Origin of the sequence: Cupriavidus sp. NPDC089707 (assembly GCF_044748965.1) — a bacterium.
Taxonomy (GTDB): domain Bacteria; phylum Pseudomonadota; class Gammaproteobacteria; order Burkholderiales; family Burkholderiaceae; genus Cupriavidus.
The window spans coordinates 33,841-147,627 of sequence record NZ_JBIVHB010000011.1; the positions used below are offsets into that span (position 1 = coordinate 33,841).

At 64.7% G+C, this 113,787-nt stretch carries 100 protein-coding genes and 6 pseudogenes (1 of these 106 only partly in view); 52 read left to right on the forward strand and 54 right to left on the reverse strand.

Annotation, left to right across the window (positions count from 1 at the left end; translation table 11 throughout):
* Positions 1-28 precede the first annotated feature (28 nt).
* On the forward strand, positions 29-202 hold the full coding sequence (locus ACIP1U_RS18650; RefSeq protein ID WP_400317630.1) for a hypothetical protein: 174 nt from the start codon (positions 29-31) through the stop codon (positions 200-202).
* A gap of 123 nt (positions 203-325) precedes the next feature.
* Here the strand turns inward: ACIP1U_RS18650 and ACIP1U_RS18655 are convergent, their stop codons facing one another.
* The 3 genes from ACIP1U_RS18655 to ACIP1U_RS18665 all read right to left on the reverse strand — a co-directional run bounded on the left by ACIP1U_RS18655 (position 326) and on the right by ACIP1U_RS18665 (position 4,364).
* The gene (locus ACIP1U_RS18655) at positions 326-1,468 is read right to left on the reverse strand and encodes a porin (RefSeq protein ID WP_400317633.1); all 1,143 of its coding nucleotides are present in this window, start codon (positions 1,466-1,468) and stop codon (positions 326-328) included.
* A gap of 59 nt (positions 1,469-1,527) precedes the next feature.
* Complete coding sequence (locus ACIP1U_RS18660) at positions 1,528-3,090, reverse strand: AMP-binding protein (protein WP_400317634.1); 1,563 nt, start codon at positions 3,088-3,090, stop codon at positions 1,528-1,530.
* A 218-nt stretch (positions 3,091-3,308) separates the two neighbouring features.
* A complete protein-coding gene (locus ACIP1U_RS18665) occupies positions 3,309-4,364 on the reverse strand; it encodes a phosphotransferase (protein ID WP_400317637.1) in 1,056 nt (351 codons plus the stop codon).
* Positions 4,365-4,904: 540 nt separating this feature from the next.
* Between ACIP1U_RS18665 and ACIP1U_RS18670 the strand changes: the two genes are divergently transcribed.
* The gene (locus ACIP1U_RS18670) at positions 4,905-7,619 is read left to right on the forward strand and encodes a LuxR C-terminal-related transcriptional regulator (RefSeq protein ID WP_400317640.1); all 2,715 of its coding nucleotides are present in this window, start codon (positions 4,905-4,907) and stop codon (positions 7,617-7,619) included.
* A 45-nt stretch (positions 7,620-7,664) separates the two neighbouring features.
* Here the strand turns inward: ACIP1U_RS18670 and ACIP1U_RS18675 are convergent, their stop codons facing one another.
* From ACIP1U_RS18675 to ACIP1U_RS18710, 8 genes are all read right to left on the reverse strand, one after another.
* Entirely contained in the window at positions 7,665-8,642 is a 978-nt protein-coding gene (locus ACIP1U_RS18675) for a Bug family tripartite tricarboxylate transporter substrate binding protein (protein ID WP_400317641.1), read from the reverse strand.
* Between the two features lie 120 nt (positions 8,643-8,762).
* Positions 8,763-9,944 (reverse strand): thiolase family protein, encoded by a 1,182-nt coding sequence (locus ACIP1U_RS18680; RefSeq protein WP_400317643.1) that lies wholly within the window; start codon positions 9,942-9,944, stop codon positions 8,763-8,765.
* A 136-nt stretch (positions 9,945-10,080) separates the two neighbouring features.
* On the reverse strand, positions 10,081-11,049 hold the full coding sequence (locus ACIP1U_RS18685; RefSeq protein ID WP_400317644.1) for a Bug family tripartite tricarboxylate transporter substrate binding protein: 969 nt from the start codon (positions 11,047-11,049) through the stop codon (positions 10,081-10,083).
* Positions 11,050-11,121: 72 nt separating this feature from the next.
* The gene (locus ACIP1U_RS18690) at positions 11,122-12,300 is read right to left on the reverse strand and encodes a CaiB/BaiF CoA transferase family protein (protein ID WP_400317645.1); all 1,179 of its coding nucleotides are present in this window, start codon (positions 12,298-12,300) and stop codon (positions 11,122-11,124) included.
* A gap of 26 nt (positions 12,301-12,326) precedes the next feature.
* Positions 12,327-13,055 (reverse strand): CoA transferase, encoded by a 729-nt coding sequence (locus ACIP1U_RS18695; RefSeq protein WP_400317648.1) that lies wholly within the window; start codon positions 13,053-13,055, stop codon positions 12,327-12,329.
* 35 nt (positions 13,056-13,090) lie between these two features.
* Positions 13,091-13,915, reverse strand: coding sequence for a crotonase/enoyl-CoA hydratase family protein (locus ACIP1U_RS18700; protein ID WP_400317651.1), 825 nt, complete (start codon positions 13,913-13,915; stop codon positions 13,091-13,093).
* A gap of 75 nt (positions 13,916-13,990) precedes the next feature.
* On the reverse strand, positions 13,991-14,404 hold the full coding sequence (locus tag ACIP1U_RS18705; protein ID WP_400317654.1) for a Zn-ribbon domain-containing OB-fold protein: 414 nt from the start codon (positions 14,402-14,404) through the stop codon (positions 13,991-13,993).
* A gap of 12 nt (positions 14,405-14,416) precedes the next feature.
* On the reverse strand, positions 14,417-15,580 hold the full coding sequence (locus tag ACIP1U_RS18710; RefSeq protein ID WP_400317657.1) for a thiolase family protein: 1,164 nt from the start codon (positions 15,578-15,580) through the stop codon (positions 14,417-14,419).
* A gap of 415 nt (positions 15,581-15,995) precedes the next feature.
* On the opposite strand from ACIP1U_RS18710, the gene ACIP1U_RS18715 reads away from it, so the two are divergent.
* The 7 genes from ACIP1U_RS18715 to ACIP1U_RS18745 all read left to right on the forward strand — a co-directional run bounded on the left by ACIP1U_RS18715 (position 15,996) and on the right by ACIP1U_RS18745 (position 21,806).
* Positions 15,996-16,778, forward strand: coding sequence for an enoyl-CoA hydratase-related protein (locus ACIP1U_RS18715; protein ID WP_400317660.1), 783 nt, complete (start codon positions 15,996-15,998; stop codon positions 16,776-16,778).
* 38 nt (positions 16,779-16,816) lie between these two features.
* On the forward strand, positions 16,817-18,001 hold the full coding sequence (locus tag ACIP1U_RS18720; protein ID WP_400317663.1) for a CaiB/BaiF CoA transferase family protein: 1,185 nt from the start codon (positions 16,817-16,819) through the stop codon (positions 17,999-18,001).
* Positions 18,002-18,112: 111 nt separating this feature from the next.
* Entirely contained in the window at positions 18,113-19,078 is a 966-nt protein-coding gene (locus tag ACIP1U_RS18725; RefSeq protein WP_400317666.1) for a Bug family tripartite tricarboxylate transporter substrate binding protein, read from the forward strand.
* A gap of 44 nt (positions 19,079-19,122) precedes the next feature.
* Complete coding sequence (locus ACIP1U_RS18730; protein ID WP_400317668.1) at positions 19,123-19,746, forward strand: MaoC family dehydratase N-terminal domain-containing protein; 624 nt, start codon at positions 19,123-19,125, stop codon at positions 19,744-19,746.
* Positions 19,739-20,230, forward strand: a complete 492-nt coding sequence (locus tag ACIP1U_RS18735) for a hypothetical protein (RefSeq protein WP_400317671.1) — start codon at positions 19,739-19,741, stop codon at positions 20,228-20,230. The genes ACIP1U_RS18730 and ACIP1U_RS18735 overlap by 8 nt, the downstream gene beginning before the upstream one ends.
* 62 nt (positions 20,231-20,292) lie before the next feature.
* Positions 20,293-21,375, forward strand: a complete 1,083-nt coding sequence (locus ACIP1U_RS18740) for a thiolase family protein (protein ID WP_400317674.1) — start codon at positions 20,293-20,295, stop codon at positions 21,373-21,375.
* A 2-nt stretch (positions 21,376-21,377) separates the two neighbouring features.
* Positions 21,378-21,806, forward strand: a complete 429-nt coding sequence (locus ACIP1U_RS18745; protein WP_400317677.1) for a Zn-ribbon domain-containing OB-fold protein — start codon at positions 21,378-21,380, stop codon at positions 21,804-21,806.
* Between the two features lie 12 nt (positions 21,807-21,818).
* Here the strand turns inward: ACIP1U_RS18745 and ACIP1U_RS18750 are convergent, their stop codons facing one another.
* Positions 21,819-22,622 carry an IclR family transcriptional regulator gene (locus ACIP1U_RS18750; RefSeq protein ID WP_400317680.1) on the reverse strand — a complete coding sequence of 268 codons (804 nt, stop codon included), beginning with the start codon at positions 22,620-22,622 and terminating at the stop codon, positions 21,819-21,821.
* A 647-nt stretch (positions 22,623-23,269) separates the two neighbouring features.
* Between ACIP1U_RS18750 and ACIP1U_RS18755 the strand changes: the two are divergent.
* Positions 23,270-23,758 (forward strand): annotated as a pseudogene (locus ACIP1U_RS18755) (ATP-binding cassette domain-containing protein); the annotation flags it as partial.
* 534 nt (positions 23,759-24,292) lie between these two features.
* Positions 24,293-24,871: an ATP-binding cassette domain-containing protein gene (locus ACIP1U_RS18760; protein WP_400318026.1), complete on the forward strand. Its 579-nt coding sequence runs from the start codon at positions 24,293-24,295 to the stop codon at positions 24,869-24,871.
* A gap of 55 nt (positions 24,872-24,926) precedes the next feature.
* On the opposite strand, the gene ACIP1U_RS18765 is transcribed toward ACIP1U_RS18760, so the two are convergent.
* Positions 24,927-25,955, reverse strand: a complete 1,029-nt coding sequence (locus ACIP1U_RS18765; protein WP_400317683.1) for a LysR family transcriptional regulator — start codon at positions 25,953-25,955, stop codon at positions 24,927-24,929.
* 180 nt (positions 25,956-26,135) lie between these two features.
* Here ACIP1U_RS18765 and ACIP1U_RS18770 point away from each other — a divergent pair, with 180 nt between their 5' ends.
* The 3 genes and pseudogenes from ACIP1U_RS18770 to ACIP1U_RS18780 form a co-directional block, all read left to right on the forward strand.
* Positions 26,136-27,125 (forward strand): Bug family tripartite tricarboxylate transporter substrate binding protein, encoded by a 990-nt coding sequence (locus tag ACIP1U_RS18770; protein WP_400317686.1) that lies wholly within the window; start codon positions 26,136-26,138, stop codon positions 27,123-27,125.
* Positions 27,126-27,131: 6 nt separating this feature from the next.
* Entirely contained in the window at positions 27,132-28,565 is a 1,434-nt protein-coding gene (locus ACIP1U_RS18775) for an amidohydrolase (RefSeq protein WP_400317689.1), read from the forward strand.
* A 313-nt stretch (positions 28,566-28,878) separates the two neighbouring features.
* A pseudogene (locus ACIP1U_RS18780) lies at positions 28,879-29,250 on the forward strand (SDR family NAD(P)-dependent oxidoreductase); the annotation flags it as partial.
* Positions 29,251-29,315: 65 nt separating this feature from the next.
* Here ACIP1U_RS18780 and ACIP1U_RS18785 read toward each other — a convergent pair.
* The 5 genes and pseudogenes from ACIP1U_RS18785 to ACIP1U_RS18805 form a co-directional block, all read right to left on the reverse strand.
* Positions 29,316-29,536, reverse strand: a pseudogene (locus tag ACIP1U_RS18785) (hypothetical protein); the annotation flags it as partial.
* Positions 29,511-30,692 (reverse strand): acetyl-CoA C-acyltransferase, encoded by a 1,182-nt coding sequence (locus tag ACIP1U_RS18790; protein ID WP_400317691.1) that lies wholly within the window; start codon positions 30,690-30,692, stop codon positions 29,511-29,513. The pseudogene ACIP1U_RS18785 and the gene ACIP1U_RS18790, both read right to left, overlap by 26 nt.
* A gap of 33 nt (positions 30,693-30,725) precedes the next feature.
* Positions 30,726-31,865, reverse strand: coding sequence for a CaiB/BaiF CoA transferase family protein (locus tag ACIP1U_RS18795; RefSeq protein ID WP_400317694.1), 1,140 nt, complete (start codon positions 31,863-31,865; stop codon positions 30,726-30,728).
* Positions 31,862-32,878 (reverse strand): YhdH/YhfP family quinone oxidoreductase, encoded by a 1,017-nt coding sequence (locus tag ACIP1U_RS18800; RefSeq protein WP_400317697.1) that lies wholly within the window; start codon positions 32,876-32,878, stop codon positions 31,862-31,864. The genes ACIP1U_RS18795 and ACIP1U_RS18800 overlap by 4 nt, the downstream gene beginning before the upstream one ends.
* Positions 32,879-32,887: 9 nt before the next feature.
* Positions 32,888-34,099 (reverse strand): CaiB/BaiF CoA transferase family protein, encoded by a 1,212-nt coding sequence (locus ACIP1U_RS18805; protein WP_400317700.1) that lies wholly within the window; start codon positions 34,097-34,099, stop codon positions 32,888-32,890.
* A 147-nt stretch (positions 34,100-34,246) separates the two neighbouring features.
* Here ACIP1U_RS18805 and ACIP1U_RS18810 point away from each other — a divergent pair, with 147 nt between their 5' ends.
* The 5 genes from ACIP1U_RS18810 to ACIP1U_RS18830 are packed head-to-tail and all read left to right on the forward strand — an operon-like array spanning position 34,247 to position 37,953.
* Complete coding sequence (locus ACIP1U_RS18810) at positions 34,247-35,056, forward strand: IclR family transcriptional regulator (RefSeq protein ID WP_400318029.1); 810 nt, start codon at positions 34,247-34,249, stop codon at positions 35,054-35,056.
* A 21-nt stretch (positions 35,057-35,077) separates the two neighbouring features.
* On the forward strand, positions 35,078-36,229 hold the full coding sequence (locus ACIP1U_RS18815) for an acyl-CoA dehydrogenase family protein (RefSeq protein ID WP_400317703.1): 1,152 nt from the start codon (positions 35,078-35,080) through the stop codon (positions 36,227-36,229).
* A gap of 50 nt (positions 36,230-36,279) precedes the next feature.
* Positions 36,280-37,245, forward strand: coding sequence for a tripartite tricarboxylate transporter substrate binding protein (locus ACIP1U_RS18820; RefSeq protein WP_400317706.1), 966 nt, complete (start codon positions 36,280-36,282; stop codon positions 37,243-37,245).
* Between the two features lie 28 nt (positions 37,246-37,273).
* Positions 37,274-37,633, forward strand: a complete 360-nt coding sequence (locus ACIP1U_RS18825) for a DUF202 domain-containing protein (RefSeq protein WP_400317708.1) — start codon at positions 37,274-37,276, stop codon at positions 37,631-37,633.
* Positions 37,630-37,953: a DUF202 domain-containing protein gene (locus tag ACIP1U_RS18830; RefSeq protein ID WP_400317711.1), complete on the forward strand. Its 324-nt coding sequence runs from the start codon at positions 37,630-37,632 to the stop codon at positions 37,951-37,953. Before ACIP1U_RS18825 ends, ACIP1U_RS18830 begins: the two co-directional genes overlap by 4 nt.
* A gap of 105 nt (positions 37,954-38,058) precedes the next feature.
* On the opposite strand, the gene ACIP1U_RS18835 is transcribed toward ACIP1U_RS18830, so the two are convergent.
* A complete protein-coding gene (locus tag ACIP1U_RS18835) occupies positions 38,059-39,075 on the reverse strand; it encodes an AraC family transcriptional regulator ligand-binding domain-containing protein (protein ID WP_400317714.1) in 1,017 nt (338 codons plus the stop codon).
* A gap of 110 nt (positions 39,076-39,185) precedes the next feature.
* On the opposite strand from ACIP1U_RS18835, the gene ACIP1U_RS18840 reads away from it, so the two are divergent.
* The 6 genes from ACIP1U_RS18840 (at position 39,186) to ACIP1U_RS18865 (ending at position 45,161) form a co-directional block, all read left to right on the forward strand.
* Entirely contained in the window at positions 39,186-40,241 is a 1,056-nt protein-coding gene (locus ACIP1U_RS18840) for a TauD/TfdA family dioxygenase (protein ID WP_400317716.1), read from the forward strand.
* 55 nt (positions 40,242-40,296) lie between these two features.
* Complete coding sequence (locus ACIP1U_RS18845) at positions 40,297-41,373, forward strand: TauD/TfdA family dioxygenase (RefSeq protein ID WP_400317718.1); 1,077 nt, start codon at positions 40,297-40,299, stop codon at positions 41,371-41,373.
* A gap of 188 nt (positions 41,374-41,561) precedes the next feature.
* A complete protein-coding gene (locus ACIP1U_RS18850; RefSeq protein ID WP_400317721.1) occupies positions 41,562-42,548 on the forward strand; it encodes a Bug family tripartite tricarboxylate transporter substrate binding protein in 987 nt (328 codons plus the stop codon).
* A 94-nt stretch (positions 42,549-42,642) separates the two neighbouring features.
* Positions 42,643-43,116 carry a 2,4'-dihydroxyacetophenone dioxygenase family protein gene (locus ACIP1U_RS18855; RefSeq protein WP_400317723.1) on the forward strand — a complete coding sequence of 158 codons (474 nt, stop codon included), beginning with the start codon at positions 42,643-42,645 and terminating at the stop codon, positions 43,114-43,116.
* Positions 43,117-43,276: 160 nt separating this feature from the next.
* Complete coding sequence (locus ACIP1U_RS18860; protein ID WP_400317726.1) at positions 43,277-44,299, forward strand: Bug family tripartite tricarboxylate transporter substrate binding protein; 1,023 nt, start codon at positions 43,277-43,279, stop codon at positions 44,297-44,299.
* Positions 44,300-44,366: 67 nt separating this feature from the next.
* Positions 44,367-45,161 (forward strand): SDR family NAD(P)-dependent oxidoreductase, encoded by a 795-nt coding sequence (locus tag ACIP1U_RS18865; RefSeq protein ID WP_400317729.1) that lies wholly within the window; start codon positions 44,367-44,369, stop codon positions 45,159-45,161.
* A gap of 31 nt (positions 45,162-45,192) precedes the next feature.
* Here the strand turns inward: ACIP1U_RS18865 and ACIP1U_RS18870 are convergent, their stop codons facing one another.
* Complete coding sequence (locus ACIP1U_RS18870) at positions 45,193-46,227, reverse strand: AraC family transcriptional regulator (RefSeq protein ID WP_400317732.1); 1,035 nt, start codon at positions 46,225-46,227, stop codon at positions 45,193-45,195.
* A 139-nt stretch (positions 46,228-46,366) separates the two neighbouring features.
* On the opposite strand from ACIP1U_RS18870, the gene ACIP1U_RS18875 reads away from it, so the two are divergent.
* From ACIP1U_RS18875 to ACIP1U_RS18910, 8 genes and pseudogenes are all read left to right on the forward strand, one after another.
* Positions 46,367-46,786 carry a carboxymuconolactone decarboxylase family protein gene (locus ACIP1U_RS18875; protein ID WP_400317735.1) on the forward strand — a complete coding sequence of 140 codons (420 nt, stop codon included), beginning with the start codon at positions 46,367-46,369 and terminating at the stop codon, positions 46,784-46,786.
* Positions 46,787-46,826: 40 nt separating this feature from the next.
* The gene (locus tag ACIP1U_RS18880; RefSeq protein WP_400317738.1) at positions 46,827-47,882 is read left to right on the forward strand and encodes a 3-keto-5-aminohexanoate cleavage protein; all 1,056 of its coding nucleotides are present in this window, start codon (positions 46,827-46,829) and stop codon (positions 47,880-47,882) included.
* 77 nt (positions 47,883-47,959) lie between these two features.
* Complete coding sequence (locus ACIP1U_RS18885; protein WP_400317741.1) at positions 47,960-48,961, forward strand: Bug family tripartite tricarboxylate transporter substrate binding protein; 1,002 nt, start codon at positions 47,960-47,962, stop codon at positions 48,959-48,961.
* A 4-nt stretch (positions 48,962-48,965) separates the two neighbouring features.
* Positions 48,966-49,793, forward strand: coding sequence for an SDR family NAD(P)-dependent oxidoreductase (locus ACIP1U_RS18890; RefSeq protein ID WP_400317743.1), 828 nt, complete (start codon positions 48,966-48,968; stop codon positions 49,791-49,793).
* A 74-nt stretch (positions 49,794-49,867) separates the two neighbouring features.
* Positions 49,868-51,505, forward strand: a complete 1,638-nt coding sequence (locus ACIP1U_RS18895) for a 3-(methylthio)propionyl-CoA ligase (protein WP_400317746.1) — start codon at positions 49,868-49,870, stop codon at positions 51,503-51,505.
* 130 nt (positions 51,506-51,635) lie between these two features.
* Entirely contained in the window at positions 51,636-51,770 is a 135-nt protein-coding gene (locus ACIP1U_RS18900) for a hypothetical protein (RefSeq protein ID WP_400317749.1), read from the forward strand.
* Between the two features lie 121 nt (positions 51,771-51,891).
* Positions 51,892-52,179, forward strand: a pseudogene (locus ACIP1U_RS18905) (acetyl-CoA C-acyltransferase); the annotation flags it as partial.
* 512 nt (positions 52,180-52,691) lie between these two features.
* Positions 52,692-53,831 (forward strand): diguanylate cyclase, encoded by a 1,140-nt coding sequence (locus ACIP1U_RS18910; protein ID WP_400317752.1) that lies wholly within the window; start codon positions 52,692-52,694, stop codon positions 53,829-53,831.
* A 490-nt stretch (positions 53,832-54,321) separates the two neighbouring features.
* Here ACIP1U_RS18910 and ACIP1U_RS18915 read toward each other — a convergent pair whose 3' ends face one another.
* The 9 genes from ACIP1U_RS18915 to ACIP1U_RS18955 all read right to left on the reverse strand — a co-directional run bounded on the left by ACIP1U_RS18915 (position 54,322) and on the right by ACIP1U_RS18955 (position 63,544).
* Positions 54,322-55,680: an MFS transporter gene (locus ACIP1U_RS18915; protein WP_400317755.1), complete on the reverse strand. Its 1,359-nt coding sequence runs from the start codon at positions 55,678-55,680 to the stop codon at positions 54,322-54,324.
* Positions 55,681-55,926: 246 nt separating this feature from the next.
* Positions 55,927-56,715, reverse strand: coding sequence for an enoyl-CoA hydratase/isomerase family protein (locus ACIP1U_RS18920; RefSeq protein WP_400317758.1), 789 nt, complete (start codon positions 56,713-56,715; stop codon positions 55,927-55,929).
* Between the two features lie 137 nt (positions 56,716-56,852).
* Positions 56,853-57,887: a CaiB/BaiF CoA transferase family protein gene (locus tag ACIP1U_RS18925; RefSeq protein WP_400317760.1), complete on the reverse strand. Its 1,035-nt coding sequence runs from the start codon at positions 57,885-57,887 to the stop codon at positions 56,853-56,855.
* Entirely contained in the window at positions 57,884-59,035 is a 1,152-nt protein-coding gene (locus ACIP1U_RS18930; RefSeq protein WP_400317762.1) for an acyl-CoA dehydrogenase family protein, read from the reverse strand. Before ACIP1U_RS18930 ends, ACIP1U_RS18925 begins: the two co-directional genes overlap by 4 nt.
* 12 nt (positions 59,036-59,047) lie before the next feature.
* Complete coding sequence (locus tag ACIP1U_RS18935) at positions 59,048-59,878, reverse strand: SDR family NAD(P)-dependent oxidoreductase (protein WP_400317764.1); 831 nt, start codon at positions 59,876-59,878, stop codon at positions 59,048-59,050.
* 22 nt (positions 59,879-59,900) lie between these two features.
* Entirely contained in the window at positions 59,901-60,320 is a 420-nt protein-coding gene (locus ACIP1U_RS18940; RefSeq protein WP_400317767.1) for a MaoC family dehydratase, read from the reverse strand.
* A gap of 10 nt (positions 60,321-60,330) precedes the next feature.
* On the reverse strand, positions 60,331-60,771 hold the full coding sequence (locus ACIP1U_RS18945; RefSeq protein WP_400317770.1) for a MaoC family dehydratase N-terminal domain-containing protein: 441 nt from the start codon (positions 60,769-60,771) through the stop codon (positions 60,331-60,333).
* Between the two features lie 2 nt (positions 60,772-60,773).
* Positions 60,774-61,958, reverse strand: a complete 1,185-nt coding sequence (locus ACIP1U_RS18950; RefSeq protein ID WP_400317773.1) for a lipid-transfer protein — start codon at positions 61,956-61,958, stop codon at positions 60,774-60,776.
* Positions 61,959-61,984: 26 nt separating this feature from the next.
* Complete coding sequence (locus ACIP1U_RS18955) at positions 61,985-63,544, reverse strand: long-chain-fatty-acid--CoA ligase (RefSeq protein WP_400317776.1); 1,560 nt, start codon at positions 63,542-63,544, stop codon at positions 61,985-61,987.
* On the opposite strand from ACIP1U_RS18955, the gene ACIP1U_RS18960 reads away from it, so the two are divergent.
* On the forward strand, positions 63,543-64,697 hold the full coding sequence (locus ACIP1U_RS18960) for an AraC family transcriptional regulator (RefSeq protein ID WP_400317779.1): 1,155 nt from the start codon (positions 63,543-63,545) through the stop codon (positions 64,695-64,697). The two genes, ACIP1U_RS18955 and ACIP1U_RS18960, sit on opposite strands and share 2 nt — an antisense overlap.
* A gap of 144 nt (positions 64,698-64,841) precedes the next feature.
* On the opposite strand, the gene ACIP1U_RS18965 is transcribed toward ACIP1U_RS18960, so the two are convergent.
* From ACIP1U_RS18965 to ACIP1U_RS18980, 4 genes and pseudogenes are all read right to left on the reverse strand, one after another.
* On the reverse strand, positions 64,842-65,096 hold the full coding sequence (locus tag ACIP1U_RS18965; RefSeq protein ID WP_400317782.1) for a hypothetical protein: 255 nt from the start codon (positions 65,094-65,096) through the stop codon (positions 64,842-64,844).
* A pseudogene (locus ACIP1U_RS18970) lies at positions 65,093-65,471 on the reverse strand (helicase); the annotation flags it as partial. The gene ACIP1U_RS18965 and the pseudogene ACIP1U_RS18970, both read right to left, overlap by 4 nt.
* Positions 65,472-65,820: 349 nt before the next feature.
* Positions 65,821-67,026, reverse strand: coding sequence for a M20 aminoacylase family protein (locus ACIP1U_RS18975; protein ID WP_400317785.1), 1,206 nt, complete (start codon positions 67,024-67,026; stop codon positions 65,821-65,823).
* Between the two features lie 9 nt (positions 67,027-67,035).
* Positions 67,036-68,019 carry a tripartite tricarboxylate transporter substrate binding protein gene (locus ACIP1U_RS18980; RefSeq protein WP_400317788.1) on the reverse strand — a complete coding sequence of 328 codons (984 nt, stop codon included), beginning with the start codon at positions 68,017-68,019 and terminating at the stop codon, positions 67,036-67,038.
* Between the two features lie 112 nt (positions 68,020-68,131).
* Between ACIP1U_RS18980 and ACIP1U_RS18985 the strand changes: the two genes are divergently transcribed.
* Both ACIP1U_RS18985 and ACIP1U_RS18990 read left to right on the forward strand, forming a co-directional pair.
* Positions 68,132-68,953 carry a hypothetical protein gene (locus ACIP1U_RS18985; protein WP_400317790.1) on the forward strand — a complete coding sequence of 274 codons (822 nt, stop codon included), beginning with the start codon at positions 68,132-68,134 and terminating at the stop codon, positions 68,951-68,953.
* A 15-nt stretch (positions 68,954-68,968) separates the two neighbouring features.
* Positions 68,969-69,202, forward strand: a pseudogene (locus ACIP1U_RS18990) (helix-turn-helix domain-containing protein); the annotation flags it as partial.
* A 298-nt stretch (positions 69,203-69,500) separates the two neighbouring features.
* On the opposite strand, the gene ACIP1U_RS18995 reads toward ACIP1U_RS18990, so the two are convergent.
* Positions 69,501-70,571, reverse strand: a complete 1,071-nt coding sequence (locus ACIP1U_RS18995; RefSeq protein ID WP_400317793.1) for an AraC family transcriptional regulator — start codon at positions 70,569-70,571, stop codon at positions 69,501-69,503.
* A gap of 203 nt (positions 70,572-70,774) precedes the next feature.
* Between ACIP1U_RS18995 and ACIP1U_RS19000 the strand changes: the two genes are divergently transcribed.
* The 8 genes from ACIP1U_RS19000 to ACIP1U_RS19035 all read left to right on the forward strand — a co-directional run bounded on the left by ACIP1U_RS19000 (position 70,775) and on the right by ACIP1U_RS19035 (position 79,666).
* Positions 70,775-71,833: a 3-keto-5-aminohexanoate cleavage protein gene (locus tag ACIP1U_RS19000; protein ID WP_400317794.1), complete on the forward strand. Its 1,059-nt coding sequence runs from the start codon at positions 70,775-70,777 to the stop codon at positions 71,831-71,833.
* A 278-nt stretch (positions 71,834-72,111) separates the two neighbouring features.
* A complete protein-coding gene (locus ACIP1U_RS19005) occupies positions 72,112-73,110 on the forward strand; it encodes a Bug family tripartite tricarboxylate transporter substrate binding protein (protein ID WP_400317797.1) in 999 nt (332 codons plus the stop codon).
* A 4-nt stretch (positions 73,111-73,114) separates the two neighbouring features.
* Positions 73,115-73,525 (forward strand): carboxymuconolactone decarboxylase family protein, encoded by a 411-nt coding sequence (locus ACIP1U_RS19010; RefSeq protein ID WP_400317800.1) that lies wholly within the window; start codon positions 73,115-73,117, stop codon positions 73,523-73,525.
* A gap of 659 nt (positions 73,526-74,184) precedes the next feature.
* Positions 74,185-75,186: a Bug family tripartite tricarboxylate transporter substrate binding protein gene (locus tag ACIP1U_RS19015; protein WP_400317803.1), complete on the forward strand. Its 1,002-nt coding sequence runs from the start codon at positions 74,185-74,187 to the stop codon at positions 75,184-75,186.
* A 67-nt stretch (positions 75,187-75,253) separates the two neighbouring features.
* Entirely contained in the window at positions 75,254-76,240 is a 987-nt protein-coding gene (locus tag ACIP1U_RS19020; protein ID WP_400317806.1) for a Bug family tripartite tricarboxylate transporter substrate binding protein, read from the forward strand.
* A 160-nt stretch (positions 76,241-76,400) separates the two neighbouring features.
* Positions 76,401-77,540, forward strand: coding sequence for an acyl-CoA dehydrogenase family protein (locus tag ACIP1U_RS19025; RefSeq protein ID WP_400317808.1), 1,140 nt, complete (start codon positions 76,401-76,403; stop codon positions 77,538-77,540).
* Positions 77,541-77,589: 49 nt separating this feature from the next.
* Complete coding sequence (locus ACIP1U_RS19030) at positions 77,590-78,777, forward strand: lipid-transfer protein (protein WP_400317811.1); 1,188 nt, start codon at positions 77,590-77,592, stop codon at positions 78,775-78,777.
* 55 nt (positions 78,778-78,832) lie between these two features.
* Positions 78,833-79,666: an SDR family NAD(P)-dependent oxidoreductase gene (locus ACIP1U_RS19035; protein ID WP_400317813.1), complete on the forward strand. Its 834-nt coding sequence runs from the start codon at positions 78,833-78,835 to the stop codon at positions 79,664-79,666.
* Positions 79,667-79,906: 240 nt separating this feature from the next.
* Here ACIP1U_RS19035 and ACIP1U_RS19040 read toward each other — a convergent pair whose 3' ends face one another.
* Together ACIP1U_RS19040 and ACIP1U_RS19045 are read right to left on the reverse strand one after the other, a co-directional pair.
* Complete coding sequence (locus ACIP1U_RS19040) at positions 79,907-81,058, reverse strand: thiolase C-terminal domain-containing protein (RefSeq protein ID WP_400317816.1); 1,152 nt, start codon at positions 81,056-81,058, stop codon at positions 79,907-79,909.
* Positions 81,055-81,498, reverse strand: coding sequence for a Zn-ribbon domain-containing OB-fold protein (locus ACIP1U_RS19045; protein WP_400317819.1), 444 nt, complete (start codon positions 81,496-81,498; stop codon positions 81,055-81,057). The genes ACIP1U_RS19040 and ACIP1U_RS19045 overlap by 4 nt, the downstream gene beginning before the upstream one ends.
* A 289-nt stretch (positions 81,499-81,787) precedes the next feature.
* Between ACIP1U_RS19045 and ACIP1U_RS19050 the strand changes: the two genes are divergently transcribed.
* Together ACIP1U_RS19050 and ACIP1U_RS19055 are read left to right on the forward strand one after the other, a co-directional pair.
* Complete coding sequence (locus ACIP1U_RS19050) at positions 81,788-82,993, forward strand: CaiB/BaiF CoA transferase family protein (protein ID WP_400317822.1); 1,206 nt, start codon at positions 81,788-81,790, stop codon at positions 82,991-82,993.
* A 50-nt stretch (positions 82,994-83,043) separates the two neighbouring features.
* Complete coding sequence (locus ACIP1U_RS19055) at positions 83,044-84,162, forward strand: CaiB/BaiF CoA transferase family protein (RefSeq protein WP_400317824.1); 1,119 nt, start codon at positions 83,044-83,046, stop codon at positions 84,160-84,162.
* Between the two features lie 204 nt (positions 84,163-84,366).
* On the opposite strand, the gene ACIP1U_RS19060 is transcribed toward ACIP1U_RS19055, so the two are convergent.
* On the reverse strand, positions 84,367-84,711 hold the full coding sequence (locus ACIP1U_RS19060) for a hypothetical protein (protein ID WP_400317827.1): 345 nt from the start codon (positions 84,709-84,711) through the stop codon (positions 84,367-84,369).
* Positions 84,712-84,805: 94 nt separating this feature from the next.
* Between ACIP1U_RS19060 and ACIP1U_RS19065 the strand changes: the two genes are divergently transcribed.
* Positions 84,806-87,145, forward strand: a complete 2,340-nt coding sequence (locus ACIP1U_RS19065) for a LuxR C-terminal-related transcriptional regulator (RefSeq protein WP_400317830.1) — start codon at positions 84,806-84,808, stop codon at positions 87,143-87,145.
* Positions 87,146-87,158: 13 nt separating this feature from the next.
* Here the strand turns inward: ACIP1U_RS19065 and ACIP1U_RS19070 are convergent, their stop codons facing one another.
* Both ACIP1U_RS19070 and ACIP1U_RS19075 read right to left on the reverse strand, forming a co-directional pair.
* The gene (locus tag ACIP1U_RS19070) at positions 87,159-87,971 is read right to left on the reverse strand and encodes an IclR family transcriptional regulator (RefSeq protein ID WP_400317833.1); all 813 of its coding nucleotides are present in this window, start codon (positions 87,969-87,971) and stop codon (positions 87,159-87,161) included.
* A gap of 15 nt (positions 87,972-87,986) precedes the next feature.
* Positions 87,987-89,408, reverse strand: a complete 1,422-nt coding sequence (locus tag ACIP1U_RS19075) for an aldehyde dehydrogenase family protein (RefSeq protein WP_400317836.1) — start codon at positions 89,406-89,408, stop codon at positions 87,987-87,989.
* 301 nt (positions 89,409-89,709) lie between these two features.
* Between ACIP1U_RS19075 and ACIP1U_RS19080 the strand changes: the two genes are divergently transcribed.
* Entirely contained in the window at positions 89,710-90,603 is an 894-nt protein-coding gene (locus ACIP1U_RS19080) for a TauD/TfdA dioxygenase family protein (RefSeq protein ID WP_400317838.1), read from the forward strand.
* A gap of 117 nt (positions 90,604-90,720) precedes the next feature.
* Here the strand turns inward: ACIP1U_RS19080 and ACIP1U_RS19085 are convergent, their stop codons facing one another.
* The 10 genes from ACIP1U_RS19085 to ACIP1U_RS19130 all read right to left on the reverse strand — a co-directional run bounded on the left by ACIP1U_RS19085 (position 90,721) and on the right by ACIP1U_RS19130 (position 101,481).
* On the reverse strand, positions 90,721-91,551 hold the full coding sequence (locus ACIP1U_RS19085) for an SDR family NAD(P)-dependent oxidoreductase (protein ID WP_400317841.1): 831 nt from the start codon (positions 91,549-91,551) through the stop codon (positions 90,721-90,723).
* A 27-nt stretch (positions 91,552-91,578) separates the two neighbouring features.
* Entirely contained in the window at positions 91,579-92,772 is a 1,194-nt protein-coding gene (locus ACIP1U_RS19090; protein ID WP_400317844.1) for a lipid-transfer protein, read from the reverse strand.
* A 70-nt stretch (positions 92,773-92,842) separates the two neighbouring features.
* Complete coding sequence (locus tag ACIP1U_RS19095; protein ID WP_400317847.1) at positions 92,843-93,850, reverse strand: acyl-CoA dehydrogenase family protein; 1,008 nt, start codon at positions 93,848-93,850, stop codon at positions 92,843-92,845.
* 22 nt (positions 93,851-93,872) lie between these two features.
* Complete coding sequence (locus ACIP1U_RS19100; RefSeq protein ID WP_400317850.1) at positions 93,873-95,033, reverse strand: acyl-CoA dehydrogenase family protein; 1,161 nt, start codon at positions 95,031-95,033, stop codon at positions 93,873-93,875.
* Between the two features lie 53 nt (positions 95,034-95,086).
* Complete coding sequence (locus ACIP1U_RS19105) at positions 95,087-96,658, reverse strand: long-chain-fatty-acid--CoA ligase (RefSeq protein WP_400317853.1); 1,572 nt, start codon at positions 96,656-96,658, stop codon at positions 95,087-95,089.
* Between the two features lie 47 nt (positions 96,659-96,705).
* The gene (locus ACIP1U_RS19110) at positions 96,706-97,128 is read right to left on the reverse strand and encodes a MaoC family dehydratase (RefSeq protein WP_400317855.1); all 423 of its coding nucleotides are present in this window, start codon (positions 97,126-97,128) and stop codon (positions 96,706-96,708) included.
* A 22-nt stretch (positions 97,129-97,150) separates the two neighbouring features.
* On the reverse strand, positions 97,151-97,594 hold the full coding sequence (locus ACIP1U_RS19115; protein ID WP_400317858.1) for a MaoC family dehydratase N-terminal domain-containing protein: 444 nt from the start codon (positions 97,592-97,594) through the stop codon (positions 97,151-97,153).
* A 30-nt stretch (positions 97,595-97,624) separates the two neighbouring features.
* A complete protein-coding gene (locus ACIP1U_RS19120; RefSeq protein WP_400317861.1) occupies positions 97,625-98,764 on the reverse strand; it encodes an acyl-CoA dehydrogenase family protein in 1,140 nt (379 codons plus the stop codon).
* 324 nt (positions 98,765-99,088) lie between these two features.
* Complete coding sequence (locus tag ACIP1U_RS19125; RefSeq protein ID WP_400317863.1) at positions 99,089-100,279, reverse strand: lipid-transfer protein; 1,191 nt, start codon at positions 100,277-100,279, stop codon at positions 99,089-99,091.
* A 50-nt stretch (positions 100,280-100,329) separates the two neighbouring features.
* Entirely contained in the window at positions 100,330-101,481 is a 1,152-nt protein-coding gene (locus ACIP1U_RS19130; protein WP_400317866.1) for an acyl-CoA dehydrogenase family protein, read from the reverse strand.
* Positions 101,482-101,700: 219 nt separating this feature from the next.
* On the opposite strand from ACIP1U_RS19130, the gene ACIP1U_RS19135 reads away from it, so the two are divergent.
* Positions 101,701-102,483 (forward strand): enoyl-CoA hydratase/isomerase family protein, encoded by a 783-nt coding sequence (locus tag ACIP1U_RS19135; protein WP_400317869.1) that lies wholly within the window; start codon positions 101,701-101,703, stop codon positions 102,481-102,483.
* A gap of 100 nt (positions 102,484-102,583) precedes the next feature.
* Here the strand turns inward: ACIP1U_RS19135 and ACIP1U_RS19140 are convergent, their stop codons facing one another.
* The gene (locus ACIP1U_RS19140) at positions 102,584-103,765 is read right to left on the reverse strand and encodes a porin (protein WP_400317871.1); all 1,182 of its coding nucleotides are present in this window, start codon (positions 103,763-103,765) and stop codon (positions 102,584-102,586) included.
* Positions 103,766-104,013: 248 nt separating this feature from the next.
* Here ACIP1U_RS19140 and ACIP1U_RS19145 point away from each other — a divergent pair, with 248 nt between their 5' ends.
* Positions 104,014-106,734, forward strand: coding sequence for a LuxR C-terminal-related transcriptional regulator (locus ACIP1U_RS19145; RefSeq protein WP_400317873.1), 2,721 nt, complete (start codon positions 104,014-104,016; stop codon positions 106,732-106,734).
* A gap of 95 nt (positions 106,735-106,829) precedes the next feature.
* Here the strand turns inward: ACIP1U_RS19145 and ACIP1U_RS19150 are convergent, their stop codons facing one another.
* Positions 106,830-108,380, reverse strand: coding sequence for a long-chain-fatty-acid--CoA ligase (locus ACIP1U_RS19150; RefSeq protein WP_400317876.1), 1,551 nt, complete (start codon positions 108,378-108,380; stop codon positions 106,830-106,832).
* Between the two features lie 346 nt (positions 108,381-108,726).
* Here ACIP1U_RS19150 and ACIP1U_RS19155 point away from each other — a divergent pair, with 346 nt between their 5' ends.
* Positions 108,727-109,710, forward strand: a complete 984-nt coding sequence (locus tag ACIP1U_RS19155; RefSeq protein ID WP_400317878.1) for a Bug family tripartite tricarboxylate transporter substrate binding protein — start codon at positions 108,727-108,729, stop codon at positions 109,708-109,710.
* A gap of 106 nt (positions 109,711-109,816) precedes the next feature.
* Positions 109,817-110,992 carry a CaiB/BaiF CoA transferase family protein gene (locus tag ACIP1U_RS19160; protein WP_400317881.1) on the forward strand — a complete coding sequence of 392 codons (1,176 nt, stop codon included), beginning with the start codon at positions 109,817-109,819 and terminating at the stop codon, positions 110,990-110,992.
* Here the strand turns inward: ACIP1U_RS19160 and ACIP1U_RS19165 are convergent, their stop codons facing one another.
* From ACIP1U_RS19165 to add, 3 genes are all read right to left on the reverse strand, one after another.
* Positions 110,993-112,093 (reverse strand): porin, encoded by a 1,101-nt coding sequence (locus ACIP1U_RS19165; RefSeq protein WP_400317884.1) that lies wholly within the window; start codon positions 112,091-112,093, stop codon positions 110,993-110,995.
* Positions 112,094-112,146: 53 nt separating this feature from the next.
* Entirely contained in the window at positions 112,147-113,154 is a 1,008-nt protein-coding gene (locus ACIP1U_RS19170) for a Bug family tripartite tricarboxylate transporter substrate binding protein (protein ID WP_400317886.1), read from the reverse strand.
* An 87-nt stretch (positions 113,155-113,241) separates the two neighbouring features.
* Positions 113,242-113,787 carry the 3' portion of an adenosine deaminase gene (gene add / locus ACIP1U_RS19175; RefSeq protein ID WP_400317889.1) on the reverse strand. The gene runs 519 nt beyond the window's last position, so 546 of the gene's 1,065 nt are visible here — the last part of the coding sequence; its start codon lies beyond the right edge, outside the window; it ends in the stop codon at positions 113,242-113,244.

Sequence of the window (113,787 nt, forward strand, 5' to 3'; positions counted from 1 at the left end):
CATAAGAGCGCAGTGCTACACCTCAACGGTGACCACGTTTGCCGCGGTCAGCACCGACCGCAAGAACTGGACGCCGAATATCACGGTCGTCATCGGTCTGGGCGACATGGTTTCCGGAGACGACAACGCGATAGCGGAACGCACGGTGACCGACGAGACGGAAGTCGCGCTGGCTGGCGAAGCTGCCAGTGAAATGGCCTGACAGCAGGCGGGCAATCCGAGATAAGGACCAGCATCACGGGGCTTCGCGCACGGTCCCGTGCGTGATGGCTTTTCCAACAAGGGAAATCTGCACGCGATCTACCAGACACCTTTTAATGCTGGCTCAGAACTTGTGCCGCACGCCCGCAGCGAGACCGAGCATACTGCTCTTGCCGCTGCCAGGGAAATAGCCGTTTGAAAAGCCATTGGCCGAAGTATCAAAGTTCAGGCCGGCGTTCTTCGCGTAGGCGGCAGTCAAATAAAGGTCTGTCCGTTTGGACAAGTTGTAGTCTGCGATGAACGACACTTGCCACGGATTTTCGATATTGGCGCCCCCCAGATTTCTGACGTCGTCGTAGTAGTAGGCAAGCGTCAGATCCAGTGCCGTGGTTACCTGGTAGATTCCGCCGATCCAATAGTAGTTGTCACGAAGTATTGTGGCACCCGCGGCGCTCACGCTCGAGCCCCAACGATAGCCGCCCATCAGCCTTGCAGGACCGAAGTCATAGCTCACTGCTGCGCCAGCCTTCTTGATGGTTCCAGTCGCACCGGTCACAGTATCCAGCGTAGGGTTGTACTGGTCATAAGCGGCGGCCAGGGCCAGCGGGCCGGCGGCGTATGAAAGCGCCGCGCCGTAGCCGGTGTCACGACGAAACTGCCCGGGCACTTCACCTGCCCCAGTGACCCCATTGCCAAAAGACCAATGAGCGATTGCCCCTAGCGCTCCAAATTTCCCCGTGTACTTCACCGTATTGTCAGAGCGAAGGTTGGCACCCGTCTGCGCCGCGATTGGCTCGTACTGCGTCGAGTATGCGGTCGGCGAAAAATTCGCGAAGGCATCGAAGAGACTCGTATATTGCCGCCCGAATGTGATGCGGCCAAACCCACTGCGTTCAATGCCCACGTAGGCCTGACGGCCGAATAAACGGCCGCCCTGCTGCAGCGTACCTGTATCCAGACCGAACCCGCTCTCCAGGACAAATACGCTCTTCAGTCCACCACCGAGATCCTCCGTGCCACGCAGGCCCCAGCGTGAACCAGAAAGCCCGCCCGAATTCATGCGGACCAGGTTCTGGCCCGGCCCTGTTGCAAAGCCGTTGGCCGCAGATGGCCTGATACTGGAGAAATGGTTCACATACTCGATGTTGGCATCCACGACGCCATATAGGGTGACAGTGGACTGCGCCCTCGCAGGGCTGCCGGCAATCGCCGCCGCACTTGCGAGAACGGCACAACAGTACTGCCTCACTCCAGGTGCTGCCTTCATGGTTCTCCTCCTTTTAGTTCTTTTTTTTCAATCCCAGTCATGCGTGGCCAAGATGCGACTCACGATACCTGGCGACTTTTCCCTTCCCAGAAGCGCGTGCGAAGTGCTTTCTTATCTATCTTTCCGACACTGGTAAGCGGGAGTTTTTCGACAAATTCGATTTGCTTCGGCGCATAGATGGCCCCCTTGCGCGACTTCACCAGTTGCACCAACTCCTCCGCCTGGACCTGCTCGCCAGGGCGGCGCACCACCAGCGCCGCAACTGCCTCACCCCACTTCGGATCGGGAACCCCGATGACCGCCACCATCGACACGGCCGGGTGAGTGCTGATAATGTCCTCGATATCTCGCGGATAGACATTGAATCCACCTGAGATGACCATGTCCTTCTTCCGGTCAACGATGTAGAGATAGCCGCGATCATCGAATCGCCCGATATCGCCGGTGTGCAACCAGCCATTGTTCAGTGCACTGTCGGACAGCTCGGGCAAGTTGAGATACTCGCGCATGGCGTGTATGCCTCGCACGCAGATCTCCCCGGCTTCACCCATTGGAACTTCCTGGTCCTGGTCGTCCAGCACCTTCAGAAGGGTGCCAAGCGTGGGACGGCCGCAGGACGCAAAGCGCTCCGGGTTGGCGGGATCATGGTCAGCCCGCCGAAGATAGGCCAGGGGGTAAGCCTCCGTCTGGCCATATAGCTGGGCGAAGACCGGGCCAATGCGCTCCAGGCCTTCATGCAGGCGAGCTGCGGACATGGGCGACGCGCCATAAAGCAGCAGTTCCAGCGATGACAGATCTGCCTTGCCCAGCGAGGGATGGTCCAGCAGGCTGTAGATCATGGTTGGAACCATCAGCGCCATGTTGATGCGCTCACGACGGATGACATCCAGCACGCGGTCTGGCGCGAAACCGTCCTGGAGATGGACGGTGCCACCCCGTACGAGCGTCGGCATGATCTTTGTACCCGTCACATGGGTGATCGGCGCCACGGCAAGATAACGCGGGACGGCCGGGATCTCGAAATCAGCCAGGCCGTTCAGCAGCATCGCGGTAAATGCCGCGTGGTCCCGTACCACCCCCTTGGCCCGACCGGTTGATCCGCCGGTATAGTGGACATACGGAACGTCTTCCCGATGCGTGAGATCACGTGGCGAACAACTTCCGGCCTTTTCCGCCTGTGCCAGCAAATCACTGCCGAAATCCGACTGTCCGAGACTGAACACCGAGCGCAAACCGGGTGCGGCCGCGAGAATCTCTTCGCCGCGCGCCCGGTGCGTTGAGACATCCACCACCAGCACGTCCGCATTGAAATCCTGGATCTGCAGCAGATGGTCTTCAAGGGAGCCAAGGGGATGAAGCGGTGTGCTGATCATTCCGCTGCAAAGTGCCGCCATGCCAGCGCACCAGCCGAAGGCCGAATTGCCGGTCAGCAGGCAGACCCGATGGCTGCGGGTCAAGCCCGCGCCCGCATATGCGGCCTGCATGCGCCCAAGCAGGTCGCCCATGGCGCGATAGCTCAACGATCCGCCCTCCCAGCTGAATGCAGTCCGGTCACCGTACTGCCAGACAGAGCGCAGCAGCAGCGTGCCAATGGTTGGGGCCATTTGAATTGACTGGTCCATGATGATGTCTCCTCCTTTGAATAGTCTTGTTCCGACGTCACTTGCCGGGGGCTGACCGATACTCCGTCAAGGCCTGGCCATGGAGCTCCGAAACGGACTGGACCGCGCGTACGCCGGCATGCTGTGCCCGGCGCTGCGGATATCCACCCATCGCCGCGACCCGGCCTTACCGGATCCGGCCTTGAACAGAAGTTGCCCGCGGCGCGGCCAATGCCAACTCATACCGACCGCCGCCGTGCCACCTGCCACCCGACCTCGGCGAACTGGCGTGCCCGCCGACCGAACTCCGATGCGTCGGCGCCGACTGCATTCCCCTGCAATGCGCGGTGGTAGACACCCTGCGCGATAGCGGCCGAGCGGAACAGCGAGAATGCGACGAAGAACGGCCAATGCTCAAGATCCGCATCCCCCGCTTTGCTGACGTAGGCTGACACCAGGCTGTCCAGGCCGGGAAGGCCCGCGGCTTCCAGATCCAGGCCATGGAGACCGTTGGGAAAGACCTCTGCAGGCAGCACATAAGGCATGCAGCAATAGGCAAGGTCTGCAAGAGGATGGCCGATCGTCGCCAGTTCCCAGTCGAGAATGCCGACGACTTCCGGGTATTTGGCATGAAAGATCAGGTTGCCAAGCCGGAAGTCCCCATGCGCAATCGCATCACGGTTCAGCACGGGACTTTGCGCGGCCAACCATGCCATCAGCGCATGCATTGCCGGAACTTCGTCGGTCTGGCTCGCCAGGTACTGCGCGCTCCAACGCGCGATCTGGCGTTCCACATAGCCCTCTGGACGACCGAAGTCGCCCAGGCCCGCCGCACGCCAGTCGACCTGATGCAGGCTTGCCAGCGCGTCCACCATCGCCCCATAGACAGCCTTGCGGCTTGCCGCCGGTACCCCGGCAAGGTCCACCCGACTGAGTATCCTTCCCGGAAGATGCTCCATGACGTAGAACGGCGTACCAATCACGCTTGCGTCCTCACACAGGAGTCTCGCTCGTGGAATGGGCACGCCGGTATTGCCCAGTGCCGTCAGGACGCGGTATTCGCGCTCGATCTGGTGTGCGGAGGGAAGCAGCTTGCCAGGCGGCTTCTTGCGCAGCACATAGTTGTGCCCGTTCGCCCTCAGCAGGAAGGTGGGATTCGACTGCCCGCCCTGGAACTGGGATACGGCCAGTGTTTCATCCACGCCATCCAGGCGTCCGCGCAAGTACGCGACCAGTGCATCGACATGGAAGCGATGCGATGGCAGTACATCCACGGTCAGAGTGTCCGGGCTCATTCCCGGATCTCCAACGGCGAGACCACAGGGCGGAAATACCGATTTGACAAGGCTTCAAACGGATTGACCGCACATGGTGGTCCCGGCGGGGTGTCGTTCAGATTCATAACTATTCTCGATTGAGTCCGCGTATCTGCGTGTCGCCGATGGCGGTCAAGCCGGCGCGGATATCACGTGGCTTCGACGCCGACCGCAGTCCATACCGGAACAGAGCCGACTGGAAGTGGCCACGGCAGGTCAGCGCGGCCGCCCCGCCCGCGCTGGCAAGACATCAGTGGCGTGCGGCCAGTATGGCCAAAGCATTCGCGCTGGCACATCGGCAAAATTGACGATCGGAGGCGTCTCCATCCGAATCATGCTTTCCCATCGCCGGCCAACACGCCGCGCGCAAGATTGACCAGCACGCGTCGCTTCGAACATGGTTGTGCTACGCAAGCGAAATATTTGATAATCGCAGCAAGGCCTGGGCAACGACCCATCCTCCACGGAGTTGACGGCCACCTGCGGGCATGCGCTGTGCATCGCTCAGGAGACAACGAGATGATCGGCAGTAGAGAGCGGCACGGGCCTTTGCCGCCAGTTGCGATAAAGCTGACCCCCCCCAATGCATTGCCAAGTCAGGTCCAGCGTCAGTCAATCTGTGACGCGGCCTGTGACGCGCACGCCGCCAAGGTGGTTCTCATCAGCGCGCCCGCCGGTTTTGGCAAGACAACGGCCATGACCCAGATTCGTTCCCGACTCGAAGGCAATGGCGTTGCTACCGCCTGGCTGACCTGCGACGCGGCGGACAACGATACTTCGCGCTTTCTTGGCAATCTTGCGATGGCCGTCTCCCGGCTCGCTCCCCGACAGCACGAGCGGGACAATCGGGAGCCGCGGCAATCCATGACCGTGTTGGAGACGATCCAGGAGCTAGGCAGAAGTCCATCGCCGTTCGCGCTCTTTCTGGACGAGCTGGAGCATCTTCACGAACCGGCCGTGCTGGGCTTGCTCAGAGAAATCCTGAGCCAGCTCCCGCGCCGCGGACTGATCGTAATCGGTACAAGAACCACCCCGGATCTCGGGCTGGCCCGGCTTCGCGTGCAAGGCGAACTGGTGGAAATCGATGCTTCATGGCTCAGGCTGTCGCTCGAGGAGACTGTGGACTTCTTCAACAAGAAGCGTCACCTGTCGCTACCGCACGACGAGGTGCGTCAGCTGCACCAGACTACGGAAGGCTGGGTCGCTGCGATATCGCTCGCCTCCGTCGCATTGGAGCGCCATGTCAGGCACAGTGATTTCATCACTCGCTTCTCGGCGTCGAACCGGGAGATAGCCGAGTATCTGAGCGAGGATGTCCTGAACCGGCAGCCAGCCGCGACCAGGAATTTTCTGCTGCGGACCAGCGTCCTGAAGCACCTTTCCCCTGCGCTTTGCGATGCGATCCTGCGACGCACCGACAGCACGCAGATGCTGGAGCGGCTGGAAAGATCCAACCTGTTCCTCACCTCGATCGCCGGTCCGGAGCCGACGTATCGCTATCACAGCCTGTTCGCCAGCTTTCTGCGGAATCAGCTGGCGCACGAGATGCCGAACGAGGCTCCCCGGCTCACGATGGCGGCTTCGCGCTGGCATGAAGAGCAAGGCCGACCCGTGCCCGCGATCGACTATGCCATCGATGCAAAGGACTACGGGCGTGCCCTGGTTCTCCTCGCCACCCATGCCGACGATTTTCTGGCCAGCGGCCGCTGGCGACTTCTCAGCCGCTGGTTCGGGGCGATACCGCCGGCCCTGCTGGCCAACTACCCTATTCTTCGGGTGGTCCAGATACTTGCCGTGTATTTCACCCGGGGCGCACACGATGCGAACCGGCACCTGGAGCAACCGGAACTGAAGGAGGCGACGAATCCCGAGGTCGTCACCCACATTCGCGCCCTGCGCCCGCTGCTGCTGGCAAGCGTGGATCGCCAGGAAGCCGCATATGAGGTGGGCGTAGCGGCGTTATCGTCGTTTCCGAGCGGAAATTCGTTTGCCGACGGCATCCTGGCCAATGCGATGGCCGTTGTCTTTGCCATCAGGGGCGAACATGAGCAAGCCCGCAAGCTCCTCGATAAGGCCAGGGTCACGCAATCCGACAACCCGAACCCATTCGGCCTGATGTATACGGAGTCAGTCGAGGGCATGATCGACATGCAGGAAAACCGGCTGCGGCAGGCAACTGCCCGCTTCCGCATGGCCGTGGCCGCAACCGGCGCTCCCTCCTACTGCTACACAACCGGCAACGCATGGGCCGGCGTCTTCTACGCCCATGCACTGTACGAAGCCAATGAACTGGAGCAGGCTGCGCGCCTGCTCGATGTCTATGTGCCGATCACGAAGGATCTCGGCCTGCCCGATCATATGGTCACGGGACACGTCACCCTGGCGCGGATTGCTGTCGCCAACGGCAACGTCCCCCAGGCCTTCCAGCTACTCAGCGAGCTCGAGTACCTGGGCCATCACCGGCATGCGGCCCGTGCCGTGGCCAACGCAAAGCTCGAGCGCGCGCGCCTGCTGGTCATGCAAGGCGATCTGATGGCAGCCCGGATGGAGCTCGAGCGCGCCAATTTCCCTGATATCTGGAAGCGCTGCCAGGACCTGCGCCTTCCCGCCAATGATGTCGACTATCTCGAACTGGGCCAGCTGCGTTGGCAGATCGCTGCGGGCCAAGCCAGCGAGGCACTGCCGGCCATCGAGCTGGCCATTTCAATGGCGACGTCCCAGCGCCGGCTGCGGCGCGCCATGAAGCTCCGCGTGCTGAGGAGCCTGGCACTGGACGCCGTGGGCAACATGGCCGCGGCGAACGCTCAGATGCGGGACCTCCTCAAGGCCGCGTGCCATGAGGGCATCATGCGCCTGGTGCTGGATGAAGGCAGACCTGCGCGCAACATTGTCTTGCGATTGGAGCGGTCAAGCCAGGCCGAACCGCCGACTCAGCGCGACCCCATCTTTGCCGATTTCCTGCAGCGCATGCTGCAGGGATTCGGGCCGTTTCTGGATGACCCCGGGGCGCGGACGCCCGGCGACAGCGGTGAGTCGACGCCACCGCTGTCAGCTGCCGAACTCAAGGTGCTGCGCCTGCTCGCCGAGGGCTGTTCCAACAAGGCCATGAGCGAGAAGCTGTTCGTCTCCGACAGCACGGTGCGCACCCATCTCCGCAATATCAGCCAGAAGCTCGGTACGCATAGCCGAACCCAGGCAGTCGCGAAAGCGCGCCTGCTGGGACTGATCAGCTAGGCATGGCGTTGCGGGTGGATCACCATCCAGACGGGATGGCCGCGCTTATTCCGCTTTGGCGCCCGACATCCTGATCAGCCGCCTGACGGTCGGCTCGATCACCTCGAAGTCCCGTCTGAACTCGGCACCGGTGTTGCCAATCGGCTCGCTGTTGGAGAGGCCGAGGCGCGCTGCCATCGGCTTCGATCTGGCGGCGGTGCCCGCCTCTTGCTCCAGCCGGGCAAGGATGGCCGGCGGCGTGCCGGCACGCGCCAGCAACCCGGCCCAGGCAGCTGACTCGAGCTCGGGGTCGGCCAGGCCGGCTTCTGCCATGGTCGGCACATTCGGCAAGCTCCTGGCCCGATGGTCGCCGAACACCGCAAGCGGGCGCACCTTGCCGCTCTGGATGTAAGGCGCCATCGAGGTAAGCGTGCTGATTGCCAGAGAGATATGCCCCGCGCCGAGATCCTGAACCATCGGTCCTTCTCCCTTGTAAGCAACGTGTACCATGTCAAGGCCCCTCGACTGGTTCAGGAAAGCGCCCGCCAGGTGCGCGAAGCTGCCGACCCCGTACGAGCCAAAGGACACCTTGTCCTTGTTCTGCGCCGCCCAGGCAAGGAGCGCCTTCATGTCGGTGGCCGGCACGCGCTGATTGACGGCCAGTACGAACTGGCCCGTGGCAATCTGTGAGATGAACGCCAGGTCGCGGCGCACGTCATAGGGCACTTTCGAGACCAGATAGGGGGTGCTGATGATTGGGGCGGAATGCGTCAGCAGCAAGGTGTAGCCATCGGGCGCCGCACGCGTCACCGTCTGCACGGCCAGTATTCCGCCTGCCCCTGGCTTATTGTCCACGATGACCGGCTGGCCCATCTGACTAGCCATCTCCTGTGCCAGGGTGCGGGCCATGGTATCCAGGGTGCCACCGGCAGGCGCGGGCACCACGAGGGTGATGGGCCGCGATGGATAGGTTTGCGCATGGCACAGAGAGAAAACTGTTTCCAGGACGAAGATTGCGACAACGAGCAGCGTTCTTGCGATCATAGGAAGTCACCTCGAACTTGGGAAATCGAACATGTCGCTTGCATGGCTGCATGCCGGCAGCGCAGGGCGAACGTCCCCCTGCCATGCCATGGCATTCCGAATGCGCGCGCGTTGTCCTGATTACAGTCTTTCGATGATGGTGGCGTTGGCCATGCCGCCGGCTTCACACATCGTCTGCAGTCCGTATCGGCCACCGCTGCGCTCCAGCGCATGGAGCATAGTGGTCATGAGACGGGCTCCGGAGGCGCCGAGCGGATGGCCGAGGGCGATGGCGCCGCCGCACGGGTTCAACCGCTCCGGATCCACCTTGAACTCCCGCTGCCAGGCAAGAGGAACCGGGGCGAAAGCCTCGTTGACTTCAAAGTGGTCGATGTCGCCGGCATCGAGGCCAGCCTTCTGCAACGTCCGCCTTGTCGCCGTGATCGGGGCGGTCAGCATCAGCAGGGGATCATCGCCGCGCACGTCGAAGGACACGAACCGAGCCCTGGGCCTCAGACCCAGCTTCCGTGCCATCGCTTCACTCATGACCAGGACCGCGGAAGCGCCGTCGGTGATCTGGGAAGAGTTTCCCGGCGTGATGCTCCATTCGATTTCCGGAAATCGCTCGGCATAGGCTTCGGTGTGGAATGACGGTCTGAGCTGGGCAAGGCCTTCCACCGTCGTCTCCGGCCGGATCGTCTGGTCCGCCTTGACGATTGCAGCCTCCGTGCGAATCGGGAGAATTTCTGCGTCGAATCCACCGCTTCCCTGCACGGTGGCAGCGCGGCGGTGCGACATGGCGGAATACGCGTCCAGCTCCTGCCGGCCGAGTCCCCATTTCCGGGCCACCAACTCTGCCGAGATACCCTGGCCGACGAGTCCGGGCGCATAGCGGGCCCGCACGGAGGGCCCATCGCCATCGGCACCCCCACGCGAGCTTCCCATCGGGACGCGGCTCATCGACTCGACACCGCCGGCGATCACGATGTCATAGGCGCCGGCCATGATCCCCTGCGCGGCAAAATGCACCGCCTGCTGACTCGATCCGCAGCGGCGGTCGATCATCGCCGCCGGCACATGCTCCGGAAAGCCGGCAGCCAGCCACGCGTTCCGGCCTGGCAAGGCCGATTGCTCCGCAACCTGGCTGACGCAACCGATCAGCACATCGTCAACCAGCGCGGGGTCGAGATCGTTCCGGTGCACCAGTCCCTGCAGCACCTGCGCCAGCATCTCCACAGGATGGAGGTTGGCAAACGCCCCGCCGGCCTTCCCTCGGGCCATAGGCGAGCGAACCGCGTCCACAATGACGGCTTCCGTTCTCATGATTTCCTTTGTCAGTCCTGGTCTGTTTCAAGTGATTCCGCTGTCTTCCAACTGCCGGATTGCCGCTTCGGTATATCCAAGGCTCGAAAGATCCCTTGGCTGCCGCTACCAGCCATCACACACATCCGATGTCCTCTTACTGCTTAGGAATGCCCGCCGCCTTGACAATCTTGTTCGCCTGCTCGATCTCGGCCAATTGAAAGCGGTGCAACTCTGCCGGTCCGGCAAGGAAGATTTCCCCATCCATCTGCCGGGAGAACCGGGCGGACTCCGGGAGCGCATAGATGGCGAGCAGATCGTCGCTGAGCTTCTTGACAATGTCCGGCGGCGTCTTTGCTGGAACATAGGCCGCCATCCACGTTGCAAAGACGAAGTCGCGATAGCCACTTTCCTGCATGGTGGTCACCGAAGGCTCCATGGAAAGCCGCTTGTCGCCTGTCACCGCCAGGATGCGAAGCTTTCCGGACTGGACATGAGGCCGGACGATGGAGTAGTCGGCGAATGCAAAGTCGATCTGCCCGCCGGCCAGGTCACTGAGCGCCTGCACCGCACCCTTGTACGGCACGTGCGCCGCGGAAACCCCCGCTGCAACCAGGAACTTCTCCGTCGCGAGCTGGTACAGCGGACTACCGCTACCGTAGTTCAGCTTGCCGGGAGCGGCCTTTGCCCGCGCCACCAGATCCGCCACAGTACGGATGGGCGACCCGCCTGGAACTACGACCGTCATCACCGACTTCGTCAGCCTGGCAACCGGTGCAAGGTCTTTGATGGGGTCATAGGGCAAGGCATTGAACATGGCGACATTGGTCGCCACCGGCGAGTTGCTGGTAAAGAAGACGGTGTACCCATCCGGCGGCGCATGCACCACCGCCTGTGCGGCAATGATGCCGTTACCCCCCGGCCGGTTTTCGACGACGACTGCCTGCCCGTTCCGTTCCTGCAGTTTCATCGCGGCATACCGCGCCTGCCGATCCGGTCCGCTGCCAGCGGGGAAAGATACAATCAGCCGGATCGGCTTGTCCGGATACGCTGCTCCCACACTCCTTGCGCCGCATAGCACGAGCGCAATACCCAGCATGGCGCCGGCCAGGCGATGCTTTCTCATTTCCTTGTCTCCATCCATTTTCTTTATCCACACGAAGATGCTGTGGACCAGCTACCGCAAGACTTTGGCGGTCTAAGCCTTGCGTTCGGTCATGCCGAGCTCGTCCAGCAGGTCATCGCTGTGCTGCCCGAGGCGAGGCGCGGGTCCAATCCTTGGCTCCGGCCTGGCGGAGAATTTGACGGGCGGCTGTACCTCGACGTAATTGCCTTCGCTGGGATGATGCCGATCCTGGAAGAAGCCGACTGCCTTCAGGTGTGGATCGTCGAACAGGTCTTCCACATCATTGACACGCATGGCCGGAATGCCAGCCTGCTTGAGGAGGGCTAGCCACTCATCCGTGGTCCGCTCAGGGGTAACCTCTGCAAGCAGTTCGTACATGACGTCAAGGTGCCTGGTTCGCAGCGCCTTCGAGTTGAGCCGAGGGTCCTCCAGCACGCCACTCCTGCCGACGGCGTGGAAGAAGGCGACCCACCGCTCATCGGAATAGGGCGTGATCCCGATGTAGCCATCCTTCGTCCGCGCAGGCTTGCGCTTTGGATTCATGACCCTGGGAGACAGCATATTGCCGATAGACGGTACGAACGTGCGCTCGCCCAGGTGCTCCAGCAGCGTGAAGCTCGTGAGGGCTTCCATCATCGGCACCTCCACATGCTGACCTTCGCCGGTTCGAAGCTTGTGGACCAGAGCGGCAAGCGTGGCGTAAGCGGCGTGCAGGCCAGACACCTTGTCCGCGATGATCATCGGAAAATAGCGGGGATTGGGGTCCCCATCCACCCTGGGCAATAGCGAAGCCATGCCGGAGGCGGCCTGGATGACGTCGTCGTAGGCCGGCATCGATGCATAGGGCCCCGACATGCCAAACCCAACGCAGTGAACGTAAATGATGTCAGGCCGAATCTGGCGGACAGCGTCATAGTCAAGGCCAAGCCGGGCGATACCGTCGGCACGTACGTTGTGGATGAAGACGTCGCTCGACTCCAATAGCCGGCGCATCGCCTCCCGGCCTGATTCACTACGCAGGTCCCACGTGACGGAGCGCTTCCCGCGGTTGATCGTCATATGCGTGCCGCTCATGCCAGGCGTCTCGGCGACGCGGCCGGTATGGCGCATCGAGTCCCCTTCGGCCGGCTCGATCTTGATGACATCCGCGCCCATGTCAGCCAGGATCTGCGTGCAATATGGCCCGAAGATCACGGTCGACATGTCGACGACGCGAATCCCCTCCAGCATGGGGCCGTTTTCTTTCTTCATAGTCAAGTGCTCCTTAGGCAAGGCGATCAGATCACGCCGTCATTCACCAGACATGTGAGCTGCTCTTTTGACAGGCTGAGCCAGTCGGAAAGGATGTGGCGCGCAACCTGCCCGGGCGGCGTCCCCGGCGCGTCATCGCGGGCTGCCGCGAACCAGGGCTTGCCTGGCAGTAACGATCGGGCTGCAAGGTCGATTGCTTGCCCAGGACCGCCGTGCACCTCGCGATGGCGCAGGGCGCCGAGCACGGCGATCGCACCATGGAGCCCGCTCTGAGATGACTCTGCGTGTGCAGAGTCTTCCCCCTGCCCGCACTCCGACTGAAGAAGATAAATGATGCGACGATTGACTTTCCACACCGCCTCATAGTCCAGGCCACAACGCGTCATCTGCACAACGTCGGGGTTGCCGAGAAACACGTCGCATTCCTTGGCGAGCTGGAGAATGAGTTCGCGCTCCGCCGGCCCGGCAAAGTCAATCGTCAGCGAGTGTGGTTGTCCCGACGACGACCCACGCGCGTTCGCGCCGTCGTTATGACCTTCGCCGGAGGCGCCATCGCCTGCACCGGCGGGAACGGAATGCGCGGGCGTCGGCGGCACGAGCTGCAAGACTTCGGCACCAAGGTGCGACAGTATCGAGGCACAGGACGAGACCGTGGCGTCCCGCGCGAGCTCAAGGACACGGACGCCGGCAAGCGGTTTACAGTGCGGGGACTTGCCAGACGGATCGACGCCATGCAGCATGCCATTCACCTTCATTGGGTCTGCTCCCATCTTCGATCGGTGGCGCGCGGCTAGCGGTTCTTCCAGACCGGGCTGCGCTTTTCGGCAAACGCAGCAAGTCCTTCCCGCTTGTCTTCGGACTCGGCGTTGCGGCCCGCCGGTCCTCGCTGCTTCGACCAACTTTCCTCCTCGGTCCAGCCTTCCGCCTGCGAGCGCGACACGATTTCCTTGGAGGCGCGAACAGCGATCGGGGCATTGGCGATCACCTTGCGCGCCAGTTCGAGCGCCGCTTCGAACGTCTTGCCTGGCGCCGTGACCTTCGCCAGCAGGCCATGCCCCTGCATTTCGGCCGCGCTGCGTGGCTCTCCGGTCAGGATCATCTCCATGGCCAGGTGATACGGAATCCGCTTGTGCAGGCGGAAGCATCCCCCGCCAGTGGCAACCAGGCCGCGCTTCACCTCGGTCAAGGCGAACCGGGTCTCATCCGAGGCGACGATCATGTCGCAGGACAGGGCAAGCTCCAGACCGCCCGCGTAGGCATGGCCTTCGATCGCCGCGATCACGGGCTTCAGCGGCGGGCGCGTCATCATGCCGAAGCCGCCGCGCTTCGGTGCGCGGGCGATCTCGCCGATTGCCGCGGCCTTCAGGTCGTGGCCCGCGCAGAAGGTCGTGCCCTCCCCCCGCAGGACAGCTACCCACAAGGCATCGTCCTCATCAAACCGATCCAGGATCGCCTCCATCTGGAGAGCCATGGCGAGGTTGAATGCATTGCGCGCTTCCGGCCTGTCGATGGTGATGACCAGCACATGATCTTCAATGACTTCCGTGCGGAAATAGCTGCGCTTATCAGTGTTATCCATGATCCTTCCATGAGCCATGAGTTGTCCCTCAGCCAAGGGGGCTGACTGCAGAGCTTGCGTTCGCCAGTGGTTGCCTGAGTCACCAGGCGCCCTGAGGCGTTCTAAGGCAGCCTAAGCCGGCCTGAATTTCGGCAACGCGATTTCCTCGGTCACGTGATCGAACACGACCTGGACAGGCATGTCGACACCAATCGCGTCCAAGGGGCAGTCCACGATATTCGTCGTCATGCGCACGCCCTCCTCAAGCTCGACAATCGCGACGATGTACGGATCGTCGTTCACGAACTCCGGCGTGGTCGACCGATAGGCGATGGTGTAGGAATAGACGGTCCCCCTGCCGGTACAGGTGTGCCAATCCAGTTCGGCACCCCAGCACGCCGTGCATGTGGCACGCGGGTAGTGCTGGACATGGCCGCATTGCTTGCACTTCTGGATCTTGAGTTCGTTCTGCCTGGCTGCCTGCCAGAACGCACGGGTATGCGGCTGCGGTGTCGGTAGCGGCTTGCGATATTCATTGGCTGCCATGGGTCTTCCTTTTCAGTTTGCGAGGACGAGCGTGACTTCGTCTGACATGACGCCACCATTGCCGTGGACGACGCCGACCGTCGCCCCTTTGACCTGCCGGGCCTCGGCGCGCCCCATCAGTTGCCGCACGCCCTCCACGACGTGGGTCATGCCGCCTGCGGCGCCTGCCTGTCCGAAGGACAGCTGGCCGCCGTTGGTGTTGCACGGGAAATCGCCCGCAAATGTGAGGTCACGCTCCGCTACAAATGGCCCGCCGTGTCCCTTGGGGCAGAAGCCAAGATCCTCGATCGCCATCAGGACCGCGATCGTGTAGCAGTCATAGAGCTGGGCAACATCGACGCGTGCCGGAGAAACGCCGGCCATGGCGAAGGCCGCTTCGGCGGACTGCTTCGACCAGGATGTGGTGATGTCCTGGCGATGGGTGATCGAAAGATGAGACCCCGCCTCGCCTGCGCCCAATAGCCTGACCGGCGGATTCGGCCCTCGGTTCGCCAGGGACTGCCGCGTTACCAGAACCGCGGAACCGCCCACGCAAGGCGAGACGATCTCCAGCAGGTGCAGCGGGTCGAAGATGACTTTTGAGTTCAGCACATCATCGATCGTGAGCGCGTGCTGATTGAAGAGCGCAAGCGGATTCGACAAGGCACTCGTGCGCTGATCCACGGCAATCTTTGCCAGTTGCTCCGGCTTCGTGCCGAATTCATGCATGTGCCGCCTCGCCACCATCGCGTAGCCGGCATTCGGCGGCGAAGCACCAAATGGAATCTCGAATTCGGAAACGGCTTGCGAGCGCAGCATGCCCTTGCGGTTGTTGTTCCGGTCTGCACTCGGCACTTCGACGGTCAGGCAGAGCACGCGATCGCACAGGCCTGCCTGGATCGCCGCAGCCGCGCGCCACACCATGCCGGCCGCCGATGCGCCACCCAGCTCCACCGTATCGAAGTACTTCAGGTTCAGACCCAGATGCTCGGCCACGGCAGACGGCCAGAACATGCTGTATGCAGCCACCGGCGTGGTGACGAGCAGGCCGTCGATTTCACCGGGAGACACACCCGCGTCCAGCGCCGCCCTGCGCGCGATTTCCGCGGTCAATCCCATGGGCGTGAGCCCGTCTGCGGTCTTCTGGGATTTGAACTCTGCATACCCTGTGATCGCCGCAACATTTCTTAGAGACATCGCTTTCGTTCCTATCCTTGATGTGCGCTTTCGGCCAGCACTGCGAGGCAACACACGGCGCGGCGCTGAAGCAAGCGAGTACCGATGTTTCGCACGCTACCCGGTGTCACCGTGGGATCCCCTACCCTCACGTCTGGGAAGCAGTCTAGTGACGTCCCCCTCGACTGTCCGTCGTCAAAACTGACGATTTGACGCCGGATACCGCGACCGGCCGGCGAACGTCAGAGTCCAGCGCTGAAGCCTTGGTTGATGACGTGACATGAGGGACCGTCACCCGTCACGTCGACGTCCTGCGCTCGCACCACCAATCCCCCCGCAAGCCTGCACCTTGGGGTTTGCCCTAGCGGGATTTCGCCTTGACACCCCCACACTCATCTCCAATCATAACAACGTCGTTGTCTATAGGAGAACATCGTTGCAAGAAGATCTGAAATTCTGTCACCTGCGCCGCGACGGGAAGGTGCTCGAGGTGACGATTAACCGTCCGGAAGTGATGAATGCGCTCTATTCCCCCGCGAACAGGGAGCTGGCATCCGTGTGGGATGCCTACGCCAAGGATCCGGACTTGTGGGTTGCGATCGTGACGGGCGCTGGGGATCGCGCCTTCAGTGCCGGGAATGACCTGAAGGCAACGGCCGCGGGCGTCAAGCGCGAGTACATCCCCTCCGGTTTCGCAGGCCTGACTTCGCGCTTTGACCTGAACAAGCCGGTGATCGCCGCCGTCAACGGCATTGCAATGGGTGGTGGATTCGAGTTGGCCCTGGCCTGCGATATCGTCGTTGCGGCGGAGAACGCAGTCTTCGCGCTATCCGAACCGCGCGTGGGGCTGGCCGCGCTTGGCGGCGGGATGCACAGGCTGGTTCGCAGCCTGCCGATGCAAGCCGCCATGGGCATCCTGCTGACCGGCCGGCGCGTGAGCGCCGAAGAGGGCCTGGCACTGGGGTTCGTCAATGAGGTTGCACCGGCCGGGCAGGCCATGACTGCCGCACGGCGGTGGGCCCAGCAGATTCTGGAATGCGCACCGATCTCCATTCGGGCGACAAAGAACGCCGCGCTGCGCGGCCTGGCCGCGCCCGACATCGAAACGGCATATCGGACCCAGTACCCCGCGATCATGACGTTGATGGAGAGCGAGGACTTTATCGAAGGGCCACGCGCCTTTGCAGAAAAGCGCAAGCCCAACTGGCAAAACCGTTAGTCAGGGTCATCACCATGCATCCCACTGAAGCTGCCTGCATGCCGCTGGCCGACATCACCGTCCTCGATCTGAGCCAGGCTTACCTTGGCCCCTATGCGACCTTCCTGATGGCGAAAGCCGGTGCGGAGGTGATCAAGATCGAGCCCCCGACGGGGGACCCGGTGCGCTCGCGCGCCGCGGTCTCCAAGGGCGCTTTGCTGCCGTTCGCCATGTTGAATACGAACAAGCGCAGCATGACGCTCAATCTCAAGTCGGCCGCCGGCCGCGACGTGCTGACTGAGCTGGTGCGGGATGCCGACGTGCTGATCGAGAACTATGCCCCCGGTGTCATGGACAAGCTCGGCGTGGGCTGGCAGACGCTGAAGACGATCAATCCCCGGCTCGTCTATGCCTCTGGCACTGGCTTCGGCCTGAGCGGGCCGGATCGCGACCGTCTTGCCATGGACATCAGCGTGCAGGCCGTTTCCGGCGCCATGAGCATTACCGGCTTTCCTGACGGCCCGCCCCTCAAGGCCGGACCGGCGTTCGCGGACTTCCTGGCGGGGGTGCATCTTTATGGGGCCGCGGTGACCGCGCTGGTGGAGCGCACCCGCACCGGGAAAGGGCGTTTGGTGGAGGTTGCCATGCAGGAAACCATCTATCCCACGCTGGCCTCCAGTCTGGCCATGCTCTACGACTCGGGCCAGCCGCCTCGCGGCACAGGCAACCGCCACGGCGGCATGGCGCTGTGTCCCTACTCGGTGTTCGAGGCCAGTGACGGCTGGGTCGCGATCGCCTGCGTCAAGGAAACGCACTGGGCGCGATTGGCGCAAGTGATGCAGCGCCCCGACCTCCTTGAAGACAGCCGCTATGCCTGCGCAGCGCAACGGAGCCAGCGCATGGAAGAGGTCGATGGCATCGTCGAGGACTGGACCCGCCGCCACAACAAGGCCGAGATCATCTCGCTGACCGAAGCCCATCGCATTCCCGCCGCACCGGTGAGGGACCTGGATGAAGTCATGCGAGATCCACACATGCATGAACGGGGCATGCTGCATTGGATAGACGATCCTGCCCTGGGCCCCATTGTCGTCCCGAACTCGCCTTTGCGCTTCCACGGCGCCGGCGTTCGCGAGCCATCGCCGAGCCCGGCGCTTGGCCAGCACACCGAGGAAATCCTGCGGGAACGGCTGCGGATGTCGGATAGCGCCATCGCGCGAGCGCGGGAGGCCGGCGCCATCTAGTTCCGTGATGTGTTCCTCGCTGCATCGACTGCAGAGACTACAGGCATCGGCCACCTTCGCCGACCAACCCACGCCAGCGCGCTTCGCGTCGCGCGAACCGCAGGAGAACCCATGCGATATCTCAGAAACCTCACGCTAGGAATGAGCCTTGCCCTCCTGTCAGCGGGAAGCGCCCTGGCTGCCTACCCCGAGCGTGTCATCCGCATGATTGTGCCGTTCGCAGCCGGCGGCGGCGCCGACATCGTAGCCCGCATGCTGGCCGAGGACATGCGCTCTTCCCTCGGTGTCTCTGTCCTGGTCGAAAACCTTCCAGGCGCAAGCGCAACGATCGGCGCCACGCGGGTGGCGAGAGCCGCCCCCGATGGCTACACACTGCTACTTACCACCGGCACCACGCATTCGGCAGGACCCGCGTTGTTCAAGAAATTGCCTTTCGACCCGATCAAGGACTTCACGCCAGTCGCCCTGATCACGAAGGCGCCGCTGGTCCTGCTGGTCGATGCCAACGCGCCAGTCCGGACGCTGGACCAATTGCTGACCTGGCTGAGGGCGAACCCGTCGCGGGCTTCCTACGGCCACAGCAGCAGCACTTCCCACGTTGCCGGCTCCTCGCTGGTCAAGCGGGCCGGACTGCCCGTCACGGCTGTGCCTTACAACGGGGCCACCCAGGTCATGACGGACCTGGCTGGCGGGTCCATCGGCTTCACCTTCGTCGACCTGGCGGCCGCGCGCTCCTTCCTCGCGACCGGGCGGGTAAAGGCCATCGCCGTGACGTCGCTGCAGCGATCGACCGCCATGCCCGATGTTCCCACCGTGGCCGAAAGCGGGCTCCCCGGCTTCGAGACCATCGCCTGGTCTGGCATCTTCGCGCCGGCCGGCACACCGGCCGCGGCCGTCGAGACGCTGAGTGCCGCGGTCCGGAAGACCTTGAGCAGCAACAGCATTCGCAATCAGTTGACGAAGCTCGGGTCCGGCGAGCCATCGTACCTGCCGCCAGCGGAGATGGCGAGCTTCGTCAAGGCGCAACTCTCGGTCTGGACGGAGAAGATCCGCGAGGCGGGCATAGAGCCACAGTGACACCGGGTCCACAGGCCGGCGACCACAGACAAGGGAGACACGACATGACGGATACCGCCTGGATGCGGGCGTGGCAGCCGATGATCGATGCCGTCGGCACCGATTTCGGCCTCGACTACAAGCGCAGCGGCGCAGATGCTGTCGAGGCCAGCGCCATTCGGCGCTTCCTGGAGCCACTGGAATTCGACTGCCCGCTGCACTACGACAAGAACACTGCGCGCGCACACGGGTATCGGGACATTGTTGCCCCCTGCAGTTCGCTGCTGACCTGGATCATTCCTCCGCTCTGGGAAGCCGGGGTGCAAGTCTGGAAGGCCGCGGGAAGGGATGTGCAGCCCGACACCGGCATGCACGTACCCTGGCAGGGCAGCCACATTCCCCAGCCCAGGACCCTCCGTGCCTTCGCGACTGACATCGAGGTCGAGTACGTCGAGCCAATCGTGGTCGGAGACCGGCTCTCGATCTCCGGCGCCAGGCTGCTGGCGTGCAAGCCGAAGGAAACCAGGGTCGGCAGGGGCGCGTTCCTGACCTGGCAAAGCGAAGTCCGCAACCAGTCCGGCCAGCTCGTCGCGCGGGTGTGCTACAGCCGGTACTGCTATAACCCCGCGGATCGATCCGCAGAGGGACCGGATGCAAGGCCTGACGGCACGGGAGGCTCGCATGATTGAAGACAAGGCCCAGCGGTACTGGGAAGACGTCAGGGAGGGCGAGGCGCTCGCTGACATTGCCTTCCCCCTGACCCTGCATCGGCTCGTCGTGGCGGCAGGCGCCAATCGCGATTTCAACGCGATCCACCACAACTCGGACATTGCCCGCGCCAGCGGCGCCCAGGAGGCGTACGCCAACAACGTCTTCCTGCAAGGCATGTGGGAGCGGAGCGTGCGCGCCTATATCGGCAGTGCCGGCACGATCGTCCGCCTGGGACCGTTTCGCATGTCCAGCTTCAATGTCGCCGGCGATACCGTGCTCACCAAGGGCCTGGTGCGGCGCAAGTGGCAAGAAGGCGGAAAGCACTTCGTCGAGCTCGAGATGCGCTGCGAGAACGAACGCGGCATCTCGGTCGCGCCGGGCCCTGTCGTGGTGACGCTGCCGGCACGGAATTCATCGCCAGAAGGCAAAGGCAAAGGCAAAGGCAAAGGGACTACAGAATGAAGCATCCAGCGTTGACGGGTGCCTGCAGCACCGCCGTGGGCCGGCTCCCGGAAAGCTCCTGCATGTCGCTGCATATGGACGCCGCCCTTGGCGCCGTTGCCGACGCCGGGCTGAAGATGAGCGATATCGACGGGCTCTTGTGCGCGTACTCCACCACCGAACCGCACATGTTGCTGTCGTCGCTGGTAGCCGAGTACCTTGGCATCCAGCCCGCCTACGCAGCCTCGTTGTCGGTTGGCGGGGCCACTGCCTGCATCATGGTGATGACAGCCGCTGCACTGGTCAGCCAGGGCCACTGCAGACACATGCTTGTCGTGACTGGCGATAACCGGCTTTCCGGCATGGGACGCGCTGCGCAAGGCATGCTCGCCGCTGGCGGAAGCCAGCAGTTCGAGCAGCCTTACGGCCCCTCCGTTCCCGCGTTCTATGCGCTGGTTGCCCGCCGCTATATGCACGAGTATGGCTTGATGCCGGAACACATGGCAGCGGTGGCGACCACGCAACGCGCCTATGCGGCGCTGCACCCGCTGGCCCATATGCGGCAGCCGCTAACCCTCGGGCAGGCGATGTCGGCCCGACTGGTTTCCTCCCCGCTGCGGCTGTTCGACTGTTGCCCGGTGTCAGACGGCGCGGCAGCCGTGATCGTCAGCGCGCCCGACGCCGCCGCCGACACGGCCGCCCTCCCGATCCACATCATTGGCAGCGGGCAGGGACACACGCATGAGCATGTGGTCTCGGCCCCATCGCTGACGGACTTTGGCTGCAAGCAGTCAAGCCGGACCGCGTTTGCCCGCGCCGGAATCCGGCCGGCCGATATCGATGTGGCCGAGATCTACGACTCGTTCACCATCACGCTGCTTGTGGAGCTGGAATCCATGGGCTTCTTCGAGCGCGGCGAGGCCGGCCCGGCGGCGCTGGCCGGCGAACTCGGCGTCAATGGCAGGCTTGCCTGCAACACCCATGGCGGCCTGTTGTCGTATGGCCATTCGGGCGCGGCCGGCGGCATGTTCCACGTCGTGGAAGCGGTATCGCAACTGCGCGGACAAGCCCAGGAGCGGCAGGTGAGAGACGCAAGGATCGCCATGGTGCATGGCGACGGCGGCGTGCTTTCCGCCCATTGTTCCCTCATTCTAGCGAGAGCATGACCATGGACAAGACCATTCCGATCCCGACGCCCGTTACCCAACTCTTCTGGGAAGGCTGCACAGCCGGCGAATTCCGCTATCAGTTCTGCAATGCCTGCCACGAGCCCCAGTTCTACCCGCGCGCGCTCTGCCGCCATTGCCACGCCCAGGATCTTTCCTGGAAGACCGCATCCGGCTTTGGCACGGTGCATACGTACACCACCGTCCACCGGGCGCCGAGTGAGGCGTTCGATGCCGACGCACCCTACTTGCTCGCCCTGATCGATCTGGATGAGGGCATCCGCATCATGACGAATATCCTCAATGCGACAGAAGCGGATGTGTCGATCGGCGCGAGGGTCCGCATTGTTTTTGAGTCGCGCGGGGACAGGATGCTGCCCCAGGCCGTGCTGGCGCAAAAACGCTGGCCAAAAGCCCTGCGGCCGGCGTAGCGCCCAACCCGGCTAGGCTGGCTGGATTCCCAGTGCCTCGGCAATGCCAACCGCCACGGTCTGCACCGATCGGACGACACCTTCCAAATGTTCCGGGCCAAACCGGTCGGACACGCCGCCGATGCCGACGGCTGCATAGGGCGCGTTGCGCAGGTTCAGAATGGGTGCGGCAACGGCACTGATTCCAGGTATCCAGGCATTGACCGATACGGAGTAGCCGCGGCGCTTGATGAGCGCGAATTCTTCGAGCAGCGCAGGCCGGTCAAGCGCCGCAGCAGCCGGCTCGGTGGCGATGATCTGGTCCAGAATTTTTTCGGGGTCCGGCTGAAACGCCAGCAAGGCCTTGCCCGACGCCGTGCGCCAGGCGGGTGCCCGAGAGCCGACCTGCATAGGCGCTACTAATGGATAGGCGGCATCGATCCGTTCCAGATACATCACCTCGAAGCCGCGCAATACGGACAGAAAGGCTGTCTCGGACGTCTGGCGCTGCAACAATCGCAGAAAGGGTTGGGCGGCGCGCTTCAAGGGATAGCGGGCAACGATCGCCGAGCCGCATTCCCACAACTTGAGCGTTGGGAAATAGCGTCCGGTGTCGGCTTCCTTCTGAACGTAGCCCAACTCCACCAGAGTGGCGAACAGCCTATGCACATTGCTCTTGTCCAGATCGAGCTGCCGGGCCACCGCCGATACCCCGACGGGGACGTCCGCCTTGCTCAGGATTTCAAGCACAGCGAGCGCTTTGACGACAGACGAATCCAGTCGCGGACGATTCGCATCGACCGCAGCGAGTCCCGACTCATCAGCACGCTCTTTCATCGCACGATTCCTGGTGATTACCTGGGGATAGCAGGCCAAAATTCTCAAAACAACGGCGTTCCACCGTTGATAACGCTGTGATTATAAAGGAGAGGCCATGCGGTCTAAGTGGAAGTGTTCCTTACTCATCGCCGGACTCGTACCCGCCTGCTTGACGACCCCGGCAATGGCCGAGCCATACCCTACCCGACCGGTTCGCATCGTCGTGCCGTTTGCCGCGCTGGAGCTATGGACGGCGAGAATTCGTGACGCGGGCATCGAGCCGCAATAGCGGGGCGCAGGCCAGCCGGCCCGTCGCCCTATCAAGAGTCTGGCAGACTCGGCCGCTGAAGCGCTGGCCAATTCGATTTGGCAAATGGCAGTTGTAACCTGGAAGCCGTCGTCGAGGTCGCGCGACCCCGGACGGCCGTTGGCGTCGATAGCAGCCCGCCACTGCACTAGCGGCAGGCGCCGGATCATCACTGCTTGCGCGTTGCGCGACATTGCACCCCGCCGCAAACGCCCTTAACATGACAACCCCATCACACATCACCGAGGTACTCGTCATGCGCCATTGATGCCGCCGTCTTCATGACGGCCAGTCTCCACCTACCCCCATGAGCAGGGGGAGCTTCTGGCATCCCTGGAATGAACCCATGACGAATCCCTATCTCGCGCTGGAAGGCGCGTCTTACGTTCTGCCGGATGGCAGGACGCTCTTCTCGGATATCAGCGAACAGTTCGACCAGCGCCCCACTGGTCTGGTCGGGCGCAATGGCGCTGGCAAGACGGTGCTGGCGCGCATGCTGGCCGGACAAGTGCAGCCGGCTGCCGGGCGCTGTACGCGCCATGGCAGCGTGTACTACCTCGCCCAGCAGATATCGCATCCGTCGGGCGCTACGGTCTCGGACCTGGCAGGTGTGCAGACCATACTCGATGCCCTCGAACGCATCGAAGCTGGTAGCAGTGCGCCCGAAGACTTCGAGGCCGTGGGAGACCGCTGGGATGTACGACTGCGGCTGCGGGACGAACTCGAGCGCAATGGCATGGGCCATCTCGACGCCGCGACGCCTGCCAGCGCCCTCAGTGGTGGCGAAGCCATGCGCGTCACGCTGGCCGGCGCCTTGTTGTCGGATGCCGATTTCCTGATCCTGGACGAGCCCAGCAACCACCTCGACCGACCGAACCGTCAGGCGTTGGTCGAGCAATTGCAGCGTTGGCCGCGCGGGCTCGTTGTGGTCAGCCATGACCGGCAATTGCTGGGGGCCATTGCGCGCATCGTGGAACTGTCTTCACTGGGACTGCGCAGCTATGGCGGCAACTACACCTTCTATGCGCAATGCAAGGAGCAGGAGCGGCAGAACGCGATCCAGCAGCTCGACCAACGCAAGCTCGAACGCCGGCGCGAAGAACAGTCACTGCGCGAGCAGAGCGAGCGCCTGGAGCGACGCAAGGCCCGCGGCCACCGGCATGGACACGACGCCAACCAGGCCAAAATCCTGCTGGGCCGCCAGAAAGAACGCAGCGAAAGTTCAGCCGGCAAGCTGCGCCAGCAGCATGCCGCGACCCTGCTGCAAAGCGCCGAACGTGTGCGCGAGGCCGCGCTGCGGGTGGAGGACGATCTGGCCATCGTGGTGCACGCACTGCCGGTTGTCCTGTCATCGCAAAGACGTGTCGCGGAACTGGAGGCCGTGGAACTGCCCTTTGTCCCGGCTGCCACCCGCCACATCAGTCTGACTTTGACTGGACAGCAGCGCGTGGGCGTAGTCGGTCCCAACGGCAGCGGCAAGTCAACCTTGCTCAAAGTGCTCGCCCGCCAGCTTCAGCCCTTGGCCGGGAAATGCAGGATGTCGGTGGAGGGCATCTACCTGGACCAACGGCTGGCCAGCCTGGACCCGCGGCGAACCGTGCTGGAACAGATGCTGGCAGCCAACGGGATGGCGGCTGAAGGGGATCTGCGCATGCGCCTCGCGCACCTTGGCCTCGATAACCGGAAAATTGCAGCGCGGAGCGGCTCGCTCAGCGGCGGCGAGCGTCTCAAGGCGGCGCTGGCGTGCGTGCTGTATGCCGACCCACCGCCCCACCTTCTATTGCTGGACGAGCCCAGCAACCATCTGGATCTGCCTTCCGTGCAGGCGCTGGAAACCATGTTGCGCGGCTACCAGGGCGCGCTGATGGTGGTGTCTCACGACGATGCATTCATGACTCGCCTGGGCTTGACCGAGCGACTGGTGGCGACTGAACAAGGTTGGCGCACAGAGCCATGGTGATGCCGGCGCGGTGCGCAATGGTGCCACGCATTTGACAAGCGCTCGGCGCACGCCCTCACCGGCCCTCGGCTGTACCGTTCCGTTCGAGCCGGTCACGCAGCAGCGCCAGGAAGTCCTGCAGCAGTGCCGGCGCATCGTGCGCGGAGTGCGCAACGCCCAGCGGCGACAGCGGCACCGACATGGCCACGTCGAGCCGGCAGACGCGCGCACCGGCGAGCATGCCGGCCGACACGCTGCGCGGAATCAGGGTGACGGCGCCCGGCTGTTGCAGCAGGCCTTCGAGCGCGGGCAGCGACAGTGTCGAGACCGGGAACCACTTGGCCTCGGGGAGCGCGCCGAGCACCAGGCTTTCGAATACCTCGCGCAACTGTATGCTTGCTGCCGGCAGCACCCAGCGCGCGCCGGCCAGCGCCTCGAGCGGCAGATTGCGCCGCCCGGCCATGGGATGGCTGGGCGCGGCGAGGATCACCACATCGTCGTCGAGCAACGGTTCGAAGACCAGGCTTGCCGGCAGCCGCTGCGGCGTCCGGCAGAACACCGCGTCCAGGCCGCCGCCGGCAAGCTGGGGCAGCAGGCTGGATCCGCTGCCTTCCTGCAATTCCAGGTGGACGTCCGGATGTGCGTCGTAGAAGGCGCCCAGCAAGGGCGCGACCAGCGCCCCCGAGGCTGCGGGTATCGCCCCGATGCGCAACGCGGCGCTGGCGCCTTGCCGGATGGCGGCCAGCGACTCCGCGGCCTGCTGCAGCCGGGTCATGACACCTCGCGCAGCGTCGGTCAGGGCGCGCCCGGCCGGCGTGGGCCGGATGCCCCGCGCGTGGCGCTCGAAAAGCTGCGTGCCGAAGATCCGCTCCAGTTCGGCCAGGGCCTGCGTGGCGGCGGACTGGCTCATGGGTATTTCGCCGGCGGCGCGCGCGATGCTGCCGCAATCGCTCACCGCTACCAGCAATTGCAGCTGCCGCAGCCTGCCGTGCGTGGCAAGCCGGGTGTAGAGCACCCTGGCAAGCGTGGATGTGCCGACGTCGGCTAGGTCCGGCCACGCCGACGGCAAAGGCGGGGGCGGGGAATCGCTGGCAATGCGGGGCATCGGGTGGCGGTTCGGGTCGGGGGCTCGGGTAGCGGCTATTGATAGTGCCGATAGCTGGCAGGGAAAAGCGGCTGGTGGGCGCCCCCCTCCGTTTCTACATTAGCGAACGAGCATATCACGGGTGCCCCGCCCTCCGGCGGCGCCGTATGCGCCATTTCCCGTCTCTGTCGGAGAGTCCGCATGTCATTCCCCATTTCGCGCAAGCTTGCCAATCTTTGGCCGGCGCTGGCCATCTGCCTGTTGCCGTCGGCCGCCGCCGCCGAGCCGGCCTTCCCGAGCAAGCCGCTGCGGCTGATCGTGCCTTTTGCCGCCGGCGGTTCCAGTGACCTGATCGCGCGCGTGGTCGCGGAGCGCATGCGCAAGGAACTCGGCCAGGCCGTGGTGGTGGAAAACCGCGCGGGTGCCGGCGGCATGATGGGGTCCGAGGCGGTCGCGCTGGCGGCGCCGGACGGCTATACCCTGGGGCTGGCCACGGTCAGCACCATGGCGGTCAATCCGATCTTCTACGACAAGGCAGCGAAGACCAACCAGCAATTGCGCCCCCTGGCCATGCTGGTCAGCATGCCCGCCGTCATCACCGTGAATCCGGCCGTGCCGGCGAAGGACTTTGCCGGCTTCGTGGCGGAGCTCAAGCGCAAGCCCGGCGCCTACAGCAGCGCAGTGCCCGGCGTCGGCAGCCTCGGGCACCTGCTGGTCGAGGCCATGAACGACAAGCTCGGCGTGAAGATGACCGTCGTGCCGTACCGCGGCATCGGCCCCGCACTCAACGATACCCTGGCCGGCGTGGTCCAGATCCTGCCCGACCAGCTGCCGTCGGCACTGCCGCAGGTGAAGGCCGGCAAGCTCGTGCCGCTCGCGGTCGCGGGTGACAAGCGCGTGCCCCAGCTGCCGCAGGTACCCACCCTCAAGGAACTCGGCCATGGCGAACTGAGCGACCTGGGCAACAGCTGGTTCGGGCTGGCGGTTCCGGCCAAGACGCCGGCGGCCGTGGCCGACAAGCTGCGCGCGGCGGCGCTGAAAGCCGTACAGGCGCCGGAAGTGGTGGCGCGGCTCGAACAGATGGGGGCCAGCCCTGCCGGTGGCGACGAAGCACACTTTCAGGCGCTGATCGACACCCAGCTCAAGCGCAACCGCGCCGTCGTGCAGCGCGCGGGCATCAAGGTGGAGTAAGACCGCATGCATCCCATCGAACACCTTCACGCATTCTTTGAACGCGAAGCGCCGCGCTTCGCCGAACTCAGCGACAAGATCTGGGGGCTGGCCGAACTGCGCTACGCCGAGCGGGTCTCCGCCAGCCTGCACGCCGATGGCCTTGCGCAGGCCGGCTTCCGCGTGCAGTCCGATCTCGCCGGCATCCCGACCGCCTTCCACGCCGAGTTCGGCGAAGGCGGCCCGGTGATCGGCCTGCTCGGCGAGTACGACGCGCTGTCCGGACTGAACCAGGAGAGCGGCGCCCTCCAATGCATGCCGTCGCGGGAAAACCCCGGGCCGAACGGCCACGGCTGCGGCCACCACCTGCTGGGCGCCGCGGCACACCTGGCGGCGCTCGCGGTGCAGGCGTATCTGCGCGCACACAAGTTGCCCGGCCGCATCCGCTTCTACGGCTGCCCCGCCGAGGAAGGCGGCTCGGGCAAGACCTTCATGGCACGCGCCGGTGTCTTCGATGCACTGTCGGCCGCGCTCACCTGGCATCCGGCCAGCTACACCGGCGTGTTCAGCCAGGCCACGCTGGCCAATGTCCAGGCGAGCTTCGTCTTCCATGGCCGCGCCGCGCATGCCGCCAATTCGCCGCACCTGGGCCGCAGCGCGCTGGACGCGGTGGAGCTGATGAACGTGGGCAGCAATTACCTGCGCGAGCACATGCCGCCCGATGCGCGCGTCCACTACGCCATCACCGACAGCGGCGGCCTGTCGCCCAACGTGGTGCAGGCCCGCGCCGAGGTGCTCTACCTGATCCGCGCCGCGCGCAACGACGATGCCGCGGCGCTCTACGCGCGCGTGTGCGACATCGCCCGCGGCGCGGCGCTGATGACGGGATGCGAAGTCGAGATCCGCTTCGACAAGGCCTGCTCGAACCTGATGCAGAACACGGCGCTCAACCGGATCATGTACGCCGAGATGCAGCAGCTCGGCAAGCTGCCGGTCGGCGCCCGCGAACAGGAGGATGCGGCGCGTCATCATGCCACCCTGCCCGACAGCGACGTGGCCGAAGCCGGCCGCTCGCTGGCCAGCGTCTTGCGCGGCAAGCCGCCCGCGCTGTTCGATGGCCTGCGGCCGTTCGACCCGGACGACACCGAACTGCTCTACGGCTCCACTGATGTGGGCGATGTCAGCTGGATCACGCCCACCGCGCAGTGCTGGGTCGCGTGCTATGCCTTCGGCACGCCTTTCCATTCCTGGCAGATGGTTTCGCAAGGGACTTCGTCGCTGGCGCATATCGGCATGGTGCACGCGGCCAAGTCCATGGCGGCCACGGCGATCCGCCTGCTCGAACAGCCAGCGTTGCTGGCCGCCGCGCGGGAAGAACTGGTCGCGCGGCGCGGCGGCAAGCCTTACGTCTGTCCGATTCCCGACGACGTGGCCTTGCCCATCGCCAGAACCAGGACTTAGCGCACCAGCGGCCGGCGGGCGATGCCGGCGGTCGTGAACCTGTCATGGCTAGTCCGTTTGCACGATGCCGGCAGCGCCGCCGTCCGCGTTCTCGCCATGTGGGTATTGCCAGTCGATAACGATGACCTGTGCCGTGAACGCCTAACCGGAAATACCAGGTATGCCCGCCAAAACACCCGTGCCACCGGATCCGCCAGCGCCGTCGATGCTGGAGTTCAATCAGTTCAGCAAGTTGCTGGCGATGCTGTATGAGGGTCCCATGGAGGACATTCCCTGGAGCCGGTCGCTGGAGGCGATACGCACGTGCCTGCGCGCAAAGCTGGAGCACGGCGCAGGGGTCATCGTCAATACGTCCTCCATCATGGGGCTCGTCAGCGGACCCGGACTGTCGGCTTACTCCGCCTCAAAGGCCGGGGTGCTCGGACTGACGCGATCAGTTGCGGTGGACTACGCCAGCCGCGGCATCCGCGTTAACGCCATTTGCCCCGGCGGCATCGCCCACACGGCCATCACCGACCGCCCCGAGAACCAGCAAGACATGGCCCAGCTGACGCTCGCAACGCCCATGCAAAGGCTGGGCGAGCCGGCCGACATTGCCAGCGCCGTGATGTGGCTCTGCTCGCCCGGCGCAAGCTTTGTCACCGGCCAGGCCATCGCTGTCGATGGCGGCTTCACGATCTGGTAAAGGAGAGCGGCCGTCAACCTGGACAAGGCTAGCCGGAACGCGGTCCGTCGGACTGATCCCCAGTTGGCGACCACGGCACGGCCATCGAGCTCCTGGCTCACGTCGCACTTGACGAAGGTGCCGCCGATATCCTTCGCCACGATTTCGCCCTTCTCGACCTGCATGTCGGCCACGACCACTTTGCCGCCCGCCGCCAGCACGCGCGCTCTACCCCCGAGTCCCCGCCCCCGGTGACGATGAAGACCCTGCCGCGATCTCCATCAGAGCACCTCCAGCGCCATCGCAGTGGCTTCGCCCCCGCCGATGCACAGGGTGGCAACACCGCGCTTTCCGCCGCGCGCCTTCAGTGCGTGGATCAGCGTCACTACGATGCGTGCTCCGGAGGCGCCGATGGGATGGCCCAGCGCACAGGCCCCACCGTGCACGTTGACGATGTCGTGGCTGATTTTCAGCTCGTGCATCAACGCCATGGGCACGACGGCGAATGCCTCGTTGATCTCCCACAGGTCGACGTCGGAGACTTTCCATCCAATCCTGTTGAGTAGCTTTTGCGTTGCACCCACCGGGGCGGTAGAGAACCAGGCCGGGGCCTGGGCATGCGTGGTGTGCGCCACGACGCGCGCCAGCGGCTTTGCGCCCATGCGAGCCGCGGTGCTTTCGCGCAGCATCACCAGCGCCGCCGCCCCGTCGTTGATGCTGGAGCTGGAGGCGGCGGTGATGGTCCCGTCCTTCGTGAAGGCGGGCTTCAGGGTGGGGATCTTGTCCAGCTTGACCTTGCCTGGCCCTTCATCCATGGCAACCACGGCCTCGCCGGTACGCGTCTTCACTGTGACCGGCGCGATCTCGGCAGCGAAGGCACCGCTCTCGCCTGCCTGCCTGGCGCGCATCACCGAGGCAACGGCGAAGGCGTCCTGCTGTTCGCGCGTGAACTCGTACCTGGCGGCGCAGTCCTCGCCGAAGGTACCCATGGAGCGGCCTGGCTCGTAGGCGTCTTCCAGGCCGTCGAGCATCATGTGATCGAAGATGCGATCGTGGCCAATGCGGTAGCCGCCGCGCCCCTTGAGCATCAGGTATGGCGCGTTGGTCATGCTTTCCATGCCCCCGGCCACCATGATGTCGTGGCTGCCGGCCAGCAGCATGTCGTGCGCCAGCATGGCGGCCTTCATGCCGGAGCCGCACATCTTGCTGAGGGTAACGGCGCCAGCGCTCTGGGGCAGGCCGGCCTTCAAGGCTGCCTGGCGCGCAGGCGCCTGGCCCTGGCCAGCCATCAGGCAATTGCCCATCAGCACTTCGCCAACGGCGTCGTTGGAAATGCCGGCGCGCGCGACTGCAGCGCGAATGGCGGCACCGCCGAGGTCGTTGGCGCTCAATGACACGAAGTCTCCTTGGAAGCTGCCCATGGGGGTGCGGGCAGCGCCAACGATGACGATGGATTCAGGCATCAGGTATTTCCTTTGAGCGAAGCGTGAAGATAGTCAGTCCTGCCGTACAGGGGTGGCGGGACACTGGACACCCCAGTCAGCCAGCGTGGCATCGGCGTTTGCGCCGCGTACCACCGGAGCACTGGCGATCGTCGAAGGTGTGTGCGAGAAGCGCGGGGCCGGTGCCGGATGCAGGACGCCATCCATTTCCACGAAGTTGCCGCGCTGCGCCAGATGCGGATGGCGAGCCAGCTCGCCGAGCGAGAGCACTGGCGACACGCAGGCCTCGGTGCCGTCAAACACGGCTAGCCAGTGCGCGCACGTATGTTGGCGGAAAATCGCCGCGAAACGCTCACGCATCGCTGGCCACGCCAGACGGTCGTGCTGCTTGGGCAGCGGCTCGCCGGACAGGCCGAGTCCCTCCAGCAGGGCCGCGTAGAAACGTGGCTCGATGGCACCGACGGCAATATGCTTGTCGTCAGCGGTACCATAGGTGCCATAGAAAGGCGCGGCGCCATCCAGCCAGTTCGACTGCCTGCGGTCGTTCCATTCGCCGGCCTGCCACTGGCCCAGAATAGGCGCCATCAGCGCCAGGGTGCCGTCCACCATCGCCGCGTCAACCACTTGGCCCTTGCCGCCCCCGCGCACATGCAGCACGGCAGCCAGCACGCCTGCCAGCAGCAGCATGCCGCCGCCGCCGAAGTCGCCGATCAGATTGAGCGGCACCGAAGGCGCTTCCTCAGCGAGGCCGATGGCATGCAGCGCACCGGTGGTAGCGATGTAGTTGATGTCGTGTCCCACAGCCTTGGCGAACGGGCCGCTCTGGCCCCATCCGGTCATGCGCCCATAGACGAGCCTCGGGTTGCGTGCCAGGCAATCGTCCGGGCCCAGGCCGAGGCGCTCCATCACGCCCGGGCGCAGCCCTTCCAGCAGCACGTCGGCTCGTTCTGCCAGGTTCAGGACCAGTTCATGCCCCTCGGCCGTCTTGACATCGGCCAACACCGACCGCTTGCCGCGTGCGTTGAACTGAAAGCGTTCGTCGCGCCGCATGCCCATGTGCTGCGCCTCGGGCCGGTCGATGCGCACCACGTCGGCCCCCATGTCGGCCAGCATCATGCCAGTCCAGGGCACGGGCCCGATGGCCTCCATTTCGAGCACGCGCAATCCGGTGAGCGGGCCGCTCTTGCTCTTCATTGCGCCCCCTCAAAAGTCACCAGCGCCCGCCCGCTCGTGGCACCCTGCAACTGCAATCGAGCATGATCCATGAGTTCCTCCAGCCGCAGATGGTGCACATGCGGCATCAGCTTATCGAAGTCCGGCCGCAGTTCTCCCGCCAGCCGGCCCCAGAGGCGCAGGCGCTGCGGCCATGGCGCATTGGCTACCACGCCGAACAGCTGCACGCGCCGCATGATGAATGGCAGCACGCTGGCTTCGTAGCCATTCCCGGCCGCGTTGCCCACCGAGGCGACGCAGCCACCGTCGCACATGGAACGCAACAGCCATGACAGCACCGGACCGCCGACGTTGTCGATGGCTGCGGCAAAGCGCGCCTTTTCCAGGGGGCGCTGCGATTCCATGGCCACACGGCTATCGATGACTTCCGCCGCGCCTAGCTCTCGCAGCACCGGCTCCTGTGCCATGCGCCGCGTGAGCGCGGCGACACGCCAGCCCGCGCGGGCTAGTATGGCGATGGCCAGCATGCCGACCGCTCCGCCCGCGCCGGACACGGCCACCAGGCCTGAATCGGGCGCCAAGCCTCGCTGCTCGAATTGCTCCAAGGCCATGGCAGCCGTGAAGCCAGGCACCCCGAGGATGGCCGCTTGATGCGGCGTGAGACCGGCAGGCACCTGCTGCACATGCTTGGCGGGTACGCGAACGACCTCGGAGAAGCCCCCATCGAACGCGATACCGGTTTCGAAGCCATGCACCAGCACCTCGGTGCCGCGCGGCGCCTGCTGGTGCGCCGAATCCAGCACTTCACCCACCACCTCGATGCCAGCAGTGCGCGGGAACGCCTTGATGATCCGAGCCTCGCCATGGATCGCCAGGCAGTCCTTATAGTTGACCCCTGCATAGCGGGCCCGCAGTAGCACTTCGCCAGGAGACAGGTCCTCCACACCGAGATGCTCGATACTCGAACTCACATGTCCGTCTGTATTTCGGGTGCGCAGCGCGGCGAATCGCTTCGGGACAGATTGGTTTGTCATGACACCTCCTCAGATCACCCCTTCGGCTTGCAGTGCCGCGAGCTGCTCCGGCCCCAGGCCGAACTCGCCGTAGATTTGCGCATTGTGTTCACCTACGGAGGGGCCACTGCGCGGTACGGGCGACTCACGGCCCACCACGCGGGGCACGATGCAGGGGGCCGGTACGCTGCCATAGTCGGGGTCCGGCAAACGGATGATGGCTTCTCGCGCCAGGAAATGCGGATCGGCCTCGATGTCTGCGATGGTGTAGACCTTGGTAAACGGGATCTCGTGCTGCTCCAGCCGCTGCGAGACGTCGCTGAACGAGCGCGACTTGAACCAGTTGGCCAACTCGCCGTCGAGTGCGTCCATGTTCTTCACGCGTAGAGGGTTGGTCGTGAATCGGGGATCGGCGATCCACTCCGGCCGGTCAACGGCATGACACAGGCGCTCGTACGTGCCCTGTGACGATGCCACCAGCGAAAACCACACGCCGTCGGCGCTGCAATACATGTTTGAGGGCGCCGTATAGCTCGTGCGGTTGCCGGTACGCTGGCGCACCTGCCCCAACTGCTCATGCTCCACCGGCAATGGCTCCATCAGGCGGAACAAGGCTTCGGTCGCCGACAGGTCCACTTCCGCGCCCTTGGCTTGCGGGTCCGCGCGCAGCCGCGCGATCTCGGCAGCGATGGAAAAGGCACAAAACAGGCCCGCTACGGCATCGCCGACGGGAAAATTGCTGTGCAGCGGCGCGCCGCCCGGCTCACCCGTGAGACTGGTGAAGCCACTCATTGCCTCGAAGATGCGGGCGAAGCCGGGGCGGCCTCGGTACGGCCCGGACTGGCCAAAGCCCGTCAGCCGAATCACCACCAGGCGCGGGTTGACGCGATGCAGCGTTTCGATGTCCAGTCCCCACCGATCCATGGTGCCGGTCCGGAAATTTTCTACCAGCACTTCGAAGCGCGGCAACATGGACAACAACAACTCCCGCCCCTTGGGCTTGCGCACGTCCAGCGTGATGCCGCGCTTGCCGCGGTTAGCGACCTTCCACCACAGAGGCACACCTTCCTTGACGGGCTGCATGTGTCGCAGGGCGTCGCTGCCGTCTGGCAGCTCCAGTTTGACCACATCGGCGCCGTGATCGGCGCATAGCGTGGCGCCCGCGGGACCTGCGAGCACCGTGGCCATATCGAGAATGCGCACACCCTGGAGGGCGCCGCCTTGCGGATTGTTGGCTTTCATAAGCAGCCTCTATGTCGAAGTAGAGGCTGTCATTCTTGCTAGGGCGGTGGCAGCATGTGAAGTAGGTGTTTCGCAGAGCAAAACACCTACTTCACACCGTCCGCCCAAGGAGTAATCATGCCCACCAGCAATCGCAAGCAGCGCGTCATGACCACCATTCCTCTCCCGGGCCTTGTCAATCCGCACGACCTTTCAGCAGATCGCCAGTTCTCCATGAACCTGGCGCGCGGCATGGAAGTCCTGCGGGCATTCACGGCCACCACGCCGCTGCTGAGCAACCGTGAAATCGCAGATCGCACGGGCTTGCCCAAGCCCACGATCTCACGCCTGACCTACACCCTGGGTCTGCTCGGGTATCTGAGTCGAGACCCGGTCTCGCAGAAGTTTCGACTGGGCCCGGGCGTCTTGTCGCTCGGTCATCCGCTCTTGGCCAGCATGCACGTGCGTCAACTCGCCAAGCCCATCATGGAGGCACTGGCCCGCCAGACCGGTTGCTCTGTCAATCTAGGCGTGCGAGATCGCGGCAACGTTGTCTACATCGACTCCGTGCGCGCCGACGTTGGCAACCAACACCTGCCAGACATTGGCAGTTCGCGGCCGCTGCTGCCTGCGGCCATCGGTCGGGCTCTTATCCTCGCCCATCCCAAAAACGAACGCTCGGCGCTGCTCAACTATCTGAAGGTGCAAGACCCCGCGCTCTTCGATCGATTTCGCGCCTCTTGGGAGGCGGATCTGAAGCTCTTCACCACCCAGGGCTACTGCCACTCGCTCGGCGACTGGCAGAAGGACATCCATGCCGTGGCAGTGCCGCTGCAGCAAGCCAATGGCGAACCACCGCTTGCCATGAACTGCACGCTTGCCGCCTACCGCGTGCACAAAGACTGCCTGGTGCGCGAAGTCGTTCCGTTGCTGAAAGACGCAGCACGCCAGCTCGAATCCGCGCAGGGACTGCGCTAACTCCAACCAACCGACATTGCCATGATCCGAAGCCCCGAAAGATTTGCAACGCTCCTCGCCGAAGTGCGCCACTTCGTCCGCACCGAATGCCTGCCGCTGGAAGAGCAGGTCGACGCCGAAGACAAAATTCCCGAGGCGCTTGTGCAGCGCATGCGGGAAGTCGGACTGTTTGGCCACAGCATCCCCGAAGAATACGGCGGTGCCGGCCTGACGAGCGAGGAGCTCTCGTTGGTGAACATCGAGGTCTCGCAGGTGGCGACGACATTCCGGGCACGCTTTGGCGGCAACACGGGCATCGCCTCCGAGTCGCTGGTGGTGGACGGCACGCCCGAACAGAAGCGCAGCTTTCTCCCGCACCTGGCGAGTGGGAAAATCACCGGGTGCTTTGCGCTGACGGAACCCGAGGCAGGCTCCGACGCGACCGCGCAAAAGACGGTGGCGGTGCGCGATGGCGATCACTTCGTCATTACGGGAAAGAAGTGCTTCATCACCAATGCACCCATCGCGGACCTGTTTACCGTGTTCGCGCGCACAGATTCACAGGCGCGTGGCGCCCAAGGCGTCACCGCTTTTCTGATCGAGCGCGGAACCCCCGGCCTGAGCACGCCGCACGCCAACCGCAAGATGGGGCAACACGGTTCGCCCGTGGGCGAGGTAATCCTGGACCAGGTGCGAGTGCACAAGAGTGCCATCGTTGGCGGCCTGGAAGGTCAAGGCTTCCGCACGGCCATGCGTGCGCTGAACAAACAGCGCATCAACCTGGCCGGCCTGTGCATCGGTCCTGCAATCCGCCTGGTCGACGAGATGGTCCATCGCGCACGCACGCGCCGCCAATCCGGCCAGGCCATCGGCGAGTTCCAGCTCGTGCAGCAGATGATTGCCGAAAGTAACGCCGAAGTGCACGCAGCACGAGCTTTGCTGTTGGAGACGGCACGTAAGCGTGACGCCGGCGAGGATGTCACCATGGAAGCCTCCATGTGCAAGATGTTCGCGTCCGAGATGTGTGGTCGCGTGGCTGACCGGGCGGTGCAGCTGTTCGGCGGCGAAGGCTACATGGCCGGCAACGTGGCCGAGCGCTTTTACCGCGACGTGCGCGTGTTCCGCATCTATGAAGGCACGACTCAAATACACATCGCCAACATCGCCAAGCGTATGTTGGCTGCCGCCGGATGACTCACTGGCTGGCATTTTTTGTTCCATAAGAAAGTATCCGGAGACAACGCATGAAACTCGCCGCCCTGCTGTTCGCGGCCGGCCTCGCCGCCGCCACGCCTGCCCTTGCACAGACCGACTTTCCCAGCCGTCCGGTCAAGATCGTCGTCCCATTTTCCGCGGGCGGCATCGTCGATTCCATCGCGCGGCTGATCGGAGACAAGCTGTCTGCGAAGTATGGTCAACCCGTGCTCGTGGAGAACCGCGTGGGCGCCGGCGGGGCCATCGGTACGGACTATGTTGCCAAAGCGCCCGCTGACGGGTACACGCTGCTAATGGTAAGCCCCAGCCATGCCGTCAATCCCATCCTTCAGAAAAACGTATCCTGGGATCCCGTTCGCGACTTCAAAGGCATCGTGGGCGTTGGCTTCGTGCCGAATGTGATCGTGGTACATCCGTCCGTCCCCGCAAAGACGATGGCCGAATTCGTCGCGCTTGCGAAGAAGAGCAATCCGCCCATGACCTATGCGTCCGCGGGCGTCGGCACCTCCAACCATCTTTCCGGCGAACTGCTCGCGCAGGAGGCCGGCATCAAGCTGACGCACGTGCCCTACAAGGGTCAGACCGACGCGATCAACGATCTACTGTCCGGACGCGTGGCGATGATGCCCATGACGGCGGCTCTCGCCATCCCCTACGTGAAGGCTGGCAAACTGCGTGCGCTCGGAGTGACGACCATCAAGCGGGCTAGCGCACTCCCTGAACTGCCGACTGTCGCTGAAGCCGCAAATCTTCCGAACTACCAGGTCGCCACCTGGTTTGGTCTCGTCGCTCCTGCTGGGACGCCCGACGCCCTACGTAGGAAGGTTGCAGCCGACGTTACCGCGATCCTTGCGATGACGGATGTGAGGGCCAGATTTGCAACGCTGGGCATGGAATTGGCACCGCAGTCGAGTACGGAGTTCGATACATTTGTGGCCAGGGAAGCAGCGCGCTGGGGCAAGGTGATCAAGCAAGCCGGCTTTGAGCCGAACTGAAGCGCAGATGTTCCGGAGGCAAGGTGTCATGAACAGTTGGAGGCCACGGTGGCAGATGGAGGGTCGGGAGCCGGATTACCGGTTCAGTCTGGCCAACGAGCGCACATTCCTCGCCTGGATCCGGACGGCGCTAGCCGTTCTGGCTGCAGCCGTCGCTGCACGTCAATTCGCTGCGGAATCGGCGTTAGGGGGCACGCTGCATGTGCTCGTCATCCTGCTGGCACTGCTGGCTGGCTTGATGGCGGGAGCCGCCTACCTGCGCTGGAAGTCCCATGAGGTCGCCATGCGAAACGGCAGACCGCTGGCTGCGGCGGCCTCAGTTGCCACAGTCGCAGTGGGCGTGGTCTGTCTTGCTGTAGGAGCCGTGGTGCTCTTGGCTGCGGGATGACGGATCACGCGCGCGATCCCGGACTGCAGCCAGAGCGTACCTTTCTTGCCTGGAGAAGGACGGCGCTGGCGCTGTTCGTTGTCGCGCTGCTGGTCGCACGGTCGGCTATGGTGGCAGACAGCACATGGGATATGGCCGTCTCGTGCCTGGCGTTGATCGACGCGGGACTTCTATGGAAATTCGCAATGATTCGACGCGGCAACGCAATGCTGTATTCAACGCGGCAGCCATCAGCGCCGCCTGCTGGCCTGCTGCTCATCACCGTGGCTACTTGCATACTGGTCTGCGCCAGCCTGCTGATCGCTGGCCCACCGCGGTAGGTACCAGCCTGGCACTTGCCCTCGGTCTCGCCGGTCTTCCCCTACGGCCCAGTCGGACTAAGCATCAGGAGGCGGTGCAACGGCCTGCGCTGCCTTCATTTCCGGCTATATCCCGGCATGCCCCTCTTCATCTGCAGCCACCTCGCAATCCGAAGCCGCCCGACCAAACTGCGTGCGAAACCAGCGGGAAAAGGAACTGGATCCGCTAAAGCCTAGCAGTAGCGCTATCTCCGCATGTTTGCGCGGCGGCCCGGCAAGGTAGCGCTGCACGAGTTCGCGGCGGACCTCGCTGAGCAATGCGTTGTAGGAATGGCCCTCTCGCAGCAGATGGCGCCGCACCGTACGCTCGTCCACACCGAGATGGCCGGCAATATCGGCAAGTGTGCATTTCCCCGAGGGCAGTAGCGTCAGGACTAGTTGACGCACCTTCTCCGTCGACGATTGGCCGGCGTTGGCGGCAACCGACTCCACGTACTGCTGCACGTACTTATCCAGCCGCGAGTAAGTCGTCAGCGGCAGCGCCAGGTCGCTGGCCATGCAAACGATGCCATTGAAGTCTGCCCCATACTGGACTGGCTGCGAGAACACGCGTCTCGCAGCTCGCGTGTCGGATGGCGCGCAATGCATGAAGCAGATACTTCGAGCCCGCCAATTTTCGGGCAGCGCCTGCTTGAGCAGGCGGAAGAGCATGGCCATGGACAGTTCCATCGCCTGCCGCACCGGGGACGAGCCGCGCCCCAAATATTCGAGCTGGATCTGAACCGTCAGCCCATCCTCCTGCAGCCAGAGATGCAGAGACTCATTGTGCAGCTGCATATAGCGCATCAGCACCTCCATGGCTTGCCGCAAGGTCGCCTGCTCGCGCACAAGCAACGCCAGCGGTCCAAGGACCGGGAACTGGCGGGTCTCTGCCAGCCGTAGCCCGAAGTCCTGCCATCCCGACAGCTGCGCCGACTTTTCGAGAAGCATTCCCGTCGCGGTGCCTGAAATCTTCAAATCGGGATTGTGCAGACAAGCGGGATCCAATCCCACGCTCTCCAGCATAGCAACCGGATCGAGCCCGGCGGCGCTGGCAAGTGCCGCATAGTTGGTGAGGCTGGCGCTGCGTACCAGTGGCGTCATTGTTTACCCTTGATGTCCGGAAATGATAACGCCATGTCCGGAAATGTCAAAAGACATCCTCGAAGGAATTCTAAGCTTCTGTCACACCAGATCACGGAATGAGCACGGAAATGACCGGACCCTATCTTCCCTTCCAGCATCCGAGCGCCTGGACAGGCGAAGCAATGCAGGCGACGCGCAAATGGACTGTCACACTGGACGCCGAGGCCAACGATGTCATCGAGCATGCCGTAGCGCAGGCGCGTCGGAACGGTGTCGGCATCCCACAGTTGGGTGCTGGCGATTTCGACCTGGGCGCGCTCGCTGCGCGGCTGCAGGAGTTGCGGCACGAACTGGTAAATGGCCGGGGCTTCGCGCTGATCGCGGGCTTCGACATCGATCGCTATTCGTTGCAGGACGCGGCACTCGCATACTGGGGCATAGGCATGCACCTGGGAACGGGCTGCGCACAGAACGCGCAGGGTGATCTGCTCGGCCATGTCACCAACCTCGGGGTCGACTACCGTACCGATCCACGCGCGCGCGGCTACCAGACCCGCCTGACGCTGCCGTTCCACAACGATGCGATGGATATTGTCGGGCTGATGTGCGTCCACCCGGCGCAATCCGGCGGGCTCTCGCGCGTGTTGAGTTCGACGATGGTGCACAACGAGGTGCTGCGCCTGAGACCGGACCTGATGCCGGTGGCCTACGCCGACTTCTGCATCGACCGGCGCGGCGAGGCGCCCGACGGCAAGTTGCCCTACTACCGCGGCCCGTTCTTCAGCCGTATCGGCGACCGCCTGTTTTGCCGCTACAACCGCGGATACATCGAGTCCGCTCAACGCTTTCCCGAAGTGCCGCGTCTGACGGCCGACCAGATCGCGCTGATGGACCTGATTGATTCCCTCTGCAACGACCCGGCCATGCATTTGTCCATGGAGCTGAAACGCGGCGACATGCAGTTCATTTCGAACTACACGACGCTGCATTCTCGCACCGACTATGAGGACGGGCCCGACCCCTTGCGCCAGCGCTATCTGCTGCGCCTCTGGCTGGATACTGGGCTGATACCCGAGCTTCCCCCTTCATTCGCGGACCGGTACGAAGACATGCGCGTGTGGCAGCGACATCCCAAGCCACCGATCTTCGATCTTTCCGCCGTGCATGCCGAGCTGGCGCACTGACGCAGGCCCATCGGCCTGCCGAACCCACGCCGAGACCGATCGAGAGGAGACAAGAATGAACGACACAACAATTCAAGCCAATGGCGCCGGCCTGCCCATCTACCGGAATGCGCAGAGCTGGTACGGAAACGCGCTGCGGGACCAGACTGACTGGATTTACGAGCTGTCAGAGCAGGAGCAAGCCGAAGTCCGCCAGGCGGTGGCGACGGCGATCGCAACCAATACATCGCTGGTCTCCATGACGGCAGCCGATTTTCCGCTCGGCTCGCTCGGCGAGAGACTGCAGAGCATCGGACGAGAAATCAAGCACGGCCGCGGCTTCGCGCTGCTGCGCGGGCTAAACACGATGGGGCTTAGCCTGGAAGAGCGCGCCTGCGCATTTCGCGGCATTGGCGCGCATTTCGGCGAGGCGGTTTCCCAGAACGCCAAGGGCCACGTGCTAGGGCATGTCGCCAACCTTGGCCTGGACTACTCCGACCCAACCACGCGCGGCTACCAGACGCCTGCCGAACTGCGCTTTCACACCGATGCCGCCGACATCGTCGGACTGATGTGCATCCGAGGCGCACGCGCCGGAGGCCTGTCGCGCATTGCAAGCTCTACCACCGTCTGGAACGAGGCCGTGCGCCGGCGCCCCGACCTGGCCGCCGAGCTGCTGAAGACCTACTGCTTCACCAGGTGGGGCGAGGTCAGGGCGAAGCAGAAGCCTTACTTCGAAGTGCCACTGTTCCGCGAGCACGATGGCCGGATGATCGCAGTTTTCATTGCAGGCGCAATCGAAAAGGCGCAGGCCCTGCCCGGCGTAGCCCCGCTGACGCCCCTGCAGAGGGAAGCCATTTCGCTGGTCAATGAACTCGCGGGGTCGGACGACATCCGCCTCGACATGGAATTCCGCCCCGGCGACATGCAGTTCCTGCTAAACCACGCGACGCTCCACGCGCGCACGGCCTACGAAGACTGGCCCGAGCCGGAGCGGCGGCGACATTTGCTGCGGCTGTGGCTGGCGTGCCCCGACGGCCCGGCGCTACCTGACTACATGACCACTGAGTTCCAGGGGCGCACCGCCAGCGGACGTCCGGACGGTGTCTGGCTGCCGGGCATCGAACTCAAGGCCAATCTGTACCCGGACTGATTTGTGGGCTGCGCGCCGGCTCGCCGAAGCTGGCGCACGGCATCCGCACAGCGTACTCGCAGCGTAACGCGGTGTACCGACGCGGTCGCGCGTCAGCACCCCGCACCGGCGGCACGTACCCACCCCAGCCTGCGCCTGGTCCGCCGTCCGCCGCTGTCGGCAATCGCGTCGCCCTATGGAAGAATGAAATGAAACGGATCTCCATGCTTTGCTGCATGGGCTGGCTGCTGGCCGGCCTGCTGCACCACTCCGCGCCCCGCGCTGCTGAGCCAGACTGGCCTGCCGGGCGTCCCATCCGCATGATCATCCCCAGCGGAGCCGGATCCGGTACCGATATCTTCGCGCGGATAATCGGGGCGCGCCTGTCGCAGGCGCTGCGGCAGACTATCGTCTTCGACAACAAGCCCGGCGCGAACGGCATCATCGGCAACGACATCGCCGCGAAGGCGGCGCCGGATGGCTACACCATCCTGTTCAGCAATGCATCGGCGATTGCGGTAAACCCCGCCGTCCATCGCAAGCTTCCATATCAGGTGCTGAACGACCTGGCACCGATCGCGCAAGTAGGGTCGGGCGGCGTGCTGCTGGTGGTCACACCCGACGTACCGGCCAGGGACATAGGCGCCTTCGTGAAGTACGTCAGGGCCCAGCCCGAGAACGCAGTGTATGCCACCTGGGGAATCGGCTCGACCGGACATCTGTCCATGGAGGCGCTGCGGGCCCGTGAGAACCTCAAGCTCATGCATGCCCCCTACAAGACGAGCGGCCAGATCCTGACCGACCTGCAGGGGGGCACACTGAAGCTGGCCTTTGTCGACGCCGCTTCGTCCCTGCCGCTGATCAAGGCCGGCAAGCTGGTCCCGCTGGGTGTCACCGGCAAGCACCGCGTCCCCGCCTTACCTGACCTGCCTACCATGCAGGAACAAGGCTACGGGCTGGCGATGGACGGCTGGTATGGCCTGTTCGCCCCAGCCGGGACGCCGCAGGCGGTAGTGCAGCGCCTCAATGCCGAAATCAACCGCATCCTCGCCGCGACGGACATGCGGCCGGCTTTCGAGAGCAGGAACATGAGCGCACCCCAGCGCAAGACGCCGGCCGAGTTCGCGCAAACCGTCCGCGAGGACATCGACAGCTGGCGAGACATCGCCCAGGCCGCTCGAATCACGCTCGACTAGGAAGGCGTGCGCCGCCTCATCTCCTACCCGTTTTCCCTACCGTAACCCGCCCGCCCCAAACAGGCGCGGCCACCTTTCAAGAGGATAGTGCAACATGCTGTTCGAAACGATCGATACGGGCTGCCTCAACGCTGAGGATACGCCCTGGATTCCCTATACCCCGTATGCTGACGACGTGCTGATCAAATACTTCAAGATCGACCGAGTGCGCGGCGAGACGATCAGCCTCCTGAAGGTGCCACCGGGTACGAAGCTCGCGACGCACCACCACACCGGCACGGTGATCGTCTACACGGTGCAGGGCAGCTGGAAGTACATTGAGCATGACTGGGTCGCGCATACCGGCAGCGTCGTCTACGAGACCGCTTCCACGCGCCATACGCCGATTGCGGTATCGAAGGACGAGACGGTCATCACGCTCAACGTCGTCTCCGGCGAGTTGCTCTATCTCGACGACGCCGGCAGCACGGTCGCAACGGAGAACTGGCGCTCGGCCATGAACCGCTATCTGGAGCATTGCCGCAAGGCCGGCATCGAGCCGAAAGATCTTTCCAGCTTCTCGTATTAAGGCGCGGCACACCGCCCTGCAGTACGGCCAGGCTCTGCAATGGTGCCCCTGGCCATCGATCCCGCCGCCGCACGCCCCATCGCCACGGGGCGTGCAGAACGGCCGGACGCAATTCAAGCAGCCGTCTCCACTAGACGGGCAACTGTATCTGGACGAAAACATGGTGCCAAATTTCTTACTCCGGTTCCGGGCGATCCTTCGCGCATGGATGAACAGCTGCAAGTCCCTGGCCGCGGCGGGCCTGCTGGCCATGCCGGTATCCGCCAGTGTTGCAGCCAGCCCCGCATGGCCGCCGGGCAGCGTGCGCATGCTGGTGCCGGCGCCCGCGGGAGGCGCCTCCGACATGATCGCCCGCCTGCTGGCAGAGAAGCTCAGCGCAAGACTGAAGCGGCCCTTCATCGTCGAAAACATGCCTGGCGCCAGCGGCACCATCGCAGCCCGCGCGCTGGTCGGCAGCGCTGCGGACGGATCGGTCGTGCTGGTCGGCCCCAGCGGCCTGGCGACCGAGGTGCCACATGTGATGAAGCTACCCTTCGATCCGCTGAAGGACATGGTGCAGATCGCCGAGTTGTCGCGCTCGCCCATGGTCCTGCTGGCCAATGCCGCGCTGCCCGCCAGCTCACTGGAAGAGCTCGTCCAGTATGCCAGGGCGAATCCGGGAAAGCTGAGCGTCGCCTCATACAGCGCGGGCACCCGCTCGCACTATGCCGCCGAACTGTTCACGAGCAAGACCGGGGCCAATGTGGTGCACGTGCCCTACAAGGGCTCGCCCCCAGCGATCGTCGACCTGGTGGCAGGACATGTGTCGCTGGCATTCGACGTGACGCCGAATGTGCTGGGGCACATTCGGGCCGGAAAACTGAAGGCCATCGCGATAGTGGGCGACAAGCGGTCGCCGCTGCTGCCCAGCGTGCCGACATTTGCGGAACGAGGCTATGCCGAGCTGAATTCCCACGCCTGGATCGGCATATGGTTGCCTCGCCGCACGCCCGAGGCAACCGTCAGGCTGATTCATGACGAAGTCAAGGTTGTCTGGGACACAGCGGCCGTTCGCGAGAAGCTGCGTTCGCTCGGATTTGAGCCCGCTCCCGACAGAACGATGGCTCAGCAGCAGAGCGAACTGAATGCACTGTTCGAATCGAACAGAGAAATCGTGCACCGCTTCGGCATCAAGCTGAATTGATCCTGCGCCCACCGCAGGCGGACAGCATTGCTCCCCAATACGAAACGTCTTCAACCAAGGAATCAGGATGACCAACGGCATCAACACGGAGTTTTTCGCCGAGCGCTTCGGCATGAACGGCTTGACGGCGATTGTCACCGGCGCGGGATCGGGACTGGGCCAGCAGGCGGCAAGGACGCTCGCCGCCGCCGGCGCGCATGTCGCACTGCTGGGCCGCCGTCCGGAACCGCTGCGGGAAACGCAAGCGCTGATCGCACAGGATGGCGGCATCGCGAGCATCTTTCCGGTCGACGTTGCCGATCGGGACGCCGTAGGCGTTGTGCTGGACGAGATTCAGCAGAGCATGCCACCGCTATGGGCACTCGTGAACAATGCGGGCACTGGCGGGCGCGCGGCGCTGATTGACGTGGATGAGCGGATGGTGGACCGGGTTTTCGACGTGAACACGAAGGCCGCGCTGCTGATGGCAACGGCGTTCGCGCGGCGGCTCATCGACAGGCAGCTGCCCGGGCGCATTATCAACATATGCTCCCTCGCCGCCCGGACACACTCGCCGCACCTGGGCATTTATGGCGCCAGCAAGGCGGCGCTGGAGCATCTGACCGGCACGATGGCGCAGGAATGGGCGTCCCACGGCATCAACGTCAACGCCATCCATCCTGGCTACATCGAGACCGACATGAACCGCGCCATGTTCCAGACTCCGGCGGGCAGGAAAATCGTGGACAGTCTGCCTCGCCGGCGCCTCGGCACGCCCGACGCGCTCGACGGGGCGCTGTTGATGCTCGCGTCGCAGGCCGGCGCATTCGTGACCGGTTCGACGCTTGTGGTCGATGACGGACAGCGCTTCGTCATCGGCTAAGCCTTGCCGCCAGAAGGATCTCGCCCCGGCATCAGGTCTTGGCCTGCATGCCGGGCAGCGGGGCGGCATCCCTGGTGGCGCGCCATTTCGTGACGCTGCAGCCGAAATAGTTGCTGAACCACCGCGAGAAGGCGCTCAAGGACGAGAAGCCGAGCAGCGTCGCGACTTCCGAGAGTGGTCGCTCGCGGTTCTCCGCATAGCGCGTCACAAGTTCGACCCGCACCGCATTGAGTACGGTCGAATAGTTTTCGCCGTGGGCGCTCAAATGCTGGTGAATGGTGCGGCGGTCTACGCCTAGCTGTTGTGCGATGCGCTCAACGGAGCAGTCGCCCGAGGGCAGCATGGCGAAGATCAGTTGCCGGACCTTGTCAACCATGCTCGTGTTGCTCTGGGCAAGCATGGCATCGAGGTACTGCCTGACCTGTTGCGCCATGATGGGGTCGTAGGTCGGCAAGGGTGCCTGCAGGTCGGCAGCGCGGCAGACGATGCCATCAAAATCCTGGTTGAACAGAACCGGCATGCCAAAGATACGCAGATGCGTGGCCGTGCTGGCGGGCGCCGCGTGCGTAAAGCAAATGCTGCGCGGTCTCCACGAGGTGCCCAGAAAGAGAAGCAACGTGCGATATAGAACGCCGACCACCAACTCCGCGGATTGCCGTGCAGAGCCTGGCACGCGCAAGCCCAGCATTTCCTCCCGGATTATGACGAGGCCCTCCGCTTCTTCGATTCGGGTGGCCAGCCCTTCGTTGTGCAAGCGCATATAGCGCGCCATCGAGTCGAGCGCTCCACGCAGGGTGGGCTCTTCGCTCATCGCGAAGGCCAAGGCCCCTAAGTTCGCGAGCTGGCGCGTTTCGGCCATGCGCAAACCAAAGTCCTGGACGCCAGCGGTCTGCGCTGACGTTTCCAGCAAACGACCCACGGCCTCGAGCGGAATCCTGATATCCGGGTCCAACAGAGCGTAGGCGCTGATGCCGGCCGCACTCAACTGCTCGTAAGGCTCCAGGCCTAACGAGCGCGCAACTTCGACGTAGTTACTGAGGCTCGCGCTGCGTACGAAATAGGACATGGCGTTTTCCCTAGCATTCCCAAAATGTAAAACAAAACTCCCAAACGATCAAATGGATGTTGGGCGATCGCCGATACTGCGCATGTCGCGTATGCCTCGCGCGGTGCTTGGGGAACGCACAGACTTGAAGGAGACAATCTTGAGCAGCGAAACGAACGGCGAGCTCCAGCTCAGCACCACCCCCGTCTGCGATCACTTGCAGGCAACCGGAAACTGGAATCCCGCCTGGGATGCCTTTGCCGAACTGGATCCGGTCTGGACCGAGAAATTCATGTCGATGGCCATGCATCCGATGTTCGCGCGCGTACTCGAACCGAAGGTGCTCGAGTTCATCGCCATTGCCGTAGACGCATCGTGCACGCACATGTACGCGCCGGGCACGCGCCGCCACATCCGCAAGGCCCTCGAACTCGGCGCTACCAAGGAAGAGATCGCTGCGGTGCTGCAGGCCGTCAGCGTGCTTGGCATCCACACGAGCAGCCTTGGCGCACCAATCTTGCTGGAAGAGCTTGCCGCATTGCAGCGGGAACACGCTAAGGGCGAGCGCGCCGCCGCCTGAACACCACTCGCGCACTTACTGAGAAAAAGGACGAACAGACATGCACTTCCTAGACGATTCCCTCCTGCCCGAGAACCAGGAAAAGCTGGTGATTCAGGTTGCCCCTTACGGGCCGCAATGGATGCCTGGCGATTCCGATGACATTCCGGTCACCATGGACGAACAGGTCCAGAAGGCTGTCGATTGCTACAACGCCGGTGCCACGGTGCTGCACGTGCACGTGCGCGAGGCGGATGGCAAGGGTAGCAAGCGGCTGTCCATGTTCAATGAGTTGCTGGCGCGCTTGCGCGATGCGGTGCCCAAGATGATCCTGCAGGTCGGCGGCTCCATCTCCTTCGCGCCGGAGAACGAGGGGCAGGCCGCGAAGTGGCTGAGCGACGACACGCGCCACATGCTGGCCGAACTCGATCCGCGTCCGGACCAGGTCACGGTAGCCATCAACACCGGCCAAATGAACGTGATGGAGTTGATGACGCCTGCCGACATCGAGGGAACGTCCCTGGCCAACCCGGCTGTTCAGGCGGCCTATCGGGACATGGTGATCCCCTCGAATCCCTCCTGGCACACGGAACACATCCGGCGCCTGGTCGCTGCCGGTATCCAGCCGCACTTCATGCTGACGGGCCTTACCGGTCTCGAGAGCGTCGAGCGCCTGATCCGGCGCAGCTACTACTGCGGGCCGCTGATCCTCAACTATGTCGCGATCGGTGGCGGCGCGTCGGGACTGCATCCGGCCGACATGCTCGAATTCGTGCGCCGCACGCCCGACGGTGCGGTCCTGACCATCGAGACGCTCAACCGCAACGTGGTGCCCATGACCACCATGGCGATTGCCCTGGGTCTGCACGTGCGCGTCGGCATCGAGGACACCCTGTTCGGCCCCGACGGCCAGCGCGCCACCTCGGTGCAGCAGATCGAGAAGATGGTCCGCATTGCCCGTGAACTCAACCGCGAAGTGGCCAGCGGAGACGATGCCCGACGCATCTACCAGATCGGCACCCGGTGGGGCAACGTCGACGAGACGCTGCAGCAGCTGGGCATGGTGCCCAACCGCAAGCCGGCGCAGCGCGGCGTGCCTTCCCGGATGGCGGCCTGATTTCTGACGCAGGCCTGCCGATCCCGGCAGCCTGCGACAGGGTCGAGCTACCCGGATAACTACATAGCGAGACAAGCATGGCTTCCTTCCTTCACTCCCCCACCCGCCGGCGGGTGCTCGCGGCGATACTGGCCACCGGCCTGGCGATGACTGCCGCACCGGGTCGAGCGCAGCCGCTCTCGGATCGGCCCATCCGCATCATCGCCCTCGGAACGCCTGGCGCGACGGCGGACCTGGTCGCCCGCCTCGTCGGCGATGCCATGGCTAAGAGCCTGCGCCAGCCCGTCATCGTTGAAAACAAGCCGGGCGGTGGCGGCGCCTTTGCACTCGACAGCCTGCTGACGGCGCCGAACGACGGCCACACCTACCTGGTGGCCGTCAACAGCCTGGTAACCGAGATTCCGCACAGCATCAAGCCGAAGTACGACCTCTTCAAAGCGATCAAGCCGCTGGCGGAATTGGGCGGTGGTGGCCTGGTCCTCGTCGGCGATGCCCGGCTGCCGCCCCGGACGCTCGAGGAAATGATCGCCTATGTGAAGGCGAATCCAGGAAAGACCAACTTCGCATCGTATTCGCCGGGCACGCTTTCCCATGTGTTCGGGCTTCAGCTGAACAAGCTGGCCGGCCTGGACATGAATCACATCGGCTACAAGGGCTCTACGCCGGCGCTCCAGGACATCATGGGCGGATCGGTCCAGTTCATGTTCGACGGGCAGGCCACATCCATTCCGTTGATCAAGGCCGGCAAGCTCAGGCCCTTTGCCATCACCTCGCCGCAGCGCTCCGACGCGCTTCCGGACGTTCCGACGTTCGCGGAACTGGGCTTCAAGGATCTGACGCGTACCGCCTGGATGGGGCTCTGGACCGTCCCCGGTGCCCCGGCGGCGATCCAGGCGCGCATCCGCGACGAGGCGCTGAAGGCGCTGGCGGATCCGGTGGTTCGCACCCGGCTGTCTTCCCTGGGATTGAATGTGGACATCAGGAACCCGCGCACCCCTGAGCAGCTGTCCAAGCGCCTGGCGGAAGACTTCGACTCGGTTGGCGCGCTGCTGCGCGCGGTGAACTACAAGCCGGACTGAGCGCATGTTGAAACTGAAAGACAAAGTCGCCCTCATCACGGGCGCCGGCCGGGGGCTGGGCGGCGTCATCGCGCAGGCCATGGCTCGCGAGGGCGCGCATCTGGTCCTGTGCGACATCGACGCGCAGGCGCTGGAACACACTCGCAGCACGCTGGAAGCCGAAGGCGCACAGTGCCTGGCCGTGCGCTGCGATGTCTCGGACAGCGCGGCCGTCGATGCCATGTTTGAACAGGCGGCCGAGTGCTTCGGTACTGTCGACATCCTGGTCAACAACGCCGCGATCGTGCCATCGTCCGCGCAGGAGACCGAGCGCCGCAACCGGCACTACGCCTACGTCACCACCCCGATGCCGCGGCAGTCCCTGGGCATTGTCTCGTCCCTGACGGACCAGGACTGGCTCAAGTGGTGGGGTGTGAACATGCATGGCGTGTTCTACTGCACCCGCGCTGCCCTGCGCCTGATGGAACCGCGCCGCAGCGGCAAGATCATCAACATCGCCTCCGTCGCCGGGCTGGGAGCGGCGAGTGTGCACAGCCCCGGTTATGCGGCTGCCAAGGCCGGGGTCATCAGCCTCACGCAGACCACCGCCTTCGATGCCGCGGGCGCCAACATCTTCGTCAACGCCATTGCCTGCGGCGGCGTCATGACACCGCCGTTCGAGGCCTATCTCGCCAATGCCAGCGAGGCGGAAAAAAGGAACCTGTTCCAGATGGTTCCGCTGGGACGCCTGGGCCAGCCTTCCGAGTATGCCTCGCTGGCGGTCTATCTCGCGTCCGACGAGCACTACCTCGTAGGGCAGGTCATCAGCCCCAACGGCGGCTACGTGATCTGATCCGTCACCACACCGCCCGCTATACCGCTGCCGGTCACTACTTGAATGTTTCCCCCGTTTTTGAGGAGAGTCCCATGCTGGGTCAAATGATGCACCAGCCGCTGCTGATTTCGTCGCTGCTGCGCCACGCCGAACGTCACCACGGTGAGCAGGAGGTGGTGTCGCGCCGCGTTGAGGGCGACATCCATCGCTACAGCTACAAGGAACTGGCCGCGCGCTCGCGCTGCCTCGCCAAGGCGCTGGCGACGCTGGGCGTGAGGCAAGGCGCGCGCGTCGGCACGATCGCCTGGAACGGCTACCGCCACCTGGAGCTGTACTACGCGGTCTCGGGCTCGGGCGCCGTGCTGCACACGCTCAATCCCCGTCTTCATGCCGACCAGTTGGCCTGGATCGCCGACCACGCCGAAGACCAGGTGCTGTGCTTCGACAAGACCTTCCTGCCGCTGGTCGAGGTCGTGGCCCCGCGCCTGGCGACCGTCAGGCATTTCGTGCTGATGGCCGACCGTGACCAGATGCCTGCCGACACCCGGATCCCGGGCCTGCTGTGCTATGAGGACCTCATTGCCAGCCAGGACGATGACTTCGACTGGCCCGAGTTCGACGAAAACACTGCCTCCTCGCTCTGCTACACGAGCGGCACCACCGGCAACCCCAAAGGCGTGCTCTACAGCCACCGCTCGACAGTGCTGCACAGCTATGCCTCGGCGCTGCCGGACGCGCTGAACCTCTCGGCGCGCGACACCATCCTGCCGGTGGTGCCGATGTTCCACGTCAATGCCTGGGGCTTGCCCTACTCGGCCTGCATGGTCGGCGCCAAGCTGGTCTTCCCCGGTCCGAGCCTCGACGGCAGGTCGCTCTATGAACTGTTCGAAGCCGAGGGCGTGACGCTGTCGGCGGGCGTGCCCACGGTCTGGCAGGGGCTGCTGGCCCATGTGCAGAGCCAGAACCTGCGCTTCTCCACGATGAGGCGCACCATCATCGGCGGCTCGGCCTGCCCCCCGGCCATGATGGAGAAATTCGAGGACCGTTACGACGTCCAGGTGATCCATGCCTGGGGCATGACCGAACTCAGTCCCTTGGGCACGGTGTGCGTCCTCAAGGGCGAGCAGCTGGCCTGGCCCGAGACCCAGCGCCGCACCGTGCAGGCCAAGCAGGGCCGTGCCTTGTTCGGCGTCGACATGAAGATCGTCGACGACCAGGGCGAGGAAGTGCCGTGGGACGGCCAGAGCGCTGGCGAACTGCTGGTGCGCGGCCACTGGGTGATGGACCAGTACTTTAAGGGCGACAAGAGCCAGCTGGTCATCAAGGACGACCAGGGCTGGTTCCCGACCGGCGATGTGGCCACGATCGATGCGCAGGGCTTCATGAACATCACCGACCGCAGCAAGGACGTGATCAAGTCGGGCGGCGAGTGGATAGGCTCGATCGACCTCGAGAACATTGCGATGGCGCATCCGGGCGTAGCCATGGCCGCCTGCGTCGCGGCGCGCCACCCGAAATGGGACGAGCGGCCGCTGCTCATCGTGGTCAGGAAGCCCGGCGCCGAGCTCGCGCGTGACGAGCTGCTGGCCTTCTACGAGGGCAAGATCGCCAAATGGTGGACGCCGGACGACGTCGTCTTCGTCGACGCGATTCCATTGGGCGCCACCGGCAAGATGCTCAAGAACCAGTTGCGCGAACGCTTCCAGGACCACCTGCTCGAACGAGCCTGAGCCAGGGCTACGCGGCAGAGGGTGATGCTGCGGATGACCGCGCTCCAAGCCGAGGCCACCCACTGGTCCTCGGTCGTGACTGTCAGCGGCATCGGCGGTGTCACTGGCCGACCACCATGGCGCGCCGGTAATGCTGTCCGCCCTGCTGCTGGGCATGGCGGTGAACTTCATGTCGCAGGAGGCGCGCTGCGCACCCGGCATCGACTTCACGGCCAAGCGGTTGCCGCGCCTTGGAGATGTTCTGACCGAGCAACTGGACAGGTAGCGCTCGGTCAATTCCAGCCGCTGCCCTCGCCCATCTGTATGCCAGGGACGTTCGCCGGAAATCGAATCTTGCACGGCCGACAATCTGGCCAACCAGGTCTTACCAAAATATGGAGTATCCAATGAACCGAGAAGTCGTCGTTGTCAGCGCTGTGCGCACCGCGATCGGCACCTTTGGCGGCAGCCTCAAGGACCAGCCCCCCACCCAGCTCGGCGCGCTGGTCGTCAAGGAATCACTGGCGCGCGCCGGCGTCGCCGGCCAGGAGGTCGGCCATGTGGTGTTCGGCCATGTCGTTAATACCGAGCCACGCGACATGTACCTCTCGCGCGTGGCGGCGCTGAACGGAGGCTGCGACCAGGGCACGCCGGCCTTCAACGTCAACCGCCTGTGCGGTTCAGGCTTGCAGGCGCCCCCGCCCCACCCACGCCCAGTCCCCCCAAGTCCTTTGATGCCCAATGGTTTTGGTGGGATCTTCATCTCTCGTTCAGCGCACCGCAGGGCATGGCATCCAAGCGGTCACCATGGAGTGCTGTTGCACGTGATAGAGGCTGCAATGACCTTCAGGATTCGACATCCTCTGTTTTTGGTTCTGTAGCTAACCGCTGACATCTCTGGGACAGGTGGAAGAGGCGAACTCAACGGTACGCCGCGCAAGAGCGGGGACAAGGGGATTCTGGTAGCCACAAACAACGGTTGGATGCATGAACGCCTGGTAAGCAGATAATCCTGCCAAACGAGAGCGTGCTAGGGGTAGGCAAGTTCTCTGCCCCGAGCTTAACCAACGCCGCGGTCCGCTCATAAGCACGCGCGTTGGAGCAAGCCTTTAGCGGTCGCCACACAGCGCCTATCGAAGCATACCCGCGGGGGTATCTGGCACAATGTCGGCAAAAAATAACCAGAACATGAGGCCGGATGAAAAAAATGTCGAAGAATTTCAGTCTGCCGCAGTGGCAGCTGACGAAATGGCTATTGGATAGCGGTCGTCCGATTTCACCGGATATCGAGCGGGATTTGGTGGCAAGCCTCTTCGGGACACTGTCCATCTTCATCGGGGGCGTAACCAACACGCTGCTCGTTGCGTTGCTGATTACTTGGCATGTTCAACGCCAAGAGTTCTTCGTCTGGTTGGCCCTGGAAGTTCTGGTGTGCGCCGCTCGTATCGGCATACTGATTTCCGCCAGGCGAAGAGCGAGGATGGCGCGCTCGACGCATACCGACCTGCACGTCATCCTTAGTTTGGTATGGGCGTTCAGCGTGGGGCTGGGGACTTATTTGAGCATCACGAGCGGCGATTGGCTCGCTGCAGCGCTTGCGTGCCTTTCGTCTGCAGCAATGGTCGGAGGAATCTGCTTTCGTAACTTCGGCGCTCCCAGGATGACGGGGGTGATGATTCTTCTGGCATTGGGACCATGTTGCCTGGGGGCCATGGTTGCGCAAGAACCTTTGTTCCTATTGACGCTCATTCAGTTGCCCGTCTATGTGGTAAGCATGACGAGTGCCTCCTTCCGAATGAACGCAATGGTGGTGGCAACCATGCAGTCGGAGCGTGACAACGCTCACCGGGCCCGTCACGATTCACTGACCGGACTGCTCAATCGAGCTACGCTCTTGGCGGAAATCGAAATGGCAATTTCGCGCGCGCGTTCTGGCACAGCACGTCCCAGTCTCCTTTACCTTGACTTGGACGGATTCAAGCGTATCAATGATGTCTATGGTCACGGATGCGGTGATGAGTTGCTGGAACAGGTTGCGGCTCGTATGCGCGAGGCAGTGCCCAAGGAATGCCGCATATCGCGGATTGGCGGCGATGAATTCGTCATTCTGATGAACGACCACGACAAGGACGGGGCACAAGCACTGGCACGGCGGCTTCTAATAGAAATAGCTGCACCATACCTGCTGGCCAACGGCGAGGAGGTAGTCATCGGAGTAAGCATCGGCATCGCGCAAGTTCCCTCGACTGTACAGAGCGCAGACGCCGCCCTAAATATCGCAGACCGCGCCCTGTATGTTGCGAAGGCAAGCGGAAAATCTCGGTTTCACGTCGCCGAGATAATCTAGACGTCCACCTATATTGGACGTTCCACCTCATTGTCACCAACCCCTCTTGGGAGGCCCATCCCAGTATTCGCGCAATGCGTTGTTCGCTGCGGCGTAATGAGCGCTCACTAAAGGATAAAGGGAGGAGACAGGCGGGAATGAAGCTTATATGGTGCGCTGGCAGGCCGCGGCTATAGCCGGCGCGCTCGCCGGCCTCACGGAGGGTCATACCAGCCACGCCCTTTTTGCTGACCAGCTCCATAGCGCTGTCGAGGATACGGCGTTCCGCTTCTTCGCGCCGTTCGTGCTGCTTGCGGCGCAGGCGAGGCGAGATGTCGCTAACTTCTGGGTCGGTTTGGGCGGCCATGCTTCGCAGCGGCTCGGTTCGCTGCATGGCGCGAATTTACCCACGTCACCCAAAATCCGTCTACCGCCTTCTGAGCGGTGTCTGTTCAGGCCCAAACCGCACCCACTCGCGACAGGTTGACAGTGCCATTGCGGACCCGGTGTATCAGGATTCGGCGCCTTCCGTGCTGACACGCGCCGCGAATGTTTGCGCGGTTCGGGGTGCCGATGCGGACACACGGTGGTTGACGCAGGCCACGGCCATCGCGCCCACCGCGCCGGCCGCCGCGATGGCCACGAAGTTCAGCTCCAGCGGGAGCTTGATGGTAACGAGCACGCCAATCACCACGGGAGCCAAAATGGCGCCAGTGCGGCCGATGCCGGATGCAAAGCCGATGCCCGTCGTGCGGATCGCCGCGGGGTAGAACTGGCCAGCGTAGGCATAGCAGAGAATCTGCGTGCCCAGTGTCGATGCCCCGACCAGCGCCACCACCAGGGACATCGGCGTCACGCCGTAGCCCAGCAGCGTCAGCGACACCGCCGACATGGCATAGAAGATGAACAGCACCCACTTGATGTGGAAGCGATCGCCAAGCCAGCCGCCGCCGAGCGCGCCAGCGATTGCGCCGGCATTGAAAGCCAGCAGGAAGTTGAGTGCCGAGCCCAGGCTATAGCCGGCGAGCGCCATCAGCTTAACCAGCCATGTGCTCAGCGCATACGTCATGAACAGCCCCATGAAGCAGGCAACCCACAGCATCAGGGTACTGAACCCGCGGCCGTCGCGGAAGAGCCGCCCCACGGAGGCATCCGCAGCCGTCGTGGTGGCTTCGGCTTCGCTGTGCTGCCGTGGCTCGAAGTGCACGCCAGGCTCGATCCGGGAGGCGATCTGGCCCAGCTCGGCAATGTTGCCCTGCCTGGCAAGATAGGACAGCGACTCTGGCATGAACTTCAGGACTAGCGGCACCAGCACCACCGGCATGCCCGCGGCAATGAACACGGACTGCCAGCCGTAGACCTCCAGGAACTGCTTGCCGAGCAGCGTAGCCACGATGCTACCGACCGCGTAGCCGCAGCCCATCAGCGTCACCATGACACTGCGCACCTTACCCGGCGCATACTCCGACATCTGCGCAGCCAGGCTCGGGATCGCCCCACCGATACCGATGCCGGCCAGAAAGCGCATCGCGCTGAAGCTGACGGGGTCCGACGTGAAACCCGTTGCCGCGGTGAACACGCTGAACAGCAGAATGGAGATCGCAAGGGCCGGGCGCCTGCCGAACCGGTCGGCAAGCATGCCAAGGCCAATGGCTCCCACCATCATGCCGAACAGCGCGGAACTGGCCATGAAGCCGGCGGTGGTCGCGTTCACCCCCATCGTCTTCATGATCGATGGCAGCGCCACCCCGGCGATCGCCAGGTCGTAGCCGTCCACGATAAGGATGATGAAACACCAGGCCAGAACGCGTGCATGGAAGCCATTGAATCTCGCTTCGTCTGCAAGCTTGTGGATGTCGTTGCTACGCATGTCTCCTCCGTTGAATGGGCGCCGCCATTGGGCGCCGGATGGCGCGGCAGCGGTGTGTCCCGCTGTCCGCGCCGATTGATCGGCTTGTCGTCCGTCTGCGCCGTCTGGCGCAACACGTGCTTCCTGCCGGTGGAACTGCAAGGCAGCGACCTGGGTCCCGACCAGGCGCGGCCTCTTGTGATCCCGTTCCGGAATACTGAATTGCTCGCCGTCCGGTGCGGGATGCGCTCACCGTGTGGCGATGTGTCAGTTCCCTGTGAACCGTGGCATCCGTCGTGCGACGAACGCCTGCACGCCTTCCCTTGCATCGACGCTGCGCGCACGCTCCCTGAGCAACTGGTGCTCCAGGTCGAGATGTGCCTGTAAGCCGCGCTGCGGCAGTCCCTCGCACAGTGACTTGATACTCGCTAGTGACGCCGGCGCGGCCTGCGCGAGGCGCGCGACCAACGCCTCCGCTGCATGCGGCAGTTCCGAATCGGGATACAGCGCATCGACCACCCCGTGCGCCAGGCAACGTTGCGCATCGATCGTCTCGCTGAGCATCAGCCACTGCTGCGCTCGTAACGCCCCGACGCGGCGCGCAAGGAAGTAAGAGGCGCCGAGGTCAGGCGACAGGCCGATGGCGGCATAGCCAGTCCGCAGCTTGGTGGATTCCGCTGCCAGCACGAAATCCGCACAGAGTGCGAGTCCGATGCCGGCACCGCCCATGGGCCCGTTCACAGCCGTAACAACCGGCATCGGCGCTGTCGCCAGGCGGTACAGCGCCGGGTGCAAGGGCTCGAGAATGTCGTCGACGAGGGCATCGAGCGCTGCGCCGGCGGCTGCGAACTCATCGATATCGCCACCTGCGCAGAAGATGCGCCCTTCCGCAGCCAGCAAGACGACACGCGGACGTTGGCCCAGCACCTCGTCGATGGCGCGCACCAGCGCCCGGCTGGCGGCACGCGAGATGGAGTTTGCGCGCGCCTGCCGTCTCAGCACAATGCGACCGATCTGGTCGGCCACGCCCCAGGCGATACCGTCGGTTTGCTGCATCTGACCCTCCATATTCAGGAGTTGCGTTGGGTAAGGGAAAGCGGCGCCGCGCTGCGAGGATGCGGCGCACAAGTCCGGGAACACGAAATGGATCCCGGAGAGGTGGTGCTCTGCTTCGTTAAAGCCGGTCGGACGCCTCAGTCTGTCGCCAAAGGCAGGAACTGGATTCCACCGCTGGCTACCACGGCTCCGCCGGCGCCGAGGCTGTATAGCCCCCGCGCCACGTTGTGCGGATGCGAAGCCGCCTCGGCCAGGCTCAGGACGGGCGCAAAGCACGCATCGCTGCCCTCCAGCAACGCGCACCAGTGCGCGCGCGGATGGCTGACGAACAATGCCGCAAGCCGCACCTTCAGACCGGGCCAGGCGCGCGCGTCATACTGAGCGGCCGGGTCCACGTCGGCAAGACCCAGCTTGTCCAGCAGCAGCGCATAGAACTGCGGTTCCAGTGCGCCGAGCGTGATGAAGCCGCCGTCGGCGCATCGGTAGACGTCATAGAAGGGGGAATCGTGAAACGGGCTCGGTTTAGGCCCGTCCAGTTGCCCGCTCGCACGTACCCATTGCGCGATGGTGCCGAGCGTCGCCAGCACGTCGACGATGGCGCCGTCCACCACGCGCCCACGACCGCTGGTGCGAGCTTCCAGCAGCGCGCAGGCTATGCCGAAGGCCAGACCCAACGCGCCGGCGGCATCCCCCACCACGGTAGGCGGCACCATCGGCGCCTGGCCCGCGCGCGCGGATAACGAAAGCAGGCCGGTGAGCGCCACGTAGTTCAGGTCATGGCCGGCGGCTTGCGCAAGCGGGCCGGACTGGCCCCAGCCGGTCATGCGGCCATAGACCAGTCGTGAGTTACGCTCGGCGCAATCGGCCGGGCCCAGACCCAGCTTCTCCATCACGCCGGGCCGGTTGCCTTCGATCAGCGCATCGGCCGAGGCGACCAGCGCCATCGCCTCGGCCACGCCGGACGCCCGCTTCAGGTCGAGCGTCACGATGGATTTACCGCGCCGCAGAGGATTGTCGGCCGCGCCCCCGATGCGTTCATTCACCGCATTCCTCTGCGGTCGGGCGATGACGGTGACTTGCGCGCCCATGTCGGCCAGCATCCTGCCGGCCAGCGGGCCCGGTCCGATCCCTTCGAACTCGACGACGTGGATTCCGGTCAGTGGCGGCTTCATGCGGGCAGCCTCCGTGCGATCAGTTCCTTCATGATCTCGTTGGCGCCGCCATAGATGCGCTGCACGCGTGCATCGGCATACAGCCGTGCAATCGGGTACTCGGTCATGTAGCCGTAGCCGCCGAAGAGCTGCAGGCATTCGTCGGTCACCTTGCACTGCTGTTCCGTGCACCACCACTTCGCCATGTACGCCGCGGTGTCGTCGAGCTGGCCGTCCAGCAAGCGCTGGACGCAATCATTGACAAAGGTGCGCACCACGTGGGCCAGCGTCGCGCACTCCGCCAGCTTGAAGCGGGTGTTCTGGAAGTCATACAAGGTCTGGCCGAACGCCTTGCGCTGCTGCGTGTATTCGAGCGTCAGCTCGACGGCGCGCTCGATGACGGCCGCCGCCGGCACGGCGAGCAGCATGCGCTCATAGGGCAGTTGGCTCATCAATTGGGCGAAACCCTTGCCTTCGCTCCCGCCCAGCAGGTGATCGGCCGGGACGCGCACGTTCTCGAAAGACAGCTCGACGGTGTCCGAGGCATGCTGGCCCAGCTTCTCGAGCCGACGGCCGACGCAAAAGCCTGGCAGGCTCTCCGTTTCCAGCACGATCAGCGACACGCCCCGGCTGCCGGCCTCGCCGGTGCGCACCGCCACCACCAGCAGATTGGCGGTGAAGCCATTGGTGATGAAGGTCTTGGCCCCATCGATCACGTACTCGTCGCCCTCGCGCCGGGCGCGGGTGCGCAGCGCCTGGAGGTCCGAGCCGCAGCCGGGCTCGGTCATGGCGATGCCAGCCAGCATCTCCCCACTGACCAGCTTCGGCAGCCAGCGCTGCTTCTGCGCCGGCGTGCCATAGTCGAGTAGGTAGTGCGAAGCAATGCTGTGGACGGCCGTGATGGCCGGGACTTCGATCTTAGCCAGCTCGTCCTGCACCACCAGCTGGTAAGCCAGGCTGGCGCCGGCACCACCATAGGCCTCGTCGATCTCCGGCAGCAGGAAACCCATCTGCCCGAACGCATGCCAGGCTTCGCGCGGGATGTATCCTTGCCGGCGCCAGCCATCCAGGTTCGGCGCCAGTTCGCCGACCACATAGCGGCGCACCTGCTCGCGGAACGCCTCGATCTCATCGTCCATCCAGCGATGGCGGTACAGTTGCGGCAGCATGGCTCAGCTCCCTCAGATCCCGGTCAGGCCGCCGCTGCACAGCAACGTCTGGCCGCTCACGTAGTCCGACTCCGGGGTGCAGAACAAGTACACGGCCCCGGCGGCTTCATCCGGCGTGCCTGCGCGTCCCAGCGGGATGCCGCGCTCCATGGTGGCGAGCAAATCGGGATTGACGCCGACCTTGATCTCCCGACCCTCGATGTTGGCCGTGGATTCGCCGGCCGCGCCGCTGGTCAGGCGGGTCTTGATCAGGCCGTAAGCCACGCAGTTGACCGTCACGTTCATGCGCCCCCATTCCTTGGCCAGCGTCTGCGTCATGCCAACGATGCCGGCCTTGGCGGTCGAGTAGTTCGCCTGCCCAGCATTGCCGAACAAGCCGGCGACGGACGAGATGTTGACCACCTTGCGCACCACGCGCCGGCCGGCTTCGGTTTCGGCCTTGGACAGCCCTCGGATCACCGGCTGCGCGGCGCGCAAAATGCGGAACGGCGCGGTCAGGTGGCAGTCGAGCATCGCGTACCACTGCTCGTCTGTCATCTTCTGGATCACGTTGTCCCAGGTGTAGCCGGCATTGTTGACGATGATGTCCAGACCCTTGTATTCGTTGACTGCCGTGCCGACGAAGCGCTCGGCGAAGTCCGGCGCCGTTACACTGCCGGCACAGGCTACGGCCTGCCCGCCGGCGGCGCGGATGGCCTGCACGACCTCCTGCGCTGGTTCGGCGTCGAGATCGTTGACGACGACTGACGCGCCTTCGCTGGCCAGCTTGAGTGAGATCGAGCGGCCGATACCGCGGCCGGAGCCGGTGACGAGGGCAACCTTGCCTTCAAGTTTGCGGGTCATAGATATGTTCTCCTTCAGTGCATCAGGGCAGCGCGACCAGCGCCTCGCCTGCAATCTTTGTTTGTCCGAACTGGTTGGCGCTTTGCACCGCGATCCGCACGCAGCGCTCGCCGTTGACTTCGAGCTTCTCGACCACCCGCCCGCTGCAGCGAATCGCGTTGCCAAGATGGGTGATGCCCTGGAAGCGCGCATCGAAGCGGCGCAGTTGCGCCTGCGGCGCCCAGCCGGTCAGAAGCCGGCCCAGCCAGGCCATGCCCAGCATGCCGTGGGCGAACACATCCGGCATGCCGGCGCGACGCGCGTAATCGAGATCAATGTGGATCGGGTGGTGGTCGCCAGAGGCGCCGGCAAAGAGGGCCAGCATGCGGCGGTCCACCGGCGGCAAGGTCAGGGTAGGCAGCACGTCGCCGACCTGCACCGCATCAAAGCTTGGGGTTGTCATGTCCGATCCTTCAGTTGCGTACCACGGTCAGCGAGCGCATGCGGGCGATTGGGTTCCCATGCTGGTTGGTCACCTGCGACTCGACCTCGATGAATTCGAGTGCGCCGCCCTTCTTGTCGTAGATGTCCTTGATGCGGGAGCTGACCGTCACGGTGTCGCCAGCGACAACCGGGCCGAGATACTCGAAACTCTCCTCGCCATGCAGCACCTTTTCGTGCGGCACGCCCAGCAGGTCGAGCAGCCCGAACATGGCGCCTGAATCCAGCTCCGCGGCAAACAGAAAGGTGGGTGGTGCCGGCAAATCGGCATAGCCAGCATCACGCGCTGCGGCCTCGTCTGTGTAGATGGGATTGGTCTCGCCGATTGCCTTGGCGAAGAACCTCAGTCGGCCGCGTTCAATGGGCAGCAGCGAGCTGCCGACTTCGTGGCCAATCCATTTCTTGTCGATCATAGTCAGACCCTCTCGTACAACGTCACCACGCAAGCGCCGCCCAGGCCCAGGTTGTGCTGCAGCGCCAGCCGCACCCCCTCCACCTGACGCGCCCCTGCGCTACCGCGCAGTTGCTCGACCAGCTCGGTGCATTGCGCCAAGCCGGTTGCGCCCAGCGGGTGCCCCTTGGAGAGCAGGCCCCCTGACGGGTTGGTCACAACCTTGCCGCCATAGGTGTTGTCGCCATCGACCACGAACTTCTCGGCGCCGCCTACGGGACACAAGCCGAGTCCCTCATAGGTGATCAACTCGTTGTGCGCGAAACAGTCGTGGAGCTCCACGACGCCGATATCTTCCGGCCCCACCGCGGCGGCTTCGTAGACTTGCCGCGCGGCGTTGCGCGTCATGCTGAAGCCCACCACCTCGCGCATGTCGCGCGCCTCGAAGGCGGGCGGCGTGTCGGTGGTCATCGCCTGGGCACGAATGCGCACGGTGGTGTCCAATCCATGCTTCTTCGCGAAAGCTTCGGAGACAAGCAGCGCGGCCGCCGCGCCGCAGGTCGGCGGGCAGGCCATGAGCTTGGTCATCACGCCGGGCCAGATCATCGGCGAGGCCATCACGTCCTCCTCCGTCACCACGGTCTTAAATAGCGCCAGCGGATTGTTGGCGGCATGCCGGCTAGCCTTGGCGCGGATCTTGGCGAACGTTTCGAGCTTCGTGCCGAACTCCTGCATGTGCGCCAGGCCGGCGCCGCCAAAGTAGCGCAGCGCGAAGGGGAGATCGGGAACGTCGACCAGCTCGGCGGTCACCGCGTCGAAGCGCTCGAAGGGGCTGGCCCGGTCCTCGAACACCGAACCCAGGGCGCCGGGGGTCATCTGTTCGAAGCCGAACGCGAGCGCGCAATCGACGGTGCCGCTGGCGACCGCCTGGCGCGCCAGGTACAGCGCGGTCGAGCCGGTCGAGCAGTTGTTGTTGACATTGACCACGGGAATGCCGGTCATGCCTACTTCATAGAGCCCGCGCTGGCCGGCAGTGGAATCGCCGTAGACGTAGCCGGCATAGGCCTGCTGCACCTTGTCGTAGTCGAGTTTTGCATTGCCCAGCGCCGCCCGGATGGCCTTGGCGGCCATTGCCGGATACGGTTCGCAGGCGCCCGGCTTGGTAAAGGGGATCATGCCGACGCCGGCGACGATCACGGATGAGGTCATGGTGTTTCCTTGGGAATGGAAAGGGTTTAGCTGATGTTGCGCTCTTGGTGTTCCCAGTAGGGCTTGCGCAACTCCGTCTTGAGGATCTTGCCGGCGCCCGACAATGGCAGGGCATCGCGAAAGTGCACGCTGCGCGGACATTTGTAGCCGGCGATCAGCGTCTTGCAGTGGGCAATCAATGCCTCGGCAGACACGGATGTACCCGGCTTGCACACGACGACTGCATGCACAGTTTCGCCCCACTCAGCGCTGGGAATGCCGATGACGGCGCATGCCGCCACGGCAGGGTGTTGGGCGAGCGCATTCTCAACCTCAGCGGAATAGACGTTCTCCCCCCCGCTGATAATCATGTCCTTCAGCCGATCGACGATGAAGATGAAGCCGTCCTCGTCCATATAGCCGCCATCGCCGGTGTGCATCCAGCCATCACGCAGAGCCGCTGCAGTCTGTTCGGGCTTGTTCCAGTAGCCCTGCATCACGTTGGGCCCGCGCACGATGACCTCGCCCACGGTGCCGCGCGGCACTTCGCGGTCCGCCGGGTCGACGATTCGCACCTCGGTGCAGAAGCTGGCACGGCCGGCGGAGCGCAGCTTGCCGAGCTTGCGCGCTTCGGGCAGGTGATACTGAGGGGAAAGAACAGTCGCCAGTGGCGACAATTCGGTCATCCCATAGGCCTGCACGAAGCCAACGCCAGGCAATGCCGCCATGGCCCGTTCCAGCACGGCTTCGGAGATCAGCGAGGCGCCGTAGACAATGGTCTGGAGCGCGCTCAGGTCACGCGGCTTTTGCATCGCCGGGTGGTCGACCAGCATCTGGATCATGGTCGGCACTAGCAGCAAGTGGGTAACGCGATCGCGCTCGAGCGTATCCAGCACCAGTTCCGGCGAGAAGGCCGGGACCACGGAATGCGTATTGCCCTCGATCCAGTGCGGCATCGCGATGCCCATGTCGGCCAGGTGGAACATCGGCGCTGCGTGCAGATAGGTGCCACCAGGCGTGGCCACGCCTTCGGCACGCAAGGCCAAGCCGGAGCTGCAAAGATTGCCATGGCTCAGCATGACGCCCTTGGGAAACCCCGTGGTTCCGCCGGTATAGAAGATGCCTGCCAGATCCTCGTCATGGCGCACTGCGTCCGCCACCGGCGTGGCCTTTACCAGCAGGGCTTCATACCCGTGCATGTCGGCCGGCACGTCGCCGTCACCGCAGTAGATCACCTCACGCAGCGTGGTGGCATCGCGGCGAATCGTTTCGGTGAGCGGGCGAAACGCATCGTCCACCAGCAGAATGGTTGAGCCCGAATCGTTCAGCGAGTACAGGATTTCGGCTGCGGACCAGCGCGTGTTGCAGGGGTTCAATACCCCACCGCCCCAGGGGACGGCCATCTGGTACTCGAGATACCGGTCCGAGTTCAGGGCCAACATGGCGACGCGATCACCCGCCTGCATGCCTAGGCTTTGCAACGCCCCAGCCAGTCGTGCGACGCGGTCCGCAAGCTGGTGAAAAGTCTGCTGCCGTTCACCGAATCGCACCGCAATCTGGTCGGGCTTTTGCTGCACCGCACGATGCAGCGCTTGGGTAAGGTACATGCTTGTCTCCGTCCTGCCCGCACCGATGCGGGTCGATTGCGTTGTTTGTGAGGCCTATGTTAGAAACGCAGGCCCGAGCCAGCAATTGCACTTTGCCTCGATCCGATGGCAGAAGACCTCAATCTACGAATTCCGCCCAGTGACGCTCAAAGCCCCCATCACCGTTCCGGTCGCCTTCGTGCGCGGCATGCTCACTGGTATCCAGGCACGAGGCGAGTCTGGCGACAGCTTCCTCGCCGAGGCAGGGATTTCGGTGGAGTTGCTCGAGCATGCCGGTGCGCGCGTGACGGCCGCCCAGTATGCTGCGCTGTTCCGGCTGTTGATTGAGCGACGCGAGGATGAATGCCTCGGCTTTCTGTCCCGTCCGCTGAAGCCGGGTAGCTTCGCCTTGATGGCGCGCTCCGCGCTGGGGGCGCGTAACCTCGACGCGGCCATCCGGCACGTGTCTCACATCTTCTGGTTATTGCAGGATGACGTGGTCCTAGAACCGCTGCGTGAGGGCGATCATGCGGGAGTTGGCCTGCGCTTCACCAATGCATCCATTGCCCAGCCGGTCTTCCTGCACGAGATGCTGTTGCGTGTCTTCTGGCGCCTCCTGGCCTGGCTGGCGGGTGGCCGATTGCCCGCTGTGCGCTTTGACTTCGCCTTCGACAAACCGCCGCACGTGGATAGTTATGCCAAGATCTTTCCCTCGCAATTGGAATTCGGGCAGCGGCTCACCGCCTTCTGGTTCGATGCAGCGTGGCTGCGCAATCCGATGCGCCGGGACGAAGCCGCGTTGCGCGCTTTCCTCGCCGAGGCCCAGGCTCAGATCATTGTGCCGCGAAGCGGGGACGACGTTGTCAGCGCACGCGTTCGCAGCTATCTGCAACGTACGCAGCCAGTGTGGCCGGACCTGGGTGCCACGGCCGATGCATTGCATATGTCCAACGCGACCCTCCAGCGGCATTTAGCAACGGAGGGGGTCTCGTTCCAGTCGTTAAAGGACGCGTTGCGACGGGACATTGCCATCGTTCGGCTGAACACCAGCACGGTGGCGCTGGCAGAACTGGCGCTGGAACTGGGATTTACGGACAGCGCAGCGTTCCAGCGAGCGTTTAAGGGCTGGACGGGCACGGCGCCGGGGGCATATCGTCGAGCCAAAGCCCCATAAGGGAACCCCCGAATGGCGGTTGCCGGGGGGCCGTCCCGTTGGCTGCGCTCGGTCCGCGCCATTGGGAGCGAACCTCTGAGCGCTACGCACCGATTTGCATGGCCAACTTGCCAACGGTTTGGGGCGTCACATTGTCCCGAAAGCTCAGCTATTTCGAGTGCCTTTCTCCGGCAATGGGCCGATCGGCCTGGCCAGCAGGGTGGTGACCGCCCCGCTGACCTGCCACCCTCCCTTCTCGCTCTCAAAAATGCCATGGACGAGACGGTCGAGACAGATGACTTCCACCCCATTCGCTTCCACCGTGCCGAGGACGTTGGCTACGGTCGTGCCGCGCGTTCCACGCCGCTTGATCGTCGCCACGTTTTCGCCCAGGGCAACTGTATATTCATTCGCTTTCATGCGGCCTCCTTCAGCAGCTGGCGCTGGTCGCGATTCTTGCGGCCGTGTAGCGCCGCCAGATCCTCGACAAATGCATCGAGAAGCGCATCCATGTGCAAAAAGGCTTCGTCCTCCAGTTCCGGCGTCGCCCAATCCAACCCGGCTTCCATGGCGTCGCGCTTGTGCGCCACCATCTGGTCTTGGTAGACATCGATGCTTCCCGGCAGGTGGAAGTACACCACCTTTAACTGGCCCTTCCGGTTCCACCGCAGCGCGCGTCGCATCGCCTGATACTCGATGCGGCCACGTCCACGAGCGGTCGTAGAAGAGCACGTAGTCGGCATAAGGCAAGTTGTACCCTGCCGTACCCGAACTCTTCGTGCACAGCAGGCCGGTGCGCTCGAAATGGCGGAGCAAACTGAAGTGTGATAACCCGATAGCCGGCGCGCGGTCGCTTGCCGGCCATCTACAGACGCTCTCCCCCGGCTTCACACGGACATTCGAACGTCGGCTCCGCGCAGAGAACCGACCGTCCATATATGAACCATGGCGGGCGCGTTGTCGGCCAATTGAGCCATTCGAATATGCCCGCATGAGTGATCGCATTTGGCGCCAATACCAAGGACGCAAGGGTCCGTTGTGATTGGCTGAGTCTGGCGGACCCACTTCGCCCGAACAGCTCTACCTGTTCAGGCATGGCCTCAACCAATTTTGCCTTCTTGTGCTCGACTAGTGGGCCGAACGCCTAGGGCGTCGCGAGATAGTTCTGAGTAATCGCGACCCAGCACGCCGCCCCCAGGGGCAATACCTCGTCGTTGAAGTCATAGCCCGGATTGTGGACCATGCATCCTCCCGACTCGCCTTCGCCATTGCCCAGGATCAGGTAGCAGCCGGGCACTTCGCTGAGCATCCAGGCAAAGTCCTCGCTGCCACCGAGCGATCCCGGCACCTGCGTGATCACATTGCCGGCGCCGACCAGGCCGGCGCAGATCTCCTGCGCGAACCGCGTTTCGGCTTCGCTGTTGATCATCGGCGGAGTCAGCGCGCGGTAGTCGAGCTGCGCCTCCACGCCATGCGCCTGGGCGGTCAGGCAGACGATCTCGCGAATGCGCTGCTCCAGCAGCGCGCGCGTCTCCGGCTTGGCCGCGCGCACGTTCAATCCCAGTCTCACGGATTCCGGGATCACGTTATGCGTGGTGCCGCCCTGGATGAAACCGACCGACACCACCGCGGTATCGCCAGGCGCGACATTGCGCGACACCACTGTCTGCAGCGCGGTGACGATGGCGGCAGCGGCCACCACCGGATCGCGCGTGCGATGGGGTATGGCACCATGTCCGCCCACGCCGCGCACAGTCACGTCGGCCACATCGGACGAGAGGCTGACTGGGCCGGCGACGACACGGAACTTGCCCGCTGCTAGACCGGGCATATTGTGAAGGGCGAACACCGCATCGCAAGGAAAGCGCTCGAACAGGCCGTCCTCGATCATGGCACGCGCGCCGCACAGGTTTTCCTCGTCGGGCTGAAAGATCAGGTTGAGCGTGCCGTCGAAACCGCGAGAATCCGCCAGCGCCTTTGCCGCGGCCAGTAGGATGGCGGTATGGCCATCGTGCCCGCACGCGTGCATGCGCCCGTCCCACTTGCTGGCATATGGCAGGCCGGTCGCTTCACGGATCGGCAGCGCATCCATGTCGGCACGAATGCCAAGGCGCCGCGCGCTGCTGCCCTGCTTCATCTGGGCAACCACGCCGCTCCTGCCGATGCCGGTATGCACTTGGTAGCCCCATTCCGCGAGCAGCGAGGCGACCAGCTTGCTGGTGGCGCCGACTTCAAAGCCCAGTTCGGGATAGGCGTGCAGTTGCCGGCGGATGTCGACGAATTTCGCCGTGTCAATGGTGGAAAGCAATGTTGGCAACGTAGTGGACTTCAGGAAAGGTTGGCGGGTCATCGGCAATCCTCAGGCAGAGAGGTCAATGCTCTTGGCGATCTGCTGGAACTTGGCGGCCTCGCCGGCGAAGAATCGCGCCGCCTCCGCCGTACCCAGCCGGGGTGGCACATGGGCGCCGCCTGCCTCGACCAGGGCGCGCACCGAAGGCAGGCCATAAACCTCAGCGAGGCTGGCGTTCAACTTCTCCACGATCGCATCCGGCGTCTTCGCCGGTACGAACACGCCGCCCCAGGCCTCGAACACCACGTCCTTCAGGTACTGCCCCTCGTTGATAGTGGGCAGCGACGGCGCACCTGCATCCCGTCTGGCCGCCATCACGCCGTAGCACTTCAGCTTGCCCGAGGCAATCATCGCCACGGTACTGGCACCCATGGTCAGCGCCATGAGGTCGACCTGCCCACCAAGCAGGTCGTTGAGCGCCGGTGCCACGCCCTTGTAGGGAACGTGAAGCATCTTCATGCCGGTGCGGGCCCGAATGCGTTCACCGGCCAGGTGCTGCAGCGAACCGACCCCCACCGAGCCGAAGGACAGTGGCTTGTCCGTCTTGCGCCCCAGTGCCACCAGTTCGTCGATGCTGTCGGCCGGCAGGCCGGCGTGTCCGCACAGCACCAGCGAGGTCGAGGCGCCGAGCGAGGCCAGATGGAACTCCGCCGACTTGTAGTGCACCGCCGGATTGGCCAGTGGAGCCAGGATGGTCTCGTTCGGCGAGCCGTAGAACAGCGTGAGTCCATCGGCAGCGCTTCGCAGGAATTTCTGCGCACCCAGCGCGCCGCCCGCCCCGGCCGCATTGTCGATCACCACCGGCTGGCCCAGCCGCTTGCCGAGCTCAGGTGTCAGCCGTCGCGCTGCCGTGTCGGACGGACCGCCCGCCGGGTAGGGGACGATCATCGTGACGGGCCGTTCCGGGTAGCCCGAAGCGGCGAACGCCGCCCTGGGCACGATCGCGCCAATTGCGCCAAGACCCAGCCACTGGTTAAATCTCCTTCGCTCCATAGCCGCTCCGCAGTCGCCGTTGTAGTGTGAGAATACTAGCGATGACAGCCTGCCGGGCTGGAGGCGCAATGACGACAATCAGGGGGCCAAAAACGCCACCCTCGGGAAATCCATGACATTACTCGTCGAGATGATGCTGCCGTCCGAAGGCATGGCGGGAACGCTCTTCTCCATCATCGACACCCTGGTCCTCGCCAATCGCCTGGAAGCCGCGCGCGCCGGGGATGCCGAAGCACAGAAGTCCGGGCCGCCGATCCGCTGGCGGCTGATCGATATCCATGGCAAACCGGTGTCGATCGGTCATCCCCTGCTGGACAGCTATCAGACGAACGCCGACGACAGCGAGGCCGCCGAGCGCCGCGCACTGGTGGTGGCGCCGGTGCAGATGCGCAACCTGCCGCACCTGCGCAGACTGGTGGCCGAGCAGGCCGATGCCGTTTCCCTGGTGGCAAAGCGGCATGCGCAAGGCGCGCTGATCGCAACCTGCGGCACTGGCGTCTGGTGGCTGGCGGCAGCCGGCGTGCTCGAAGGCAGGACGGTTGCCGTTCCCTGGACCCACCAGGCCTGGTTCTCGCGCGAGTTCCCTTCGATCCGGCTCGCGCAGGGACAGGCGCTGGTCTGCGACGGCCCCATCCTGTGCGCCACCACTGCCGCGCAGCAGGTCAGCCTGGCCATCCGCCTGCTGGCAAGCCTCGGGGCCGCGGACCTGGCTGGCCTGGTCGCCAGCATCCTGCTGTTCGACGCCGAACGCGAACAGGTCATGACCGACATCGCCGAACAGGGCATGATCTCCTATGCATCGGACAGCGTGCTGTACAAGGCGATTCAGTGGATGCGCCGCCACCTGGACCAGCCCATCACGCTTGACGATGTGGCCCGGGCTACCTGCGCCAGCACCCGCACGCTGCTGCGTCATTTCGACCGGCACCTCTGACAGAGCCCGGGCAACTACCTGGCCAGTCTCCGCATCCGGCGAGCCGAGCTGCTGTTGCAGATCACGCTCAAGGAAATCGGCGAGATTGCCCAGGACTGCGGCTACACGGATATCCGCGCCTTCCGCAAGGCGTTCCGCCGTCTCAATGGCCACAGCCCCTCAGAGTACCGGGACCGGTTCGGCCTGCGCGGTAACCGCAAACGCTGGCGCCTTCTGGAAGCGTTGGCGGACGAATCGCCACTTGTCTAGCCATGCCCTTCTGACAATGTGCGGCACGCGGAACTGCTTGAGGCGATGGCTCCTATCCAGTATCTGTCCGTTGTGGCCGAGAACCTGCCTGCCGACGTAACTGCACAAATGTCCGTTTCACCTTGGAAGCCGCCATTGGGGCTGCGCGGGGGCCGAACGGCAGAAGAGGGTCGGCCAGCGCCGGTCGGCACCCTGCCCTCACTTGAGACCGGTCAGCGGCGGCCACCTCGAAGGAGACCGGCCAAATCGAGGGCTGATTAAGCGGCAAGGCCGCAGGGCTCTCCTCCGGAGACCGCGGTTAGCTTCGTCGCTGCCCCCGCTTTGGCGTGCTGTTTCCAACAACGGCTATTTGTCGCATCTCCCCCCTGTCTGCTGGTCTAGTGTTGCGCCACCGCGTCGGCGTCATCCCGAACTGCGCCGCAAACCAACGGACGAACGAGCCATAAGAGGAGTATCCGAGCGACTCGGCAATGCGTCCCAGCGAGAGGCTTCCATTGTCCAGATAGTGGATGACAAGATCGCGCCGAACGTTATTGACCATGTCGGAAAAGACCGCTCCGGTGCTTTCGAGCTGGCGCTGCAGCGTGCGCACGTTCATTCCCACGCCTTGAGCAATTTGCTCGATGGTAGCGCGCCCTATCGGAAGCATGAGATAGATCGCCTTGCGCACCTCGAGTACAACTGACGGCTCGTTAGCCCCCGGCAACCCTTCAAGCAAGCGTTTGGCATGGCGCGCCATGACGGGGTCGGCAATAGGATTGGGAATCTCCAGGTCGGCAGCTCGGCAAACCAGGCCGTTGAACGAGCTTGCGAACTCCAGCTTCTCCCCGAAGATGCGGCGATGCAGCCGCAGATCTGGCGGGGCGTCATGGGTGAATTTGACGCCAAGGGGGTACCAGGAGGTGCCCAGAAGCGTGCTGCACATGCGTGACAGCGTGCCCAGCGCCAGCTCAACTGACTGTATGGATGGGCCAGCGTCATCCGCGACGACGTCCTCCCGCACGAAAACCTTCTTGCCGACCTCCTCGATCCGGATGACCAGGAACTCATTCATCAGGTGCCGAAACTGAATCAACGTTCCAACAGCGTCGCGCAGGGTCCTTTGATGCGTGAGCAAAACGCTGACGACACCGAGATCGGACAGTTGCCACAGTTCGGCCATACGCAGCCCGAATGTCGGACATTGCGTGATCCGCGCTGACTCTTCCAGCAAGGTAACGGCGCCACTCCCGGAAATCCACTGGTCCGGGTCCGCAAGCGCCTCCCTGCTCAACCGCAATTTCCGTAGCAACGGCTGTGGTTCCAGGCCCAATTGCTGCGCAACCTTGAAGTAGTTCTTCAGCACGCCAGTGCGAATCAATGTGCCCATCGTCTCTTCTTCACCCGGGGAGTAACCCGGATCCGTTCCTTCAGAGGAAACCCGGGCACGCCCAATAGTCTGTCATGAAATGAGATGTGAATGTCATGAAATGAGAGAAAACGATGGCCCCGCGATTACTAGACTGATCCCGGTTCGACCTCAACAGTTCGTTGCGGTGCCGATAGCTGAACTCCCCATTTAAGGAGAACGAAATGCAATTTCTGGATGATTCGCTGCACCCGGAGAACATGGACAAGGTGGTCATCACGGTGGCCCCCTACGGTCCGGAATGGATGCCGGAAGATTTTCCGGAAGACATCCCGGTGACCATGGAAGCGCAGATCCAGAAGGCCGTGGATTGCTATGAGGCCGGCGCCAGCGTGCTGCACCTGCATGTGCGCGAGCCGGATGGCAAGGGCTCCAAGCGCTTGTCGATGTTCAACGAACTGATTGCCGGCGTCCGCAAGGCGGTGCCGGACATGATCATTCAGGTCGGAGGCTCGATTTCGTTTGCGCCGGAAGACGATGGCCAGGCTGCCAAGTGGCTGTCGGACGATACTCGACACGCACTGGCCGACCTGGACCCGAAACCGGACCAGGTGACCGTAGCGCTCAACACCATCCAGATGAACATCATGGAGTTGATCTATCCGGAATACTACGAAGGCACGTCCCTCGCCAATCCGGCTACGTACGATGCCTACCGTGAAATGATCGTTCCGGCAGGCCCGACCTGGGCGGAAGAGCACTTGCGCCGCCTGCAGAATGCCGGCATCCAGCCGCACTTTCAGCTGGTTGGCATGCACGCGCTAGAAACGCTGGACCGCATGGTGCGCAAGGGTGTCTACAAAGGCCCGCTGAACCTGACCTGCATCGGCATCGGTGGCGGCCACCATGGACCGCATCCGTACAACCTGTTCGACTTCATCCAACGTGCACCGGATGGCTGCACCGTTACCGCCGAGTCGTTGTTCAAGAACGTACTTCCGTGGAACACGATGGCATTGGCAATGGGTATGCATGTGCGCTGCGGCATTGAGGACACCCTCATCGATCAGCATGGCAGGCGCTTCACCTCGGTGCAGCAAATTCAGCAGCTCGTGCGAATCGCCAGGGAGTTGGGCCGCGACATAGCCGATGGCAAGGAAGCGCGGGAAATCTACCGCATTGGCACCTGGTACAACGATGTCGACGAAACCCTGGCAGGCAATGGCATGACCCCGAACCGCAAGCCTGGTGTCAAGAACGTGCCGCTGCGCCGCGCAGCCTGAGTCCCGACGACGCGCAGACAAGAAGAAGAGGAGAAAGTCTGAGCGCTGCCGGTGTGCTCCCCTCTCCCGCATGCGGGAGAGGGGTAGGGGGAGAGGACAGGCGCGTGGCAAGCATCGTGGCGCCCCACATCGTGGAGACCTCTGCCCTCTCCCCCCGTCCTCTCCCATAAACGGGAGAGGGGAGACGACATTGGCAGCCTGGACCCGCTCATGCAGACGCACCGGCCATTCGCACAGCCACCGCATACGACGCCGTAACAACCTACGCAAAGAGCCAAATGATCTCGAACATCATCCGACTCACACGCCGTACCTGTCTTGCAACGCTGCTGTCCGCCCTGCCCCTTTCCAGCGCGCTGGCGGACGGAAATTGGCCCAATCGCCCCATTCGCATCCTCGTTCCAGCTCCGGCCGGAGGCGCATCCGACATGATCGCGCGTACGATTGCGGAGAGCATGCGCCAGAACCTCAGACAATCCGTAGTGGTTGAAAACAAGCCCGGCGCGGGGGGCATCATCGCCACGGAAACAATGCTCGGCGCGCCACGCGATGGCTACACATTCGTGCTGTCTCCCAACTCACTAGTGACGGAGAACCCATACAGCTACAAGTTCCGCTTCGATCCGTTCAAGGATCTGGCACCGGTCGCTGAAGTGGCCAGCGTGCCGCTGGTGCTGGTCGCCAACCCGCGTCTGCCGGTCACCAATGTCAGCGAGATGGTGGCCTATGTGAAGGCGCATCCGGGAAAGGTCTCCTACGCGTCCTATAGCCCGGGTACGCTTTCTCACATCAAAGGCATGCAGTTCAACAAGGCGGCCGGGTTGGACATGGAGCACGTCGGCTACAAAGGCTCGCCCCCTGCGCTTACCGACCTCATGGGCGGCCAGATTCAGTTCATGTTTGACGGCATGGGCACCGCGCTTGCGCTCGTGAAACCCGGCAAGGTCCGGGCTCTGGCGGTGACATCGGCCGAGCGTTCACCGTTCCTGCCCGATGTGCCGACCATGGCGGAAGCGGGCTATCCAAATCTCAGCCAGATCGTGGGAACCAGCGTCTGGTCCACGCCCGACGTCCCGGCTGCCATCCGCAGCAAGCTGCAGCGGGAGCTGCTCAAGGCCGTCTCATCCCCTGCAGTGAAGAGCCAGCTTGCGGCACTTGGAATGACCGCGGGGAGTCCCACGCAGACCACCGCCGACCTGGAGAAATCACTCAAGCGGGAGAACGAGCGGACCGGTCAGGCGCTGCGTGCCATCAACTACATGCCCTCCTTGAACTGACGCCATGCACGACGACAAGTACACCGGTACAAGCACCCCGCCAGCCACGCCCATCAGCGACAACTTGCGCGCGAGCGGCTACTGGAATCCAGAGTGGAACAGCTTTACGGAGCTCGATCCCATCTGGACCGAGAAATTCCTCGACATGGCCATGCATCCGATGACCAAGGGGCTGATAGAGCCAAAGGTCTGGGAGTTCATCTCCATCGCCGTCGATGTCTCCTGCACGCACATGTACGGTCCTGGCACGCGGCGCCATATCCGCCGCGCGCTTGAACTGGGCGCCACCAAGGATGAGATCGCCGCGGTCCTTCAAGGCGTTAGCGTTCTAGGCTTGCACGCGAACAGCATGGGTGCGCCGATGCTGCTCGAAGAAGTCGCGCGCTTTGACGCGCATTCTCAAAGCAGCAAGTGACTCTCTTCTAGCCAATGCACAGCATGCCGGTCAGCCTCATGGACTGACTGGCACGTTCAACGGACACATAGGTGGGCGACGAAGGCCCGTAACGGTTCGGTCACGGCCGTCCGACCGGCTTGTCAGCGAGGGCGGCAGCGATCGTGATCGACTCATTGCGGCGAGTTGCTCCCGTTCGCCCGCTGACACTTCCATCTCGAAGGGCGGGCCATGGATACAGTCCGCGAAGATCAGCCGATGCGCCTGCCTGGATAAAGGATGTGCGCAGCGAAAGGCAATCGCTGTGGCGGGCCGGCTCCCATCCGGCAAATCCAGCCCACCTCCCCGGCACGGGGAGGGAGTCCCCCACTGGCAGCGCGTTAATCTCGGCAGCCGAGCAGGAAGTACTCGAGCAAAGTCACCTGGAACTGGGATGGCGGACGGTAACGGCAACAGCAAACCGCGCGCTGCGTGCCGTCTCCCTCTACCGGATGTCGGATCCTTGTAGAGGTTTTCCAATCCGACCCGCGGGTCGGATTTTTTTATGCCGGCAAACGAACGCAGAGCCCAGAGCCTGCGCCTGGCGGGCCCCACCCCACCCCCTGGTGTAGTACCAGCGCCGCGCCAACTGTCCCATGATGGCCTGTGCGGGGATCAGCCCGCTGACAACAGGAGACTCCATGCATGAGAACCGGCGTCGCACACTGCGACACCTCGGTGGCACCATCGCCGCTGGCGCACTTGGCGGCCTGACGGCGGGGCTGGCGCGCGCGCAGGCTGCCGCGCCTTTCCCAACGCGACCGGTACGCGTGATCTACCCGTTCAACCCTGGCGGCATGGGCGACGCCGTCGTTCGCTCGCTGTTCAATACGGTCGGACAGGCCTGGGGGCAGCCGGTCGTGATCGAGAACCGGCCCGGCGCCGGAGGGCTGATCGGCGCCGACCAGGTCGCCAAGGCAGAACCCGACGGCCATACCCTGCTGTTCACCTTCACGGCGCTGGTGCAGGTGCCGAGCCTTGTCAGCAAGCCACCGTTTGACCCGATCCGCGACTTCGCCCCTGTATCGGAACTGGCCACCACGCACGTGGTGCTGGTGGCAAGGCCGGACGTACCGGCGCGCACGGTGAAGGAATTCGTGACCTATGTGCGAAGCCAGCGTCGAGCCTTTCCTTATGGCACCTATGGGGTGGGCTCGACCGGGCATCTGCTGATGGAGATCCTTGCGAAGCAGGCCGGCATGGAGATGAGCGCTGTCGCCTACAAGGGGGAAGCACCTCTGCTGACCGACATGCTCGGCGGGCAGGTAGCAGTGGGCTTCCTCTCGTCGACGACCGCCCAGCAATATGTGCGCGCCGGCAAGCTGCGCCCGCTGGCCGTCGCTGGCGACGACCGGTCGCCGCTGCTGCCCGAGGTACCGAACTTCAGTGAATCCGGCTACCCGCAGGTCGAAGGCAGCGGCTGGATCGGTTTGTTTGCGCCGGCCAGGGCACCGAGATCGATCGTCGAGCGCATTTCGGCCGACGTGAATCGCGCGCTGAGCAAGCCTGAAGTGCGCAAGAAGATGGAGGAGTACGGACTTGTGGTGCGGGGCACCACGCCTGCCGCATTCACCGAGGCTGTGCGCAGGCAGCATGCCTATTGGGCCAATGCCATCCGCAGCAGCAACATCCGCCTCGATTGAAGAGCAACACGCGCAGCACACCATCACAGGCAGTGACCGACCGAGTCGCGCCCGCAAGGAGACACGCTTGAACCTGAACAGGCGCCGCGCACTGCGGCACATTGGCGGGGCAGCCGCATGGACTGCGATGCTGCCCCATGCTTTGCAGGCAGCGCAGGATGGCTTCCCTTCGGGCCCGCTGCGCTTCGTGGTGCCGCTCAATCCCGGCAGCGGCGCGGACGGAAGCACACGCTTCATTGCCGAACGCATCGGCAAGCGGCTAGGGCAGCCCGCGATCGTCGAGAACCGCCCTGGCGGCGACTTCATCATCGGGGTCCAGGCGCTGCTCAATGCTCCGCCGGATGGCCATACACTGATGCTGCTCTCGGCGACGTCGATGGTCGTCAACCCAATCATCCGCAAGGACCTGCCATACGACCCGCTGCGCGACATCCGCCCACTGGTCGGGACTGTCAACGGGACAGCCGCGCTGGTGACGGGTGCCGGAAGCCGCTTCCGCACGGTGGCGGACGTCATGAATGCTGCCCGCAAGACGCCACAGGCGGTCAGCATGGGCTATTACGCCCAGCTCTACCGGATCGGCGGACTGATGATGGAGGACATGGGCAAGGTCCGCTTCAGCCACGTGCCGTACAAAGGCTTCACGCAGGAAAGCACGGACCTGATCGGCGGGACACTGGACGTCGCCTTCGTCGACGCTGGCGCCGCCCTCCCGGCGATCCGCTCCGGCCGCCTGCGCGCACTCGCCGTCGCCAGCAAGCGCCGCCACCCCGACCTGCCTGAAGTCGCCACGCTGGACGAACGCGGCTTTCCTGGCCTGGATTTGCCGATCTGGGTTGGCTACGGCGTCAGTGCCAGGGTGCCGCAGGCGCGTGCCGAAGTCTTGCAGCGCGCGCTGTTGCACGTGGTGGGCCAGCCCGACTTTCGCGCCTACACAAGCCAGAATGGCAGTCTCGAAGTCCTGGCGCTGCCCGGCAAGGAACTGGAGCACCGCATCGCAGCCGAGACTGCACTCTACCGACGCCTGCTGGAGAGCGCCGGGCAAGCCGGCTAGCGGCACAGCTGAGCCTCCCCGAGGGCCGTCATCCCGGCCCTGGCACCTGCCCTCCCCCCCGGTGCGGGGTGGGGGCGCACCACTTCGCGGACCCGATGATCGCTCTATCCCGTCGGCCTTCACTGGCCCGGCCGTATTTCCGATTCGATCAGGGGGTTCCATGCAAGTCATACGCAACGTCTACCGCGAAGATCACGAAATGCTTCGCGAAACAGCCCGGCGCTTCTTCGAGCGCGAATGCGAGCCTCGTCAGCAGGCCTGGGACGAGGCCGGCCGGGTGGACCGCGAGACCTGGCTCAAGGCAGGTCGCGAAGGCTTGCTTTGCGTCACCATGCCAACCGAATACGGCGGCGGCGGCGGCGATTTCGGCCACGCGGCGGTCATCGTGGAAGAGCAGTTCAGGGCAGCTGTGTCCGGCGCCGGATTCTCGCTGCATTCCGACATTATCGCCCCCTACCTGCTCCGGCTCGGCACCGAAGAACAGAAGCAGCGCTGGCTGCCCAAGGTCTGCGCCGGCGAAACGATCCTGGCCATCGCCATGACCGAACCCGGCGGCGGCAGCGACCTGAAGTCAATCCGTACCACCGCCGTGCGCGATGGCGACGAGTACGTCATCACCGGCAGCAAGACCTTCATCAGCAACGGCTTCAACGCCGACCTCATTATCGTCGCGTGCAAGACGGACCCGGCTGCCGGCGCCAGGGGTGTCAGCCTGATCGCGGTCGAGACGACACGCGAGGGCTTTCGCCGCGGCCGCAAGCTGCAGAAGGTTGGCCAGCCGGCCGCCGACACCGCCGAGCTGTTCTTTGACGGTGTACGCGTGCCAGCCGCCAACCTGCTGGGCGAAGAAAACAAGGGGTTCTCCTACCTCATGCAGGAACTCGCGCAAGAGCGCCTGCTGATCGCGGTGTACTGCACGGCAAAGACCGAGCGCCTGCTCGAACACACCGTCGAGTACGTGAAGGATCGGAAGGCTTTTGGCCAGACGGTCTGGGACTTCCAGAACACCAAGTTCAAGCTCGCGGACGTCAAGGCCCAGGTCATGGCCATGCGCACGCTGACCGACTACTGCATCGGCGAGCACCTGCGCCGCAGGCTGACCGTCGAGGAAGCCGCAGTTGCCAAGCTGTACACCACCGAAACAATGTGGAAATGCCTGGATGACATGGTGCAGCTCCACGGCGGTTACGGCTACATGCTGGAGTACCCCATCGCGCGCGCCTTTACTGACATGCGCATCGCGCGCGTAGCCGGCGGCGCCAGCGAAGTCATGCGCGAAATCATCTCCCGCAAGCTGTAAGCAAAGTGACCTCAAGACAGAAAACTCAGAACCTCTGGAGAGACAAGCCATGACGCATAACGTCTATGTGGCCGGCGTTGGAATGATTCCCTTCACCAAGCCAGGCGAGAACGCCAACTACGATGTGATGTCTGCTGAAGCCATCACGCTGGCACTGGCCGATGCCGGCCTTGACTTGCGCGAAGTGCAGCAGGCCTTCGCCGGCTATGTCTATGGTGATTCCACCTGCGGCCAGAAGGGCCTCTACCGGGTCGGCATGACCGGTATCCCGCTCGTCAACGTCAACAACAACTGCGCCTCCGGATCCTCCGCGCTGTTCCTCGCCCGCCAGCTTGTGGCGAGCGGCGCCGTGGACTGCGTGCTGGCCTTCGGCTTCGAACAGATGAAGCCAGGCGCGCTAGCATCGAACTGGACGGATCGTCCGCCCGCGACCGAGCGCCACCAGCAAGCCGTCGCGGAACTGATGGGCCCCCTCGACGACGTGCCCGGCGCGCTGCGCCAGTTCGGCGGCGCGGGCCTGGCTCATATGCGCAAGTACGGCACGCGCCTGGAGACGTTCGCCAGCATCCGCGCCAAGGCCAGCCGCCACGCCGCAAGCAACCCGCTCGCCGTATTCCGCAAAGTCGTCACCACCGAGGACGTCATGAACGAGAAGGTCATGTGGCCCGGCGTGATGACCCGGTCGATGGCCTGCCCCCCGACCTGCGGCGCCGCAGCGGCCATCCTCGTCTCGGAGAAGTTCGCTCGCTCGCGCGGCCTGCGTACGGACGTACGCATCGCCGGCCAGGCGCTGACGACCGACACCCCGTCCACGTTCGATGCGAACGACATGATCCGCGTAGTCGGCTTCGACATGGCACGCGAGGCGGCACGCCAGGCCTACGAGCAGGCCGGCATCGGCCCCGATGATGTCAATGTGGTCGAACTCCACGACTGCTTCGCGCACAACGAGCTGCTGACCTATGAATCCCTGGGCCTGTGCAAAAAAGGCGAAGCCGAGAAATTCGTCGTCGACGGCAACAACACTTACGGCGGCAAATACGTGACCAACCCGTCGGGCGGCCTGTTGTGCAAGGGCCACCCGCTCGGGGCGACCGGTCTCGCGCAGTGCTACGAGCTAACGCATCAGCTCCGCGGCACCGCGCAGCAGCGCCAGGTCGAAGGCGCGCGCGTCGCGCTGCAACACAACCTCGGCCTGGGCGGCGCCTGCGTGGTGACCGTGTACCAGGCGATGTGATCCGCTTCATCACCCCGTTCGTCAATCCCCAAGCATCCACAGAAAGGAAACCCAAATGACCAAGCTCGCAGGTAAATCCGCTCTCGTCACCGGCTCGGGCCGTGGCATCGGCCGTGAACTCGCTCTGAAACTGGCCTCCGAAGGCGCCCGTGTGGTCATCAACGACCTCGACGCCGATCCGGCGATGGAAGTCGTGGAACTGATCAAGTCGCAAGGCGGTGAAGCCGTCGCCTGTGTCGGCAGTGTCACTGCGCCCGATTTCGCAGAGCGCTTCGTCAAGACTGCGGTCGACAACTTCAAGGGCATCGACATCATCGTCAACAATGCCGGCTTCACGTGGGACAACGTGATCCAGAAGATGAGCGACGAGCAGTGGTACGCGATCATCGACTGCCACCTGACCGCGCCGTTCCGCATTCTTCGCGCGGCACAGCCGGTCATTTCGGCCGCTGCCAAGACTGAAGCTGCCGAAGGCCGCGAAGTGTTCCGCAAGGTCGTCAATATCTCGTCGGGTGCCGCCGGCGGCAATCCGGGCCAGTCGAACTACTCGGCCGCCAAGGCCGGTATCCTGGGCATGACGAAGACGCTCGCCAAGGAATGGGGGCGCATGAAGGTCAACGTGAACGCCGTAGCCTTCGGCCTGATCGAGACGCGACTCACGCAAGCCCTGGCCGGCGACCAGTCGAAGACGGTGAACATCGAAGGCCGCGAGATCAAGGTCGGCGTGCAGCAGGCAATGCTCGACGGCGCCGCCCGTGCGATCCCGCTCGGTCGTGCCGGTGCCGCCACCGAAGGCGCCAACGCCGTGTACCTGCTCTGCGCGCCGGAGTCGAACTGGATCTCGGGCCAGGTGATTTACGTCTCGGGTGGTGTGCCGGCAAGCTTCTGAGCATAGCGCCCGGAGGTTGAAGCTTGAAGACCTTGCCATGCCGCGCGCCTGGCAAGGCGCTTCCCGGAATGCGCCGGCGGGCCTTGGAAAAGGCGCCGGCGCATTGTCTTCATACGCCGGCGCGCTACTCCGTCACGATTCGGTCCCGGCAAGCGCCCGGTCGGCGGCCACCTCAACCGGAAGCCACGACATGGACAGCTCCGCGGAACGGGCGGCGCAGGGCCGCCGTGGTGATGTGGCTTACGTCAGCTGGTTCGACAACACCAGCGCAGAGGCCGCCGTGAACATGCCGCCGACACCCTGCACGAAGCTCGTGCGAACACCGTCGACCTGGCGGAAGGCCTCGCCGCGCAACTGTCGTACCGCTTCCAGGATGGCAAACATGCCGTACATGCCCGTATGCGTGTAAAGGATGCCGCCGCCGTTCGTATTCATCGGCAACTTCCCTCCGGGACGCGTATGGCCCTCTTCGACAAAGCCCCCGGCTTCGCCGCGCTCGACAAAGCCCAGATCGGCCAGGCCATACAGCGGCAAGTGGGCGAAGGCGTCATAGATCATCAGGTGGTCGATGTCCGCAGGGGTCAGGCCGGACTCCGCGAAAGCATCGCGGCTGGACAGGCGGAAGGCTTTGGAGCTGCTCATGTCCTCCATCTGCGAAATCAGCGAACTTTCACAGGACTCGCCCGAGCCCAGCACGTAGACCGGCTTGTTCGCGGTCCGCAGGTCGCGCGCGCGCTCCGCCGAGGTGAGCACCAGCGCGCCGCCGCCATCGGTCACGACGCAGCATTCGAGCTTGGTGAACGGATAGGCGATCATCGGCGCGTTCATCACCTCGTCGCGGGTCAGCCGCTTGTTCCGGCTGGCGCGGGGATTGCCCTCGGCCCAGTGGCTCTGCGCCACGACGACTTCGGCCAACTGCTCCAGCGTGGTGCCGGTCTCCTTCGCATAGCGCAGGAAGGGCAGCGTGAACGTGTTGGGCGGACCGCCCGAGCCAAACGGCAACTCGAATTGCCCCTGCATCGAGAACGGCGCCACGGCGCGCGGCGGCCAGCCCACGCGCGACCGGCCGGACTGGCCGTGCAGCACCAGGACGGTGGAGCACAGGCCGGCGCGGATCGCGGCGGCGGCGTGGCGCACCTGGAGCATGAACGAACACCCGCCGACGGAGGTGCCGTCATACCAGCGCGGCGTGATGCCGAGGTAGTGCGCCGCGTCGATCGGCGTGTCGACGACACTGGTGATGCCGTCGACATCGGCGAGCGTCAGCCCCGCGTCAGCCAGTGCGGCGCGCGCTGCGGCGGCGCGAAGATCCATTTCCGACAAGTGTGGCAGCGCGCCCAGTTCCGTTTCCGCTGCGCCGGCAATGGCGATGGTTTGAGAGAGCCGGTTCATTGCGCGCTCCCCGTAGCCGCGCCCGCGGGCCTGAATTGCGGCAGGGCCATCTCGCCGCGTGGCTCGAAAACCACCTCCAGCGGCATATCGAGTGTCAGGCGGGTGGGATCCGCCGGCACGCCGACCAGATTGGACATCATGCGCGGCCCTTCCTGGAGCTGGACAATGGCGATCACGTACGGCGTCTCGCCCTGCCAGCCAGGCATTGCCATGTGGCTGATCACGTAGGAATGCAGCGTGGCGCGACCGCTTGCGCGCGTCCAGTTCAGATCTTCCGAGCCGCACGCCGGGCAGTGCGCCCGGGGGTAGAACACAAGCTCCTGGCAGCCGCCGCATTGCTGCAGGCGCAGTTCGCCGGCTGCGGTGCCTTCCCAGAAGGGCCGGGTGACCGGCTGAGGCACTGGTACGGGCTTGGCTGGCCCGCTCTTTGTTTGGGTCATGGACAGGTTTCTCCTTGTCGAGACGGGCCCGGCGGATGCCGTCGGCCCGATTGGCATGGCTGGCATGGTGCGGACCCGGGGCATCGCCACCCCCACCCCATGGCAGGGGGGGGAACCCGCGCGACCCGCCCACCATACTGCGTGGGTCAGGCACACACAGAATCGGCACCGAAACGGGCGGCGGGTCCGCACCGGTAGCCGGCAGGAGACAAACCATGCGATGGATTCCTCTTCCCTTCCTCCGCTGCTTCCCGGCCTGCGCCGGCGCGGCCGCCATCCGGAGCACCTCATGAACAACGGACCGCTGCGCGGCGTGCGCATCCTCGACCTCACTTCGGTCCTGATGGGGCCATACGCCACGCAGATACTTGGCGACTATGGCGCCGACGTGATCAAGATCGAGCCACCCGGTGGCGACAATGTGCGCAATATCGGGCCGTCCCGCCACCCGGACATGGCAGGCGTCTTCCTCCACGCCAACCGCAACAAGCGCAGCGTCGTGCTCGACCTCAAGCGGCCGGCCGGGCGCGAGGCACTGCTCAAGCTCGCTGCCAATGCGGACGTGCTGATCTATAACGTGCGCCCACAGGCCATGGGGCGCCTCGGCCTCGGCTATGAAGACGTCCGTGCGGCCAATCCGCGCATCGTCTACGTCGGCGTCTACGGTTACGGGCAGCGCGGCCCCTACGCGGCGCGCCCGGCTTACGACGACCTGATCCAGGGCGCCGTGGGCATTCCAACGCTTTCCACGCTGGCAGGCGCCGAGGTGCCGCGCTACGCGCCCAACGCCATGGCCGACCGCATCGTCGGCATCAGCGCGGTCGGTGCAGTCGCATCGGCACTGTTCCATCGCGAGCGCACCGGCGAAGGCCAGTCGATCGAAGTGCCGATGTTCGAAACCATGGCGCAGTTCGTTCTCGGCGATCACATGTACGGCCATACCTTCGACCCGCCCGCTGGCCCCGCCGGCTACGCGCGCCTGCTCAACGAGTTCCGCCGTCCCTACCGGACGCTCGACGGCCACCTGTGCGTGATGGTCTACAACGACAAGCAGTGGCGCACCTTCTTTGAACTGATCGGCAAGCCCGAGGTCATGGACGCCGATCCGCGCTTCAACTCCATTGCCGCGCGCACCGAGAACATCCGCGAGCTGTATCGCATGCTGGCCGGCGTCATCGCCACGCGGACGACCGCCGAGTGGCAGGAAGCCCTTGAGGCCGCGGATATCCCCGTGATGCCGATGCACACCATCGAATCCCTGATGGACGATCCGCATCTGCGCGCCGTCGGCTTCCTCGAGACTGTGGAGCACCCGAGCGAGGGCCCGATGCGCTCGATGGCAGTGCCGTCCAACTGGTCTGTCACCCAGCCCGGCATCGCACGCCATGCGCCACGCCTCGGCCAGCACAGTGCCGAAGTGCTGCGCGAAGCCGGCTACAGCGACGCGCAGATCGACGCGCTATCCGCCCAGGGCGCGACCTACCTCGGCAACTGAACACCCGACAACACCGACAACATCGACAATCCAGGACAAGGAGTCTCCCCATGGGCCCGCTCGCAGGCATCAAAGTGGTCGAACTGGCCGGCATCGGCCCTGGCCCGATGGCCGCCACATTGCTCGCCGATCTCGGCGCGGAGGTGTTGCGCATCGACCGCATCGAACCCGCCGACCTTGGCGTGAAGAAGCCGCTCAGGTACAACCTGCTGGCACGCAACCGCAAGGCCATTGCGCTGGACCTGAAGGACCCGGCATCGGTCGAGCTGGTGCTGAACCTGGTCGAAGTCGCCGATGCGCTGCTCGAAGGCTTCCGTCCCGGCGTCACCGAGCGCCTCGGCCTCGGTCCCGAGGCGTGCCTCGCCCGCAATCCGAAGCTGGTCTATGGCCGCATTACCGGCTGGGGCCAGACCGGCCCGCTGGCGCCGGCAGCCGGCCACGACATCAACTACATCTCGCTGACGGGCGCGCTGCACGCCATCGGCGGCAAAGAGCAACCATCAGCCCCGCTCGCACTGCTCGGCGACATGAGCGGCGGTGTGTACATGGCGTTCGGCATCCTTGCCGCCATCATCGAAGCGCGCCAGTCTGGCCAGGGCCAGGTCGTCGATGCAGCCATCTCGGACAGCACGGCCCACATGGCTACGGCCTTCTATGGACTAGTCCAGTCCGGACAGTGGCATCTGGAGCGCGGGCACAATGTGCTCGACGGCGGCGCGCACTACTACAACTGCTACCAGTGCGCGGACGGCCGCTGGATCTCGGTCGGTCCGATCGAGGCGCGTTTTTATACGCAGTTGCTGGACAAGCTGGACATCGACCCGGCGTCGCTCGGCGCGCAGAACGATGCCACCACCTGGGCACAGTCGCGCGAGGTGCTGGCCAAGGTGTTCGGCCGTCGCATGCGCGACGAATGGTGCAGGCTGCTGGAAGGCACGGATGTCTGCTTCTCACCCGTGCTGACCTTCGCCGAGGCGCCAGAGCACCCCCATATGAAGGCGCGCGGCACGTTCGTCGAAGTCGACGGCGTGGTGCAGCCCGCGCCCGCGCCCCGCTTCAGCCGCACGCCCCCGGCGCAACCGACCGCGCCGCAGGCACCGGTCACCGGGAACCTGAACAGCGTGCTGGCGGGCTGGTTGCCCGCGGATGCACAGGAAGGGAAGCGGTGATGCGTGACCTGAAGCTGGAGCCGGTCAACAAGGCTTCGGCCATTGCCGCAGTGGGGAGCGGGCGCATTCGGTGATTGTATTTGGCCCCTGGCCGACACGGGCAGCGCAGGGGAACCCCGGGCTGCCGGCCGACATGCACCCGCATATAATCCCCGGCAGCCCCGACGCTCCCACGTATCACATGCTTCCCGAGCAACGCGCTTCTTACAAAGGCATGGACAAAACGCCACAATCGCCCTCCACTTCTTTGCCCACCGCGGTCGGGACCAAGGTTGTGCCGCCGCGCGGCGCGCGCCGGCTGATGGTGCGAGAAGCACTGATGGCACGGCTGATGGAGTTGCGCCGCCAGCGCTGCGTGATCCTGCGGGCACGCGCCGGAAGCGGCAAGACCAGCACCCTGCTGGCATGGCGGCAGGCGCTGATCGGGGTGGGATTCGACGTATCGTGGCTGTCAGTCAGCGCCGAAGACAACGCATGGAGCAGCTTCTGCGAATGCATCCTTGCCACGCTCGCCGAAGTCGATCCCGCCATCACGCGGGATGCCGCCATGCTGCCCGTCCCGCGGCCCGGCGATGACGACATCGTGATCGAACGCTGGATCCTCGCGCTGATGGGTGGACTGGCGTCCAGGCAGCGCCCGCTGATGCTGATGCTCGACGACGCCCAGCACCTGACCGACCGGCATGTCGGCCTGGCGCTGCGCTGGATGATGCAGTACGCGCCCGAGCACCTGCATTTCGCCATCGGCACGCGCAGCGCGCTGCCGTTCCTCCCGGCCCACGTGGCCGCACTGGGAGCGGTTGCTGAACTCGGGCTGGAAGATCTCGCCTTCACCGAGGTGGAATCCGAGGCGTTCCTGCACGGCCAGCTTGGCCGCATCGACAAGCGCGAGGCCCGCGTCCTGCACAGAATGACCGAGGGCTGGGTGGCCGGTCTGCAGCTGTTCGCGCTCAAGCTGAAGGCCCAGCGCGACGCCCCGACGCAGCACGTCCCGCTGCACGATCCGGAAGCCTTCTCGACCTATTTCGAGACCGAGGTGCTGGCGCACATGACGCCAGAGAATCTCGACCTGCTGACCCGCATGTCAATCTGCAATCCGGTGAGCGCGTCGCTGTGTGCCGCGCTGGTCGGGTATCCGCGTGCGGTGGCGGGCACCATGACACGCCTGAACCGGCTGGACGCTGACGATCTGTTTATCACGCAAATCAACGATCGGGACCGCGAAACCTGGTATAAGCTGCACCCGCTGTTGCGCGAGGTATTGCTGGCACGCGTACGAAAAATGCCGGAGGCAACGCAGCGAGCCCTGCACGCGACCGCCTGGCACTGGTTCGAGCAGCGCGGGCAAATCGACGAAGCGGTACGCCACGCTGTACAGGCCGGCGACGTCGGCGCCGCCGCCGAAATGGTGGATGACGCCTCCGTGGACCTGATGGCGCGCAGCGAGATTGGCAAGCTGGCGGGACTGCTGCGGCTATTGCCTCCGGATCGGATCGCTGCCCGCTTCCGTCTGCGCCTCGCGGAAGCCTATCTGCTGCTGCCGGACCGCGGCCGCGACGCAACCATCCATGCCCTCGAACGGTTCGATGCACAGATCGCGGCGGGCGAGCTAAGCACCCGCGAGATCTTCTCCGTCACCGTGCTGCGCGCCGCGCTGGCACTGCGCAACGATGACGCCGACGGCATCGCCGCCCTGCAGCACGCGTTGCAAGACCCCCCGGCCGACGCAGACGTACACGAGCGCGTACTCGGCGACAACCTCCTGGCGTGGAACTACCTCTCCCATGGCCAATACGCAAAGGCCCGCGCACAACTTGAAGGCCACGCCCAGACGGAAGGCGCACCCCGGGAACAGATGATCAGCCGCTGCATCATCGCGCTGAGCCATGCCACCGAAGGACGGCTGCCGCTCGTCGAAACGCTGCTGCGCCCGGTGCTGCAGGAAACCGAGAAGCTCGGCCCGACCTATACGGACGTCCACTGCCTGGCGGCCGTGCTGCTCGCCGACGCCATGTACGAACTCAACCAGACCGAAGCCGTGCGGCACCTGCTCGAAGGCCGCATCGACATCATTGAACGGCTCTGGATGCCCGATATGGCGCTGCGGGCCCTGCTGGCGCTTGCCGGCGCGTATCTCGCCGAACGCCGTCAGCTCGATGCCTTTGCCTGCCTGGACCGCCTGGAAGACTACGCCGTCACGAACGACCTGGAACGCCTGCGCGCCTTCCTGTTGTGTGCGCGCGTGCAGCTCTATCTCCGCGCAGGCGAAGTCGATCTTGCCGATGCGTCGCTCCAGCGGCTTGAGGCCATGGTCCGGCGCCATCCCGATGCGGCAACCAGCCGCGGCTTCGACATCTGGCTGAACTGGGAACGCGCCCGTGCCGCGCAGGACCTGCACCGCAATGCCTTCGACGCGGCGCGGGAGCATCTTGAGGCCGCAGTAACCCGCTGCGAGCAGCGCGGACGGACCCGGCGCGCCGTCGCCCTGCGCCTGCAGCTTGCCCTGGCCCAACGGGGCTGCGGACGCACCGACGCCGCGCGCGGCAACCTGCTGGAAGGCCTGCGCACCGGGCATCGGCTCGGGCTGACGCGCACGCTGCTCGACGTCTCGCCGGAAATCCCGGCGCTGTTGGCAAACCTGCAGGAGTCCGAAGCGCTCGATCCTGTCCTGGCGATGTACGTCACGAGACTGCTCGCCGCTGGCGCCGCTGCCGACCCGCAGACCGCTGCGCCGCCCACCGCCGCGCCGAAGCAGCATGGCATCCCGGTGACGACCCTGTCCGAGCGCGAACGCGACATCCTGGAACTCGTTGCGCAGGCCATGCCCAACAAGAAGATCGCGCGTGCGCTCAACATTACGCCCGAGACGGTGAAGTGGCACCTGAAAAACGTCTTTTCGAAACTCGGGGTCAGCGGACGGGACGAGGCCGCGGAGCGTCTTCGCGATCTCAAGGCCGCCACGCGCCCGGGGCCGGCCGCCTGAGGCCGGCACAGGCTTATTCCCCTGCATTCCCCAGCGCCGCGGCCAGCCGCAACAGCGCGACGCCATGCCGCTCGATCAGTTCCGACGGGCTGTCGTCGGTCAGCGGAATCGCGAAGCTGACTACGCAGCCAGGCAACTGCCGACAGACAACCGGCGCCGACAGGCCTACCATGCCTGGCACCCAGCGCCCGGTGCAGAACCCCTGGGTGGCAACTTCCGCGCGCGCCGAGTCGATGAGCTTCCGGACTGCAGGCCAGGCCGCACCGTGACGCGGTGCCAGCGACGCCAGGGCGTTCTCGCACTCATCCGCCGGCAGGCTGGCCAGCCAGGCACGGCCCGTGGAGGTCGACTCGACCGGCAAGCGCATGCCCGGCTCAACCGCACGCCTGATGCCCCTCGACGTGCCGCGTGCGAAGTCGACGAAGACCATCTCATGCAGGTCCGCTACCGCCAGTCCGACGTTGAGCTGTTCTTCGCGCGCGGCCTTGGCCAGCAGCACGGCGGCGGCCTCCAGCACCGGTGACTGTTGCCGGTATGCCAGTCCGAGGCTCAGGGTCACGGCGTTCAGCCTGTAGGCCTGCAGTGCGATGTCGTACTGCAGAAAGCCGTACTCCACCAGCGAGCGCGTGAGCCGGCTGACCGTGGGCCGCGCAAGCCCGGTACGTTCAGCAAGCTCCGCGTTGGTGAGCGCCGCTGTCCCGATGCGGAAGGCGCGCAGCAGTTGCAGGCCCCGCTCCAGCGAGCGGCTGCCCGGCGTGCTGCGCACGAAGCGGCCGGACTCGCGCGAAATCCGCCGGGTCGAGCGCGCTTGCTCATCGTGGCTCACGGCAATCAGCCCGGCCTAGCACCCGATGGACTTGTGCTCGAGGTATTCGGCCAGTCCATACACACCGAACTCGCGGCCATTGCCCGAGCGCTTGTAGCCACCGAACGGCGCACCCGGGTCGGTCCCCGCGCCGTTGATACGCACCATGCCCGCCCGCAGGCGCCCCGCCACGCGGCGCGCGCGCGCGGGATCGGCCGACCACACATAGGCGGCAAGACCGTACTCGGTATCGTTGGCAATGCGGATGGCGTCCTCTTCGTCGTCATACGGAATCATCGCCAGCACCGGGCCGAAGATCTCCTCGCGCGCGATGGCCGCATCATTGCCAACGTTGGCGAAGATGGTCGGCCGCGCGAAATAGCCCTTCCGCACCCCTTCCGGCAGGCCGGTGCCGCCGGCCACGAGTTGGCAGCCTTCCTCGATGCCGAGGCCGATCATGCGCTGCACCTTCTCGAACTGCGCCTGGCTGGCGAGCGCCCCCACCTTGTTCTCTTCCAGCGTCGGGTCCCCCACCTTCAGCGCGCCCGCCACGGCGGCGGCAATGCCGGCAGCCTGGTCGTGCAGACGGCGCGGCACCAGCATGCGCGTCGGCGCGACGCACGTCTGGCCCGAGTTGATCATGACGTTGAGCACGCCATCCTTCACCGCGGCCGCCAGGTCGGCATCGTCGAGGATCACATTGGGCGACTTGCCGCCCAGCTCCAGCAGCACGCGCTTGACAGTCGACGCGGCGGCAGCGGAGACCTCCATCCCGGCGCGCGTCGATCCGGTCAGCGAGATCACATCGACGCCGGGGTGGCGCGCCAGTGCCGCGCCAACGACCGGCCCCAGGCCGAACACCATGTTGAACACGCCTGCCGGGAAGCCGGCCTCGTGAATGAGTTCCGCGATAATGCGGGCGTCGAGCGGGGCAACTTCCGACGGCTTCAGCACAACCGTGCAGCCCGCCGCCAGCGCATAGGCCGCCTTCGCCATGATGGTGCCCGCCGGCCAGTTCCACGGTGTCACAAGCGCAGCAACGCCGATCGGCTCGCTCACCACCTCCGTGTTGCCGAGCTTGCGCTCGAATTCCATTTCGGTCAGCGCTGTAATGGCGGAGCCCAGCACGCGCAGGCCCAGCGGCGCCTGGCTCGCCTTGCACAGCCACATCGGCGCGCCAATTTCCTCGTGGATCGCCGTGGCGATATCGTCCATGCGGGCCTTGTAAAGCTCCGACAAGCGCGTCAGTAGCGCGATACGCGCCTCGCGGCTGGTAGCCGACCAGGCCGGGAATGCCGCGCGCGCTGCCGCGACCGCCCGATCCACGTCCGCCCCGGTGCCGAGCGCGAGCGTGCCGATGACGGCTTCGGTCGCCGGATTCACGATGTCGGCGCTCGTCGCACCGGGCGCTGGCGACTGCCACTGGCCGTCGATATAGAACGCGTTGAGGTTGTGCATGTGTCTTGCCTCGTCTCCGTTGTTGTTGCCTTGTGGCTGCTTCAATCCCGGTTTGCACCGGGTGCACGCAGTGCCGGCGGTTTGCGGCGGCCCGGGATCGGACGCTCCGCGCTCACAGCTTCCGCCCGGCCGCCACGCCTGCCCCCCACCCGCCGCAGGGGGGAGAGGCACAAATCATTCCCTCCGCTCCAGGGATTTCGGCAGCCGAAATTGCAGCTTTGCCGAGGCTGCGACGGCAGCCCACTATGTCCCTGCACCTAACCCATCCGCTTCACCCCACGACAACCAGCAAGGAGACAACATGCAAGCTGCAGCCATCGCCGAACCGGCAGCGCCGGATACCGAAAACTGGCCGTTCTCGCTCGAACCGGTCACGCCAGCCATCGGCGCGGAGATCGGCGACATCGATCTCGGCCATGTCGACGAGACCACCGTTCGCGCCATCCGCCGCGCCCTGTTAAAGCACAAGGTGCTTTTCTTTCGCGACCAGGACATCACCGCGGCGCAGCATGTCGCGCTGGCGCGCAGGTTCGGCGAACTCGAAGTCCACCCGATGATCGGCCATCATCCGGATCACCCGGAACTCGTGGTGTTCGGCCGTGACGGCCAGGCGCGCGGCCGCGAGAACGTGTGGCACTCCGACGTCTCGTGGCGAGAGGTACCCTCGATGGGCTCGATGCTGCGTTGCGTGACCTGCCCGAAGGTCGGCGGCGACACCATGTGGGTCAATATGGTCGCCGCCTACGAGGCCTTGCCGGACGCCGTCAAGGCCCGCATCGCGGGCCTGCAGGCCGTGCACGACGCCATGCCCATCTTCGGCGGCGGCCTGCCGCCCGAGCGCCGCAAGGCCATGCGCGAGCAGTATCCGCCGGTGACGCACCCGGTGGTGCGCACGCATCCCGAGACCGGCGAGAAGATCCTGTTCGTCAACGAAGGCTTCACCACGCATCTCGCGAACTTCGCCGAGTTCGAGCTGTATCGCGTCGGCTCCGATTTCCGCATGGCGGAGATGGACCTGCTGGCCTACCTGTATCGGCAAGCCAGCGCACCGGAATACCAGGTGCGCCTGAAGTGGCGTCCCAACACCATCGCATTCTGGGACAATCGCGCGACGCAACACTATGCGGTCTCGGACTACTTCCCGGCAGTCCGTCACATGGAACGCGCCACCATCATCGGGGACCGGCCGGTCTGATGTCGTGGGAGGGGGGCTCCCCCTCCCGCGGGACACGGCAAAGAACAAGAGAGCCACACCGTCGCCGGTGTGGCTCTCTCGCCTTCCCCCTTCCTTGCCTGCCCCTTTCTCAGGCCGTCAGAATCCGCCGCGGCCCCCGCCGCAGATGATCGTCTGACCCGTCACATAGTTCGATTCGGGTATGCAGAACATGTACACGGCGCCCGCTGCTTCATCGCAGGTACCCATGCGGCCAAACGGAATCTGGGATTGTGCAGCCGCGATCTTGTCGGCTGGCACGCCGACCTTGATCTGGCGGCCGTCGACGTTCACGAACGTGTCCGCGGTCACGGCCTGCGTCAGGCGCGTCTCGATGGCAGCATAGGCAACGCAATTGACATTCACCTTCATGCGGCCCCACTCCTTCGACAGCGTCTTGGTCATGCCGATGATGCCGGCCTTGGCCGCCGAGTAGTTGGCCTGTCCCGCATTCCCCTGCGTGCCCGCGATCGACGAGATGTTAACCACCTTGCGGAACACTTCCCTGCCGGCCTCGGCTTCGCCCTTGCTGGCTTCACGGAAGTACGGCTGCGCCGCGCGCAGCAGGTTGAACGGGGCCTTCAGGTGGCAGTCGATGATGGCGTCCCACTGCTCGTCGCTCATCTTCTGGATCACGTTGTCCCAGGTGTAGCCAGCGTTGTTGACGATCATGTCGATGGCACCGAACCGGTCCAGCGTGGCCTTGACCAGGCGCGCGCCGAAGTCGGGATCGGTCACGTTGCATGGGAATGCCAGCGCCTTGCCGCCGGCCTTCTCGATCTCCGCCACGACTTCACTGGCCGGCTCGGCGTCGAGGTCGTTGACGACCACGCTTGCGCCCTTCGACGCGAACAGCAGCGCAATGCTGCGGCCGATGCCGCGGCCTGCGCCGGTGACGATGGCTACCTTGCCTTCAAGTGTCTTGCTCATTGTGCTGATCCTTGCATTTTTTGGAAATCAGTTCTTGCCATACAGCGTTACCACGCAGGCGCCGCCGAGGCCGAGGTTGTGCTGCAGCGCCAGCTTCGCGCCTTCCACCTGGCGCTTGTCGGCGGTGCCGCGAAGCTGGTTGGTCAGCTCGTAACACTGCGCGAGCCCGGTCGCGCCGAGCGGATGGCCCTTCGACAGCAGCCCGCCCGACGGATTGGTCACGACCTTGCCACCGTACGTGTTGTCGCCATCCATGATGAATTTCTCTGCCTCGCCGGTCGGGCAGAAGCCCAATCCTTCGTAGGTCAGCAGTTCGTTGTGCGCGAAGCAGTCATGCAGTTCGCACACCTTGATATCTTCGGGACCAACGCCGGCTTTTTCGTACACTTCCTTCGCCGCGGCGCGCGTCATGTAGCCGCCCACGTAAGAGATCAGCGACGGCGGGTCGAACGACTCGACCGGGTCGGTCGTCATCGACTGGGCCAGAATCTGGACATCGGCACGGATGTTGTGCTTCTTCGCGAAGCGCTCCGACACGATCAGCGCGGCGGCGGCACCACAGGTCGGTGGGCAGGCCATCAGGCGGGTCATCACGCCCGGCCACACGACCTTGTCGTTCATCACGTCGTCCGCGCTCACCACGTTCTTGAACAGCGCCAGCGGGTTGTTGGCGGCATGGCGGCTGGCCTTGGCGCGGATCTCCGCGAAGGCGCGCATGCTGGTGCCGTATTTCTGCATGTGCTCGCGGCCCGCGCCGCCGAAGCCGCGCAGCGCCTGCGGAACCCCCAATTCCACGGCATCTGCCGTCAGTCCGTTGAGGATCGGCATGAAACGCGCGCGCGGCGGCGGACGGTCGTCCCAGTGAGCCTTCAGCGCACCTGCCTGCATCTGCTCGAAGCCCAGCGCCAGCACGCAATCCGCGGCGCCGGTCTCGACCGCCTTGCGCGCCAGCCACAGCGCGGTCGAGCCCGTCGAGCAGTTATTGTTGACGTTGACGACAGGGATGCCCGTCATGCCGACTTCATACAGCGCGGTCTGGCCTGAAGTCGAATCGCCATACACGTAGCCGACGTAGGCCTCCTGGATCAACCCATAGCCGATGCCGGCGTCTTTCAGCGCCAGACGCACCGCCTCCGCGCCCATTTCAGTGTAGCTGGGGCTCGCGCCTGGCTTGCTGAAGGGAATCATCCCGACGCCGCCAACGATAACTTTCTCGCTCATTTCAGTGTCTCTCCGGTTTATGCGTGCCGGCCGCCGCCCTGGCGGGCCGGAACGGTTGAACTTCAATGCCTCAGGCAGCAGCAGCAAGGTGCGTACGCACGAAATCGACGACGGGCATCCCGCGCCGGGCCAGCACCTCGCGCCCCAACGTCGCCGCGCAGCGCACGTGCGCGCCGGCGCTGCGCGACTCATGCAGGCGGCGGGTGAACAGGCCCAGTTCATGTTCCTCGGTCATGCCGATGGCGCCGTGTACCGCATGCGCGATCGAGGCCACGCGTGCCGCGGCCTCGCATGCGCGCAGCATGGCAGTGGCCGCCAGCAGCGGGTCAGGCAAAGGGCCGGCGCTGGCGCAGCCGAGGCGCGAGGCCATTTCGGCGGTCGCCGCCTGCGAGGCCAGCACCGCAATGTCCTGCTGCACAGCCTGGAACTTGCCGATGGCGCGCCCGAACTGCTTGCGATCGTTGGCGTACAGCACGGTGAGGTCTGTCACGCGAGCCATCGTGCCAGCCATCGCGGCAGCCTGCAGCGCATTGTGGATGACCACCCCATCCGCGCCCTGCACCGGAAAGCGGAACACCGCGTGTCCCGCGTCGGACCAGCGCAGCGTGTCAGCCGACAGTGCCGGCCGGTAAGCGCCAGGCACGAATTCGGCAGCGGCACGCGGCAGCAGCAGCCATTCTCCCGTGCGGCTGACCAGCACGAACTCGGACAGCGCGGCATCCTGCACGTCGTGGCAGATCACCGCGTCGCCATCCGTCATTGCGGCCGCGGCAATGACGATGCAGCCGCCGCCAGGCTGATGACCCGCGGACGCGAGCAGCGCACGCGCCACGGCGGTCTCGGCAAAGGGCAGGCTCAGGCCGGCGCGGCCGGCAGCGAAAAACAGCGGATGCGTGTCAGCCAGCGCCAGGCCAGCGCCGCCAAGTTCGGCCGGCATGAGTGCGTCGGTGTAGCCGAGCGCGTCGATTTGCGCCCACAGCGCGCCGGCACCCTCTCCCGCCTCGATGCGGCGCAGCGCCTCGACGGTACAGAGCTCGCGCAACGGCCGCTCGAAGCCATCCAGAAGGGAATCAGTCATGGTGTCATTCCATCAACGCTATTCAACGAAGCCCAAGGCCGCGGGCAATGATGCCGCGCATGATGTGGCGCGAACCGCCACGGATCGAATAGACCGGTGCGTACTGCGTCACGTAGGCGAGCGCCAGCGACAACTCGCGCGACGGGCGGAAACCCGGGATGCTCGCGTTCGCCTCGGCGATCCAGTTGGGCACTTCCTGCTCGAACTCGGTGCCGAGGTCCTTGACCAGCGACGCTTCCAGTTCGGGATTCTTGCCGGCGTCCAGGCACGCGCACACCCCGAGCGACATGGCACGCAGCACCGACAGGCGCCCGGCAATGCGCCCCGCGACATCGACGACGATCGGCGGCGGGTTGTCGAGCGCGCGCATTGCCTCCAGCCAGATGTCGGCCAGCACCACGCTCGAATAGATCCGCTCGCAGCCGCTGCGCTCGAACGCCAGCTCTGCGGTCACCTGCTTCCAGCCATCGCCGTCCTCGCCGATCAGAGCGTCGGCCGGCACGTCGACGTCCTCGAACAGGACTTCGCAGAATTCGTCCTCGCCGAGGATGTTGAGAATCGGACGCACGCTGATGCCGGGCGTCTTCATGTCGACGATGAGCTGCGACAGGCCCTTGTGGCGGTCTTCCGGCGTGCCGGAGGTCCGCATGAGCGCGCAGATGTGGGTGGCGCGGTGGCCGTTGCTGGTCCAGATCTTGCGCCCGTTGATGCGCCAGCCGGTTTCGGTGCGCACCGCACGCGTGCGCACGCTGGCGAGGTCCGAACCCGTATCGGGCTCGCTCAGGCCGATGCCGAACACGATCTCGCCCGCGCGGATCCCCGGGATGTACCGGGCCTGCTGCGCCGGGGTGCCGAAGCGCGCGATCAGTTGCGCGGTCTGGCGGTCGGCGGTCCAGTGCGCAAGCACCGGCGCGCCGAAAGTCACGACCTCCTCGGTAAGGACGAAGCGTGCAAAGTGGCTGCGGCCTTCGCCGCCGACTTCGGGCGGCAGATTCATGCCGATCCAGCCTCTGGCGCCGAGCGCACGGGTGAAATCGGGATCGTAGCCGCACACTGTGCGGGCGCGCTGGTGCAGCGGATAGTCGCGCAGTTCGGTGGCCAGGAATTCCCGGACCGGACCGCGCAGCGCCTCATCCTCCGGCGGAATCGCGGCCAGTGAGAGAGTGGACAGGAGGGACGTCAAGGGTGCTCCTATGGTTTGGACGATGGTTCGTGGCAGCGGGAAGGGAGCGCGAATCAGGCCACGCCCCGCGTCTGCCCGCTCCAGTAAGGCTTGCGCAGTTCGTTCTTGAGGACCTTGCCGACGCTGGACAGCGGCAGCCCGTCGCGGAACTCCACGCTGCGTGGGCACTTGTAGCCGGCGATGCGCTCGCGGCAGTGCGCGATGATCTCTTCGGCGGTGATGCTGCAGCCCGGCTTGCTGACAATGACCGCGTGCACGGACTCGCCCCACTTCTGGTTGGGAACGCCGATCACCGCGCACATGCCGACGGCCGGGTGGCTGGCAAGGGCGTTCTCGACCTCGGCGGAATAGACGTTCTCCGCGCCGGTGACGATCATGTCCTTGATGCGGTCCACCACGTAGATCAGGCCCTCCTCGTCCATGTATCCGCTGTCGCCCGTGTGCATCCACCCATTGCGGATCGCCTCGGCTGTCGCTTCGGGCTTGTTCCAGTAGCCAAGCATGACCATGCCGCCGCGCGCCACGATCTCGCCAACCTCTCCGCGCGGCAGTTCGCGGCCATTGGGGTCCACGATGCGCACCTCTGCCGAGGCCAGCGCCTTGCCGGCTGCGCGCACCTTCCCGGTGCGGAACGCTTCCTCGGTGTGGTATTCCGGCCCGAGCATCGCGCAGGTCGCGGCTAGCTCGGTCATGCCGTAGCCCTGCATGAAGGCCACGCCCGGGAATGCCCGCTGGGCGCGGCGCAACACCGTCTGCGAAATTGGCGAAGCGCCGTAGACGATAAGCCGGACCGAGCTGACGTCATAACGGCCTGCCTGCTCCGGGTTGGCGTCCATCCAGTCGAGCAGCATCTGGATCATGGTCGGGGCCAGGCCGATCTGGTTGGCCCGCCCCTCGTGAATCGCTGCGAGGGTGCCTTCGGGTGTGAAAGCCGGCAGCACCACCTGCGCGGCCCCGGATGCAACCAGCGCATTGGTCGCGCCGAAGCCGCCAAGGTGGAACATCGGCAATGCGTTAAGGAAAACCGCGCCGGGCCCGCAGCGTCCCGCGATCACGCAGGCCATCGCGGTCGTGACGAGGTTGGCGTGGCTGAGCATCACGCCCTTCGGAAAGCCGGTGGTACCGCCGGTGTAGAAGATGCCGGCGAGGTCGTCGCCGTGCCGCCAGGCGTCCTCGACCGGCTCGCTGGCGGCAATCAGCGCCTCGTACCCGAGCAGGCCATCGGGAACAGGGCCGTTCCCTGCATAGATGACCTGGCGCACGCCCGGCGCGCCCGCCTGCAACGCGGCGGCCAGGTGGCTGAAGGTGTCGTCGACGATCAGGACGCTGGTGGCCGAATCGTTGAGCGCGTACAGCATCTCCGCCTTGCTCCAGCGGATGTTGACCGGATTCAGTACCCCGCCGGCCCAGGGCACGGCAAGGTTATGCTCGAGGTATCGCGCCGAGTTGATCGACAGCATCGCAACGCGTTCGCCGTTCGCCACGCCGAGGCGGCGCAGGGCGCCGGCCAGCTGCGCGACGCGCTTGCCGAGCTGCCGGTATGTCGTTGCCTCGCCCTGGAAGCGGATCGCGACAGCGTCCGGGCACTGTTGGAGGGACCGGTGCAGTCCCTGGGTCAGGTACATGGTGCTTCCCCGCGGTTAGGTGCCGAACGCCGTCAGCGGTCTGGCGGTCAGGCGGCCAGGGCCGCCACGGCCTCGCCGACGAGCTTGTCTTCGCCGTACTGGTTCGCGCACTTGATTGCGACCTTCACGCGCTTCTCGCCATTTGCCTCGAACTTCTCGACAATCTCGCCCGTGCAGGTCGGCTGGTTGCCGAGGTGCGTAATGCCGGTAAACCGGATCGACACACTGCGCAGCGAAGCCTGCGGGACCCAGCCCGTCAGCAGGCGGCCCAGGTAGGCGGCCGACAGCATGCCGTGCGCGAACACGTCCGGCATGCGCGACTTGCGCGCGAAGTCGATATCGATGTGAATCGGGTTGTGGTCCCCCGAGGCGCCCGCATACAGCGCCAGCGTGGTGCGGTTGACCGGAGGCAGGACCAGGGCCGGCAGCTTGTCGCCGACCTTCACGTCGTCATAGCGGGGTGCATGCATTGTTCTGTTCTCCTGTTGACGATCAGCCGCGACGCTCGACCAGCGTGCCGCGCAGGTCCGCCACGTGCTCGCCGTTCTGGTTGGTGACCTTGGTTTCCATCACCGCGAAGTGCAGCGCCCCGCCCTTCTTGTCGTAGACGTCCGACAGGCGCGTCTCGAAATGCAGCGTGTCGCCGGCATAGGCCATGCGGTGATAGTCGAAAGCCTGCTCCGCGTGCAGGATTCGGCCCAGATCCATCTGCAGGACCTTCATGCGCGTTGCGAGATCCGATGTCTCGCTGCTCATGCACATGAGGAACGTCGGCGGCACCGGCAAGGTGCGATGGCCGGCGTCGCGCGCGGCGGCTTCGTCGGTGTAGATCGGATCGGTCTCGCCGATGGCCTTCGCGAAGAAGCGCAGGCGCCCCTTCTCCGCCTCGACCGTGCCGGCACCCATCACGGTGCCGATGCTGCTCTTGTCTGCCATTCGTTTGCTCCTTTTGTCGTGAAGATGCGCTTAAAGCTTGCGCGAGATGATGTCGCGCATCACCTCGTTGCTGCCGGCGTAGACGCGCGTAATGCGCTGATCCACGAACAGGCGGGCGATCGGGTACTCGAGCATGTAGCCGTAGCCGCCGTGCAGTTGCACCATATCGTCCAGGTGCTTCCACAGCGTCTCCGTCGAATACAGCTTGGCGACAGCGCCCTCTTCGCTGGTCAGTTCGCCGCGCATATGCTTTTCGAGTGCGTTGTCGACCAAGGCGCGCACGGCCATTGCACCCGCCTTGGCGTCGGCCAGCTTGAACTTGGTGTTCTGGAAATCCCACACGGTCTGGTTGAAGGCCCTGCGCTCCTTCACGTAGGCCAGCGTGTGTTCCAGCGCGACCTCGAGATGCGCGACGGCGTTTATCGCGACGGCCATCCGCTCCTGTGTCAAGTCGTGCATCAGGTAGCCGAAGCCCTTGTTCTCCTCGCCGAGCAGGTTGGACGCCGGGACGCGCACGTTATCGAAGAACAGTTCCGCGGTATCGGCGGCAGGCTGGCCCACCTTCTGCAGCTTGCGGCCACGACGGAAGCCAGGACGGTCGGTCTCCACGAAGATCAGGCTGACGCCCTTGGCGCCGGCGGACGGGTCGGTCTTGCACACGACCATGATCAGGTCGGCATTGAAGCCATTCGAAATGAAGGTCTTGCTGCCGTTGATGACCCACTCGTCGCCATCGCGCACGGCGGTGGTGCGGCAGGCCTTCATGTCGGAGCCACTGCCGGGCTCGGTAATCGCCACGGCGAGGATGGTTTCGCCCGAGCAGATCTTCGGCAACCACCGCTGCTTCTGCTCCTCTGTACCGAGGCGGGTGATATAGGGTGCGACGACGAACGAATGCACCGCGAAGCCGAAACCGCTGAGCCCGGTACGCGCCGCTTCCTCGATGATGACGGCAGCATGGCCGAAGTCGCCGCCGCCGCCGCCGTACTCGGCCGGCGTGGTGACGCAAAGCACGCCTTCGCGGCCAGCCTTCAGCCAGGTCTCGCGGTCGACGATGCCGGCAGCGTTCCATGCCTCCTGGCGAGGCGCGCATTCGCGCTCGAAGAAGCGGTGCACCGAAGTGCGGTATTGCTCGTGATCCTCACGAAAGACATTGCGACTGACGTTCACTTGGTGTTCTCCACAGGGAATTCCGGCGTACCTGCCGGTGATGACAGACCGTGATTGAATGATCGCGTCCGCGCCACCCGCGCGGCGCCCCCAGTGGGGAGGGGCCGCGCCACTGCGCTTGCCCCCCTCTTCGCGAGGGGGGGCGATATCGGGCTCCGCCACCGTTGCCGTGCCTGCCTGAAGCAAATCGGCCCGACAAGCGGGCCGATTCTCATTGGTGCCGTTGAGTCAAGGCATCAGACCTGACCGATCGGCAGCTGGCCGATTCGGATCAGTGCCGCAGGGTCATGGGCGGCCGCAATGCACGGCCCGCCATGACGGGCCTCAGCCGCGGCCGTACAACGTCACCACGCAGGCGCCGCCGAGGCCAAGGTTGTGTTGCAGCGCAAGGCTCGCACCGTCGACCTGCGTGCCGCCGGCGCTGCCGCGAAGCTGGTGCGTCAGCTCATAACACTGCGCCAGGCCGGTGGCGCCCAGCGGATGTCCCTTCGACAGCAGGCCGCCCGACGGATTGGTGACGAACTTGCCGCCGTAGGTGTTGTCGCCGTCCTCGACAAATCTCTCGGCGCCGCCGACCGGGCACAGGCCCAGCGATTCGTAGGTCAGCAACTCGTTATGCGCGAAGCAGTCGTGCAGTTCGACCACCTGCACGTCAGACGGGCCCACGCCAGCCTTTTCGTACACTTGGCGGGCGGCTTCGCGTGCCATATCGAAACCCACCACCTGGATCATCGAGCGGGCGTGGTACAGCGCCGGGCTGTCGGTAGTCATCGACTGGGCCAGAATGCGCACGCCGGTGCGCAGGCCGTGCTTCTTCGCGAAGTCTTCCGAGCAGAGGATGGCGGCTGCGGCGCCGCAAGTCGGCGGGCAGGCCATGGGGCGGGTCAAGACCCCCGGCCACATCACCTTCTCGTTCATCACGTCTTCCTCGGACACGACCTTGCGGAAAACCGCCAGCGGATTGTTGGCGGCGTGACGGCTGGCCTTGGCGCGGATCTTCGCGAAAGTCTCCATCCGCGTGCCATACGTTTCCATATGCTCCTTGCCGGCGCCGCCGAACTGCAGCAGTGCCATCGGGATGCCGGCCGCGGCCGCCTCGGGGTTCAGTTCAGCGGTAAGTTCCAGCGCGCGGCCCAACGGCGCCGGCCGGTCATTGAACACGGCGTCCAGCGCACCGGGACTCATCTGCTCGAACCCGAGCGCGATAGCGCAGTCGACAGCGCCGCTTTCGACCGCCTGGCGGGCCAGGTACAGCGCGGTCGAGCCCGTCGAGCAGTTGTTATTGACGTTGATGATCGGGATCTGCGTCATGCCGACCGGGTACAGGGCAGCCTGGCCGCTGGTGGAGTCACCGTAGACATAGCCGGCATAAGCCTGCTGCACCTTGTCGTACCCGATGCCGGCATCCGCCAGCGCGCGCCGTGCCGCTTCCGCACCCATCTCGATGTAGGTGCCGCTGGCACCTGGCTTGGTGAACGGAATCATGCCGACACCTGCTACTACAACCTTGGACATCTCGAATCTCCTTTCTGTGTGGTCGATGCGTGGTCGATGCGTGGTCGAAATCAGAGCGAGCGCCCGACCAGTTCGCGCTGAATCTCGTTGGTGCCGCCGTAGATGCGCTGCACGCGGGCATCGGCGTACATGCGGGCGATCGGGTATTCCTTCATGTAGCCGTAGCCGCCGAAAAGTTGCAGGCACTTGTCCATCACCTCGCCCTGCCGCTCGGTCAGCCAGAACTTGGCCATCGACGCCGTCACGGAATCGAGCGCGCCATCGATCCATTGCTGCACCACCGTGTCCGAGAATGCGCAGGAAGCGGTTAGCACAGCCTTCACGTCGGCCAGCACGAAGCGCGTGTTCTGGAAGTCGCCGATGGCCTTGCCGAATGCCTTTCGCTCCTTCACGTACTCGACCGTCATGTCAAAGGCATGGCGCATGGCCCCTACGGCATGGATCGCCAGTTGAGCGCGCTCGTACGGAAGCTGATTCATCAGTTGGTAGAAGCCCTGGCCCTCGACGCCGCCGAGCAGGGCGTCGGCCGGTACGGCGCAGTCGTCGAAGAACATTTCGGAGGTGTCCTGCCCCTCCATGCCGATCTTGTCCAGCGCCTTGCCGCGGCGAAAGCCTGGCGAGGTCGTGTCCACCAGCATCAGCGAGATCCCCTTGGCGCCCAGGGCCGTGTCGGTCTTGGTCACGACCAGCACCACATCGCACAACTGGCCGTTGGAGATGAACGTTTTCGCGCCATTGACGACATAGTGGTCGCCCCGGCGTTCCGCGCGCGTGCGCACAGCCTGCAGATCCGAGCCGGTGCCGGGCTCCGTCATGGCAATGGCCGCCACGACTTCGCCGCTGCACACGCCTGGCAGCCAGCGTTGCTTCTGCGCCTCGGTACCGTAGCGGGTGAGGTAGTGGGCGACGATATGGTTCATGCCCACGCCGAGCGCAAGGGCGGTATTGCCGCTATAGCCGAACTCTTCGAAGACCACTGCAGCATGCGCCGGTGTGCCGCCCGCGCCACCGTACTCCTCGGGCACGTCGGGCAGGATCATGCCGAGTGCTCCGGCCATGCGCCATGCCTCGCGCGTCGGCTGCCCGGCTTCCCGCCACTTCATATCATTCGGCTCGAGCTGCTCGCGCGCAAAACGCCGCACGGCATCCCGGAACTGCAACAGGTCGTCAGTCATCCACGCCGGCCGGTAACTCTGGAACATCGCCCCCTCCTATCACTGGTAGTCGTCAAGTGACAGGAGGGTATCGGCTGACTTGCTGCGGCGCACCTCGCGCCACGGGGGATGCGGGCTGGCGGCCCTCCCCCCCGCCACGGGGTGGGGGCCGGGCAAACGCACCATCCCACACTCGGCGGAAAACGCCCGGGAGGCAGGCGTTCCGCCGCCCGCGCACACCCGTCCATCCACCTCAGCCTGACAGCCATGCACTCCTACCCGACATCCGGCGACCTTCGCGTCCAGATCGAGCAGCACGTCGCGACCATCGAGTTTTCCCGGCCACCAAACAACCATTTCGACGAAGCGCTCATCGGCGCGCTGGCAGACGTGATGGAAGCGCTTGACACCGATGCATCATGCCGCGCCATCGTGCTGGCTTCCGACGGCAAGGTGTTCTGCGCCGGCGCCGATTTCTCCGCGCCGCAATATAACGATGGACGCCCGCTCAATGCGGGCATGCTGTACAAGAAGGGACTGCGCATGTTCCGCACGCGCAAGCCGGTCGTAGCCGCCATTCAGGGCGCCGCCATCGGCGGCGGCCTCGGACTCGCACTGGCCGCCGATTTCCGCGTGACCTGCGACGAAGCGCGCTTCAGCGCCAACTTCGCGCGCCTGGGCACACACCCCGGCTTCGGCCTGACGGCCACGCTGCCCCGGCTCGTCGGCCCGCAGCAGGCTGCGCTGCTTTTCTATACCGGGCGCCGCATCAATGGGACCGAAGCAGTACGCATCGGCCTGGCCGACATGCTCGTACGCCAGGCGGAAGTCCGCGGTGCGGCCTGGCAAATCGCGGCGGAAATCGCGGCTTCGGCCCCGTGCTCGGTGATGTCGCTGCGTGAGACGCTGCGCCGCGGCCTGGCCGACGAGGTGGAGGCCGCGACCGAACGGGAGTTCGTCGAGCAACACTGGCAATTCCAGCTGGAAGACTTCCAGGAAGGCAAGGCTGCCGTGGCACAGCGCCGCCCGCCGGTATTCAAGGGCGAGTGAACGAAGACTGACGGTGGCGCACGCCTGGCTCTTATCCCATGAGGAAGGACGCCACACCATCGCGGTGTGGCGTCCACGCCTGTGCGCAGCGCAGCCGCGCTCAGAATACGTGGCGGATGCCAGTGGTCACGCCGACCATGTTCTTCTGTCCCGGCGCTGCCGCGTAGCCGAACGCGAAGGCGTTGTACACACTGTCGAACGCGAGTGCTCCGTTATGGGCCCACGCGGTCGCGATGTACACGTCGGTGCGCTTGCTCAGCGCGTAGTCGAGCGTGAGGCTGACCTGGTACGGATTGGTCGGATTGCTGCCCGGGCCAACAGAACCGGCGACCGTCGGTGCCCGGGTTTCGCGGATATCGGCGTAGAAATAGCCGAGCTGCAGCGCGAGTGCCCGGGTGGCCTGGTAGTTCACGCCGGCCCAGTAGTACCCGTCCCGGATCAGCGAATTGCCGTTGGCGAACTCCGCGCGATTCCAGCGGTAGCCGCCCATCACCTTCAGCGGCCCCGTCGTGTAGCTGGCAGCCGCACCGACCTTGACGATCTTGCCCGTGGAGCCGGTCGTGACAGCCGGATTCCACTGGTCATAGGCCAGGCCGAAGCCGAAGCGCCCGTCGAGGTACAACAGGGACGCGCCCCACGCGGTATTGTCTTTCCAGTTGCCTGGCGTCTCCCCATTGCCGCCGTTGGCCAGCACCGTGCCGCTACCCAGCGCAAACGCGGCGGCGCCGGTGCCGAACGAGTAGTGCGCCACGGTCTGCACCGGCCCATAGGTACCGGTGTACTTGACCATGTTGTTCTCGCGGTAGTTGATGCCCATCTCCCAAATACCCGGCTCGTAAGTTGCCGCAAAGCGCATCGGACTGAAGTTCACAAGACCGTCGGTGATCGAAGTGGCCTGACGGCCAAAGGTGACCTTGTGGTTGGCGTTGCTCAGGCCGACGGTGGCCACGCGGCTGAACAGCATGCCGGCAGTGGACGACTGGACCTGTCCGGAATCGACCTGAAATCCGCTTTCCAGCACGAATACCGCCTGCAGGCCGCCACCAAGATCTTCCGTGCCGCGCAAGCCCCAGCGCGAGGCAGAGAGGCCACCGGCAAACGGCTGGCGAAACAGCGGGCCCACGGACTGCGTGGTTGCGGTTGGCAGCGTGGATGCCCGGTTGACGTACTCGACCGAAGCATCGATCACGCCATAGAGCGTGACGCCAGTCGCGCCATGCGCCATACCGGCCATGGTCATGAGCGTGGCCATTGCAGCCAGCGCGATACGCGATTTCCTCATTCTTGCAAGTCTCCTCGTTCTAGTGGTGATGCGACGCGGGTCCAGGGCGAACAGGCCGCCTCTGTGCCAAGGCTTCGGCGCCGGCGCGGGAAGTTCCATCTCTGCCGGCGCATCAACAGGCTATCGGCGGACAGTGGCGTCCGAGACCACCCTGCTAGTGGTGTGAACTTTCTTGCCCCACCCTTTCCCCCGCCCCGCACACCGCCCATCGGGCCTCAGCCATGCCGACTACTCTCGCCCCGACTGCCATGTCCCATCGAAGCATCGCGTCCCGGTTCGCACCTCCCCGCGCGCGCGCGCATGTCGTGCGTCGCGACAGGCTGATCGCCCGCCTTGCCGCCGCGCAACGCCCCAGGCTTGTACTGCTGAACGCGGGAGCCGGATACGGCAAGACAACCCTGCTCATGCAATGGCGCCAGATGCTGGTGGGAGAAGGCATGGCAGTCGCCTGGCTCTCCGCAGGGCCGATGGACTGCACGCCCAGGCAGTTCTGCGCCTCACTCACCGACGCGCTCCGGCACGCGGACCTGCCCGCGGCAGCGGTACTTGACAGGCTGATGGACGATCTCGCGCTGGACATTGCAGCGGCGTTGGTTCCGGTCCTCGTCAATGCGGTGGCTGCTAGCGAAGCCACGGTGCATCTCCTGATTGATGACTTCCATCATCTGTGCAGCCCTGCAGTGACCGGCATAGTGCAAGCGCTCATCGACGAAGCGCCTCGCAATCTTCAGCTTGTGCTGTCCACGCGAGTCAGGCCCGAACTGCGCCTTGGCAGGCTGCATGCTCTCGATGAGCTCGTCGAACTGGACAGCGCGGCGCTGGCCTTCGATCTTCCGGAGTCAGTGGCCTTCCTGAGCGCACGGTTGGGGCATGCCGCCACGCCCGAACTTGCGCGGGCTGTTCACGACAGTGTCGATGGCTGGCCAGCGGGATTGCAGTTCTATGCGAATGAGGCTGCGCGCGACGTCGCTTCGCGACCGCAGCATCTGCTGCGCGCCAGTAGCCGGCTGGCGGCATATTTCGAGGAAGAGGTCATTGGCGGGCTGTCGCCCCGGCTTCAGGCGCAACTGGAAGCGCTGTCCATCCTTCCTCGCTTTGACACGAGGCTTGCCGCTGCCGTGACCGGCGCCTCAGATGTCCAGGCAGGCATCGACTACGCGCTCTCGCACAATCTCTTCCTGACGCCAGATCCCGGCAGCCATGGACACCACTGGCTGCGCCTGCATCCGCTCTTCGCCAGCCATCTCCGCGAACGCCTGCGCACTTCCGGTCGCGACATGGCAGGGCTGCATCGCACCGCGGCGGAGTCCTTTGAGCGTACGGGCCATCTGGCGGAGGCAGTGCAGCAAGCCATCCTCGGCGGCGATCTGGACGCCACGGTCGCGCTGATCCGACGCTCGGCGCCCGGACTTGGCCTTCCTGTCATCCGACAACTGCGCGGCTGGCTGAAGGTCCTGCCGCTTGCCGCGCTTTCGCGGCACCCCGATATCCTTGCCCGCCTGGCCTGGGCCTGTGTGCTGATGCAACTCCCCGAGGAGGCTCAGCGCTGCATCGACGCGATCCGCCCGCCCGAGGGGACCGGCCATTGCGTGGCCGACGTCTCGCTGTTGCAGGCCACGATCGCCATCCACCACGACAACGTAGCGGCGTGCATGGCGGTGCTGCCTATGGCCCCGGCTGGCGGATGGGGCGAACTGCAGCGCCAGGTGCATGCCGCGCTCACCATCACATGCCTGGCACGCAGCGGCCGCTTCGATGAGGCAAACGCGTGCTACCACGCGGCGGGCACACAGGCGGCGCTCGCCTCGCAACGCGGCCTGGCCTACGTGGCAACGATGGCGGCGGCCCGCGCCCAATGGCTCGAGGGACACGTCCATGAGGCGCAGCGAATGGCGTCTGAGGTACTGGCATCGGTCCCCGCGATACTGCGCCCGACCTCGGCGACGACCTGCCATGCGGCGGTGCTGCTTGCGGAGATTCTCTGCGAGCGGGAATGCTTTGACGCCGCACGCTCGATGCTGGTGGAATGCGAGCCCATGCTGCGTGCGACGCTTCCGGCGACCCGCATCGGCGCCGCGCTCGCACGCGCGCGACTGCCCGCCGCCGGAGAAAGTCCTGCGCAGCGCACCGGCCAACTGGCCCATGCCGAGGCCGCCTTCCGTCGTGATGGCCAGTTGCGCGGCGCCGCCCACATGAGCGCCGAGCAGGTGCGCATGCTGGCCGCCAGCGGCGCACTGCGGCACTGCGAAGGACATGTGCTCGCGCTCGATGCACTGGTCGCCGACAACCAGCGCAACGGCCCCGACGCTGACGAGATTGCGCTGCTGGCGGCACTGTCCGGCGCCCGCTTCGCGCTGGCAATGCAGCGACCCGCCGAGGCCCTGTCGCGTTGCGATGTGGCCGCGGAACTGGCAAAGCGTTATGGCCGCAAGCCGCTGGCAATCAAGGCCCGTCTGCTGCGCGCGGTCGCGTGCGCGGCGATGGGACGGGAAGCGATCGCGCTGGAGCTCGCAAGAAGTGTGATTGACGATGGGATGCGCACCGGCCTGCTGCACTCCCTGCGCGATGAGGGTCCGGCGTGGCGCGATCTGCTCGGCAGGCTGTCATGCGCCGACGACCTGGCCCTGGAAAGCTACCGCTATCGCCTCGCTGCGCCGCTCAGCGTCACGGCTGCGTCGACGGCCCCGGCGATTCCCGCAGCTCTGGTCAACATGGCCGCCGCCCTTCCGACATACGCCGCGACACCCCGGCAGCCCGCTTCACCATTCCGCGCGCTCACCCCGCGTGAACGGCAGATCATGGAACTCGTCGAACAGGGGATGCCGAACAAGCGCATTGCCCACATGCTGGGACTCAGCCTTGATACGATCAAATGGAATATCAAGAATATCTTTGGCAAGCTGCGGGTTTCGAGCCGCTATGAAGCCATCCTTGCCATGCGCCAGCAAGCGCGGATGCAGGTATCGTAAGGGAACGCAGCGAGGGCGGGGATAGCCACTCCCGCCCCCGGAACATCGGCGTCTCGCAACAGCAGCCAGCCCAACGAGTCAGCCGGCGCCAGGCATCAGCGCTGGTGTGACTTGCGCAACTCCGCCTTCAGCACCTTCCCCACACCCGATGTCGGCAGCGATTCGCGCAACTCGACACTGCGCGGAATCTTGTACCCGGCGATCCGCGTGCGGCAATGCGCCTGGATCGATTCCAGCGTGGGCTGCGTGCCCGGCTTCGGGACGATCACAGCGTGCACGGCCTCGCCCCACCTCTCGTGCGGCACGCCGATGACGGCGCTCTGGGAAACGTCCGGGTGGCTGGCAAGGGCATTCTCGACCTCGGCCGAATACACATTCTCGCCGCCCGAAATGATCATGTCTTTGATACGGTCCTTCAGGAACAGGAAGCCGTCTTCGTCCATGTAGCCACCGTCGCCAGTGTGCATCCAGCCGTCACGGATCGCGTCGGCCGTCGCCTCGGGCTTGTTCCAGTAGCCCAGCATCACGCCCGGACCACGTACCGTGATCTCCCCTACGGTCCCGCGCGGCACCTCGCGGCCTTCAGGATCGACGATGCGGATCTCGACCGTGAACGCCGGTACGCCCACCGATCCCATGCGACCGTTTGCCAGGCTTTCCTCGTTATGGTGCTCAGGACCCAGCACGGTCACGACCGGCGACATCTCGGTCATGCCGTAGCCCTGGGCGAAGCCGGCGTTGGGAAACGCCGCACGGGCGCGCTGCAGCAGCGTCAACGACATCGGCGAGGCGCCGTAGCGCAAGTGAGTCAGGCTGCTCAGGTCAAGCGAAGCCGCGCGATCGGGGTTGCGCTCGAGCCAGTCGATCAGCATCTGGAACATGGTCGGCGCCAGCAGCATTTCTGTGGCGCGGGTATCCGAGATGGTCTGCAACAGCTTGCCGGGGTCAAAGGACGGCACCGCAATGATCGACCCGCCAACCATCATCTGGATATTGATGCTGGAGAACATGGCTAGGTGGAACAACGGCATCACCATGGCGACTCGCGCATCCTTGCTGGTCAGTCCGAACATGATTGCGTTCGTTGCGGATGACAACAAGCCAGCATGGCTGAGCATCACCCCCTTGGGAAAGCCGGTGGTCCCGCCAGTGTAGAAAATCCCGGCCAGGTCGCCGCCGTGGCGATAACGGTCTTCAATGGGCTCTGCATCGGCTATCAGCGCCTCATAGCTCAGCATGCCAGGTGGCGTCTCGCCATCGCCTGCGTAGATGACGTGCCGGAGGTGCTTGCAGTCGGCTGCAACCGCGGTCGCCACGTCCTTGAAATTCTCGTCGACGATCAGCACACCGGTACCGGAATCCTCCAACGAATACAGGATCTCGGCCGCGCTCCAGCGGATATTGACCGGATTCAGCACGGCGCCGGCCCACGGCACCGCCATGTAATACTCGACGTAGCGCGCGCAGTTCAGCGCGAACATGGCGACGCGATCGCCGTCCTGCACGCCAAGCCCGCGCAAGGCGCCGGCGAGCCGCGCCACCCGGTCACCGAGCTGCGCATAGGTGATTTCCTTGCCTTCATAGCGGATTGCGACCTGCTGCGGACGTTGCTGCATGCTCCGATGCAAGCCCTGTGTCATATACATATCAATGTCTCCTTTCCGGCACCAGACGCCGTGGCGCCATTTGTCCAGCGATACTGCCGCAGCGTCACAAGTGTCACCCCTCCCCGCCGTTGGGGGGCCAACACTGGCCTGGCACTAGGGTAAATCAGGATGTGCCTCCGTTTCTGGCTGCAGCGCGTTGCCCCAAACGGTCAGGGCCGACCGTTCCCCACCCCCTTCCCCCACCTCGCGGGGAGGCCGCGGGCGCGAGATTTGGCGCCATGATCCTTCCCTGCGCCGGGGAACAGCACGCACAGCGCGCTGCAGCGCGGCGCCAGGAAAACACGCGAGGTCATGCATGCCATCGCGAACGAACAGGAGACAGGCTATGTACAACAAGCTGCTGGGTGGCTGCGCTCTTACACTCTGCGCCGCCGGCGTATTCGCAACGACTGCCATTGCCGCCGATGCGCCATATCCGAGCCGTCCGATCACCTTCGTCCTGTCGGGTCCGCCGGGAGGCGCCGGCGACACCGTCGCCCGACAACTGGCCGAAGACCTCGGCGCTCGCCTCGGCCAGCCGATCGTGGTCGACAACAAGCCGGGCGCGGCCGGCATCATTGGCACCAACGCGGTGGCCAAGGCCGCACCGGACGGCTACACGATTCTGATCACGGTAACGCAATCCGTCCTTAACAACCGGTTCCTGTTTTCCAGGCTTCCCTACGACCCCCTGCGCGACCTCACCTTCATCACCGAGGTCGCGGGGGGCAACATGCTGATGACCGTCTCGTCGAGCCTGCCGGTGACCAACGTCAAGGAACTCCTTGCCTATGGCAGCAAACACGGCCTGAGTTTTGCCAACTGGGGCGCGGGATCGTATGCCCACCTCGTGGCCAGCTATCTCGGCAAGTCCAGGAACCTCGACGTCACGCCAATCGCGTACAAGGGCGAAGCGCCGATACTGCAGGACATCGCTGGTGGCAACGTCAACGTCGGCATCAGTTCGCTCAACACTACGCTGCCTTTCCTGCAGAGCGGACGGGTGCGCGCGATCGGCGCGACCGGCAAGGACCGGCTGGCGACGCTTCCCAACGTGCCGACGCTCGCTGAACAGGGCCTGGCCGAGCCCGAGTACGACATGTCCGGCATCATCGTGATGATGGCCCCCGCAGGCACGCCCGCTCCCATCCTGGAACGCCTCGAGAAAGATGCGCGTGCCGCCATCGACAGCGCGAAGTTCCGCGACCGGATGCAACTGCTCGGCTTCTACCCGCTCGGCGGCGGTGCCAGGCAGGCGCGCAAGCACTATGAGGAGATGTATCCCGTGCAGCAGCGCCTCGTGAAGATCAGCGGAGCAAAGCTGGACTAAAAGCGCGCAACGGATTTCCTGCGACTGAGCCGCTCAGCCAGAGTTGTCGCGTTCACCGCGCTGGCATTTCGTAGTCCAAACAAGTAACCGTAGGAGTAGGAGCACCATGCTGTCAGGCATCAGGATCGTCGAAATTTGCGGGATCGGACCAGGCCCGTTCTGCGCCATGCATCTGGCCGATTTGGGAGCGGACGTCATCGCCGTGGAGCGTGCCGCGTCGGGCCCTCTCGGCGCAGCCAAGGCTGCGGGCTCCGTACTCAACCGCGGCAAACGGTCTGTGGTTGCCGACCTCAAGACTGAGGCGGGACGCGAGATGGTAATGCGCCTGATCGAGGACGCCGACGCGCTGATTGAAGGCATGCGCCCCGGCGTGATGGAGCGCCTTGGTCTTGGCCCGCAAGCCTGCCTTGCCCGGAACCCGCGACTCGTATACGGGCGCATGACCTGCTGGGGTCAGGACGGCCCGCTGTCCCAGGCCGCCGGCCATGACAACAACTACATTGCGCTGTCCGGAGCGCTCTATCACAACGGCGGAGCTGCCGAACCGCCCTCGTCCGCCATCACGCTGGTTGGCGATATCGGCGGCGGTGCCCTCTATCTGGCCGTCGGGCTGCTGTCCGGCATCCTGAACTCACGCAGCACAGGCAAGGGCACGGTCGTGGATGCCGCAATCGTCGACGGCTCCGCGCACATGATGCAGCTCCTGCTTGGCATGAAGCCGGCGGGCGTGGTCGCGGAAGAGCGCGGCAAAAGCATGCACGACAGTTCCCACTTCTATGCGACCTATCGATGCGCGGACGGTCACTTCGTGACGGTGGGCGCGATCGAGTCCCAGTTCCACCAGCTGCTGCTTCAAAAGCTGGGCCTGGCGGATGACGCACGCTTCGCTCAGTGGGACCGCGCGCGCTGGCCCGAACTGCAACGTCACCTGGCCGAGGTATTTGCGAGCCGCACCCGCGATGAGTGGCGCGCATTGCTGGAGGGCACCGACGTGTGTTTCGGGCCGGTTCTGAGCCCCGATGAAGCCGCCACACATCCGCACAATGTCGCGCGTGGCATCTATTTCGAGCGCGACGGCTATCTGCAAGCCAGCCCGGCGCCGCGCTTTGACGGCAAGGCATTGCCGGCCGGCGCCCTTCCCCTTCGCGGCCAGCATACTGAGGAGATCTCCACTGCGTGTCGCAGATGCATCGGTCATGCCGACGCCATGGACGGAGGCCATCACGGGAACAGCGGTGATCCGGTATTGCAACCCCGCCGCTGCCGGACCACACCCGGATAGTCAGAACCGGTGCCGCATGCCCGTGGTGACCACGACCTGGTCGCGTCCGGCAGAGACCGGATATCCGAAGATCGCGGCTGCCGGCGCGTCGCCCATGGCCCGCTGGTAGCGGCCTATCAGGAAAATGTCGGTTCGCTTGGACAGGAACTGGTCCACGAACAGGGTAAATTGCTGCCACTTCGGTTCCTGGCCACCTGAGTACTTGCCGCTCGCGTAAAGATACGCCGCGCCAAGATAGGTATTGCGCACCACCTGGTGGGTGATATTGAGGTGGTAGTTGTTGACGCGGAGGTCACTGTTGTCGGCATAGGTCAGTCGCGTGTCCGTCGCCAGTGCGCCGATCTGCGTCTTGCCAAAGGTGTACATGCCACCAGCCGCCGTCACGCGCTGGCGGCGCACGCCGGCGCCGGGGTTTTCGATGCTGCGCTTGAACATCGTGCCATAGTCCCCGACCACGGCCCCGCCGGTGTTGTCGGGGCTGGCGGGGTTGTCCAGGGTGGTATGGGCCAGCGCCAGCTTGAGGCCGTTACGCTCGTAGTCCACGCCGAAGCTGTAAGCGCGGTTGTTGGCGATATCGCCCGCCTTGTCGCTGGCGCCGTACATGGCCATGGCCTTCAGCCCGCCAAAGTCGGGCGTCATGTAACGGATAGCGTTCTGTACCCTGAAAGAGTTGAAGGCATTGTCGATATCGCCCACGCTCACCGCGTTGCCTGCGGTCTCGATCCGGCCCAGGAACTGCGGCACGGCGTCGTACTGCCGGCCCAGCGTAAGCGTGCCGGCACTGGCACTGGACAAACCCACATAGGCCTGGCGGCCGAACAGGCGGCCGTTCTGGCCCAGGGTGCCGTTCTTCATGCTGAAGCCTGACTCCAGCTGGAAGATGGCCTGCAGGCCCTGGCCCAGATCCTCGCTGCCGCGCAGGCCCCAGCGGGGACTCTGCAGGTTGCCGCTCTCGGCCATGAAGAGCGGATGGCCGCCCGCATTGCTGACGTAGGCCACGCCGGCCGACAGCAGGCCGTACAGCTCCAGATTCCCCTGTGCCTGCGCACAGGCCCCCATCGCCATCAGTCCGGTGCCGATGGCATATCGCTTGAACTTCAACTTACTCCTCCCTGGTCTTCTTTTGTTTTCCTGCGGTGCGTCTGCCGCCAGATCTATTCGCGGATGCCGGCGCTCTCCACGATCCGGGCGTAGCGCCCCTGCTCTCGCCGGATAAAGGCCGCAAAGCCGGCAGGATCGCCGCTGCCCGGCGTGACGCCCTGATCTTTCATGATCCTGGCCACATCACCTGAGGCCAGGATGGCGTTCAGCTCGCGGTTCAGCCGCTCCACGATGGGCGCGGGCGTCCGTGCCGGCGCGAACAAGCCGGTCCAGCTGTTGACCTCGAAGCCCTTGAAGGCGGGCGTCTCCGCTGCCGCCGGAACCTTGGGCAATGCATCGAGGCGCCGTGCCGAGGTCACCGCGACACCCTTGATCTTCCCGGCCGCCACGTTCGGGATAGCCGAAGCGCTGATCAGCATGGCCAGGTCAACCTGCTGGCCCATCAGGTCGGTCACCTGCTGGGCGGCGCCGCGGTACGGGACGTGCGTGATCTCGACCTTGGCCTGGGCCTTGATCATTTCCATGGCCACATGCAGCACGGTGCCGATGCCGGAGGTGGCGTAAGTCAGCTTGCCCGGCTGGGCGCGCGCCAGCTTCAGCACCTCGTCCAGGGTGTTCGCCTGCAGGCCTGAGCGAGCCACCAGCACCATGGCGGCGGTATTGACCAGGCCGATCGGCTCCAGGTCCTTGAGCGCGTCGTACTTGACCGCCCCCGGATTGACCAGCCGGGCGATCGCGATCGAGCTGTCCGCGCCCATCACCAGGGTGTAGCCGTCCGGTGCTGCCTGTACCGCCCGGCGCACGCCGATCACGCCACCGGCGCCAGTGGTGTTGTCCACCACCACCGACTGGTGCAGCCGCTCGCTCAGTTTTTGCGCGAGCATGCGCGCGATCACGTCAGTGCTGCCGCCTGCGCTGTACGGCACGACCAGGGTGATGGGCTTCGCGGCGGGCCAGGCTGGTTCGGCGGCCGCGGCCATCACGGGTGCGGCAAGCGCGATCGGCAGCAGCGCGCGGGTCAGCAGGCGGCGGAGCCGCAATCGGGCAAAACGGGCAAGCATGGCGAGGCTCCAGAGGAAGGAATCGGGCGGTTCCTGCAGATCGGGTCTGCAGGAACGGAAAAAAACGCAAAACGAGCCACCGCCGCTCTAGGCGGCCGGGGCCGCGTCCAGCCTGTCGCGCAACGCATCGAACTCAGCGCACGATTGCGCCCGCCAGGCACGGCGGGTGGTGTCATCGATCCACGCGGCGTCCAGGCCGTTGAGCATGAACTGGCGCAGGTCATCCAGGCCGAAGCCGAAATCACGCACCATCATTCCCCATGCCTGGCTGGCGGTAACGTGATGCAGCACAGGGTCATCGGTGTTGGGATGCACACGCAGGCCCAGGCCAGGCATATGGCGGATAGGATGGTCGAGCGCCCAGCGCTCACGCGGCAAGGTGCGCAGGTAGTACGAGTTGGTCGGCACCACGGTAAAGACGATGCCCCGGTCCGCGCAACGCTGTGCGAACTCAGGGTTGTCGATGGCGGTGTAGCCATGATCGATGCGGTCGACCTGCAGCAGGTCCAGGGCGGTGGCCACATTGGTCCACGGCGTGCCGAATTCGCCGGCGTGGGCGGTAGTCTTCAGCCCGGCAGCGCGGGCCTTGCGATAGGCCTCGGCAAACAGTTCAGGGGGCCGGTCGGTCTCGCG

Excerpts from the sequence above, each read along its gene's own strand:
- ACIP1U_RS18655 (WP_400317633.1), bottom strand. The coding sequence starts at position 1,468 with ATGAAGGCAGCACCTGGAGTGAGGCAGTACTGTTGTGCCGTTCTCGCA.
- ACIP1U_RS18660 (WP_400317634.1), bottom strand. The coding sequence starts at position 3,090 with ATGGACCAGTCAATTCAAATGGCCCCAACCATTGGCACGCTGCTGCTG.
- ACIP1U_RS18665 (WP_400317637.1), bottom strand. The coding sequence starts at position 4,364 with ATGAGCCCGGACACTCTGACCGTGGATGTACTGCCATCGCATCGCTTC.
- ACIP1U_RS18670 (WP_400317640.1), top strand. The coding sequence starts at position 4,905 with ATGATCGGCAGTAGAGAGCGGCACGGGCCTTTGCCGCCAGTTGCGATA.
- ACIP1U_RS18675 (WP_400317641.1), bottom strand. The coding sequence starts at position 8,642 with ATGATCGCAAGAACGCTGCTCGTTGTCGCAATCTTCGTCCTGGAAACA.
- ACIP1U_RS18680 (WP_400317643.1), bottom strand. The coding sequence starts at position 9,944 with ATGAGAACGGAAGCCGTCATTGTGGACGCGGTTCGCTCGCCTATGGCC.
- ACIP1U_RS18685 (WP_400317644.1), bottom strand. The coding sequence starts at position 11,049 with ATGAGAAAGCATCGCCTGGCCGGCGCCATGCTGGGTATTGCGCTCGTG.
- ACIP1U_RS18690 (WP_400317645.1), bottom strand. The coding sequence starts at position 12,300 with ATGAAGAAAGAAAACGGCCCCATGCTGGAGGGGATTCGCGTCGTCGAC.
- ACIP1U_RS18695 (WP_400317648.1), bottom strand. The coding sequence starts at position 13,055 with ATGAAGGTGAATGGCATGCTGCATGGCGTCGATCCGTCTGGCAAGTCC.
- ACIP1U_RS18705 (WP_400317654.1), bottom strand. The coding sequence starts at position 14,404 with ATGGCAGCCAATGAATATCGCAAGCCGCTACCGACACCGCAGCCGCAT.
- ACIP1U_RS18710 (WP_400317657.1), bottom strand. The coding sequence starts at position 15,580 with ATGTCTCTAAGAAATGTTGCGGCGATCACAGGGTATGCAGAGTTCAAA.
- ACIP1U_RS18720 (WP_400317663.1), top strand. The coding sequence starts at position 16,817 with ATGCCGCTGGCCGACATCACCGTCCTCGATCTGAGCCAGGCTTACCTT.
- ACIP1U_RS18725 (WP_400317666.1), top strand. The coding sequence starts at position 18,113 with ATGCGATATCTCAGAAACCTCACGCTAGGAATGAGCCTTGCCCTCCTG.
- ACIP1U_RS18730 (WP_400317668.1), top strand. The coding sequence starts at position 19,123 with ATGACGGATACCGCCTGGATGCGGGCGTGGCAGCCGATGATCGATGCC.
- ACIP1U_RS18735 (WP_400317671.1), top strand. The coding sequence starts at position 19,739 with ATGATTGAAGACAAGGCCCAGCGGTACTGGGAAGACGTCAGGGAGGGC.
- ACIP1U_RS18740 (WP_400317674.1), top strand. The coding sequence starts at position 20,293 with ATGTCGCTGCATATGGACGCCGCCCTTGGCGCCGTTGCCGACGCCGGG.
- ACIP1U_RS18745 (WP_400317677.1), top strand. The coding sequence starts at position 21,378 with ATGGACAAGACCATTCCGATCCCGACGCCCGTTACCCAACTCTTCTGG.
- ACIP1U_RS18750 (WP_400317680.1), bottom strand. The coding sequence starts at position 22,622 with ATGAAAGAGCGTGCTGATGAGTCGGGACTCGCTGCGGTCGATGCGAAT.
- ACIP1U_RS18765 (WP_400317683.1), bottom strand. The coding sequence starts at position 25,955 with ATGCCCCGCATTGCCAGCGATTCCCCGCCCCCGCCTTTGCCGTCGGCG.
- ACIP1U_RS18770 (WP_400317686.1), top strand. The coding sequence starts at position 26,136 with ATGTCATTCCCCATTTCGCGCAAGCTTGCCAATCTTTGGCCGGCGCTG.
- ACIP1U_RS18775 (WP_400317689.1), top strand. The coding sequence starts at position 27,132 with ATGCATCCCATCGAACACCTTCACGCATTCTTTGAACGCGAAGCGCCG.
- ACIP1U_RS18790 (WP_400317691.1), bottom strand. The coding sequence starts at position 30,692 with ATGCCTGAATCCATCGTCATCGTTGGCGCTGCCCGCACCCCCATGGGC.
- ACIP1U_RS18795 (WP_400317694.1), bottom strand. The coding sequence starts at position 31,865 with ATGAAGAGCAAGAGCGGCCCGCTCACCGGATTGCGCGTGCTCGAAATG.
- ACIP1U_RS18800 (WP_400317697.1), bottom strand. The coding sequence starts at position 32,878 with ATGACAAACCAATCTGTCCCGAAGCGATTCGCCGCGCTGCGCACCCGA.
- ACIP1U_RS18805 (WP_400317700.1), bottom strand. The coding sequence starts at position 34,099 with ATGAAAGCCAACAATCCGCAAGGCGGCGCCCTCCAGGGTGTGCGCATT.
- ACIP1U_RS18810 (WP_400318029.1), top strand. The coding sequence starts at position 34,247 with ATGACCACCATTCCTCTCCCGGGCCTTGTCAATCCGCACGACCTTTCA.
- ACIP1U_RS18815 (WP_400317703.1), top strand. The coding sequence starts at position 35,078 with ATGATCCGAAGCCCCGAAAGATTTGCAACGCTCCTCGCCGAAGTGCGC.
- ACIP1U_RS18820 (WP_400317706.1), top strand. The coding sequence starts at position 36,280 with ATGAAACTCGCCGCCCTGCTGTTCGCGGCCGGCCTCGCCGCCGCCACG.
- ACIP1U_RS18825 (WP_400317708.1), top strand. The coding sequence starts at position 37,274 with ATGAACAGTTGGAGGCCACGGTGGCAGATGGAGGGTCGGGAGCCGGAT.
- ACIP1U_RS18830 (WP_400317711.1), top strand. The coding sequence starts at position 37,630 with ATGACGGATCACGCGCGCGATCCCGGACTGCAGCCAGAGCGTACCTTT.
- ACIP1U_RS18835 (WP_400317714.1), bottom strand. The coding sequence starts at position 39,075 with ATGACGCCACTGGTACGCAGCGCCAGCCTCACCAACTATGCGGCACTT.
- ACIP1U_RS18840 (WP_400317716.1), top strand. The coding sequence starts at position 39,186 with ATGACCGGACCCTATCTTCCCTTCCAGCATCCGAGCGCCTGGACAGGC.
- ACIP1U_RS18845 (WP_400317718.1), top strand. The coding sequence starts at position 40,297 with ATGAACGACACAACAATTCAAGCCAATGGCGCCGGCCTGCCCATCTAC.
- ACIP1U_RS18850 (WP_400317721.1), top strand. The coding sequence starts at position 41,562 with ATGAAACGGATCTCCATGCTTTGCTGCATGGGCTGGCTGCTGGCCGGC.
- ACIP1U_RS18855 (WP_400317723.1), top strand. The coding sequence starts at position 42,643 with ATGCTGTTCGAAACGATCGATACGGGCTGCCTCAACGCTGAGGATACG.
- ACIP1U_RS18860 (WP_400317726.1), top strand. The coding sequence starts at position 43,277 with ATGGTGCCAAATTTCTTACTCCGGTTCCGGGCGATCCTTCGCGCATGG.
- ACIP1U_RS18865 (WP_400317729.1), top strand. The coding sequence starts at position 44,367 with ATGACCAACGGCATCAACACGGAGTTTTTCGCCGAGCGCTTCGGCATG.
- ACIP1U_RS18870 (WP_400317732.1), bottom strand. The coding sequence starts at position 46,227 with ATGTCCTATTTCGTACGCAGCGCGAGCCTCAGTAACTACGTCGAAGTT.
- ACIP1U_RS18880 (WP_400317738.1), top strand. The coding sequence starts at position 46,827 with ATGCACTTCCTAGACGATTCCCTCCTGCCCGAGAACCAGGAAAAGCTG.
- ACIP1U_RS18885 (WP_400317741.1), top strand. The coding sequence starts at position 47,960 with ATGGCTTCCTTCCTTCACTCCCCCACCCGCCGGCGGGTGCTCGCGGCG.
- ACIP1U_RS18890 (WP_400317743.1), top strand. The coding sequence starts at position 48,966 with ATGTTGAAACTGAAAGACAAAGTCGCCCTCATCACGGGCGCCGGCCGG.
- ACIP1U_RS18895 (WP_400317746.1), top strand. The coding sequence starts at position 49,868 with ATGCTGGGTCAAATGATGCACCAGCCGCTGCTGATTTCGTCGCTGCTG.
- ACIP1U_RS18900 (WP_400317749.1), top strand. The coding sequence starts at position 51,636 with ATGCTGTCCGCCCTGCTGCTGGGCATGGCGGTGAACTTCATGTCGCAG.
- ACIP1U_RS18910 (WP_400317752.1), top strand. The coding sequence starts at position 52,692 with ATGTCGAAGAATTTCAGTCTGCCGCAGTGGCAGCTGACGAAATGGCTA.
- ACIP1U_RS18915 (WP_400317755.1), bottom strand. The coding sequence starts at position 55,680 with ATGCGTAGCAACGACATCCACAAGCTTGCAGACGAAGCGAGATTCAAT.
- ACIP1U_RS18920 (WP_400317758.1), bottom strand. The coding sequence starts at position 56,715 with ATGCAGCAAACCGACGGTATCGCCTGGGGCGTGGCCGACCAGATCGGT.
- ACIP1U_RS18925 (WP_400317760.1), bottom strand. The coding sequence starts at position 57,887 with ATGAAGCCGCCACTGACCGGAATCCACGTCGTCGAGTTCGAAGGGATC.
- ACIP1U_RS18930 (WP_400317762.1), bottom strand. The coding sequence starts at position 59,035 with ATGCTGCCGCAACTGTACCGCCATCGCTGGATGGACGATGAGATCGAG.
- ACIP1U_RS18935 (WP_400317764.1), bottom strand. The coding sequence starts at position 59,878 with ATGACCCGCAAACTTGAAGGCAAGGTTGCCCTCGTCACCGGCTCCGGC.
- ACIP1U_RS18940 (WP_400317767.1), bottom strand. The coding sequence starts at position 60,320 with ATGACAACCCCAAGCTTTGATGCGGTGCAGGTCGGCGACGTGCTGCCT.
- ACIP1U_RS18945 (WP_400317770.1), bottom strand. The coding sequence starts at position 60,771 with ATGATCGACAAGAAATGGATTGGCCACGAAGTCGGCAGCTCGCTGCTG.
- ACIP1U_RS18950 (WP_400317773.1), bottom strand. The coding sequence starts at position 61,958 with ATGACCTCATCCGTGATCGTCGCCGGCGTCGGCATGATCCCCTTTACC.
- ACIP1U_RS18960 (WP_400317779.1), top strand. The coding sequence starts at position 63,543 with ATGCTTGTCTCCGTCCTGCCCGCACCGATGCGGGTCGATTGCGTTGTT.
- ACIP1U_RS18955 (WP_400317776.1), bottom strand. The coding sequence starts at position 63,544 with ATGTACCTTACCCAAGCGCTGCATCGTGCGGTGCAGCAAAAGCCCGAC.
- ACIP1U_RS18965 (WP_400317782.1), bottom strand. The coding sequence starts at position 65,096 with ATGAAAGCGAATGAATATACAGTTGCCCTGGGCGAAAACGTGGCGACG.
- ACIP1U_RS18975 (WP_400317785.1), bottom strand. The coding sequence starts at position 67,026 with ATGACCCGCCAACCTTTCCTGAAGTCCACTACGTTGCCAACATTGCTT.
- ACIP1U_RS18980 (WP_400317788.1), bottom strand. The coding sequence starts at position 68,019 with ATGGAGCGAAGGAGATTTAACCAGTGGCTGGGTCTTGGCGCAATTGGC.
- ACIP1U_RS18985 (WP_400317790.1), top strand. The coding sequence starts at position 68,132 with ATGACATTACTCGTCGAGATGATGCTGCCGTCCGAAGGCATGGCGGGA.
- ACIP1U_RS18995 (WP_400317793.1), bottom strand. The coding sequence starts at position 70,571 with ATGGGCACATTGATTCGCACTGGCGTGCTGAAGAACTACTTCAAGGTT.
- ACIP1U_RS19000 (WP_400317794.1), top strand. The coding sequence starts at position 70,775 with ATGCAATTTCTGGATGATTCGCTGCACCCGGAGAACATGGACAAGGTG.
- ACIP1U_RS19005 (WP_400317797.1), top strand. The coding sequence starts at position 72,112 with ATGATCTCGAACATCATCCGACTCACACGCCGTACCTGTCTTGCAACG.
- ACIP1U_RS19010 (WP_400317800.1), top strand. The coding sequence starts at position 73,115 with ATGCACGACGACAAGTACACCGGTACAAGCACCCCGCCAGCCACGCCC.
- ACIP1U_RS19015 (WP_400317803.1), top strand. The coding sequence starts at position 74,185 with ATGCATGAGAACCGGCGTCGCACACTGCGACACCTCGGTGGCACCATC.
- ACIP1U_RS19025 (WP_400317808.1), top strand. The coding sequence starts at position 76,401 with ATGCAAGTCATACGCAACGTCTACCGCGAAGATCACGAAATGCTTCGC.
- ACIP1U_RS19030 (WP_400317811.1), top strand. The coding sequence starts at position 77,590 with ATGACGCATAACGTCTATGTGGCCGGCGTTGGAATGATTCCCTTCACC.
- ACIP1U_RS19035 (WP_400317813.1), top strand. The coding sequence starts at position 78,833 with ATGACCAAGCTCGCAGGTAAATCCGCTCTCGTCACCGGCTCGGGCCGT.
- ACIP1U_RS19040 (WP_400317816.1), bottom strand. The coding sequence starts at position 81,058 with ATGAACCGGCTCTCTCAAACCATCGCCATTGCCGGCGCAGCGGAAACG.
- ACIP1U_RS19045 (WP_400317819.1), bottom strand. The coding sequence starts at position 81,498 with ATGACCCAAACAAAGAGCGGGCCAGCCAAGCCCGTACCAGTGCCTCAG.
- ACIP1U_RS19050 (WP_400317822.1), top strand. The coding sequence starts at position 81,788 with ATGAACAACGGACCGCTGCGCGGCGTGCGCATCCTCGACCTCACTTCG.
- ACIP1U_RS19055 (WP_400317824.1), top strand. The coding sequence starts at position 83,044 with ATGGGCCCGCTCGCAGGCATCAAAGTGGTCGAACTGGCCGGCATCGGC.
- ACIP1U_RS19060 (WP_400317827.1), bottom strand. The coding sequence starts at position 84,711 with ATGGCGGCATCCCGCGTGATGGCGGGATCGACTTCGGCGAGCGTGGCA.
- ACIP1U_RS19065 (WP_400317830.1), top strand. The coding sequence starts at position 84,806 with ATGCTGATGCTCGACGACGCCCAGCACCTGACCGACCGGCATGTCGGC.
- ACIP1U_RS19075 (WP_400317836.1), bottom strand. The coding sequence starts at position 89,408 with ATGCACAACCTCAACGCGTTCTATATCGACGGCCAGTGGCAGTCGCCA.
- ACIP1U_RS19080 (WP_400317838.1), top strand. The coding sequence starts at position 89,710 with ATGCAAGCTGCAGCCATCGCCGAACCGGCAGCGCCGGATACCGAAAAC.
- ACIP1U_RS19085 (WP_400317841.1), bottom strand. The coding sequence starts at position 91,551 with ATGAGCAAGACACTTGAAGGCAAGGTAGCCATCGTCACCGGCGCAGGC.
- ACIP1U_RS19090 (WP_400317844.1), bottom strand. The coding sequence starts at position 92,772 with ATGAGCGAGAAAGTTATCGTTGGCGGCGTCGGGATGATTCCCTTCAGC.
- ACIP1U_RS19095 (WP_400317847.1), bottom strand. The coding sequence starts at position 93,850 with ATGACTGATTCCCTTCTGGATGGCTTCGAGCGGCCGTTGCGCGAGCTC.
- ACIP1U_RS19105 (WP_400317853.1), bottom strand. The coding sequence starts at position 96,658 with ATGTACCTGACCCAGGGACTGCACCGGTCCCTCCAACAGTGCCCGGAC.
- ACIP1U_RS19110 (WP_400317855.1), bottom strand. The coding sequence starts at position 97,128 with ATGCATGCACCCCGCTATGACGACGTGAAGGTCGGCGACAAGCTGCCG.
- ACIP1U_RS19115 (WP_400317858.1), bottom strand. The coding sequence starts at position 97,594 with ATGGCAGACAAGAGCAGCATCGGCACCGTGATGGGTGCCGGCACGGTC.
- ACIP1U_RS19125 (WP_400317863.1), bottom strand. The coding sequence starts at position 100,279 with ATGTCCAAGGTTGTAGTAGCAGGTGTCGGCATGATTCCGTTCACCAAG.
- ACIP1U_RS19130 (WP_400317866.1), bottom strand. The coding sequence starts at position 101,481 with ATGTTCCAGAGTTACCGGCCGGCGTGGATGACTGACGACCTGTTGCAG.
- ACIP1U_RS19135 (WP_400317869.1), top strand. The coding sequence starts at position 101,701 with ATGCACTCCTACCCGACATCCGGCGACCTTCGCGTCCAGATCGAGCAG.
- ACIP1U_RS19140 (WP_400317871.1), bottom strand. The coding sequence starts at position 103,765 with ATGAGGAAATCGCGTATCGCGCTGGCTGCAATGGCCACGCTCATGACC.
- ACIP1U_RS19145 (WP_400317873.1), top strand. The coding sequence starts at position 104,014 with ATGTCCCATCGAAGCATCGCGTCCCGGTTCGCACCTCCCCGCGCGCGC.
- ACIP1U_RS19150 (WP_400317876.1), bottom strand. The coding sequence starts at position 108,380 with ATGTATATGACACAGGGCTTGCATCGGAGCATGCAGCAACGTCCGCAG.
- ACIP1U_RS19155 (WP_400317878.1), top strand. The coding sequence starts at position 108,727 with ATGTACAACAAGCTGCTGGGTGGCTGCGCTCTTACACTCTGCGCCGCC.
- ACIP1U_RS19160 (WP_400317881.1), top strand. The coding sequence starts at position 109,817 with ATGCTGTCAGGCATCAGGATCGTCGAAATTTGCGGGATCGGACCAGGC.
- ACIP1U_RS19170 (WP_400317886.1), bottom strand. The coding sequence starts at position 113,154 with ATGCTTGCCCGTTTTGCCCGATTGCGGCTCCGCCGCCTGCTGACCCGC.